Genomic DNA, 110,779 nt, shown 5'->3' with positions numbered 1-110,779 from the left:
GGTGGTCAGGTCGTCCCAGGCCGCGCCCGCCTCGGCGGGGCTGAACTCGCAGTGGTTGGCGGCGCGGACGGCCCGCTGGACCAGCAGCCGGCTCCGCCCGTGGTGGGCGACGTCCCGGGCGTACGCCTGCTCCATGGAGAAGGGCACGAACATGTCGCCCAGGTCGTGCAGGCTGAGCACCGGCGCGGTGGGCCGGCCGGCGATCCGGGGCACCTCGGTCAGGGTGGGCAGCACCCGCTGCCACACGTTCTCCGGCGCCACCCGCTGCACGGTCGCGTTGACGTTGACCGGGCTGTTCGGCGTGTACCAGGTGAGCAGGTTGGTGGCGAGCTGGCCGGGCCGCTGCGCGGGGGAGTCGCCGCCGTTGGTGGTGGCGATGCCGAAGAGGAAGTCCTTCCAGACGGTGAAGGCCGCCTCCGCGCCCGGCCGGTCACCGCCGGAACGGTTCACGGTGATCTCGCGCAGCTGCTTGCCGAGGGCGTTGGTGGTGTCCGGCCCGCCCGGCTTCAGCCCGGCCAGGCCCAACGCCACCTGGATCCGGGGCACCGCGTTGGTCAGGTAGTCCGGCGGCGTCGGGTACGCCCGGACCCCGGCCAGCGCCTGCGCCACCAGGTTGTAGTCCAGGAAGAAGTCGAACAGCTCCTGGTCGCCGAGCACTCCGCACATCGGCAGCGCCCCGTCGTAGTAGCCCGGGTACTGCTCCAACGAGCGGCCGATGATGTGGCCGCCCATCGACACCCCGGCCATCAGCACCCGCTTCGGTCGGGCCACCGTGTCGGTGAAGAGGTCGGCCAGCGCCCGGGTGGTCAGCACCCCCGAGCGGATGTCGTACCCGTTGCGGTCGTAGGACGAGGCCGCCCAGGCGTACCCCTGGGCCAGCATCCGCTGGCGCAGGCCGAACGCGGGCGTCTCGGGCGACAGCACCGGGGTCTGGCCGCGGTAGCCGTGCGCCCACATCACCAGCTCGCCGTTCCAGTTGGCCGGGGTCTCGATGATGTACGCCGCGTGCTCGTGCACCCCCTGCCGGACGGTGGTGGTGGCGCCGTCGATCTCCAGCGGCGCGAGCGGCGGGTTGCTGATCGTGTAGCCGGGCAGCGGCTGGCTGCCGTCGTCCTCGGGAACGGCGGCGGCCGCCGGGGCGGCGCCGGTCAGCCCCAACGCGAGGGTGAGGGCGGCGCCCGCGGCCAGCAGGCGGCGGGTGAGGCGGGTGGTGGACAGCATCGTTGCTCCCCCGGGGACGGTGCCGCCCGCCGGGGGCGGCCGGTGGGACGGGATGCCTACCGGTCGGTAGCGCACTGAAACTAGGCCGGGTCACCGATCCCTGTCAATCGTTGACTGACCGAACGGTCAGCCCGGGCGTCCACAGAGGTCCGACGGGCGTCCGTCCCGCGGGGGGCCTGCCGTTCGCCCCGACGGCCCGGTCCGGTTCACTGGTCGGATGGACGAGTCGATCTGGGCCACCGCCCGGGCCTCCCGCGCGTGGCTGGACGCCGCCAACGGCACCGACCGGGCGGAGCTGACCGCCCGCATCCTCAAGCTCAGCGAGGAGGCGGGGGAGGCCGCCGGGGCGTGGATCGGGGTGCTCGGGCAGAACCCCCGCAAGGGGGTGACGCACACCGCCCAGGACGTGGTCGGGGAGTTGGCCGACGTGGTCTTCACCGCCCTGGTGGCGATCGAGAGCCTGGGCTTCGACTCGCGGGAGGCCGTGGCGTCGTGCGCGGCCAAGATCCGGTCCCGGCTGCCGGACTGACCGCATCCGCCGGCCCGCGCCCAGCGGGCGGAGCGACGCCGGCTGATCCGATCGCAGCCTCGGCCCGTACTGATCCGTGGGGGACCGCGAGAGGGGATCGGCGATGGCGGCATCGGGGCGGCACGGTCATCATCGGCGGGCACCGGGAGCGCGACCGGGCGCCGACGGCACGACTGCCGAACCGGGCGGAGGTCGGCGCTGGTCCCCGACGGCGCTGGCGCTGACCGCCGCCGCGGTGGTGGTGGTCGTCCTCGGCGCGGCGGCGGTGGTCGCCACGCTCTCCCGACCGGACCGGCTCGGGGTGGTCTTCTCCGGCGGGGCCACACCGTCCACGGTCGTTCCGGCGGCCGGCGAACCCGGTGCGGCGGGTGGGGTTCAGGCCGCCGCCGCCCAGGCGCTGACCGCACCGTTGGCCGGCCGACGTGCGGCGACCTTCGCCCTCGACGACGGACTGACAAACCTCGCCCTGCGGGTGACCGACCTCGGCGACGACCTGTACCGCATCGGTGGGCCGGTCGACAGCGGGATCGGACCCCGCCCCGAGGTGCGCGGCGACCTGGTGCGGCTGCGGCTGGAGCCCACCGGCCGGCCCGGAGCCGGCGAGATCGAGGTGCTGCTCAACTCGCGGGTCACCTGGGGACTGCGGTTGGCCGGCGGCGTACGCGAGGAACTGCTCGACCTCAGCGCCGCCCGGGCGGTGTCCGGGATCGACATGGTCGGCGGCGCGGCCCGGATCGACCTGCGGCTGCCGCCGATCGCCGGGGCGCTGACCGTGCGGATGAGCGGCGGGGTCAACGGGTTCACCGTCCGGCTCGCCGACGCGGCCCCGCCGGTACGGATCCGGGTCGCCTCCGGCGCCGGCTCGGTGACGCTCCACGGGCAACGGCGCGAGGGGGTGGCGGCCGGCGACACGATCAGCTCACCCGGCTGGGACCGCAGCGTGGACCGGCTCTACCTCGACCTGGCGGCGGGTGCGAACACGGTGATCGTCGGCGCGGGCCCGGCGTAGAGTCGGGCCGGTGGAGCGTACCGAATCGTTGCCGGCACAGACCCGACCGCCCGGTGTGGCGGAGACCGACCCGGGCAGCGTGCTGCTGCCCGGTCACGACGTGCCGCTCGGCCGCTACACGACGGTGCGCCGGCTGCTGCCGCAGCGGCAGCGGCGGATGGTCGGCGCCTGGTGCTTCGTCGACCACTTCGGCCCGGACGACGTCGCGCAGCGGCCCGGCATGGAGGTCCCGCCGCACCCGCACACCGGCCTGCAGACGGTGACCTGGCTGCTGGACGGGGAGATCCTGCACCGCGACAGCCTGGGCAACGTGCAACCGATCCGGCCCGGCCAGCTCAACGTGATGACCTCGGGACACGGCATCGCCCACTCCGAGCGTTCGCCGCAGGTCCACCCGCCGCTGATGCACGGCGCGCAGCTCTGGGTGGCGCTGCCCGACCCGGCCCGCTCCGGCCCGGCGGACTTCGCCCACCACGCCGACCTGCCCCGCTTCCGCGACGGGGACCTGGACGTCACGCTCCTCGTCGGCGAGCTGGCCGGCGAACGGTCCCCGGCGAAGGTCCACACCCCACTGCTCGGCGCGCAGCTCGAGCTGCGCGGCGCCGCCCCGGCCACCGTGCCGCTGCGCCGCGACTTCGAGTACGCCCTGGTGGCCCTCTCCGGCGCGGCCGAGGTGGACGGGGTGCCGCTCGCCCCCGGCGCCCTGCTCTACCTGGGTGCCGGACGGAAGTCGGTGGCCATGCGGGCGACCCCGGAGTGTCGGCTGCTGCTGCTCGGCGGGACGCCCTTCGAGGAGCCGCTGGTGATGTGGTGGAACTTCGTCGGCCGCTCCCACGAGGAGGTGGCCGCCGCCCGGGAGGAGTGGGCCGCCGGCAGCGCCCGGTTCGGGGTGGTGGCCGACGATCCGGCGCCGCCGCTGCCCGCGCCGCCGCTGCCCACCACCCGCCTCAAGGCCCGCGACCGGCGGGGCGGCCTGCACGGCTGACACCGTCAGGAGTGCCGGCCACCGGTTCGGGTAGTCGCCGGCATGCCGACCAGCGCCAGCTCCACCATCGAGGACAAGAAGCGCCTGGTCCGCCGGCTGGCCGGCGGCGGGCGCGGATTCGCCGAGGAGTGCGGGTTCCGGGTCACCAACAACCCGTCGAGCCTGTTCCAACTGCTCTGCCTGTCGGTGCTGCTCGCCCGGCGCGGCGACCACCGCCGGGCCGTGGAGGCCGCCGCCGCGCTGCGCGACGCCGGCTGGGACAGCGCGGCCCGGCTGGCCCGCTCGTTGCGGGCCGACCGGGTACGCGTGCTGCGCGAGCACGGCCAGCGCGGCGACGTGGACGCGCTCGCCGACCGGTTGGGTGACCTGGCCCGGACGGTCGTCGACCGGTACCGCGGTGACCTGCGCCGGTTGCGGGCCGTCGCCCACCACGACCCGGCCGCCGAGCGGCGCCTGCTCACCGAGCTGCCCGCGGTGGACGCCGAGGTGGTGGACCTGTTCCTGCGGGAGGCGCAGGCGTTGTGGCGGGAGGTCGCCCCGGTGGCCGACCGGCACGCCCTGGCCGCGGCCCGCCGGTTGGGGCTGGGCCGCTCCGCCGACGACCTGGCCGGGCTCGCCGGCAGTGGGGAGTCGGAGCGGCTGGCCTGGCTGGTCGGCGCGCTCGCCCGGGTCGACCTGGAGAAGCGGTACGCCGAACTGAACGCCTGATCGGTGCGGAACCGGCCCGGCCCCGGGTGGTGGGCCCGGCCACACATTCGCCGAACTCCCCCGAACGGGTGACCCCCACGTCGTATGCTGGTACCGGCAGTGATGCCCGCCCGGTTCGGGCGAATTCCGCCGTACGAGCGATCGCGACCCGGTTCGGGCGTGAACCGCCGACACGGCAGGTCCTGTGGGGCGCCCCGGTCGCGGTTCGTGACCCGGGGCGCCCGCGGTTCTTGCTCCCCCTCGCCTCACGCGGCCAGGCCGGCCAGCAGGTTCACCGTCGCCGCGATGATGACCGCCCCGAACAGGTACGACACCACCGACTGCCGCAGCACCGTCCGGCGGATCTCCGGACTGGAGACGTCGGTGTCGGAGACCTGGAACGTCGCACCCACCGTGAACGCCAGGTACGCGAAGTCGGCGTAGCAGGGCCGGCCCTCCTGGTGGAAGTCCACACCCCCGTCGACGCCGCTGTAGTAGAGCCGCGCGTACCGGGTGGCGAAGACGGTGTGCACCACGAACCAGGAGAGGAAGACGCTGACCACGCCGAGCCCGCCGTAGGCGTCCCGGGTCAACCGGGCGGGCGCGGCGTGCGCCGCGGTCAGCACCACGGCCACCGCCACCAGGCTGGCCAGGCACGCCGCCAGCAGCAGGGCGTCCCGGGCGGCCCGGTTCGGGTCCTCCCGCATCGCCAGCCGCTCGGTGCCGGCCGCGTCCAACGGCCACAGCCGCCGCCAGGCGAGACCAAGCCAGGTCAGCGCGGCGGCGTCCCAGCCGACCAGCGGACTCAACGCCGCCGAGACCAGCACCGCGAACGCCACCCCGCAGAGCACGCCCACCAACCCCATCAGCGCCAACTGCACCGCGGACGGGGTGTGCCCGTCGACGTCGACGAGCCGCCTCACCGCCGGGTCACCGGCGTGGGTGTCCCGGACACCGGAGGCGGGGTCAGATGCCGCGCAGGTGCTGCGAGACGCGCTGGTGGCGCTTGTCCCGCGCCTGTTCGGCCCGCTGCGCGGCACCCACCTCCGGGGCGGCCTCGATCTTCGCCGACCGGGCCACCTCGGTGCCGTTGGCGTAGTCGACCGGCGGCAGGGCCCGCAACGCCCGCAGCACCTCCGGCGGGGCGCCCTCCCGTTCGGCCTCGCGTACGACGTCGTCCTTCTCGGCCGGGTAGTCCAGGCTCGACAGGTACTGCAGGACGTCGGAGTAAGTCGCCATCAGTCGGGCTCCTCGGCACCTCGTTCGGGTCACGACCGGGCGCGGTTACCCGTCCGCGGCCCGCTCACGCACCGATCGGGGCGGAAATCGGTCGGGCCGGTCGCTCGTTTCCGCTCGCCGTCGGCGGGTACCCCGCGCCGGCCCGGCGGCCGGCCCGTCCGGGGGAGGGGAGTGCACCGATGAACTACGACACGTTCGTCGACCAGGTCGCGCAGCGCACCGGCCTCGACCCGGACCGCGCGGTCCAGCTGATCCATGCGACGCTGCGCACCCTGGCGGAACGGCTGACCGGCGGCGAGGTGCTCGACCTCGCCGCGCAACTGCCCGACCCGCTGCGGCTGGCGCTGCGGACCGGCCCGGACGACGAGGCGGCCGAGCGTTTCGACGCCCGGGAGTTCGGGGCCAGGGTCGGTGAGCGGGCCGACGCAGACGAGGCCACCGCCCGGGCCGCCGCCCGCGCGGTCCTCACCACCCTGCGCGAGGCGGTGACCGGCGACGAGTTCGACGACGTGGTGACCCAACTGCCCCGGGACTACCGCGACCTGGTGGAACCCGCCATGTCCCCCGGCGTCGGACTGCGCCGCGCCTGACCGGTCGCCGGCGACCCGCGCCGGGCGTCAGCCGATCGCGCCGGCCGCCCGCAGCTCCGCGATCCGGGCGGCGTCGAACCCGGCCTCGGCGAGCACCTCGTCGGTGTGCTGCCCGGGATGCGGCGGCGGGCGGCGCAACGCGGTCGGCGTGCCGGAGAACCGGGGCGCGGGGGCCGGCTGCGCGACCCCGGCATGGGTCACGAAGGTCCGCCGGGCCGCCAGGTGCGGATGCGCCGGCGCCTCCGCCCAGTCCAGCACCGGGGCGACGCAGGCGTCGGAGGCCGCCAGCAGCTCCGACCACTCGTCCCGGGTCCGGGTCCGGAACAACCGGGCCCACGACTCGCGCAGCGCGGGCCAGTTCCCCGGATCGGTGCGGTCCGGCGCCTCGTCGCCGTCGAGCGGGAACCCGGTGAGCCGGACCAGCTCGTCGTAGAAGCGCGGCTCCAGCGCGCCCACCGCGAGGTGCCGCCCGTCGGCGCACTCGTACGTGTCGTAGAACGGCGCGCCGCCGTCGAGCAGGTTGACCCCGCGGTCGTCACGCCACATGCCGAGCCGGCGCAGCGCGTGGATCTGGGTGCTCAGCACCGACACGCCGTCCACGATGGCCGCGTCGACCACCTGGCCGGGTGCTCCGGCGCGGACCGCGTACAGGGCGGCCACCACGCCGAGGGCCAGCATCATCCCGCCGCCGCCGAAGTCGCCGAGCAGGTTCAGCGGCGGCACCGGCCGCTCACCGGCCCGCCCGATCCCGTGCAACGCGCCGGTCAGCGCCAAATAGTCGATGTCGTGGCCGGCGTACGGGGCGTTCGGGCCGTCCTGCCCCCAGCCGGTCATCCGGCCGTACACCAGCCGCGGGTTGGCCGCCAGGCACTGCGCCGGGCCGAGGCCGAGTCGCTCGGTCACCCCGGGCCGGAAGCCCTCCAGCAGCACGTCGGCCCCGGCCACCAGGGCGAGCACCGCCGCCCGTCCGTCGGGGGACTTCAGGTCCACCGCCACCGACCGGCGGCCCCGGTTGAGCAGGTCGGGATGGGGGCCCTCGGCGGTCGGGTCGGCGTCGGCGACCCGGTCCACCCGGATCACCTCGGCGCCCAGGTCGGCGAGCATCATCGCGGCGAACGGGCCCGGTCCGATGCCGGCCAGCTCGACCACCCGGATCCCGGCCAGCGGGCCGGTCGGCGCGACGGAGTCGGTCGGCGCGGTGTTGGTCGGTGCGGCGGCGTCGGTCACCGGCCCACGATAGGCGGAACGGGTTTGTCGCGACAGGGCCCGGGAACGCCCCCGCGCCGACGGGTGAGCGGAGGGGTGGCATGGCCGAGGAGCGGATCCGGGTGGCCATGCTGCACGACCCGGACGCGGACGGGCTGGGCGACTACCTCACCCACCTGGTGCGGGCGCTGGACGAGGCGGGCGTACGGGTCGAGTCGGTGCCGGTCGGCCCGGCCGGCGGGCTCTCCGCCGGCTCCCGGGCCGCCCGCGAGGTACGCCGGCTCCACCCGGACCTGGTCCACGTGCAGCTCCCGTCGACGGCGTACCGGCTGCCCGGGCTGCTTCCCGGCCTGCTGCCCCGGGCCACCCCGCTGGTCACCACGCTGCACGCCGACGGCGACCACGACGGGCACCGGCCGGGGCGTCTCGCGACGGCGCTGCGCCACCTCACCGACCGGCTCACCCCGGGCAGCGCCGCGGTGGTGGTCACCGACCCGCGGATCGACGTGCCGGGTGCGGCGCCGGTGCACATCCCGGTCGCGCCGCCGGTCGCCGACCAGCCGGGCGCGGCCACCCGGGGGCAGCGGATGCGGGCCCGGCTCGGCCTGCCCGAGGGTGCTCCGCTGCTGGCCTTCCTCGGGCCGGCCGGGCCGGAGGGCGGCCTGGGTCACCTGGTCCGGGCGCTGCCCGAGCTGCGCCGCGCCCACCCTGACCTGCGGCTGCTGGTGATCGGTGGCGGGACGGCCGGGGACCCGGCGGACGAGCCGGCCGCGCTGGCCCGCCGGTACGCCGTCGCGGACGCGGTCACCGTGACCGGTCCGGTGGACCCCGACCGGCTCTCCGCCGCACTGCACGCCGCCGACGTGGTGGTGCTGCCGGCCGTCGCCGGGGTGGGCGCGACCAGCGGCGAGCTGCTCACCGCGCTGGCGCACGGCGTCCCGACGGCGGTCACCGTGCCCGACGGTGGGGACGGGGAGCCACACCGGGCCGGGGCGGTGGCGGTGATCAGGCAGCGGGCGGAGAGCGCGGCGATCGTCGCGGCGGTCGGCCGGTTGCTGGCCGACCCGGTGCTGCGCCGCCGGCTCGCCGAGCGGGGGCGGGCGTTCGTCGCCGCGTACACCTGGCCCAGGGTGGCCGCGGCGCACCTGGAGCTGTACCGGCGGACCCTGGGCCGCGACGAGGGCTGACGTTGCGTCGTTTCTTGGCGATCCGGCAAGGTTGCCCTAACCTGGTCGCACGAGGGGAGTACTTCCCACGAACCATGCCGGTCAGTACGGCGCGCCCCGGGCGTGCCTCGGGTGGTTGCCCACGTTCCGTGGGTGAAGGAGACCTCGAACATGTCACGGTGTTCGAGGAGGCCCCATGACCGAATTGTCGTACCTGTCCGCCGGTGAGCTGTCGTCCGTCGGCACGCCCACCCTGTGGGCGGTGACCATCGCGGGCGTGCTCGCCCTGCTGGTGCTGGACTTCCTGGTCACCCGCAAGCCGCACGAGGTGTCGATCCGCGAGGCGCTGGGCTGGTCCGCCTTCTACATCGCGCTGCCGCTGGCCTTCGGCGCCTGGATCTGGTCCCGGTTCGGCTCCCAGCAGGGTGTGGAGTACCTGACCGGTTACCTGGTCGAGAAGTCGCTCTCGGTCGACAACCTCTTCGTGTTCATGCTGCTGCTGGCGGCCTTCGCGGTGCCGGCCGTCCTGGCCCAGCGGGTGCTGCTCTACGGCATCGCCGGCGCGCTGGTGCTGCGCGCGATCTTCATCGCCCTCGGCGCCGCCGCCCTCCAGACCCTCGACTTCGCCTTCCTGCTGTTCGGCCTGATCCTGGTCGCCACCGCGGTCAAGCTGCTGCGCGACGCCCTCTCCGGGCACGAGCAGGAGGTCGACATCAACAAGATGCGGTCGGTGCGGCTGCTGCGCAAGTTCATGCCGGTGGTGGAGGAGTACCACGGCACGAGGATGACCATCCGCCAGCAGGGCCGCCGGGCGCTGACCCCGTTCGCCCTGGTCGTGTTCGCGGTGCTGGCCACCGACATCGTCTTCGCCGTCGACTCGGTGCCGGCCGTCTACGGCATCACCGAGGACCCGTACCTGGTCTTCGCCACCAACGCCTTCGCCCTGCTCGGCCTGCGCGCGCTCTACTTCGTGCTGCACGCCGCGCTGAGCCGGCTGGTGCACCTCAGCTACGGCCTGGCCATCATCCTGGCCTTCATCGGCGTCAAGCTCGGCCTGCACTGGGCGCACGGCATCTGGTCCGGCGTCCCGGAGATCCCGACCCTGGCCTCGCTCGGCGTGATCATCGGCGTTCTGGTGGTGGTCACCCTGACCAGCCTGCGGGCCACCCGCGACCGGGAGCCGGGCGACCGCGAGGTGGTCGCCGACCGGCAGCACTGACCGCGGCGCGTCGCGGCCCGCCGACCCCGGCGGGCCGCGACGCCTCCGGCGGGTTCCGGCGTACGGGAAAGCTCCCGGCCCGCCGCTCGCAGGTGGTACGAACTACGGGTGGGAATCGTGTCTCCGGGATTCCAGGGGCGGCCCCGTTCGGCCGAACCGGCGCTGCCACCCGGGCAGTACCTGACCGAGGACTTCCCGGTGCTCTCCGCCGGCCCGACACCGAAGGTGCCGCTGGAGACCTGGGAGTTCGTCATCACCACCGAGAACGGCGACGAGCGTCGATGGTCCTGGGCGGAGCTGATGGCCCTGCCCCAGGAGACGGCCGAGGTCGACCTGCACTGCGTCACCCGGTGGTCCAAGCTGCACACCAGCTGGCAGGGCATCTCCCTGGACACGCTGCTCGACGGCCTCGACACCGACGCCCACTTCGCGCTGGCCCACTCCTACGGCGGGTACACCACCAACCTGCCGCTGGACGACCTACGCGGCGGGCGGGCCTGGGTGGCGCACACCTACGACGGCGCCCCGCTGCACCCCGAGCACGGCGGCCCGGCCCGGCTGCTGGTGCCGCACCTGTACCTCTGGAAGTCCGCCAAGTGGGTCCGCGGCATCAAGCTGAGGACCATGGACCAGCCCGGCTTCTGGGAGACCGCCGGCTACCACGACTACGGCGACCCCTGGCGCGAGCAGCGCTACCAGGGTGACTGAGGTGACCGGGACGGCATCCGGTGCCCGGGTCGCCGCCCCGCTGACCTGGCGGGTGGGCCGCCTCGTCGAGCGGCGGGTGGAGACGGCGACGGCGCAGACCCTGGTGCTGGAGGTGCCCGGCTGGCCCGGCCACCTGCCCGGGCAGCACGTCGACGTGCGGCTCACCGCCCCCGACGGCTACCAGGCCGCGCGGTCGTACTCGCTGGCCGGACCGGCCGAGGGGGAGCGGATCGCGTTGACCGTGCAGAAGGTGCCCGACGGGGAGGTGTCGCCGTACCTCACCGACGTCTGGGCCACCGGCGACCCGGTGGAGGTACGCGGCCCGGTGGGCGGCTGGTTCGTCTGGCGGCCCGAGGAGAAGGCGCCGGTGCTGCTGGTGGCCGGTGGCTCCGGCATCGTGCCGCTGATGGCCATGCTGCGGGCCCGCCGCGCGGCCGGCAACCGGGCGGCGTTCCGGCTGGTCTACTCGGTCCGCACCCCCGACGACGTGATCTACGCCGAGGAGCTGCGCCGCCGGGCCCGCGACGACCACGGCCTGGACGTCGCGTACGTCTGGACCCGGGCCGCGCCGGAGGGCTGGCGGGGTGAGCCGCACCGGATCGGGCTGGCCGACCTGAACACCCACGGCTGGCCGCCCGACCTGGAGCCGCTCTGCTACGTCTGCGGGCCGACCGGTTTCGTGGAGACGGCGGCGGACCTGCTGGTCGGGCTGGGTCACCAGTCCCGGCGGATCCGCACCGAACGGTTCGGCCCCACCGGGTGAACGGCGAGGAGACGCTGATGACCGACATGTCGTACCTGGACGGCAACATGCTCGACGGGCCGCTGCGGGAACTCTTCGCGGTGGACCTGAGCAGCGCCACCGGGCGCTGCGAGTCCTGCGGGATGGTCGGCCCGATGGCCGGGCTGCACGTCTTCTCGCACGCTCCCGGCCTGGTCGGACGCTGCCCGAACTGCACCGAGGTGATGCTGCGACTGGTCCGCTCGCCCGACCGGGCCTGGCTGGACCTGCGCGGCGCCACCTTCCTGCAGGTGCCGATGCCACTGGACCAGCCGCACCCCCGCCCGCTCTAGGCCGACGGTAAATCCCTCGCCCGGCGCGGGGCGAGGCCCGTCCTCGGCGTGGTGGTCCGTCTGGCTCGGCGACCTTCTCGTCGACGGTGTCAGGATCGTGGTCGGTTTCGGCGGCTACCGACTTGAGAGCGTGGACGACTCACCGGACGTGGTCTCTGCGGCCGGGACACGATAGTGATGGCGGACGGCCGGCTGAACACCGTGACCGGTTGGTGGGTGAGTCGTCTGTGCTCTCAGGTCTGTAGGGGCACGGAGGTTGGTGGTCGGGGCCGTTCGTGGTTGACCGGTGTCGCCCTGAACGCGGTGGATTCTGGCCGGTTCGGGCCGTCTGGGGGTTGGTTCCCTCCAGGATCTGCACCGGGTCCCGTCATGGATGCCGGCCGGTGGGTGGGCTGGGGTGATTGTCCGAATCCTGCGCGTGGCCGGTGGCATCACGGCGGTGGAATGGCGGCCGGGCCGAGGTCGTTACACCCTCTGGACGACCGCAGCAGCACCCCCGGCTGCCAGCGCCGATGCCGTGACGGATCGGGCGGGGCCCCGGAATGATCCCGGGTCCGAGGTCGTTACACATGGTCCGCCGCCACGACGAGCCCTACGGGTTCGGGTGGCTGGCAGGAACCGGTGTGTGGGTCGCGATGAGCCCTCAGGGTCCGCGACCGCCCCCCAAAGACTTTCCCCCGGATCTTCTCGAGCGCCTGACGGTGCTTGCGCGTCGCCTGATCCCCCTCGGGTGCCGCGCCAACCCCCGAATGGAGCTTTCCCATGAACTCGATGCTGACCAAGAGTGTGCTGGGTATTGCTGGTCTTGCTTTCACCGGTGGTGTGTTCGCCGGTCCGGTTGCCGCTCACGCTGCTGAGCCGGTGCACGCCTCCCCGGTCGCGGTGGCGGTGCAGGCCGACAAGCCGGGCGTGGACGCGAAGGCGCTGATCCCGCACGGTGTGCAGGGCGCCCAGTCGCGCATTGACCTGAACGACGAGCAGACCGCCAACGTCAAGGCGATCATCGCCGCCACGAAGAAGGCCGGTCTCCCGGAGCGGGCCGCGGTGATCTCGATCGCGACGAGCCTGCAGGAGTCGAAGCTGGAGAACCTGGGTCACCTGGGCGACAAGAATGACCATGACTCGCTGGGTCTGTTCCAGCAGCGCCCGTCCAGTGGTTGGGGTTCGCCGGAGCAGATCACCGACCCGGCCTACTCGACGACCGCGTTCCTGAAGGGTCTGAAGCAGGTCGACGGGTGGCAGGACATGCCGCTGACCGATGCCGCGCAGACGGTGCAGGTGTCGGCCTACCCGGACGCGTACGCGCAGTGGGAGCAGCAGGCCGCCGACCTGGTCGCCCAGCACTGGAACAACTGACACCACCACATGAACGAACGCTGGCCGGCACCCCGCACGGGGTGCCGGCCAGCGGCATGTCCGGGTCCGGTCACCCGTCCACGGAAGCGGTCAGCTCCCGCCGGTGGGGCGGGTCGGCGCCGGCCCGTCCACAGGTGATCGCCGCGACCCGGGTGGCTCGGTCCAGCACCGCGCCGAGCCCGGCAGCGTCGAGTGAACCCACCGCCGACGGCGTCGCGGCCCCCGCCTCCACCAGCGCGTCGAGCAGCCCGGCGGTGAACGCGTCGCCGGCCCCGACGGTGTCCACCACGGTCACCCGGCGGGCCGGGTGGTGCAGGTCGGTCCCGTCGGCGGTGACCGCGTACGAGCCGGCGGCGCCGCGGGTCACCACCACCAGGCGTACCCCGGCCTCGAGTAGCCGCGCGGCGGCCTGCTCCACGGAGGCGCCGGGGAGCAGCCAGGCCAGGTCCTCGTCGCTGGCCTTGACCAGGTGCGCGTGCCGGGCCAGGGCGAGCAGCCGGGCCCGGGCGGCGTCCGGGTCGTCGAGCACCGCCGGGCGGACGTTCGGGTCGATGCTGATCAGCACCCGCCCGGCCGCGTGCTCCCGGGCCAGCAGGTCGGCCACGACGTCCGCCCCGGGTGGCAGCAGCACGGCGAGGGAACCGGTGTGCAGTACCGCCGTGCCGGGTGGCAGCCCGGGCAGTTCCTCCGGGGTCCAGTGCCAGTCGGCGGTCCCGGTCAGATAGAAGTCGTACTCCGCCGCGCCGGTGGGGTTGAGGGAGACCACGGCCAGGGTGGCCGGTCGATCGTCGGCGACCGCGTGCGTCAGGTCTACCCCGTTGGTGTCGGCGTGCGCCCGCAGCCGGCGGCCGAACGCCGTCCGGGAGAACCGGGCCAGCATGGCCGTGGGCCGGCCGAGCCGGGCCAGCCCGACCGCCACGTTGAGCGGACTGCCGCCCGGGTGGGCGGCGAGCAGGTCACCGCCGCCGGCCGGGGCGAGGTCCACCACGGCTTCGCCGAGCACGGTCAGCACGGCTCAGGCCCCCGCCGGGACCGCGTCGGCCGGCGTACCCGTGGGGGGCGCGCCGTCGGCGGTGGCCGTGGTGTCGTCGGCCTGGGTCAGCGCGCCGGCCCGGGACGGGTCGGGGGCGACGTCGCGTCGGCCGTGCACCGAGTACGGGGTGCCCGGCTCGGCGTCGCCGAGCAGCACTGTGCCGTCGGCGGTGACGCGTACCGGGATCGGGTCGCTCAGCTCGCCGACGAACCGGCCCTGCTCGTCGTGGTTGAGGAAGGCCAGCAGCTGCCACTCGCCGGCGGCGTCGCGGACCAGCCGTCCGCTGTAGAGGCTGTCGTCGGTGAGCCGCTCTGCCCGGGTGACGTCGAAGGGGCCGAGCAGCGAGTCGCCGGGGACCGCCCAGACCCCGCAGGCGCGGGCGTCGCGGCAGCGCTCGGCGAGCTGGTCGTGCAGGCAGGAGAAGATCAGGATCGGTCGGCCGTCGACGATCTCCACCTGGGGCACCTCGAGGTGGCCGAAGCCGCTGCCCGGCGCGGTCACCGGCGGTTGCGCCTCCCAGTGCACCAGGTCGTGCGAGCGGGCGTGGGCGATGACCCCGCGGTCGTCGACCGGTCCCTCGTTGGCGCGGGCGGTGATCAGCATGTGCCAGCCGTCGCCGTCCGGGTCCGGGAACACCCACGGGTCGCGCCACGCCTCGTCCTGCCAGGTGGAGTCGCCGAAGCGCTCGTACCAGCGGCCGGCGGCGGTGAGCACCGGCGAGGTCGGGTGCCGCTCCCAGGTGACCAGGTCCGCGGAGGTGGCCAGTCCGATCCGCTGCACCAAGGCCCGCTCGGTGCTGCCGGCGCCGGTGTAGAACATGTACCAACGGCCGTCCGGGCCGGGCAGCACCGAGCCGGTCCAGGTGGCCACGTCGTCGAAGGCCGGCCGGTCGGCGGGGACCAGGGCGTCGGCGAGCTGCGTCCAGGTGCGCAGGTCGGTGGAGACGGCGTGCCCGACGCTGGCCCGGAAGTGCCGGCGGTCCGGGTCGCCGAGCGCCCGCGAGGCGCGCAGGAAGAACAGGTGGTGGGTGTCGCCCTCGCGGGCGAACCAGAAGTCCCAGATCCAGGCGTCGGGGAGTCGCAGCACGGTGGGTCCTTTACCTTCGGCGCCGCGCGGGGCGGCGGGTGCGTCGACGCCGCGGCTGCGGCGGGGTACGTCGGTACGGCCGGACCGGTGAGGGCCGGTCGGCGGGTGGGGTGGTGGGTGGCGGGGTACGGACCGTCAGCCGGGCGGGGCGGCGACCGACGCGCGCGCGACCAGCGGGCACGGCATGACGACCTGCCGCGCGGCGCGCCGTCGCGCTCCCTTGGGCTGGTTGAGCAGCTCGACCATGGTCTCCACGGCCCAGGCGCCCATCTCGTAGTGCGGCAGGGCCACCGTGGTCAGGCCGGGGTGCAGCCCGTCCGCGATGAGTTCCTGGTTGTCGAAGCCGATCACCGACAGGTCGTCGGGGATCCGCAGGCCCAGCTCCGCCGCCGCCCGGTAGGCGCCCATCGCCATCCGGTCGTTGAAGCAGAACAGGGCGGTCGGTCGCTGCGGGCGGGTGAGCAGCTCCCGGGCCGCCCGGTAGCCGCCGAGGGTGTCGGAGACCTCGTCGAGCACCAGGTCGGGTCGGTAGGGCACCGCCGCCTCCCGCAGCGCCTCCTGGTAACCCAGCAGGCGGCCGCGGGTGGCGGGGATGTCGTCGACGTTGGTCACGAAGCCGATCCGCCGGTGCCCCCGGTTGAGCAGTTCCCGGACGGCGACCCGGCCGCCGCCGGTCTCGTCCGGCACCACCGACGGCAGGCTCGGGTCGGTGCTGGCGGCGTCGAGCAGCACCACCGGCATCGGCCGCAGCTCGTCGGGGACCTCGACGACCCGGTGGTACATGGTCGCGTAGAGCACCCCGTCGACCCGGTGCTGCGCCAGCGCCTGGATCTCCCGCCGTTCGACCTGCGGGTCGCCGCCGGTGGTGAGGAGCATGAGCACCCAGCCGCGGGCCGAGGCGGTCTCCTGCGCGCCGAGGATGATCCGGCCGGCGTGCGGGGTGGTGGCGATGACGTCGCTGAGCAGGCCCAGGGTGTGCGAGCGTTGCAGCCGCAGTCCCCGGGCCAGCCCGTTGGCCGCGTAGCCGAGCTGGCGGGCCGCCGACTCGACGCGTTCGCGGGTCTCCGGGCTGACCCGGGTGCCGGACTTGTTGTTGAGCACGTGGGACACGGTGGTCACCGAGACGCCCGCGGCCGCGGCCACATCCCGGATGCTCACCTTGGTTCCCATCAGCTCATCACCGCATCACTCAGCTGGGGTCGGTCGTCCGGAGTGGACGGCAGACCAACGGTATCGGACCGGTCACTCGTCCCACAGGCCGTGCTCGGGCCAGCGGCGCGGCAGGCGCTCGGCCACCGGCGGCAGCTCCGGCAGCGGCTTGTGCGGGTGGTGCTGGTACCAGTACGCCACCGAGGAGAAGTCGTTGCCCTGGTCGTTGGCGTGGCCGTGCTCGATCGTCACCTTGATCGACTTGGAGAAGCGCACCGGGTCCTCGATGTGGAACCGGTACATGCTCCAGAGTCCGAAGTGCTCCTGCGGGCTGCTGGCCAGGCTGATGCCGTGGTAGGGCCCGGCGTACGCGCCGCTGGGAAAGCCCCACGCGGCGTTGAAGTAGTCCTCCGTGCCGGTGCCGTGCAGCGACGGCGGCCACTGCTCGCCGTCGATGAAGATCATGTCGTCGCCCTCGCCCGGCCAGGTGTACGGCTGGTTGGACGCGTTGTGGTTGTCGATGCTCAGCACGCAGCCGACGTAGTGCCCGGCCCCGCCGTCGGTGTCGAGGATGACGTAGTTGTCCTCGCCGGTGAGGTTGACCCCCGGCAGGTCCCACGGGTTCGGCACCTCACCGGGGGCGAGCCCGTTCGGCACCGGGGTGCACGGCTTCTCCTGCCGGTAGTACGCGTGGAAGTACGCCACGTCGTCCGGCTTCGCCTCGTCGGTCAGGTCGTAGTCGACGTAGTAGAAGAGGTTCTCGATCGGCATGTCCGACTCGTTGCGGATGACGATCTTCGCGCTCTTGCCGAACGGCATCGGGAAGTAGGAGTTCATCGCGGCGGCGAACGGGCCCTTCGGGCCGCGGCGCGGGCCGAACACCATGCTCAGCGGCAGCGACACGTAGTGCGTGCAGGTGGCGTGCCCGACGCCGAAGAAGTCGCCCAGCGGGCTGCGGACGCTCGGGTTCTCCTCGCCGTCCCAGTACATCTCGATGACCAGCTTGCGCAGGTACTTCTCCGAGTAGCAGCGGGTGGTCAGCCAGATGTGCTCGATCACGCCGGTGCCGGTGATGTCGGCCAGCACGTGCGTCTCGCCGGGCGGCACCACGGCGAAGTCGCGGTTGCCGCCGGTGCGGTCCCAGCTCGACTCGCGCCTGGAGCGGCCGGCCTTGACCCGGGTGAGGCCCGCCAGCGGGCTGGTGGGTCGCCAGAACGACATGGTGTTTCCTTTCAGGGGTTGTGCGGGGTGGAGAGGGTCAGCCCTTGACCGCGCCGAGGCTGAGCCCGGCGACGATGCGGCGCTGCAGCAGCAGCGTCAGCACCACCGCGGGTACGGAGTAGAGCGTCGCCAGGGCCGTCATCGGGCCCCAGTCCAGGCCGAACTGGCTCTGGAAATTGGCGATGGCGATCGGAGTGGTCTGCGCCCGTACCGAGGTGAGCAGCAGGGCGAAGAGGAACTCGTTCCAGGAGGCGAGGAAGGCGAAGATGGCGGTGACCGCCAGTCCGCCGGAGACCACCGGCAGGATCACCCGCAGCAGCGCGGTGAACCGGCCGCAGCCGTCGACCAGGGCGGCCTCCTCGATCTCCCGCGGCATCCCCTCGAAGAAGCTGGCCAGCAGCCAGATCGACAGCGGCAGCGCCACCGTGGTCTGGGCCAGCGCCAGCCCGGTCGGGGTGTCGGTGAGCCCGGCCGCGCCGAGGATGGTGACCAGCGGGATGCCGATCGCCACGGCCGGGGCCATCCGGACCAGCAGCGAGCCGGCCATCAGCAGCTGCCCGGCGCGGGTCCGGTAGCGGGTGATCCCCCAGGCGGCCGGGATCGCCAGCGCCATCGACAGCAGCGTGGCGACCACCGCCGTGCTGACGCTGTTGATGAACGAGGCGGTGACCCCGGGCCGGTTGAGCGCGGTGAGGTAGTTGTCCAGGGTGAACCGCTGCGGCAGCACGGTCGGCGGCACCGCGATGGCGTCGACGGCCGGCTTGAACGAGGTGAGCACCAGGTAGACGAAGGGGAAGCCGTAGACCACCACGACGGCGACGGCGGCGGCCCAGAGCAGCCCGGTCCTGACCCGCGCGGCGAGCAGGTGCGACATCAGGACTCCTTGCCCGGGCGCCAGATGGTCAGCACCGCGACCATCGCGACCACCATCATCACGATCATGAACAGGGTGCTGGTGGCGGCGGCCGTGCCGGGGTCGTTGTAGCTGACCATCGTCTTGTAGATGGTCAGGCTCAACGTCTCCGACGCCGACTGCGGTCCGCCGTCGGTCTGGATGAGGATCACGTCGAAGGCCCGGGCGGCGTCCACGCCCCGGATGATCAGCGCCACCGCGATCACCGGCCGCAGCAGCGGCAGGGTCACGCTGACCAGCAGCCGCAGCCCCCGGGCGCCGTCGAGGCGGGCGGCCTCGTACAGGTCCGGCGGGATGGCCTGGAGGCCGGCGTAGAGCACCAGGGTCATGAACGAGGTGGTGAGCCAGATGTCCGGCAGGGCGACCGAGAAGAGCACCAGGTCCGGGTCGCTGAGCCAGGAGACGTCGCCCGGGTTGTCCAGGATGCCGACCCGGGTGAGCAGCTCGTTGACGATGCCGACGCTGTCGATCATCAGGAACCGCCAGAGCAGGCCGGCGACCACCGGCGCGATCATCAGCGGATAGAGGAACAGCGTCTGCAGGATCCGGGCCCTGGGCCCGAGCCGGTGGAACAGCAGCGCCACCGCCAGGCCGAGCACCAGCTCGGCGCTGACCACGATCAGGGTGTACGCCAGCGTCCGCCCGGCCGCCGCCCGGATGCCCGGGTCGGTCAGCGCGGTGACGTAGTTGGCCAGCCCGGCGAAGCGTCGCCCGTCGCCGAGCCCGGAGCCGCTGTGCAGGCTGTCCACCACCAGCTTCACCAGCGGCCAGCCGACCAGCGCCAGCAGCACCACCGCGGCCGGCGCGGCGAGCAGGGTCGCGTACCCGGCGTCCGACAGCCCCCGGCGGGCCCGTCGCCCGCCGGTCGGGGCCGGGGTACGCGGGGCGCTCCGCGGTGGTGCCGCCTGCGCTGTGGGGCTCACTTGACGATGCCCTCGATCTGGGTCCGGGCGGCCTTGAGCAGGGCGGCGTAGTCGGCGCCCGGGGTGAGCGCCTTCTGGATCGTGGGCACCAGCACGCTGTCGACGATCCGCTGCCAGTGCGGGCTGGCCGGGCGCGGCCTGGTGGCGCCGGCGTTGAGGGTGGCCAGCAGCGGGCCGAAGGACTCGAAGCCGGGCTTCTCCGCGTACGACTGGTAGGCGGACTTGCGGGCGGCCAGGCCGAGGCTGGTGTCGATGCTCAGCGCGTTGTTGTCGTAGGCGGCCTTGATGAACTGCTTGGCCAGGTCGGCCTTGGCGCCGCCCTGCGGGGCGGAGAGGTACCACGGGCCGGGGATGCCGGCGACCCCGGCGGTGCCGCCGATCATCGGCGCGGCGCCGACCTTGCCGGCCACCTTCGCGTCGGCCGGGATCTGCCGGTACGCGTGCGCCCAGAACCGGGTCATCGCGGTCTGGCCCTGGTTGAACAGGTTCTGCGCGGCGCTCCAGTCGGTCTGCGCGGCGCCGGCCGGGGCGACCTTGTGCTTGTTGTTGAGGTCGGCGTAGAAGGTCAGCGCGGCCAGGTGCTGGGCGTTGTCGACGATGACGTTGCCGCTGTCGTCGAGGACGACGCCGGGGGAGCCGGCCTGGAGCACGTGGGCCAGCCACTCGGTCTCCACCGCGCCCTTGACGTCGGTGCCGTACAGCTTCTGACCGGGCCGGGTGAAGAAGGTGGCGATGTCGGTGAACTGCTGCCAGGTGGTGGGCGGTGCGAGCGGGTAGCCGTACTTCTTCTCGAAGGCGGCCTTCTCCTTCGGGTCCTCGAAGAGGTCCTTGCGATAGAAGAGGATCTCGCTGTTGGTCCAGACCGGCATGCCGATGAACTTCCCGCCGGACTGCGCCTCCTGGACCAGCGCCGGGAACAGGTCGTTCCTGACCTCGGCGGTGAACAGGTCGTCGAGCGGGGCGAGCTTGCCGGCCAGCAGCGGGATCCAGACGGCGTCCACCGCGCAGACGTCGAACGACGCGCGGTTGCCGGACAGTTCGCTGGTCAGTCGGTTGAACAGCCCGTCGTAGGGAAGCTCGACCAGGGTGACAGTGGTGCCGGTGTCCTGCTTGAACTTGTCGGCCACCGGCTGGAGCTCGATCTTGCCGCCGCCCTCGCAGGCGACGGTGAGGCTCTTGTCGTCGCCGGAGCCGCCGGCGGCGGTGCCGCTGCCACCGGCGCCGCAGCCGGCCGCGCCGAGCAGCGCCGCCGCGCCGGCGCCGGCGCCCAGCCCGAGGAAGCCACGGCGGGGCCAGCCGCCGGTTGTCGCGCGAGATGCCATGGTTCTGCTCCGTTTCGAGGGGTGGTCCGGGCGCGTGGGGGCGCACGCCGGAGCGTGTGGTGGAGGTCGGTGAGGCGGTTGCCAAAACCTTTTGGCAAAAGCTTTTGGCAGAGCGTAAGAGCGCTTCGTGTGACGGTCAAGTGTCGGCTCCGTAAATCCGTCGGCCGTGCCTGCGGTGGGCGGCCGGTCAGCCGCGTGTTGTCGGCGAGGCGGTGCCAGGCCAGCGCGGGGGCTCACCTCCGGGGGCGCTATATGCCCTTGTTGTTACGTACCCGACCAGTTACATTCGAGCCATCATGGATGCGGTATTGCAGGCGCTGGCGGATCCGAGCCGGCGCACGGTGCTTGACATCCTCCGCAGGCACCCGGCGACGGCCGGTGAGCTCGCGGAGGCGCTCCCGATCGCCCGCCCGGGGGTTTCCCGGCACCTGCGCGTGCTGCGGGAGGTGGGACTGGTCGATGTCCGCCAGGACGCGCAGCGGCGGATCTACAGCCTCCGGCCGGAGGCACTCGCCGAGGTGGACGCCTGGTTGGAGCCGTACCGCGCGCTCTGGCGCAACCGACTCGACGCCCTGCACACGGAGATCGCCCGAGGAAAGAAGGCACGAGAGTGAAAATCATCGGCACTGTACGGTCGCTGGACAGCACCCGCGGCGCGGTGCGCGTCGAGGACGTCTACGACACCCACATCGACGACCTGTGGGAGGCGTGCACGAATCCGGAACGGCTCGCCCGCTGGATCGCCAAGGTCTCTGGCGACCTGCGGGTCGGTGGCTCGATCCATGCCGTGTTCACCAGCACCTGGACCGGCCCCGCGCGCATCGACGCCTGCGAGAAGCCCCACCATCTGCTGCTCACCACAGAACCAGACACCGAAGACGAGGCCCAGATCGAGGCATGGCTGACCGAGGAGGGCCACCGCACGCGCCTGGTCGTCGAGGAGCGCGGCCTACCGCGGGAACGCCTCTACTTCTATGGCGCCGGATGGCAGGCCCACCTCGAGGATCTCGCACGGTCACTGCGGGGCGAGACCGCGGCCGGCCCCGACTCGTGGACCGAACAGTCGCCGGAGCCGACCTGGCGTGCCCGGTGGACAGAGCTCACTCCGGCCTACGAGAAGATGGTGACCGCCTGATGACCGACACGATCCGGCTCAGCGGTGTCACGCTCAACGCGCCCGATGCCCTCGCCTTGGCCAGGTTCTACGCCCTGATCACCGGCGGCGTGGCGAAGGGCGACTCCCACTGGGCGACCGTCACCGGGCCACACGCGGTCATCGGCTTCCAGCAGGTCGACCAGTTCCGCGCACCCGAGTGGCCGCAAGGCGGCGTACCAATGCAGATGCACCTCGACTTCTTCGTCGACGACCTCGCGGCCACCGGCGCGCGGGTCCTCGCCGCCGGTGCCAGCCGATTCGACTTCCAACCGAACTCCGACCACTGCTTCGTGTACTCCGATCCGGCGGGCCACCCGTTCTGCCTGTCCACCTGGGACTTGACACAGATCGACGGCGAACCGGACGGCGCCTGAAGCATGCTGCACGAGCGCTGAAGCTGGCTGAGGAAGACCCACTCGTCGAGGGTCCTGCCGGACAGTCCTCAGTGAACCCTCAAGTTGGTTGAGGCTTCTGCGGCCGCTGATGGCCCAGCTGGTCGAATCCCGCCAGTGGTTGACGGGCGTCTGAGCGAGGTGACCGAGAACTGCGACACGGCGCTGGTCGAGCGGGTGCTGGAACCGCTGGCGCGCTGACGTACGCGGCGTGCCGAGTCGCCGACCACGCTCCGGATCACCGCCGGGCAGTTCGGGGTGAACGTCTTCGACGGGGTGGGGGAGGCCCGGGACGTGACGCTGAGCTGACGTGCCTGCGGTGGGCGGCCGACCGGCCGCCCACCGCAGGGTGGCCGGTCAGCCCCGGGTGTCAGCGAGGCGGCGCCAGGCCAGCGCGGTGAGCGCCGCCAGCGCGCCGGCCGCCAGCCAGAACGGCGTCAGGAGGCTGCCGGTCGCCTGGGCGACCACTCCACCGAGGGTGGTGCCGATGGCCGCGCCGCCCAGGTCGGCCAGCGCGTAGACGCTGTTCACCCGGCCGCGCAGCCGGTCCGGCACGAGCCGTTGCCGCAGCGACACCACCAACACGCCCCAGACCATCGTGTGCACGCCCCAGATCGCCAGCGCCACGCCGGCCACCCAGGGCTGCCGGGTGGTGGCCAGCACGACCTGGAGTCCGACTTCGATCAGCAGGCCGGCACGCAGCAAGTTCGGCGTGCCGAACCGGGACCGCAGCCGGGTGGCCAGCGCGCTGCCGGCCAGCCCGCCCAGCGCCGACGCGGTGAGCAGCACCCCGTACCCGACGTCCCCGAGGCCCAGCCGCTGCCCGGCGTACAGCACGAATGCCGCGAACGCCGCGCAGAACGCGACGTTCATCACCGCGATGCTGACCGCCAGGGTGCGCAGCACCGGGACAGCCCACAGGGCGCGTACCCCGTCGGCGATGTCGGCCCGCAGCGAGCGCCGCCGGTCGGTGGCCCCGGATGCGGTCGTCGCGGCCGGAACCGGCCGCCAGCGCAGCAGGGCCAGCAGCAGCGCGGCCAGCCCGAAGGAGGCCGCGTCGACACTGAACGGCAGCGCCGCCGCCAGGACGAAGAGGTACGCCCCGAGCGGCTTCGCCGCGAACTGGTTGCCGATCACGAAGGTGGCGAAGAGCCGGCTGTTGGCCTGTTCCAGCCGCTCCGGCGGCACCACCGACGGCAGTAGCGCCCCGGACGCGGTGTCGGCCAGGGTCTCCCCGACGCCGGTCAGGAAGAACGCCAGGCAGATCAGCGGCACGGTGGCCACGCCGAGGAGCACGGCCGCGGCGAGCGCGGCCAGCACGAGCCCTCGGCCGAGGTTGACCGCGACGATCAGGCGACGCCTGTCGAAGCGGTCCACGAGGGCCCCGCTGACCAGCGCGAAGAGCAGCCAGGGCAGCTGCGGGGCGAGCGCCGCGGCGGCCACCGCGACGGGATCGTCGCTGATCGAGGCGACCAGCAGCGGGCCGGCGACCATGGTGACGCCGTCGCCGAGGTTCGACACGGCGCTGGCGGTCCAGAGCCAGGTGAAGTCGGGGCCCAGCGGAGCCCGGTCGGTGGTGGCGGTCATCGGGACCACCGGCAGATGCAACGGCATGCGGGCGCGACGAGACGCCCGCACGGCAGGTGCGGAAACACGAGGACTCCCTCGGAAGCGATGTGGTGGCGTGGTCACGCCATGACGGAGGACCCGCGCCTGAGGCGGGTCACTTCATCGCTTCGCGACGGGTGAGCGGGGGTTTGTCGACCCCGGAGGGTCAGCGGACCGGCGTCGCCCGCGACGAAGCGGAGGCCAGCATCGTGCCGAGAGCGCCCATACCCATGATCAGCCTCCGAACGTCGGTGGAGTGCCGACCCTACGGGCCGATCGTCGCGCCCGCGACCCCGTCCGCCGGTCGTCGCGCCCGGGGGTCGGTTGGACAGCCGCGCCGGCCAGGGGCGAGAGTGATCGGTCGTGAGATACCTGCGTACCGCGGGGAGGGTGGGCATCCGCCGGCCCCGCCCCACCGACGAGGCCGAGTTCACCGCCGCCGCCCGGCGCAGCCGCGAGCTGCACCACCCCTGGGTGGCGCCCCCGGACACCCCGGCGGCGTTCGCGGCGTACCTGGCCAAGGCCCGTCGGCGCGACACGCAGAGCTTCCTGTTCTGCGACCTCGACAGCGGCGCGATCGCCGGTTACGCCAACATCGGCGGGATCATCATGGGTCCGCTGCGGGGCGGGTTCCTCGGCTACGCCGCCCTCCTCCCGTACGCCGGCACCGGCCACGCCTCGACCGGGATCGGCCTGGTCGTGGCGCACGCCCTCGACACGCTGGGCCTGCACCGGTTGGAGGCGAACATCCAGCCCGGCAACGAGCCGTCGAAGCGGGTGGCCCGCAAGCTCGGCTTCCGGCTGGAGGGCTTCTCGCCCGACTACCTGTTCGTCGACGGCGCCTGGCGCGACCACGAACGCTGGGCGATCACCGCCCCGACCGGTTAACAGGGGCCCCCTGCCATACCGGAGGCGTTAACAAGGGGCCCCTCCTTGCATGCTCAGCTGCCGGGGCGGGGGAAGGCGACCGGGCTGCGGTGCCCGGCGCCGTCCACCGCGCGTACGCCGAAGAAGACGTTGTCCTTGGACAGGTCGACGGTGACCTCGGTGACGTCGCCGACCGGGATCACCTTCTGCCACTCGGCCGCCGTGGTCTCCCGCCACACCACCTCGTAGCCGGCCAGGTCCGGCTCGTCGCCGCGCTGCCAGCGCAGGGTGGTGTCGTTTGTCAGGTTGGTGGTGACGACGATCGCCCCCTTCGGGGTGCCCGGCGCCTGGGCCAGCGACCACAGCGCCGCGCCGTTCACCCGCGCCACCCGGGTGATGTAGTCGAAGTCGCAGAACTCCGGCAGGTCGCCGTACTGGACGCCGTCGACCACCCGGACGTCCTGGTGCTGGTGGGCGAAGTCCTCGTTCGGCTCGGTGAACCGCCCGGCCGGCCAGCCCTCGCGCAGGAACGGGATGTGGTCGCTGCCGCGCAGGTAGCGGTCCCGCCGGTAGATCACCCGCACGCGCATGCCGGTGGCGCCGTTGTCGGCCACGTCGGCGACGAACCGGGCCAGCTGCCGGGACGGGGAGTCGTTCTCGCCGCCGACCGACTGCCGCACGCTCGCCTCGGCGGGGGTCTCGGCGGTCGGCACGCCCTCGGCGAAGAGTCGGACCGTCCGCGGGTCGCGGGTGCCGTCGTCGGCGGTGCTGGAACCGACGATGTCGTCGCTGAACATGCCCTGCACGTCCACGCCGGCCGCCTTGAGCTGCCCGGCCAGGTAGGTCGAGCCGTACAGGCCCTGCTCCTCGCCGGCCACGGCGGCGAAGACGACGGTCGCCTCGCTGCGCCGGGTGGCCATCACCCGGGCCAGCTCCATCACCACCGCCACGCCGGAGGCGTCGTCGTCGGCGCCCGGCGCGTCGCTGACCGCGTCCAGCACGTCGGTGGCCCGCGAGTCGTAGTGCCCGGTCACCACGTACACCCGGTCGGGGGCGGTCTCGCCGCGCAGGGTGGCGACCACGTTGGTGATCCGGGTGGCCACCGGGATCCGGGACGCCGGCTGCTGGACGTACGACTGGAGCTGCACGGTCATCCGGCCGCCGGAGGCGGCGGCGTACCCGGAGAGCTGCGCGAAGATCCAGTCCCGGGCGGCGCCGATGCCCCGCTCGGGGTTGTCCTGGTCGGAGAGGGTGTGCCGGGTGCCGAAGGCGGCCAGCCGGCGCACGGTGGCCTCGATCCGGTCCCGGTCGACCTCGCGCAGCAGCGCGCGCAGCTCACGGTCCGGCTGCTGCGGGTGGGCGGGCCGGCCGGGGCCGGGCGGATTGTGGGTCTGCGAGTCGGCCGCCGCCGGGCCGGCGGCCAGCGGGGCGGCGACGGCGGCGGTGGCCGCGGCGGAAGCGGTCAGGAACGTGCGACGGGTCGGCCGGGTGGGTCGCCCTTGTCCGGTGTGCTCGCTCATGACCGCATCCTCCCTCCGGGATGGAGGTGTGTCTATCTCTGCCGCGTTCCGAGGATCATCCGGTCCGGGTGAGGTCGGCCTCGCCCTCCCCGGCCTAGCCTCGATGTCATGGCCAGACTCCGACCGACGCCGGTGGACCCGATGCCGTACGCGCCGAAGGACGCCGGACGGCAGGGCGAGGCCAGGGCGATGCCGCCGGAGCTCGGCCCGGACGCCATCGCGGTGGTCCGCGGCTCGACGTTCATGTACTCGAGCCCCACCGGGGACGTGCCGGCGGGCACCATCGGCGGACTCGTACACCAGGACACCCGGCTGATCAGCCGCTGGGAACTGCGGCTCGACGGCGCGCCGCTGCTCGCCCTGCGGTCGGCGCCCATGGAGCCCAACCTGGCGCAGTTCGTGCTGGCCAACCCCGCGCTGCCCGGCGGGCTGCCGGCCGACGCCGTCACCACCCGGCGGATGCGCCTCATCGGGGACTCCCTGCACGAACGGGTCGAGCTCCAGTCGAACCAGCCGGGCCAGGTCCGACTTGAGCTGCGGCTGGCCGTGGAGAGCGACTTCGCCGACCTGTTCGAAGTCAAGTCGGAGGTACGGGACCGCTGCCCGTGGATCGGCCGGTACGCCGCACCCGACGGTTCCGAGCTGCGGTTCGCCTACGAGCACGAGGGCTTCGCCGCCGAGACCCGGGTGACCGCGGACCCGCCGGCCGACCGGATCGAGGGCACTGAGCTGGTCTGGGAGATCGAGCTGTCCCCGCTGGAGGAGTGGCACGTGGACCTGCGGGTGCCGCTGCCGCCGGGTGAGGGCACGATGAACCCGGTGCGGGCCGACATCGCCGACGTGTTCCACGGTCGCGCCGCCGACCCCGCCCAGCAGTGGCTGGCCGAGGGCGTCCGGCTGCACAGCGACGAGCCGACCCTGGAGCGGGTCGCCGAGCGGTCGTTGCACGATCTGGTCGCGCTGCGGTTGGAGATCGAGGTGTGCGGGGAACAGGTGATCCTGCCCGCCGCCGGCGCGCCGTGGTTCCTCACGGTCTTCGGCCGGGACACCCTGATCGCCGCGTACCAGGCGCTCGCCGGGGGCTCCCACCTGGCCAAGGGCGCCCTGCTCGCGCTGGCCGGGGCGCAGGGCAAGCGCTGCGACGACTTCACCGACGAGGAACCCGGCAAGATCCTGCACGAGGTACGCCGTGGCGAGCTGACCCGCCAGGGCGACAAGCCGTACCGCCCCTACTACGGCACGGCCGACGCCACCCAGCTCTGGCTCATCGTGCTCTCCGAGTACTGGCGGTGGAGCGGCGACGACGAGTTCGTCCGGTCGTTGCGGCCGCAGGCCCTCGCCGCGCTGGACTGGATCGACCGGTACGGCGACCGGGACGGCGACGGCTACGTCGAGTACGCCACCCGTTCCCCGCAGGGCCTGGGCAACCAGTGCTGGCGGGACTCCCCGGACGGGGTGCGCTTCGCCGACGGGCGGATCCCGGTGCTGCCGCTGGCCACCAGCGACGTCCAGGGCTACACCTACGACGCGAAGGTGCGGCTCGCCGAGCTGGCCGCCGGCCCGCTGGCCGACCCGGCGTTGGCCGGCCGGCTGCGGGCCGAGGCCGACGACCTGTACCGGCGGTTCAACCGCGACTTTTGGATCGAGGAGCGGGGCGGCTACTACGCGGTGGCCCTCGACGGCGACAAGCAGCGGGTCGACTCGATGACCTCCAACCTGGGCCACCTGTTGTGGAGCGGCATCGTGCCGCCGGACCGGGCGCCACGGGTGGTCCGGCAGCTCTTCACGCCGGCCATGTTCTCCGGCTGGGGGATCCGCACCATGTCCCGCGAGGATGCCACCTACAACCCGCTCGGCTACCACCAGGGCACCGTCTGGCCGCACGACAACGCCATCGCCGTGCTGGGCCTGACCCGGTACGGCTACCGTTCCGAGGCCAACCGGTTGTCGCTGGCCCTGCTGGACGCCGCCGCCGAGTTCGACCACCGGCTGCCGGAGGCGCTCAGCGGCCTGTTCCGCGACCGCACCCGGTTCGCCGTGCCCTACCCGACGGCGTGCAGCCCGCAGGCGTGGGCGGCCACCGCGCCGGCCAGCCTGGTCCGGTCGATGCTCGGACTGGACCCGGTCGACGGCCGATTGGTCGTCAAACCGGACATCCCGCCCGAGATCGGCGGCATCACGGTACGCCGCCTGCTGGCCTTCGGCCGGCGCTGGGACATCGAGGCCCGCGGCCGGGTTGGCCGCGTCCGTCCCGCGGCCGACTGAGTTCGCGGCGGCGCCCGCGGCCACGTTTGGCCGCGCCCTCGACGGGAACCGCAGCGGGCATGACGAAACCTCGTGTGGTGATCGTGGGGGCCGGATTCGCCGGTTACCACGCGGCGAAGACGTTGCACCGGCTGGCCGGCGACCGGGCCGAGATCGTCCTGCTGAACTCGACCGACTACTTCCTCTACCTGCCGCTGCTGCCCGAGGTGGCGGCCGGGGTGGTCGAGCCGACCCGGATCTCGGTGCCGCTGTCGGGCACCCTCGACGGGGTCCGGGTGGTGATCGGCGAGGCGGACCGGGTCGACCTGCAGAACCGCTGGGTCGGCTTCACCCAGCCGGAGGGGGACCGCAACCAGCTCGCCTACGACCGGCTGGTGCTCGCCGTCGGCAGCGTCAACAAGCTGCTGCCCATTCCCGGCGTCACCGAGTACGCGCACGGCTTCCGGGGCCTGCCCGAGGCGCTCTACCTGCACGACCACGTGGTCCGGCAGATCGAGCTGGCGGAGCAGGCCGAGGATCCGGCCGAGCAGCAGGCCCGGGCCACCTTCGTGGTGGTCGGCGCCGGCTACACCGGCACCGAGGTGGCCGCGCACGGCCAGCTCTTCACCGACGCGCTGGCCGCCCAGCGGCCCCGGCTGACCATCCGTCCGCGCTGGATGCTGCTGGACGTGGCGCCCCGGGTGCTGCCCGAGCTGGACCAGCGGATGTCGCGCACCGCCGACCGGGTGCTGCGCCGGCGCGGGGTGGACGTGCGGATGGGCACCTCGGTCGCCGAGGCCACCGCCGACGGGGTCAAGCTCACCGACGGCGACTACGTGCCGACCTGCACCCTGGTCTGGTGCGTCGGGGTACGCCCCGACCCGTTCGTCGCCCAGCTCGGGCTGCGCACCGAGAAGGGCCGCCTGGTCACCGACGAGTACCTCAACGTGCCCGGCTATCCCGAGGTGTACGCCTGTGGCGACGCTGCCGCCGTGCCGGACCTGACCCGCCCCGGCGAGATCTGCACGATGACCGCCCAGCACGCCCAGCGGCAGGGCAAGCTCGTCGCGCACAACATCGCCGCGTCGTACGGCCAGGGCCGGCGCAAGCCGTACAAGCACCACGACCTGGGCTGGGTGGTCGACCTGGGTGGCAAGGACGCCGCGGCGAACCCGCTGAAGGTGTCCCTGTCCGGGCTGCCGGCGAAGGCGGTGACCCGGGGCTACCACCTGATGGCCATGCCGGGCAACCGGGCCCGGGTGGGCGCGGACTGGATCCTGGACGCCACCCTCTCCCGGCCGGCGGTGCAGCTGGGCCTGGTCCCGGCGAACGCGGTGCCCCTGGAGAGCGAGTCGCCGGAGATGATCCGCCGGCACTGACGGGGGCTGGTCCGCACCGACGCCCCGGGGCTCGGCCCCGGGGCGTCACCGTGTCCCGCCGGCCGGATGGTCGCCGCCGGGCGGCTCGGCGTCGTCCGGACCGGCCCCCACCGCGGGGATCGGGACGTGCCAGCGTCCGGCCGGGGCGAACTCGCGCAGCAGGATCTGCGCCACGCCCGCCGCCGGGATGGCCAGCAGCGCCCCGAGCAGGCCGGCGAGCTCCGCCGCGAGCAGCACGCTCACCAGCACGGTCAGCGGGTTGAGCCGGACCGCGCGAGCCATGATGACCGGTTGCAGCAGGTGGTTCTCCACCTGCTGGTACACCACGAAGAAGACCAGCACCACGATGCCGGCGGTGGGGGAGTGCAGGAACCCGGCGCCGGCCGCGATGATCGCACCGAGGGTCGCCCCGACCAGCGGAATCAGGTCGGCCACGGCGACCAGCAGCGCGATCACCCCGGCGAACGGGACGCCGGTGAGGGCCAGCACCACGAAGGTCAGGCCGCCGCAGATCACGCTGATCAGCAGGTTGCCGGTGAGATAGCCGGTCACCGTACGCGAGCACTCCCGGCCGATCCGCCGCAGCCGGTCCGCCGCGCCGTCCCCGACCAGGCCGAGCGCGCTGCGGATGATCTTCGGGGCCTCCAGCACCATCAGGTACGCCAGCACGATCACGGTGAGCAGCCCGGCCAGCGTGGTCAGCACCCCCCGGACCACCCCGACCGCCGGTTGACGCAGCTGGGAACCGTACCGCTGGACCTGGTCCGGGTGGGCCACCAGGTACGACCGCAACCGCAGCCGCTCCAGCACCTCCCCGAACGGCCCCCGCCCCGCGCGGGTCTCCCGGTACACCTCCGGCGCCCGGTCGACGAACCGGCCCACCTCGTCGAACAGCGGCACCACGATCAGCGCGCCGAGCGCCGCGAGCAGGCCGAACACGGCCAGGAAGACCAGCAGCGTGGCCAGCGCCCGGCGCCGCACCCACCGCCGTTCCAACCGGTCGACCAGGGGTTTCAGCGCCACCGCGAAGAACGCCGCCACCACCAGCCAGACCAGCACCCGCCGGGTCATCCAGATCAGCGCGAGACCGGCGACGGTGGCCAGCACCAGACCGATCACGATCAGCGCCCGGCGGGCGGTGCCGCGGTCGTCGGCGTCGCTCATCCGCCGCGCCTACCCCCGCCCGGGCCGGGAAAACCAGCCGGCCGCGGCGGGCCGGGTCAGGGGGCCAGGGTGGCGTCGGTGGCGGGGCGGGCCCCGGCGACGAACGCGTCCAGCGTCTCCGCGTGCAGCACCACGCCGGGCAGCGGGTCCCGGGCGACCCGCGCCGCGAGCCGGGTCACCGGCAGCCGGCCGGGCCGGACCGCGGCGGCCAGCACCAGGTTGCCGTACCGGCGGCCGCGCACCATCCGCCGGTCGGCGACCAGGCAGACGTCGGCGAAGACCGCCCGCAGGGTCGCCACCTGGGTACGACAGAAGACCAGCGGCGGCAGGTCGGTCACGTTGAGCAGGTACGTCCCGTCCGGGCGGAGCACCCGGGCCACCTCGGTGACGAACTCCACGCCGGCCACATGACCGGGCATCCGGGCGGCCCGGTAGACGTCGCCGAGGACCACGTCGTACCGGCCGGCCGGGGCGCCGGTGACCGCGGCGCGGGCGTCGGCCACGTCGACGCGTACCTCGGCGGGCAGCGGGGGCAGCTCCCGGGCGACCAGCTCCACCACCCGGGCATCCCGCTCGACGACGGTCTGCGCCGAGCCGGGGCGGGTGGCGGCCAGGTAGCGGGGCAGGGTCAGCGCCCCGCCGCCCAGGTGCAGCGCGGTCAGCGGCACCCCGGGCGGTGCGGCCAGGTCGAGCAGGGCCGCCATCCGTCGGACGTACTCGAAGTGCAGGTGGCGGGGATCGGCGACGTCGACGTACGACTGGGCGACCCCGCCGGCGAGCAGCGTGCGGCCGGTCCGCCGGGCCGGGTCGGCGACCAGCTCCGGGGCGTCGGAGGGCATGGCCGCACGCTAGCGCAGCGGGCGCCGGGCCCGGTCGCGGGTCTGTCGGCGACCGGGCCCGGCGGCGGGTCAGCCGGCGTTCATGCCGGCGCCCGCCTCCTCGATGGCGTCGTCGACCCGCCGGGCCAGGTCCACGTCCAGCGCGGTCACCGCGTCGGCCTGCCGGGTGCGCACGGTGAGCACCGCCGTCTCGGCGGTCGGCCGGCCGATCTGCGGTGACCGGCCGGTCTCGTCCCGGAGCCGGTCGATGCGGTCCAGCACCCGGTCGAGGTTGTCGGCGGGCAGCTCCAGGGTGCGCACCAGCGACCGCCGGTCACTGGACCAGTAGGTCAGCCGGGCGAGCGCGTCGCGCAGCTCCGGCTCGGTCAGCGGCGCGGTCGAGGTCCGCGCACCGACCAGGCCGCCACCGACCGGTGGCGGCTCGACCAGGTCCTGCAACCCGTCGGGTACGTCCAGCGACGCGACCAGCTCCGCGTCCCGATCGGCCAGCGCGGCCAGCGTCGCCTGCGCCTGGTAGCGCGCCTCCTCCGGGGTACGGCCGCTGATCCGGCCCACCTCGGCCAGGAAGCCGGGCAGCTCCCGGTGCGACTCGACGCCGTCCACCGGCACCACGTCGTGCAGCTTCACCGGGACCGCCTCGAGCAGCCGTTCCCGTTCGGCCTCGCCCAACGCCCAGGCCAGCGCCAGCACGGTCGCCTCGGCGCCCACCTTGGCGGTGCGGAAGTCGACCCCGGCCCGCCGGCCGACGTCGTCGACCAGGTCGCGGTAGCCCATGGTGGTGACGCCCGGGGCGGCCGGGCCCGGCAGGGGCCGCTCGGTCGGGGCGGCCGCGGCGGGCGGCGGCGCGGGGCCGCCGCGGGTGCTGTCCGGCTTGTGCCGGCCGGCCGGCGGCGGTCCGGCCCGCTTGCCCCGGTCGAGGTGGGTCAGCTGTTTGGTGGCGCTCAGGCTGGCACCGGTCTCGCTGGCCTGCCGGCCGTGCTCGCGGGCCTCCCGCGCCAGGGCCCGGCGGCGCTGGTTGTCGCCCTCCATCTGCTTGCGCATGGTCACACCTCGTTCCTCGAGTGGGCTGGCGTGCTCCGACGGCTCTCGCGTTCCCGGGCGGGCGGGGAAGGTAACGGGGCTCGTGGTTCATCCGCCCCGGGTGAGGGCCGCTCACCCGTACCGGCGGCACGATCCAGATGGACCGGAATTTCTTCCGAGTTTGCGGAAGGGAAGGTCGTCATGAAGAGGATCGTCGAGATCGTTCCCGCCCGACCCGGCTGGTACGCGCGCTGGCAGCTCTCGCCGGAGACCACCCGCTGCTATCCGGTGAGCCTCTGGGCGCTGCTGGAGGAGGCCGACGGAGCCGGCCGCGAGGTCGTCGGCGTCGACTGTGTCGGCCAGTGGCCGGGCGCGGACGACAACGAGGCGGGTGGGGAGTTCGTCCGTTACCTGTTCCAGACGCCGGATTCCGGAGCGCCCGAGGACGTGGAGCCGCCCGATCCGGGCGAACTGCGCGAGAGTGGACCGCGGCTGCAACCGGTCACCGCGGCGTAGGCATTGCTCCGGCCCCCGGCCCCTGGTCCCAGGGTCGGGGGCCGCCCCACGCCCCGGGCCTCAGCCGACGTCGCGCGCGCCGCCCCGCAGCGCCGACGGCGGAGCCGCCGCGAGCAGTTCACCCAGACCGGTGCGGTCCAGCAGCCCCTGGACCTGGGTGTTGGCCCCGGTCAGCCGGATCGGGCCGGTCCCGGCGCGGTGGACCACGACCAGCGCGCTCAGCCCGGACGAGTCGCACAGCCCGACGTCGGACAGGTCGATCTCCAGCTCGTGGTGGCCGTCGCGGCGGGTGTCCGCGGCCGCGGCGACCAGGTCCGGCGCGGTGTCGAAGTCCAGTTCGCCGATCAGCCGGAGGCGGGCGCGACCCGCGTCGAGCGGGCTCACCTCGATGATCAACGGCTGGGGTGGCATGCGTCCATGTTCCCAGCCGGCCGGCGGCCGGAAACGTCCGGGGCGGGCCGGGCGTGGAGGATGGCGCGAAAGCTGCGCCGGTCGCCGTCGGGGCGGCGGTGGGCTCAGGCCGAGGCGGCGGGCGCGGCGGTCGGGCCGGTCAGCTCCGTCCGGGCGGCGGGCAGCGGCCGGTCCAGCAGACCCCTGACGCCGGTCATGTCCAGGATGGTGGTGAGGAACCTGGGGGTCGAGCGCAGCCGCACCACCGTGCCGCTCTGCTGCCCCTCCCGCCACGCGTGCACGATCACCGACAGGCCGGTGCTGTCGATGAAGAGCAGCTCACCGAAGTCGAACACGATCTGCGCCGGGCGACCGGCGAGCAGCCGGTCGACCGTGGCCCGCAGCGGTGCGGCCGTGGTGAAGGCCAGGTCACCGGCGACCCGCAGCACCGGCGCATCGGGGTCGGCGTCGTCGACGCCGACGGTCAGCGGGTTGTTCTCGGCTTTCCGCCCAGGGGATGCCACTCTCACGCCTTTCCGCAGGCTGCCGGTCGGGCCGGGTCGCTCGGGATCGTAACAACGCCCGCGGTGCGCCGCCCGGCACGCGGGAACCCGCCCTGGTCCGGCCGTGGGGTGGCGGTACCGGCGCACCGGCGTAGGGTGGGGCGGAGAGATTGGAACACATGCACCGTTTCGGACCGACCGCGGGTTTCGACGAGGAGTGGGGCTTCAGCTGGTGACTGCCGCCGACGTCAGGGACTGGGACCCGGGCGACGGACCGATCTCCACGCCGAGTGCCTTACGGGCCCCGGCCCGGTCCGCCGGTGACCCGGCCCGTCCCGCCCAGGCGCTGCCGCCGCTGGCCCCCGACCGAGGCCACTGCGCACCCGACTGGTCCGAGGTCGTCGAGCACTTCCGCGAGGGCCTCATCGTCTGTGACGCCGACCAGGTCGTGAGCCACCTCAGCCCGGTCGCCGAGCGGCTGCTGCCGGAGGTCGCGCCCGGCGTCACGCTGGCCGTCGCGGGGATCCGCGAGCTGTTCGGCGGGGACAACCCGGCCGAGTTCACCCACCGGTCCCGCCGGCTGCGGGTCCGCCGGGTCCCGCTCTCCGCCGGGCGCTCCTGCTGGTACGTCGAGGACGTCACCGAGAGCGTCACCCGGGCGGACGCGCTGCTGGCCGAACGCGCCCGCTCCGCCTTCCTGGCCGTGGTCGGGGAGAAGCTCGGCAACCCGCTGCACCCGGACCGGGCCGCCGCGGCGGTGGTCCGGCTGGCCGTACCGACCCTGGCCGAGGTGGCCGTGCTGGTGCTCGCCCCCCGCTCCGGGCGGGCCCGCTGGTGGCGGGCGTCCCGCTCGGAGGACGAGGCGCCGACCGTGGACTCCGGCGTGCTGACCTCCGCGCAGCTGCCGACGGCCATCGAGGAGGGGCTGGCGGGCACCGAGCCGCACGCGGTGGGCTGGCTGGTGGAGCAGGCCGTCGACGCCGGCTGGCTGCCCGGCCTGGGCACCCACGAGACGTCCGCGCGGGTGGTGCCGCTGCCCGGCCACGACGCGCCGGCCGGTGTGCTGCTGGTGGCCCGGCGGGCGGTGCGCTACTACGACGAGGCCGACGTCGACCTGGTGCGGGCGTTCGCGGCCCGGGCCGGGGCGGCGCTGACCACCGCGGTGCTCTACCGCGACCAGGCCGAGGTCGCCGACACCCTCCAGGCCAGCCTGTTGCCGGTCGAGCCCGCTCCGGCCAGCGGGGTGCAGTGGGGCACCGCGTACCGCCCGGCGCAGGCGGGGCTGCGCATCGGCGGAGACTTCTACGGCTCGCACCGGCTCACCGACGGCGGTTCGGTCTTCTTCCTCGGTGACGTCTCCGGCAAGGGTGTGGAGGCCGCCGTCTTCACCGGCCAGCTGCGGCAGTGCCTCCAGGCGCTGCACCGGGTCGAGTCCCGGCCGGTCAGGCTGCTGCGGCTGCTCAACGACGCGCTGTTGGAGACCACCCAGGCGCACGGCCAGGGCCGCTTCGCGACCATGGTGCTGGGCACGGTGCGTGCGCACCGCGACGGCGGCCTGACCCTCACCATGTCCGGTGGAGGTCACCTGCCGCCGCTGGTGCTGCGGTCCTCCGGCGAGGTGGAGCAGGTCGGCCTCACCGGGATGCTGGTCGGCGTGGTGCCCGACCCGCGGATCGGCGAGGTGACCGTCCGGCTTGAGCCGGGGGAGACCTGCCTGCTCTACAGCGACGGGGTGACCGAGGCCCGGGGCGGGCGGCGCGGTGACGAGCTGTTCGGGACCGAACGCCTCATCGGCGCCCTCGCCGGCTGCCAGCGGATGCCGGCGCCCGCTCTCGCCGAGCGGGTCGAGCAGGTGACCTGCGACTGGCTCGGCCGGGGCGACCACGACGACATCGCCGTCCTGGCGCTGCGGGCCACCGGGCCGGGCGCCCGGACGTCCCGGCACCTGCACTCGGTGCCCCGCCCGCCCGACCAGAGAGAGAGCGACGAATGACCGCCCCGACCGCCGAGGCCAGCCCGGACGCCGCGTTCCCCGGCTATCTCGACTGCCTCGCCGAGGCCGACGAGTACGCCGCGATCGACGTCGCGCTCGGGCTGGTCGACGCCGGCGTGCCGGCCGAACGGGTCCTGCTGGACCTGGTCGCCCCGGCGCAGGCCGAGGTGGGTGAGCGGTGGGCGCGCAACGAGTGGAGCGTGGCCCAGGAGCACGCGGCCACCCACATCAGCGAGCGGGTGGTGGCGGCGATCGCCGCCCGGGCCAACCCGCGCCCCACCCGGGGGCGGATCGTGGTGGCCTGCATGGACGGTGAGTGGCACGCCCTGCCGCCCCGGCTGGTGGCCGAGGTGCTGCGGCTGCGCGGCTGGCAGGTGACCTTCCTCGGCGCGAGCGTGCCGGTCGCGCACCTCGTGTCGTACCTGCACCGGTACGACGCGGAAGCGGTGGCGCTGGCCTGCGCGCTGCCGATGCGGCTGCCGCACGCGCACCGCATGATCGAGGCGTGCCGGCGGTCGGACGTACCGGTGATGGTCGGCGGCCGGGGTTTCGGCGTCGACGGCCGGTGGGCGCGCCGGCTCGGGGTGGCCTGGGCGCCGGACGCGCCGACCGCGGCCGAACTCGTGGCCGACGAGCGGGCCCTGCGCCGGGTGCCGCCGGCGCAGCTGTCCCATCTCGCCGACGACGAGTACGCCGGACTGACCAAGCGGCGCGGCGAGTTGATCGACTCGGCGCTGGCCGACCTGCGGGACCGGGTTCCGGGGATGCGCGACTACACCGGCGCCCAGATGGACTCCACGGTCAGCGATCTGGGCTACATCGTGGACTTCCTGGCCGCGGCGCTCTACGTGGACGACGAGTCGCTTTTCACCGAGTTCGTGCAGTGGCTGGTGGACATCCTGACCAGCCGGGGCGTGCCGGGTGCGGCGGTCGGTGCGACGCTTCACCACTACGGCGCGGTGCTGCACGACTTTCCCCGGGCCGGGCGGTTCCTGGCCGCCGGCGCGGCCCTGATCCCGGTGCCGAGCGGCGCCGGCCGACGGTGATCGCCGGGGTGCCGGCCCGCGTCCGCCCCGTGCGTATACTTGCTCCACTGCAAGCGTCCGCCTGCGGTGGGAGCGAGAGGGAACACGGTGACGTTCAGCGTCACGTACGCCCCGCGCGACGGGGGTACGGCGTGCCTGCGCCTGGCGGGCGAGCTCGACATGAGCACGGCTCCCGAGCTCAACGCGGCGATCGACCGGCTCGCCGCCGACGGGCACCGTCACCTGTTGGTGGACCTCTCCGAGCTGACCTTCTGCGACTCCACCGGCATCGCCGCGTTCGTCCGCGGTGACAACCGGGCCGCGGCCGAGGGTGGCTGGTTGCGCGTCACCGGAGCCAGTGGCCGGGTGCAACGGGTGCTCCAGGTGACCGGGCTGTCGGACGTCCTGCGGTACGACCCGGACACGCCCGACCCAACCTCGCGCACCGTGCCGTGATCGGCTAGATTTCCCCGGCCAGCAGGGGACCGAGAGGTCCGTTCCGTCACCAGAGACAAGCAGGTATCTCCCATGGGTCCAGGCACCCCGAGCCCCGTTCGCATCCTGGTGGTGGACGACGATCCCGGTGACGTGCTGATGATCGAGGAGGCCCTGGAGGACTCCGACGTCGACAAGGTCATCGATGTGGTCAACGACGGTCAGGAGGCGATGGAGTTCCTGCGCCGCACCGGCCGGCACACCGAGGCGCGTCGCCCGGACGTGATCCTGCTGGACCTGAACATGCCGCGGATGGACGGCCGCCAGGTGCTCAGTGAGGTCAAGCAGGACGAGGACCTGCGGACCATCCCGATCGTGGTGCTGACCACCTCCAACGCGGACACCGACATCGTCGGCAGCTACACCCTCCAGGCCAACGCGTATGTGACCAAGCCGATTGACCTGGACGACTTCAACGACGTGGTGCGCCGCATCGACGAGTTCTTCGGCCGGGTGGTCGTGCTCCCCAAGCGGGTCTGAGCCCTCCGGTCGGCCCGCGCGTCGCGCGGATGCTGAACATTTTTCGCAGAACGTCCCCGGTCCACGGCGGCGCCGCCGAGGATCGGCAGGTGGGGAAGGAACCAGCTGCCTGGGGGGCGACACCATGAGGTTCTCCGTCGTTGAGACCGGTTACGACCAGCGGCAGGTCGACTCCTGCCTCGACCAGCTGGACCTGCGGCTGACCCGGCTCGCGGCCCGGGCCGAGCGGGCCGCCCTGGCCGGCCGGGAGTGGGACCAGGTCCGGCAGGAGGCGCTCGCGTTGCGTCGCCTGGTCGGCCGTCCCACCGATCCGGCCGACGTCGACCGGGCCGCGGTGCGTCGGGGCGTTCCGGCGGTGCAGCGGGAGGCGGCCCAGCTGCTCGATGCCGCGCGCCGGGAGTTCGGCGCCGCCCGCGAGGAGGCCCGCCAGCTCCGCGAGCGGGTGTACGCCGAGGCGGTACAGGCCCGTCGGGACCTCGAACTGGTCCTGGCCGAGCGCCGGCGCCGGGCGGAGCTGGTCGACCGGTTGCTCGACGGGGCGACGGTGCCGGTCGACGCGCCGACGGCCGCGGCGGGGGTGCCGGTGTCCCGGGCCGTCGGTGCCGGGGCCGAGGAGCCCGCTGGGGGCACCAGGGCGGCCTGACCCGGGGCGGAGCAGGGGCGGGCCGCAGGACCGGCTCCACGACGAGATGGCGCCGGCTCAGGCCAGCAGCGCGTCCACCACGTCGCCGGCCCGCTCCTCGTGCTTGGCGTACGCGTCGGGGAACGCGGAGATCTGCACGGCCTGGGCGGCGTCGGTGACGCTGAGCTCGGTCCAGTCCGGGATCTCGGCCAACGCCAGGTAGAACGCCCGGGCCGCGTACGCCGGGTCCATCAGCTGGGCGACCGTGCCCCAGCCGCTGCTCGGCCGCTGCTGGAACAGGCCGACCGAGTCGTGGTCGGCGCCGGAGCCCTGGTGCGGGTACTCGGTGGACTCCGGGACGACCTCGCTGGCGAGGTTGTGCAGGTCGCTCTCCTGCATGGCGGTGGAGAGCGCCACCACCAGGCCGCGCCGGGGCATCTTGAGCGCCACGCCCACGTCGACGATCACCTTGGCGTTGTCCATCTGGGCCTGGTCGAGCCCGGCGACCGGTCGTGGTCGGCGCGGCGGGGCCGGGACCTTGCGCAGCGCCGGCCTGCGCAGCGCGGGCGCCTTCGGGGCGACCGGGCGAGGGCCGGCGGTCGGGCCGGCCGGCGGGGCCGGGGCGGGGCTGCGGTCCAGGGACCGGGAGGCCCGCTGCTGGGCCTCGTCGGCGATCGCCGCCCGGTCCGCCAGCGCCTCGTGCACCGGCCGCGTGGGCTCGGCGGCCTCACCCCGGGAGACGCCGGCGAACGCGGCCGCGCCCAGGCAGCAGGTCACCCCGGTGGCCAGCGCCACCCGCAGCGGGGTGGCACCCAGCAGCGGCCGGCGGGGCGGCTCCGGGGCCCGGTGGCGGCCCACCCCCCGAAGGGTTGAGGGGGCATCGGTCGAACGGCTTTCCGGTCGCGTGGCGGTGGGCTTCTGCTCAGCGGAGTCGTCGGGATGCACCCGCCGAACCTAGAGAGCTTCGTGGGCCTTGCCATCGGGGTGGTTGGTGGCATGCGCCACAATTTGCCAGATTCCCCTCCGACATATCACTCAGGAGGCAACGGATCGTGCGTACCAAAGAAATAAGGTATTCCTCTAATGTCCCTTATGCCGGTACGTAAGCCGCGCGATCTCGGATCGAATGTCGCCGTTGTCCGACTCGTACGTTCGGGGGAGGGGGCGGCGCCGACCCGGGGAGGTGGCATCGGGCCCCGGTGCCGGCTCAACCGCCCCCACGCCCCGCCCCGCTGGGTACGATGCGGACGGTGATCGGCAGCGTGATGGAGGAGCCCACCGCGGGCGGTGGGAGCCGGGCCCGGCACCCCCGGGGTCGGGTGGTCGTGGTCCTCGCCGTGCTGCTCGCCGCCGTGCTCCTCGGCCACCGCCTGGTCCCCAACGTGCACGGCTTCGGAAGCCTGCTGGACAGCGTCACGCCGCTGCTCGGCCTCGGCGTGCCGCCGCTGGCCCTGGCCGCCCTGCTGCGCCGGTCCCGACCGGCCCTGCTCGCCGTGCTGCTCCCGGCGGTGGTCTGGTCGGCGCAGAACGGCGGCGCCTGGCTGCCGTCGCGGGCCGACGCGGGGCCGACCGGGCTGCGGGTGGCCAGCCAGAACCTCCGGGTCGACAATCCGGATCCGGCGGCCACGGTGGCCGCGCTGGCCGGCGTCCAGCCGGACCTGATCGCGTTGCAGGAGGTCGCCGACGAGGAGCGGATCGCGCCGGCGCTGAGCCGCCTTTACCCGCACCGGGCCGCGGTCTCCACCGTGGCGCTCTACAGCCGCTACCCGATCCGGGCCGAGGCCGGGGTGGACACCGGGCTGGGCTGGACCCGGGCCCTGCGGGCCGTGGTCGCCGCGCCGGGCGGCGACGTCGCGGTGTACGTCGTACACCTCGGGTCGGCCCGGGCCGGCCACACCGCCACCCGGGACGGCACCGTCGCGGCCCTGGCCGGGGCGGTACGCGCGGACCCGGCACGCCGGCTGGTGGTGCTCGGGGACCTGAACACCGCGACCACCGACCGGTCCTTCGGGCCGCTGAGCCACCTGCTGCACGACGCGCAGGCCGACGCCGGCCAGGGGTTCGGCTTCACCTGGCCCGCCCAGCTGCCACTCACCCGCCCCGACCACGTGCTCTACCGGGGGCTCACGCCCACCACGGCCGGGGTGCTGCACACCCCGGACAGCGACCACCGGGCGGTCACCGCGGGTTTCCGCTGAACCACGCACCCGCCGCGCGACCGGTCAGTGCCGGCCGTTCTCCGCCGACGTCACCGTCAGCCGGTGCCGGGTACTGTCTCCGCTGGAGAAGGGCCAGAGCCGGTCCGCGTGCTCGACCAGCGTGGCCAACTGCTCCCGGCTCAACCCCGCCGACGAGATCGAGGCGTGCACGTCGGCACGGTAGCGGCCGTCGTCGTCGCGCCCCAGCTTCGCCTCGGCGGTCACCTGGACCGTGTGCGCCTCGTCGGTGATCTCGCCGGCCGCCTCCACCGCGGCATGGTGCAGACAGGAGGCGAACGCGGCGGCGAGCAGCTGTTCGGGTGTCAGCCCGGTGCAGTGCGGCGCCAGGGGTGACGCCAGCGCCGAGGAGAGCCCACCGTCGTCGGTGCGTACGTGCCCACCCGCCGCGGTGGCCGTTGCCTCGTGCAGCCAGGAACTGGGATCCGGCATGGCGTTCCTCCCGTCGTCCACGCACCGGCTACCCGGCCCGGCGGCGGTGAAACGGGCAGGTCACCGCTCGGCGACGGTGTCCCACTCCAGCGCCGCCGCCTGGGTCGCCTCGGCCGCGGCCTGTTCGGTCCACGGCGACACCACCGGCTGGCGGGGGCGGGGGACGGCATTCGCCATCGGCACGTACACCCGGGCGTCCACCACCTCGGCCAGCAGCAGCGCCGCGACCAGGCTGCTCGGCCGCTTCTCCGGGTCGTCGTCCAGGCAGCGCCAGCACAGCTCGGCCACCTCGGCGGGCAGCCCCGGCACCTCCGGCAGTGGCTCGGGCGCCTGCCGCCGGCGCATCCCCAGCAGCTGCGTGGTGGAGCCGGCCGGATACGGCAGCCGACCGGTCAGGCAGTAGTAGAGCAACACCCCGAGGGCGTACATGTCAGCGGCCGGGGTGGCCGGCCTGCGGTCGAGCTGCTCCGGCGCGAGGTACGCCGGGGTGCCCACCACCATCCCGTCGGGCGTCCGGTCGGGGGCGCCGGCGGGAGTGGCGATGCCGAAGTCGAGGACCTTCACCCCGGCCGGGGTGAGTACCACGTTGGCCGGCTTGACGTCGCGGTGCACGATGCCGTGCGCGTGCGCGGCGGCCAGCGCCGCGCTGATCTCGGCGCACACCCGCACGGCGATGCGCCAGTCCAGCGGGCCGTCGCGCAGGTGGCTGGCGAGGGTCTCGCCCTCCGCCAGCTCCATCACGATGTACGCCGACCGGCGGCCCGGCAGCGTCGCCGCCGTGCCGAAGTCGTGCACGCTGGCCACGTTCGGGTGCACCAGCCGGGCCGCCGAACGGGCCTCGGCGCGGATCCGCTCCACCGAGGTCTCCGTCCCGAGGTCCTCGGGCGACATCACCTTCACCGCCACCGGCCGGTCCAGCACCACGTCGTGCGCCCGCCACACCTCCGACATGCCGCCGATGCCGATGCGCTGTTCGAGCTCGTACCGCCCGTCCAACGTCCGCATCGGGTGCTCCTCGGTCTCGTCCGCCGAGCTGGTCCCCGGCGCTGGAGCCTCCGGTACCCGGCCCCCCAGCAGGGCAAACCGGTGGGGGTGTCGGAGCGGCGGGGGCGCCGGCCCCGGCTGCGGTAGCGTGCCGGAAGGAGCCGGTCACGCAGCGTACCGGTCGGTGTGGAGGCGGTGGCGGATGGGCGAGGTGCGGGTGCGGTTCGTCGGCGGGCCGGCCGACGACCTGGTCCGGGCGCTGCCCGCCCAGCCGGACGGTGGGCCGCCCGCGCACTGGGTGCTGCGCCACCCGGACGGCGCGACCGTGCCGGGGGAGCCCGGGGCGGACCATCTCTACGAACGGGACCGTCCCGGCCTCGGTGCGGAGTGGACGATGCGTTTCGTGCACAGCTATCCGATGGGCGCCGGCGAGTAGCGGGCTCAGCCCGCCGGGTCCGGGCGGTCGCGGCCTGCCGGTACGGCAGGATCCGGTCCCGGGTGCCGCACGCGATGGTGACCGGCACCGCCGGCACGCCGGCTTCCGACCCCTTCTCCGGCCCGCCGGGCGGCACAGCTGGTACACAGGAGGCGCCGAGGTGCGGCACAGGGACGGCGCCCACGATGGGGGACATGGTCATGGAGGGGCAGGCCGCGCAGGGCCGCATCGAACTGCGCCGACCCGACGGCGAACCGGTCCGGGTGCTGGTGGTCGACGACGAGCCGACCCTGACCGACCTGCTGTCGATGGCGCTGCGCTACGAGGGCTGGCAGGTCCGCAGCGCCGGCAGCGGGATGACCGCGCTCAGCGCCGCCCGGCAGTTCCAGCCGGACGCCGTGGTCCTCGACGTGATGCTGCCCGACCTGGACGGCTTCCAGGTGCTGCGCCGGCTGCGCGAGCAGACCCCGACCGTGCCGGTGCTCTTCCTGACCGCCCGCGACGCCGTGGAGGAACGCATCGCCGGGCTCACCGTCGGCGGCGACGACTACGTGACCAAGCCGTTCAGCCTGGAGGAGGTGATCGCCCGGCTCCGCGCGCTGCTGCGCCGCTCCGGCTTCGCCGTCGCAGCCCGGGAGGACGCCGTGCTCACCGTCGGCGACCTCAGCCTCGACGAGGACAGCCACGAGGTACGCCGGGACGGCACCATGATCACGCTGACCGCCACCGAGTTCGAGCTGCTGCGCTACCTGATGCGCAACCCCCGCCGGGTGCTGAGCAAGGCGCAGATCCTCGACCGGGTCTGGAACTACGACTTCGGCGGCCAGGCCAACGTGGTGGAGCTCTACATCTCGTACCTGCGTAAGAAGATCGACGCGGGCCGGGCGCCGATGATCCACACGTTGCGGGGCGCCGGGTATGTCCTCAAACCGGCGGAGTGACCTCGCCGGCCGGCTGCGCCGGTGGCTGGCCGGCTGGTCCCTGCGCCGGCGCCTGGTCCTCTCCGTGGTGGCGCTGCTCGCCCTGGTCAGCGTCGGCATCGGCGGGCTCACCACGGTGGCCCTGCGGCACTTCCTGATCGCCCAGGTGGACCGCCAGCTCACCATGGACAACGCCGGCGGCCGGCAGGACGGGCCGCCCGCCTGGTACCGCCAGTTCGTCGAGCGGCAGATGCGTCAGGAGGGGCGCGCGCTCGAGCCTCCTCCCGGCTTCCCGCCGGACTCGCTCGCCGTCAAGCTGACCGGTGGCGTGGTCACCTCCGTCCGGGTACGCACCGCCTCCGGGCCGGCCGAGGAGCTGCCCGCCGGTGACGTCGCCGCGCTGGCCCGGGTCGCCCCCGACGGTGAGCCGCGCACGGTCGAGGTGGGCGACCGGGGGGACTACCGCGCGGTGGCGCGGAAGGTCGACGACGGCGACGTGCTGATCTTCGCGATCCCGCTGGCCCAGGCGCAGGAGACCGTCATGTGGATGGTCGTCGCCCAGGCCGGGGTGGTCACGGCCGGGCTGCTGATCGCCGGCAGCCTCGGCGCGCTGATCGTCCGGGCCACGCTGCGCCCGCTCAACCGGGTCGCCGGCACCGCCGTGCGGGTCACCGAGCTGCCCCTGGACCGGGGCGAGGTGGCGCTGTCGGTGCGGGTGCCCGACGCCGACACCGACCCGCGTACCGAGGTGGGGCGGGTGGGGGCGTCGCTGAACCGGCTGCTCGGGCACGTCGCCGCCGCGCTCGCCGCCCGGCAGGCCAGCGAGACCCGGGTACGCCAGTTCGTCGCCGACGCCAGCCACGAGCTGCGTACGCCGCTGGCCGCCATCCGCGGCTACGCCGAGGTGGCCCGGCGCGGCCGGGACCGGGTCCCACCGGACGTGGCGCTGGCGCTGAGCCGGGTCGAGTCGGCCAGCACCCGGATGACCAGCCTCGTCGACGACCTGCTGCTGCTCGCCCGGTTGGACGCCGGCCGGCCGCTGGCCACCGGACCGGTCGACCTCACCGCGCTGGTCGTCGAGGCGGTCGCCGACGCGCACGTCGCCGGCCCCGAGCACCGCTGGCAGCTCGACCTGCCCGACGAGGCGCTCGACGTCCCGGGCGACGCCGTACGCCTGCACCAGGTGGTGGCGAACCTGCTGGCCAACGCCCGGGTGCACACCCCGCCCGGCACCACGGTGACCACCCGGCTGGCCCGGGCGGACGGCGCGGTGGAGGTCGGCGTGGCCGACGACGGCCCCGGTGTGCCCCCGGAGCTGCGAGGGGAGGTCTTCGAGCGGTTCGCCCGCGGCGACAGCTCCCGGTCCCGGGAACACGGCAGCACCGGCCTCGGCCTGGCCATCGTGGCGGCCGTCGTGGAGGCCCACCACGGCATCGTCACGCTGGACAGCGAACCCGGGCGGACCGTCTTCACGGTCCGGCTGCCGGCAGGCCACAGCTGACCCACAGCCCGATCATGGGGCGGGGACAAGAACCTCGCCGAGGCTTCCCGGCATGGACAGAACCGAGAGCCTGCTGACCGCGCCGGACGGCCCGGCGGCGCAGACCCCGCCGACGCCCGTACCCGTCGAACCCGCCCCACCCCGCCGCGATCCGGCCTGGGTCCGGCCGGCGCTGGCGGCCCTGCTGCTCGGCACCGGGCTGCTCTACCTGTGGGGACTGGGCGGGTCGGGCTGGGCCAACTCGTTCTACTCGGCGGCCGTGCAGGCCGGGTCGCAGAGCTGGAAGGCGTTCTTCTACGGCTCGTCCGACGCGGCGAACTCGATCACGGTGGACAAGACCCCCGCCTCGCTGTGGCTGATGGCCCTGTCGGTACGCGTCTTCGGGCTGAGCACCTGGTCGATCCTGGTGCCGCAGGCGCTGCTCGGGGTGGCCACGGTCGGGGCCCTGTTCGCCGCCGTCCGCCGCTGGTACGGGCCGGTCGCCGGGCTGGTCGCCGGCGCGGTCCTCGCGCTCACCCCGGTCGCCACGCTGATGTTCCGGTTCAACAACCCCGACGCCCTGCTGGTGCTGCTGCTGGTGCTCGCCGCGTACGCCACGGTGCGGGCGGTGGAGAGGGCCGGCACCCGGTGGATCGTGCTGGCCGGCGCGCTGGTCGGCCTCGGCTTCCTCACCAAGATGCTCCAGGCTTTCCTGGTGGTCCCCGTCCTCGCCGGGGTCTATCTGCTGGCCGCGCCGACCGGGTTGTGGCGGCGGATCCGCCAGCTGCTGCTGGCCGGGCTGGCCCTGCTGGTGGCCGGCGGTTGGTGGGTGGCGATCGTCGAGCTGGTCCCGGCGAGCGCCCGGCCGTACGTGGGCGGATCGCAGCACGACAGCGTCCTGGAGCTGACCCTCGGCTACAACGGGTTGGGCCGGATCACCGGCGACGAGGAGGGCAGCGTCGGCGGCGGACCGATGGGCGGAGGTGGCAGCCCGTTCTCCGGGCAGGCCGGCTGGCTGCGGATGTTCGACACCGAGGTCGGCGGGCAGATCTCCTGGCTGCTGCCGGCCGCGCTGATCCTGCTGGTCGCCGGGCTGCTGCTCGCCGGGCGGGCGGCCCGCACCGACCGCACCCGGGCCGGGCTGCTGCTCTGGGGCGGTTGGCTGCTGGGGACCGGGCTGGTGTTCAGCTTCATGTCCGGGATCTTCCACGCGTACTACACGGTGGCGCTCGCCCCGGCCGTCGGCGCGTTGGTCGGCATCGGGGTGGTCCTGCTCTGGCGCGAGCGCGAGCGACCGGCGGGCCGTACGGTCCCGGCCGGCGGCACCGGCCCGGTGGACGGCGTCCCGCCGACGGATCCCGATCCCCGGCGGGGGAGCGGCCGTGCCGCTGCCGCCACGGCGGTGCTGGCGCTCACCCTCGCGGTCACCGCATGGTGGTCCTGGCGGCTGCTCGGTCGCAGCCCCGACTGGTACCCCTGGCTGCGCACCGTCGTGCTGGTCGCAGGTCTGGTCGCGGCGGCGCTGCTGCTGCTCACCGTCCGGCTGGCCCGGCGGGTGGTCCCGCTGGCCCTGGTGCTGGGCGCGGCGGCGGCGCTGGCCGGCCCGGCGGCGTACGCGGCGCAGACGGCAGCCACCCCGCACACCGGCGCCATCCCGACCGCTGGCCCCTTCGTCGAGGGCGCCTTCGGCCCGGGCCGGGGCGGCTTCCCCGGCGGTGGCCTCCCCGGCCGGGACGGCCGAGGGCAGGCGGGGGAGTTCCCGGAATTCCCCGGCGGCGGTCGGTTCCCCGGTGGTCCGGGCAGTGGCCAGTTCCCCGGTTTCCCGGGTGGTGGCCAGTTCCCCGGCTTCCCGGGCGGACCGAACGGCGGCGGGCAGAACGGCAGCGGACCGAATGGAAGCGGGCAGAACGGCGGCGGGCAGCTTCCCGGCCTGCCGGGCGGGATGCCCGGTGGGGGCCGGCGGGGCGGCATGGGTGGGCTGCTCGACGCCCGTGAGCCCAGCGCCGAGCTGCGGGCGCTGCTCACCGCCGACGCCGACGCGTACACCTGGGTGGCGGCGACCGTCGGCTCGAACAACGCCTCCGGCTACCAGTTGGCCACCGGCGAGCCGGTGATGGCGATCGGCGGCTTCAACGGCAGCGACCCGTCCCCGACCCTGGCCGGGTTCCAGGCGTACGTCGCCGACGGGCGGATCCACTGGTTCGTCGGCGGCGGCGGATTCCGGGCCAACGGCGGCAGCTCCACGTCGCAGGAGATCGCCACCTGGGTGGCGGAGAACTTCGAGTCCACCACAGTGGACGGTGTCACCGTCTACGACCTGAGCAGCGGAAAGCAGGGCTGAGCCATGATCCGTTCCCCGCAGGGACGCCCGGCGGTCGACGTCGCGGCGCAGGCCCCCACCGTGGTGCTCGACGTGGTGGTCCCCGTCCACAACGAGGAGTCCGACCTCGGGCCCTGCGTACGCCGGCTGCACGCGCACCTGAGTGAGCACTTCCCGTACCCGTTCCGGATCACCGTGGCGGACAACGCCAGCGTCGACGCGACCCTGGCCGTCGCCGATTCGCTCGCCGCCGAGCTGCCGCACGTGCGGGTGCGGCACCTGGCCGAGAAGGGTCGGGGCCGCGCTCTGCGGGCGGTCTGGGGCGCCTCGGACGCGCCGGTGCTGGCGTACCTGGACGTGGACCTCTCCACCGACCTGGCCGCGCTACTGCCGCTGGTCGCGCCGCTGATCTCCGGGCACTCCGACCTGGCCATCGGCACCCGGCTGGCGCGTACCTCCCGGGTGGTGCGCGGCGCGAAGCGGGAAGTGCTCTCCCGGGGCTACAACCTGCTGCTGCGCGGCGCGCTGGCGGCCCGCTTCTCCGACGCGCAGTGCGGCTTCAAGGCGATCCGGGGCGACGTGGCGGCGCAGCTGCTGCCGCTGGTGGAGGACACCGGCTGGTTCTTCGACACCGAGCTGCTGGTGCTGGCGCAGCGGACCGGGCTGCGCATCCACGAGGTGCCGGTGGACTGGGTGGACGACCCGGACAGCCGGGTGGAGATCGTTCCCACCGTCCTGGCCGACCTGCGCGGCATCGGCCGGCTCGGCCGGGCCCTGCTCACCGGGGCGCTGCCACTGCGGCGGCTGCGCGAGCAGCTCGGCCGGGCGCCGCTTGCCGCCCCGCCGGCGCAGGTGCCGGTCGGGCTGCCCCGACAGCTGGCCCGGTTCGCCGCGATCGGGGTGGCCAGCACGCTGGCGTACCTCGCGCTGTTCGTGGCGGCCCGGGGCGCGCTCGGGGCGCAACCGGCGAACCTGCTGGCGCTGCTGCTCACCGCCGTGGCGAACACGGCGGCGAACCGGCGGCTGACCTTCGGCATCAGCGGGCGCCGCGACGCCGGCCGCCACCACCTGCAGGGTCTGCTCGCCTTCGGGCTGGGCCTGGCGCTGACCAGCGGGTCGCTGGCCGGGCTGCACCTGGTGGTGGCGAGCCCACCGCGCCCGGTGGAGCTGCTGGTCCTGGTGGTGGCGAACCTGGCCGCTACGGCGCTGCGCTTCGCCCTGCTCCGCCTCGCCATGCACCACCGCCGCTGACCGGTCCCGTGCCGGCCGTGGTTGGGTCGGGGGACCGGTGCGGCAGCCGGCCAAGGCGTTACCCGCGGTCTGCTCTCGACCTGATGGCGTAGCCGACTCAGCCGCGCCTCCGAGGGGATGAGTCGTTCGTGCCATCAGGTCGAAAGGGCCGTTCCGGATGAAGAAAACCCGTGAAGCCGCCGAGCGTCACGCCCCTGGCGCCTCCGCCGTGCGCCAGTGGTGGCGTGGCAGGCTGGGAGGGGTGTATCGGGAACGGCCGGCCGGGATCGTCGGCGCGGTGCTCTGGACCAGTTGCGGTGCGGGCGCGCCGACGCGGGTGCTGCCCGACGGCTGCCTGGACCTGCTCTGGTCCAGCCGTCGCGGGCTGCTGGTGGCCGGCCCGGACCGCAGGGCACACCTGAGCTCGTCCGCGCCGGGGGAGCGCTGGACCGGACTCCGGCTGCCGCCGGGCGTCGGGCCCGCCGTGTTCGGCGTTCCCGCCGACGAGCTGCGGGACCGCCGGGTGCCGTTGGAGGCGCTCTGGGGCCGGGCGGCCGGTGAGGTCGCCGAGCGGTTGGGCGACCGGCCGACCGGCGCCGCGCTGACCGCGGTGGCCGCCGGCCGGCTCACCGCCGCCGGTGGTCCGGACCCGCTCGGCCCGCGGGTGGCCGCCCGCACCGGTTACGCCGACCAGGCGCACCTCACCCGGGACGTCTGTGACCTGGCGGGGGTGCCGCCGCGGGCGTTGCTCGGCGGCTGATCCGCGGCCCGTCGCCCGCGGGACACCGCGCCGCTCAGTCGCCGCCCAGCGGCGAACAGGTCGACGCCGTTGCCGTCGGGGTCGTGCAGCACCGCGTACCGCTGGCCCCAGAAGGCGTCCCACGGCGGCAGTTCGCCGTGGTGGCCGGCCTCGGTCAACTCCGCCCAGTACCGGTCCACCTCCGCCGGGTCGGCGCACCGGAAGGCCAGGGCGGCCCGGGGGCTGCCGGTCGGCGCCGTCCAGTTCGGGTGGAAGCCGCGGACCATCTCCGCCGTGTCCCAGGCCAGCCGGAGCCCGTTCGGCAGAGTGATCTCCACGTGCGCCTCGGACTCCGCACCGGGCGGTACGGGCAGGCCGAGTCGGCGGTAGAAGTCCAGCGTACGGGCCATGTCGGTGACCACGCTGCCGAGCAGGTCGAGGTGAGGTGCCATGGGTCGGGACGCTACCCGCGGCACGGCGGTGCGGTCTTGAACGAATCGGACGGGTGGTGTGCCGGGTGCGACCTTCACGGCGCAGTGCGGACGGCTACGGTGACAAGTAGACAATCCCGGCTTAACGGTCATCAACGCCTCGCGGCGTGGTCCGTTCCCGCCGGGCTTCCACGACGGCGAGGGAGAGGAGCGGTCGGTGATGCACCTGGCCTACCTGGACGCGGGGTCCGGCAGCCTGATCGTGCAGGCGGTGGTCGGCGGAGTTGCCGGTGCGGCGGTCGCCGCCAAGCTCTACTGGCGCCGGCTGGTCGCCCGGTTCCGTCGGCAGCCCACCGACCACGGCTGAGCCGGGCCGATGGGGATCCCCGAGAGCGTACGGGTCGAACCCGGCTCGTTCCGTGACCCGGCGAACCGGGTCTTCCACGCCGGCGCCGAGGTGCTGCGGGCGCTGGACGAGACGGCCGCCGCCGACTGGCGGGCGCTGGCCGGCACGGAGTTCTTCCCGGCGCTGATGGCGGCCGGCCGGATCTGCCGCACCGAACAGGTCGAGCCGGGCGGCCCGCTGCCGGAGAGCGGGCGGCCCTGGGCCGCGGTGCTGCGCCACGAGCGGATCCCGTTCGTGGCGCACCCGTACGAGTGGTCCTTCTCGATGCTGCGCGACGCCGCGCTGCTGCATCTGGAGATCCTGCGCGCCGCGCTGCCGGCCGGCTTCACCACCAAGGACGGTTCGGCGTACAACCTCCAGTGGCGCGGCGCCGACCCGGTCTTCATCGACGTCGGCTCGTTCACCCCGGTCCGCGACGGCGAACCCTGGGCCGGCTACCGGCAGTTCTGCCAGACCCTGCTCTATCCGCTGCTCCTCCAGGCCCACCTGGGGCTGGACTTCCAGCCGCTGCTGCGGGCCCGGGTCGACGGCATCGAACCCGAGCAAATGCGGCGGATCTTCGGCGGCACCCGGCGGCTGCTGCCCGGCGTACCGACCCACGTGCACCTGCACGGCGCCATGCAACGCCGCAACTCCGGCGCCACCACCGCCGACGTGCGCTCCCAGCTGCGCGCCGCCGGCTACTCCCGGGAACTGGCGCTGGCCACCGTACGCGGGCTGGAGAAGCTGGTCCGCCGGCTGGACCACCGGCCCGGCGCCAGCCACTGGGCCGACTACCAGCGCACCTGCGGCTACACCGGGCAGGACCGGGCGGCCAAGGAGCAGTTCGTGGCCACCGCGGTCACCGGCGAACCGGAGCTGGTGCTCGACCTGGGCGCCAACGACGGCCGGTACGCCCGCCTCGCCGCCCGGCACGCCCGCTACGTGGTCGCGGTCGAGCAGGACCCGGCGGTGGTCGACGAGCTCTACCGGGCGCTGCGCGCCGAGCGGGAACAGCGGATCCTGCCGCTGGTGATGGACCTCGCCGACCCGTCGCCCGGCGGTGGCTGGCGGGGCGTGGAGCGGGCCGGTTTCACCCCGCGCGCCGCGCGGGCCGACGTGACGCTCGCCCTGGCGCTGGTGCACCACCTCGCCATCGGCCGCAACGTGCCGTTGCCCGAGGTGGTGGACTGCCTGGCCGGTTGGTGCGCGCCGGGTGGGCGGCTGGTCGTCGAGTTCGTCGACCCGGCCGACCCGATGGCGGCCCGGCTGCTGGCCAACAAGCCCGACGGGCTCTTCCCCGACTACCACCGGGAGCGGTTCGAGCGGCTGCTCGCCGAGCGGGGCCGGGTCGAACGCCGCCTGGAGCTGCCCTCGGGCACCCGCACGCTCTACCAGGTGGTGGTGGGTGGCTGACCGGACCCTGGCGCCCCCGGCGCCGGCCCCCACCCCGGCGCCGGCTGCGGCACGGGCCACCGCCGGCTGGCGGGCCGAGCTGCGCCGCCTGCTCGAAGTGGTGGCGCTGGTCGGGCTGGTGGTCACCCAGCCGGTGCTGGACGTGCTCGGGCACAGCCCCGACTTCTTCCTCTTCCACCGCGCCCGACCCGCGGACGTGCTGCTGCTGGTGGGGCTGATCGCGGTGGCGCCCACCGTGCCGCTGGCGCTGCTCGGGGCGGCCAGCCGGCTGGCCGGCCGGGCGGTCCGCGCGGCGGTGCACACCGGGCTGGTCGGGCTGCTGCTCGCCGCGCTCGCCGTGCAGGTGGGGCGGCACGTCACGCCTCTGCGGGGCGTACCGCTGCTGCTGGTGGCGGCGCTGGCCGGCGCCGCCGGGGCGGCCGCGCACCGGCGGTGGCGGGCGCCCGGCCGGGTGCTGCGGGTGGCCGCGGTCGGCCCACCGGTCTTTGTGCTGCTGTTCCTGTTCGCCTCGCCCGCCTCGGCGGTGGTGCTGCCGCGCGGGCAGGGCGGGGCCGCCGGTCAGGCCGCGGCCGGCGCCCACCCGCCGATCGTCATGATCGTCCTGGACGAGTTCCCGCTGGTGTCGTTGCTCGGCCCGGACGGCCGGATCGACGCCGCGAAGTATCCGCACTTCGCCGAGCTGGCCGCCGGGTCGACCTGGTACCGCGACGCCACCGGGGTCAGCGGCTGGACCCCGTACGCGCTGCCGGCCATGCTCACCGGCCGCTATCCGGCGAAGTCCGTCGCCCCGCACTACTCGCAGTACCCGGACAACCTCTTCACCGCCCTCGGCGGCCTCTACGACGTCCGCGCCGAGGAGAGCATCACCCGGCTCTGCCCACCCAGCCGCTGCGAGCAGCCCAGCACCCCCGAGCAGGGCCTCGGCGTGCTGGTCCGGCAGAGCGGCAGGCTGCTGCGCCAGGTCGCCGCGCCGGTGGAGAGCCGGATCGACCCGGAGGAGTCGTACCGGGAGCGGACCGCGGCCGAGGCCGGGCTGGACGCGGCCGAGCCCATCCCGGCCGACCCGAAGTTCCGCTTCGACAGCCTGGACGACAACCAGCCGGCCCGGTTCACCAGCTTCCTGGCCGGGCTGCGCCCCAGCTCCCGGCCGACGCTGCACTTCCTGCACCTGCTGATGCCGCACGCCCCGTGGGTGTTCCTGCCCTCGGGCGCCCGCTACCCCGCCCCGGAGGACCTGCCCAACGACGGGGCCGGCTGGGTGGACCTGGCCCGGGCCCGGCACCTGGCCCAGCTCGGCTACACCGACCGGCTGATCGGCGAGACGTTGCGGACCCTGCGCGCCACCGGCCTGTACGACAAGGCGCTGGTGCTGGTCACCGCCGACCACGGGGTCAGCTTCCAGCGGGACTGGCAGGGGCGGGGGCTGGACGCGATCAACCACGCCGCCGGCCAGGTGGCGTGGGTGCCGATGTTCGTCAAGGAGCCGGGCCAGCACGCCGGCCGGGTGGACGACCGCAACTGGGAGCACGTCGACCTGCTGCCGACGATCGCCGACTACGCGCACGTACGCCTGCCGTGGCGGGTCGACGGGCGGTCCGCGCGGCAGGCCCCCCGGGCGGGCGCGGAGAAGCGCTTCTACGACCGGCCCGGGCAGCCGCTGACGATCACCGGCGGGGTGCCCGCCCCGCCGCCGTCGCCGGCCGTCCACCCGCTGGTCGGCACGACGGTCGGTGACCGGCCGGCCGGGGGCGGCGCCACCGTGGCGAACCTGGCCGCGTTCCGCGTCGTCCGCCCGCAGGACGGGGAGCTTCCCGCGCTGGTCTGGGGCACGGTGCCGGACCAGGTGCCGGACGGCACGCTGCTGGCGGTGGCGGTCAACGGCCGGGTGGGGGCGGTGGTGCCGGTGGTGCCTCGGGACGCCGGCGGGCGGCGCTTCGCCGCCCTGCTCGCCGACGACCGGCTGTTCAGATCCGGCGCCAACCAGCTCGCCGTCTACCGGGTGGGGCCGGGGGACGCGCTGCGTCGGCTGCGGCTGTCCTGAGATAGCCTTCCGCCTTCGCGGACGAGCGGGTTTCCGATCGGCCCGGTCGGGAATCGGGTGACGCATACCTCACCCCCGAACCACGGTGGGCGGTATCGGCCGGACCGCGATTACGGTAAAAGCGAAGGCAATTCAACGAGGATTTCGCCGGCGAAGCGAGGAACCACATGACGGAAGTCAAGCTCGATCACCCGGGTGGCCAGCTCTCGATGCCGGTGCACGACGCGGTCGAGGGCCCCGCGGGCATCGGGGTGAGCAAGCTGCTGAAGGAAACCGGGATGACCACGTACGACCCCGGTTTCGTCAACACCGCCTCCTGTTCGTCCGCGATCACCTACATCGATGGTGACGCGGGCATCCTGCGCTACCGGGGCTACCCGATCGAGCAGCTGGCGGAGAAGTCCTCCTTCCTGGAGGTCTCCTACCTGCTGATCTACGGTGAGCTGCCGTCCCAGCAGCAGCTGACCGAGTTCACCGAGTGGATCCGGCGGCACTCGCTGCTGCACGAGGAGATGCGCCGGTTCTTCGACGGCTTCCCGCGCGACGCGCACCCGATGGCGGTGCTGTCGTCGGCGGTCAGCGCCATCTCGACCTTCTACCAGGACAGCCTGGACCCGTTCGACTCCGAGCACGTGGAGATCTCCACGGTCCGGCTGATGGCGAAGGTCCCGACCATCGCCTCGTACGCGTACAAGAAGGCGATCGGCCAGCCGCTGCTGTACCCGGACAACTCGCTGGGCTACGTGGAGAACTTCCTGCGGATGACCTTCGGTGTGCCGGCCGAGCAGTACGAGGTCGACCCGGTGATGGCCCGCGTGCTGGACATGCTCTTCGTGCTGCACGCCGACCACGAGCAGAACTGCTCGACCTCCACGGTCCGCCTGGTCGGCTCCAGCAACGCCAACCTGTTCGCCTCGGTGTCGGCCGGCGTCAACGCCCTGTTCGGCCCGCTGCACGGTGGCGCGAACCAGGCCGTGCTGGAGATGCTCCAGAAGATCCAGGAAGACGGTGGCGACGTCCGCTCCTTCGTCCGCAAGGTCAAGGACAAGCAGGACGGCGTCAAGCTGATGGGCTTCGGCCACCGGGTCTACAAGAACTACGACCCGCGGGCCGCGATCGTCAAGAAGGCCGCCCAGGACGTGCTCGGCCGGATGGCCAAGCCGGACCCGCTGCTGGACCTGGCGATGCAGCTGGAGGAGATCGCGCTCGCCGACGACTTCTTCGTCTCCCGCAAGCTCTACCCGAACGTGGACTTCTACACCGGCCTGATCTACAAGGCCATGGGCTTCCCGACCCGGATGTTCACGGTGCTCTTCGCGCTGGGCCGGCTCCCTGGCTGGATCGCCCAGTGGCGCGAGATGATCAACGACCCGGACACCAAGATCGGCCGCCCGCGGCAGATCTACAGCGGCGCCGCCGCGCGGGACTACACCGACCTCAGCGCTCGCTGAGTCCGGTCAGGCACGACGAAGGCCGCCGGCCCCGCGCGGGGTCGGCGGCCTTCCGCGTACGCGATCACGGCCGGCCGCCGGAGCGGGCGCGACCGTGGCGCGGTTGTTAACAGGGGTCCCCTGCTATACCGCAGGCGTTAACAAGGGGCCCCTCCTTTCAGCGCAGGCCGGCGGCGGCGAGCAGGTTGCCGGCGACGGTGGGGGCGGTGGCCCGGCCCAGCGTCATCCGCAGCTCGGCGCGCTCGGTGGCGAACGCCGGCGCCCTGGTGATCGCGGCGGTGTAGGTGGCGGCGGTCCGGTGGGCGATGGCCGCCCAGCCGTACTGCTCGTGCACCATGGTGCGGGCCCGGCGGGCGATGTCCCGGGCGCGCTCGCGGTCGGAGAGCAGGGTGTGCACGGCCTCGCTGAGCCCGTCCGGGTCCTGCGGCGCGAAGGTCATCCCGGTCACGCCCGGCTCGACGATCTCCGCGAGCCCGCCGGTGGCCGCGACGGCCAGCGGCGCGCCGGCGGCGGCGCCCTCCAGGGCGACCATGCCGAACGGCTCGTAGATGCTCGGCACCGCGAAGCAGTCCGAGGCGGCCATCACGGCCGGCAGGTCGGTGCCGCCGAGGAAGCCGGGCATGCTGACCGTGTCGCCCAGCCCGTGCCGGTGCACCTCGGCCTCCAGCTCGGCCTTGTACGGGCCGTCGCCGACGATCACGGCGCGCAGGCCGGGGTGCCGCTCGCGCAGCCGGGGCAGCCCGGCGATCAGGTGCTGGACGCCCTTCTCGTAGACCAGCCGGCCGGCGAAGGTGACCAGCGGGCCGTCCGCGGCGAACCGGGCCCGGGCGGAGGCGACCGCGGCGACCGGAACCCGCCAGCGGTGCGGCTCGACCCCGTTGGGCACCACGTCGACCCGGGCCGAATCCACCCCGAACAGCGCGCCCACCTCGTCGCGCATGTAGCCGGAGCAGACGATCACCCGACCCGAGGAGTTGCTCAGCCAGTGCTCCACGCCGTGGATGGTGCGGTTCATCTCCTCGGGCAGCCAGCCCTGGTGCCGGCCGGCCTCGGTGGCGTGGATGGTGCTGACCAGCGGCACGTCCAGGTGGTCGCGCAGGGTCATCGCGGTGTGGGCGACGAGCCAGTCGTGGGCGTGGATGACGTCGTAGGTGCCGGTTTCGGTGGCGCGCAGGGCGGCGCGGGTGAGGGTGTGGTTGAAGGCCATGGTCCAGGCCAGGAGGGAGTCGGTGGCGAGGGGGAAGCGGACGGGGTCTTCGGCGGCGCGCAGGATGCGGACGCCGTCGGCGTACTCCTCCAGGGGTGCGCCGTCGGTGTGGCGGGTGACCACGGTGACGTCGTGCCCGGCGGTGGCGAGGGCGACCGACAGGGCGTGGACGTGCCGGCCGAGGCCGCCGACGAGCACCGGCGGATATTCCCAGGACAGCATCAGGATCTTGAGTGGACGGCCGGGGCCGCCCGTGCCGACCGGCGTGGAGTGCCGGGGCAGGGTGGTGACGGTGGGCCGGCGGGTCCGGTCCGGGGCGGTGGCGGGCTGGTCGCCGAACCGCAGGGTTGTCACATTGATCTCCGTCCATGCACGCGGGGGTACGACGCCGGCATCGGTGGCGGCGGAGGAACAGGCTGAGGATTGGCCGAGGGCCGAGGCGGGCACGCGCCCGCGCGCCCGCCCCTAGCAAAGGCCATCACGCGCCGTGGCGCATCTCGAAAAGGGCCATCGTGACGGATGACACCTGAACGTCCAGCGGGCACCAGGACGGTGGATATCGGTTACGGTCCGAACGGGTGGATTGCCGGCTCGGGTGGCGGGGCATTAGCGGCGTGCGCATCGGCGGTCCGCCCGACCGGGCGCTCATGATCATGGTTGAAGGAGCGAGATGCAGGTCTGGCCGGGCGAGCGCTATCCCCTCGGTGCCACCTACGACGGGATGGGCACCAACTTCGCGATCTTCTCGGAGGTGGCGGAGAAGATCGAACTCTGCCTCTTCGACGAGTGGGACACCGGCGCCGAGCGCCGGGTGGAGCTGCGCGAGGTCGACGCGTACGTCTGGCACGCCTACCTGCCGGGGATCGAGCCCGGCCAGCGCTACGGCTACCGGGTGCACGGGCCGTGGGACCCGGCCAACGGGGTGCGCTGCAACCCGCACAAGCTGCTGCTCGACCCGTACGCCAAGGCGGTCGACGGGGAGATCTCCTGGGATCCGGCGGTCTACGACTACGAGGTGGGCGGCGACCCGGACCGGATGAACGAGGCCGACTCGGCGCCGTTCATGCCCAAGTCGGTGGTGGTGAACCCGTACTTCGACTGGGGCAACGACCGGCCGCCGCGCACGCCCTACCACCACTCGGTGATCTACGAGACGCACGTGCGCGGGCTGACCATGCGCCACCCCGGCATCCCCGAGGAGCTGCGCGGCACGTACGCGGCCATCGCCTCCCCGGTGATGATCGACTACTTCAAGCAGCTCGGGGTGACCGCGGTCGAGCTGATGCCGGTGCACGAGTTCGTGCACGACCACCGCCTGGCCGACCTGGGCCTGCGCAACTACTGGGGCTACAACACCATCGGCTTCTTCGCCCCGCACCACGGCTACTCGGCGCTGGGCCGCCTCGGCCAGCAGGTGCAGGAGTTCCGCGGCATGGTCCGCGCCCTGCACGCCGCCGGCATCGAGGTCATCCTCGACGTGGTCTACAACCACACCGCCGAGGGCAACCACCTCGGCCCGTCGCTGAGCTTCAAGGGCATCGACACCCCCAGCTACTACCGGCTCTCCGAGTCCGACCGCCGCTACTTCGTCGACTACACCGGCACCGGCAACAGCCTCAACGTGCGCAACCCGCACTCACTCCAGCTGATCATGGATTCGCTGCGCTACTGGGTGACCGAGATGCACGTCGACGGCTTCCGCTTCGACCTGGCGGCCACCCTGGCCCGGGAGTTCTACGAGGTGGACCGCCTCTCCACCTTCTTCGAGGTGGTCCAGCAGGACCCGGTGGTCAGCCGGGTCAAGCTGATCGCCGAGCCGTGGGACGTCGGCCCCGGCGGCTACCAGGTGGGCAACTTCCCGCCGCAGTGGACCGAGTGGAACGGCAAGTACCGGGACACCGTCCGGGACTTCTGGCGCGGTGAGCCCGCCACCCTGGCCGAGTTCGCCTCCCGGATCACCGGCTCCGCCGACCTCTACCAGGACGACGGCCGCCGCCCGTTCCACAGCATCAACTTCGTCACCTGCCACGACGGGTTCACCCTCAACGACCTGGTGTCGTACAACGACAAGCACAACGAGGCCAACGGCGAGGAGAACCGGGACGGCGAGGGCCACAACCGGTCCTGGAACTGCGGCGTCGAGGGGGAGACCGACGACGCCGGCGTGCTGGCCCTGCGGCAGCGGCAGCGGCGCAACTTCCTGGCCACCCTGGTGCTCTCCCAGGGCGTGCCGATGATCGGTCACGGCGACGAGCTGGGCCGCACCCAGCGCGGCAACAACAACGCCTACTGTCAGGACAGCGAGCTGGCCTGGATCGACTGGGAGCACGTCGACGCAGACCTGCTCGCCTTCGTCCGCCGGCTGACCGAGTTCCGCGCCCGCCACCAGGCGTTCCGCCGTCGCCGCTTCTTCACCGGCCTGCCGGTCGGCGGACGTGCCGCCGAGTCGCCCCTGCCCGACCTGGCCTGGTACACCCCCGACGGCCGGGAGATGAGCCACGAGGACTGGGGCAACGACTTCGGCCGCTCGGTGGCCCTGTTCGTCAACGGCGACGGCATCCCGGAACGCGGCCAGTACGGCCAGCGGCACCGGGACGACTCGTTCCTGCTGCTGTTCAACGCCCACGACGCGCCCCTGGACTTCACCCTGCCCGGGGAGGAGTTCGGGCCGCGCTGGGAGCTGGTGATCAGCACCGCGGAACCGGATCCGGAGAAGACCACGACGGTCGAGGCGGGCGGCACCATCTGCGTGCCGGACCGCTCGCTGCTGGTCCTGGAGAGGACGGTCTGACCTCATGCCCGACACCCCCCGACCCCCGACGGCACCGACGACGCGGGTGGGGTCGACCTACCGCGTCCAGATCCGCCCCGGCTTCGACCTGGACGCCACGGCCGGCGTCACCGACTACCTGGCCGCGCTGGGCGTCAGCCACCTCTACAGCGCCCCGCTGCTCACCGCCACCCCCGGCTCCCAGCACGGCTACGACGTGGTCGACCACCGCGCGGTCAACCCGGAACTCGGCGGCGAGGGCGGCCGGCAGCGGCTGGCCCGGGCGCTGCGCGACGCCGGGCTGGGCCTGGTCGTCGACATCGTGCCCAACCACGCGGGGGTGGCCCAGCCCGCCGCGAACCCGGCCTGGTGGGACGTGCTGCGCCGGGGTCGGGCCTCGGCGTACGCGGACTGGTTCGACATCGACTGGGAGCGGGGCCGGCTGCTGCTGCCGGTGCTCGCCGACACCCCCGACGCGCTGGACGACCTCAAGGTGGTCGACGGCGAGCTGCGCTACCACGAGCACCGCTTCCCGATCGCCGACGGCACCGGCGAGGGCGCCGCCCGGCAGGTCCACGACCGGCAGCACTACGAGCTGGTCTCCTGGCGGCGCGGCGACGCCGAGCTGACGTACCGTCGCTTCTTCGCCGTCTCCGACCTGGCCGGGCTGCGGGTGGAGGACCCGGCCGTCTTCGACGCCACCCACGCCGAGATCCTGCGCTGGGTGGCCGCCGGCGACGTCGACGGCATCCGGGTCGACCACCCGGACGGGCTGCGCGACCCGGCCGGTTACCTGGCCCGGCTGCGCGCCGCCGCGCCGGACGCGTGGCTGGTGGTGGAGAAGATCCTCGAGTACGGCGAGGAGCTGCCGGACTGGCCGGTCGACGGCACCACCGGCTACGACGCGCTCGCCGCCGTCAGCGGGCTCTTCGTCGACGGCGCCGCCGAGGGTGACTTCACCGCCCTGGACGCCCGGCTCACCGGCCGGCACACCTCCTGGCAGGACCTCACCCACGACACGAAGCTGGCCGCCGCCACCCGGCTGCTCGCCGCCGAGCTGAGCCGGCTGGCCGCGCTCGCCCCCGAGCTGGACCGGCACGACACCCGGGCCGCCCTCGCCGAGCTGGCCGCCTGCTTCCCCGTCTACCGGGGCTACCCGCCCGAGGGGGCCCGGCACCTGGCCGCCGCCCGCGCCGAGGCCGGCCGACGGCGGCCGGACCTGACCCGGACCCTGGACGCGGTCACCGCGCTGCTGCGCGACCCCGACCACGAGCTGGCCGCCCGGTTCCCGCAGCTCACCGGCGCGGTGATGGCCAAGGGGGTGGAGGACACCGCCTACTACCGGTGGAGCCGGTTCGTCGCCCTCAACGAGGTCGGTGGCAGCCCGGCGCACTTCGGCGTGCCGCCGGCGGAGTTCCACCGCTTCGCCACCGCCCGCCAGGTCCGCTGGCCGGCCGGGATGACCGCCCTGTCGACCCATGACACCAAGCGCGGCGAGGACGTCCGGGCCCGGCTCGCCGTCCTGTCCGAGCTGCCCGGCCGCTGGGCCGAGCAGGTGGCCCGCTGGACGGCGAAGGCGCCGCTTGCCGATCCGGACTTCGCCCACCTGCTCTGGCAGACCGCCATCGGCGCCTGGCCGATCGAGCGGGAACGGCTGCACGCGTACGTGGAGAAGGCGTCCCGGGAGGCGTCGGTCTCGACCAGCTGGGCCGACCCCGACCTGGCCTTCGAGCGGGAGCTGCACGCCCTGGTCGACCGGATGTACGACGACCGGGAGCTGCACGCCGAGATCACCGCGTTCGCCGCCGAGCTCACCCCGGCCGGCTGGTCCAACTCGCTCGGGCAGAAGCTGGTGCAGCTGGCCATGCCCGGCGTGCCCGACGTCTACCAGGGCACCGAGCTGTGGGAGAACTCCCTGGTCGACCCGGACAACCGCCGCCCGGTCGACTTCGCCGTACGCCGGGAGCTGCTGGACCGGCTCGATGCCGGCGACCGGCCCGAGGTGGCCGCGGACGGCGCGGCCAAGCTGCTGGTGGTGTCGCGGACCCTGCGGCTGCGGCGGGAGCACCCGGAGCTGTTCACCACCTACCGCCCGGTGCCGGCGCGGGGGCCGGCCGGGGCGCACGCGGTGGCCTTCGACCGGGGTGGGGCGATCGCGGTGGCCACCCGGCTGCCGCTGGGACTGGCCCGCTCCGGCGGCTGGCGCGACACCACCCTGTCACTTTCCGTTAATCGGGTGACTGACATGTTCACCGGGCGGGTCTACAGTGGCTCTGAGCTGCCCGTGCATGATCTGTTGAGCACGTACCCCGTCGCCCTCCTCGCTCCCACCGATTCCGTGGAGGCTGCCGCATGACCGAGTTCACCGTGTGGGCGCCCGACGCCGCCCGGGTGCGGCTGCGCCTGCCCGGCGCTCCCGACCGGGAGATGGCCGCCGACCGGGACGGCTGGTGGCGGGCCGAGTCGCCCGACGCCGGCCCCGGCACCGACTACGCCTTCGTCCTCGACGACGACGAGCGGGCCCTGCCCGACCCGCGGTCGGCGTGGCAGCCGCACGGGGTGCACGGCCCCAGCCGGGTCTACGACCACGCCGCCTTCGACTGGACCGACCAGGGCTGGACCGGCCGGCAACTGCCCGGCAGCATCCTCTACGAGCTGCACATCGGCACGTTCACCCCGGAGGGCACCTTCGACGCGGCGATCGACCGCCTCGACCACCTGGTGGAGCTCGGCGTCGACCTGATCGAGCTGCTGCCGGTCAACGCCTTCAACGGCGAGCACAACTGGGGTTACGACGGCGTCTGCTGGTACGCCCCGCACCAGCCGTACGGCGGCCCGGACGGCCTGAAACGCCTCGTCGACGCCGCCCACGCCAAGGGGCTGGGGGTGATCCTCGACGTCGTCTACAACCATTTCGGGCCCTCCGGGGCCTACGCGCCGATGTTCGCCCCCTACCTCAACGAGCAGTCCAACACCTGGGGGCGCACGGTCAACCTGGACGGCCCGCACTCCGACGAGGTACGCCGCTACATCATCGACAGCGTGCTGATGTGGCTGCGCGACTACCACGTCGACGGGCTGCGGCTGGACGCCGTGCACGCCATGCCCGACTCGCGCGCCACCCACTTCCTGGAGCAGGTCGCCGTCGAGGTGGAGTCGCTCAGCACCCACCTGGGCCGGCCGCTGTCGCTGATCGCCGAGTCCGACCTGAACGACCCGACGCTGATCACCGGACGCGAGGCGGGCGGCTACGGCCTGCACGCCCAGTGGAACGACGACGCCCACCACGCCCTGCACACCCTGCTCACCGGGGAACGGCAGGGCTACTACGGCGACTTCGGCTCGCTGGAGTGCCTGAGCGACGTGCTGACCGGGGCGTTCTTCCACGCCGGCACCTGGTCCAGCTTCCGCAACCGCAGCCACGGCCGGCCGGTGGACCGGCAGCGCACCCCGGGGCACCGCTTCGTGGCGTACCTGCAGAACCACGACCAGATCGGCAACCGGGCCACCGGCGACCGGATCTCCGCGACGCTGTCGCCGGCGATGCTGCGGGTCGGCGCGGTGCTGCTGCTGACCGCGCCGTTCACCCCGATGCTGTTCATGGGGGAGGAGTGGGCGGCCAGCACGCCGTGGCAGTTCTTCACCAGTCATCCGGAGCCGGAGCTGGCGGTCGCGGTGGCCACCGGCCGCAAGCGCGAGTTCGCCGCGCACGGCTGGCCCCCGGGCGACGTGCCCGACCCGCAGGACCCGCAGACGTTCGTCCGTTCCCGGCTGGACTGGGCCGAGCTGGACAAGGCCGAGCACCGGGAGATGTACGACTTCCACCGGCGGTTGATCGCCCTGCGCAAGTCGCGTCCCGAGCTGTCCGACCCTCGGTTGGGCGCGGTGGAGGTGCGCCACGGCGACCAGTTCCTGGTGATGCGGCGCGGCGAGTGCCTGGTGGTGGCGAACCTCGCGGACCGGTCGCAGCGGGTCAACCTGCCCGGGGTGGTGCGGCGAGTGCTGCTGGCCACCTCCGAGGGGGTCACGGTGATGCGGGACGGCATCCAACTGCCGGCGGAGAGCGCGGCGATCGTCTCGCTCTGACCTCGGTTCGCCGCGGCACGGCCGGACGGCCGCGCCCCTCACGCCACGATGGTGTCGCGGCGGGCCAGGACCGCCCGCACGATCTCCCGAGGCGCGGTGGCCGGATCGCCGGCCTGGTAGGGCGGTCGGGGCTGGTACTCGTGGGCCAGTTGGGTGGCCTGGGCGGTGACGTCCCCGCCGATGCGTAGCCACCGTTGGACCGGCCCGTCGAGCAGGTGCGCGTTCTGTCCCGGCCCGCCGGGCACGACGATCACGTCCGGGCTGGGCGCGTCAGCGAGCGCCGCGTCGGCGTACAGGCGCAGGCTGCCGACCGCGTTGACGACCGGGCCGGGTCGTTCGGCGACGAAGGTGACGTGCGCGCCGGGCAGCCGGCTCAGCACGTCATCAGAGGCGGCGATCGGCGAAACATCGGGACCCGGGCGGGCCCCCTGACTCACGCGCGGGCGTACCGCGGCACGTACTCCTGGGCGGTCAGCGACTGGATGGTCGCCATCACGGTGTCGGTGAGCGTGCGGATGTCGGCGGGCCGGCGGATGTGCACGGGAATGGCCGGCCCGAAGGTGATGCTCACGGGATGGCGGCGGGGCAGTCGGGATCCGGGCGGGCGGAGCAGGTCCGTGCCCCGGATGCCGACCGGGACGATGGGCACGCCGGCCTGGTGGGCGAGGCGGACCGTGCCGGTGCGACCGCGGTAGAGGCGGCCGTCCGGTGAGCGGGTGCCCTCGGGGAAGACGGCCACCAGCCCGCCGGAGCGCAGGACCGGAACGGCGGCGTCGAACGCCGCGAGGGCGGCCCGTCCGCCGCCCCGCTCGACCGGGATGGCGCCCATCGCGGTGACGACGCCGCGGGTGAGGCGTCCGCGCGCGCCGGCGGAGCGGAAGTATTCGGCCTTGGCCCAGAAGGCGACGTGTCGGGGCGTCAGGATGCCGAGGAACAGTTGGTCGGCGACCGACAGGTGGTTGGCGGCGAGGATCGCGCCGCCGGTGTGGGGGAGGTGTTCGAGGCCGGCCACGGTGGGCCGCCAGGAATGGCGCAGATAACGGCCGACGGTGTGCTGGGCCAGCGCGTACAGGGCCGGGGTGTCGGTCATGCGGCGGGTCCGAGGTGCGCGGTGAGGGTCGCCTCGATCAGCGCGGCGGGGTCGGCGGCGCCGGTCGCGAGGGTGAGGCTGCCCCAGTTCCACAACTCGGCGAGGCCGTGCAGGTTGGCCCAAAGCGCTCCCGCGACCACCGGGGCCGGCGGTTGCGGAGCCGGCCGGGCCTGCGCGACCAGGTCGGTGAGGAGGCGGAACAGCGGCAGGCTGGTGTGGCGCAGGCCCAGATGGCCGCTCTCCAGCAGGTCGTGGCGGAACATCAACGCGTACCGGCCGCGACGGGTGGCGGCGAAGTCGAGGTAGACCCGGGCGAGTACGGCCACCCGGGTGCGCGCGTCGGGGGGCGCCGTCGCCAGGGCGGCGTCCGCCCGGCCGGCGAGGTCGACGAACCCGTCGCGGGCGATGGCCGACAGCAGTTCGAGATGGGTCGGGAAGTAGCGGCGCGGCGCGCCGTGGGAGACGCCGGCCCGTCGGGCGGTCTCCCGCAGTGACACGGCAGACGGACCTTTCTCGTCGAGCAGTTCGCCGCCTACCCGGATCAGCCGTGCGGGTAAGCCCTCATCAGCGTGCATAGACAGTGTCTACCATTGGCCGTAGACGATGTCTATGCGCACCGATGCCGGGATGGCGCGTCGGCCCGAGCTCAGCGGGTGCGGGGGACGAGCCGCACGGCGGCCGCGACCGCGCCGATCACCAGCAGGCCCCCAGAAGTTGCAGGCCCGGCGAGTCGTCTGCCGCCCCGAAGACGAGGCCGGCCACGCCGAGCGCCCCGGCGAGCAGGGCCGCCGCCGCGAGCAGCCACCTCATCGTTCCTCGCCCTCGTCGTCGACGTACTCGAGCAGGTCGCCGGGCTGGCAGTCGAGCACCCGGCACATCGCCTCCAGGGTGCTGAACCGGACCGCCTTGGCCCGGCCGTTCTTCAGCACGGCCACGTTCGCCGGGGTCAGCCCGACCCGTTCGGCGAACTCGCCAACGCTCATCTTGCGTCTGGCCAGCTCGACGTCGATGCGCACGACGATCGGCATCAGATCACCGCTTCCATGTCGGTGCGCAGCGTGGTGGCCTGCCGCAGCAGGGCGCGCATGACCACCATGAGCAGCCCGGCCACCGTGACCCCGGCGGTCATCAGGAAGAACGCCACGATCGGTGCCGGGTCGTCGGCGTTCAGACCGACGTAGAGGAGCACGGCGACCAGCGTCAGCCACACGGCGGCGATCGCCCACACGATCACGTCCGATCATCCCGAGGTGGTGGCGTTTCATCGGCTGGTGTTCAGCACCCCGAGCCTGGCGGGACGGCTCCTGCGGTACATGCTCGACGACGAGGAGGCGCTGGCCGACGTCCTCGATCCGGGTGTCCGGGGCCGACTGCAGGCCGCCCAGGTGATCGCGGTTCAGCGCGTACTGGCCCGGACCAACTGGCAGAAGATCGCCGACGGGCGGAGCGCGCACGATGTACGACCCGAGGCCGTCGCCGACGCGGACCAGGCCTTCGCCCAACTGCGCCAGGTGGCGACCAACCCCTAGTCCGCCGCGCCCACCGTCAAGGGATCGGCCACTCGTGGACCGGCCGGTTGCCGTGCATCAGGTCGACGTAGTGCCGGACCACCTCGCGCAGCGCCGCCGGCCGGTCCAGGTGGTCGGCCTGCTCGAACCGGTGCAGCGCCTCCACCTGCCAGCTGGCGCCGTTGCGCCCGGTCAGGCAGCGCTGCTCGATGATGCCGAGCAGCCGGTCCCGCTCGGCCGGGTCGACACCCCACCGGTCCAGCCCGTGGTACGCCAGCGGCAGCAGCCGGCGCAGCACCAGCTCGGTGGCGGGCAGGTAGCCCAGCGCCGGCCAGAAGACCTGGGCGTCGATGCCGTGCCGGGCGCAGCTGGTGAAGTTCTCCTCGGCGGCGCTGAACGACATCTGCGACCACAGTGGCCGGTCGGACTCCGCCAGGGCCCGGACCAGCCCGAAGTAGAACGCCCCGTTGGCGATGGTGTCCACCACGGTCGGCCCGGCCGGCAGCACGCGGTTCTCCACCCGCAGGTGCGGGCGGCCCTTCAGCACGTCGTACACCGGCCGGTTCCAGCGGTAGATGGTGCCGTTGTGCAGGCGCAGCTCGGCCAGCTTCGGCACCTCGCCGGCCGCGAGGGTCTTGGCCGGGTCCTCCGGGTCGCAGACGGGCAGCAGCGCCGGGAAGTAGCGGACGTTCTCCTCGAACAGGTCGAAGACGCTGGTGATCCAGCGTTCCCCGAACCACACCCGGGGACGTACCCCCTGGGCCTTGATCTCCTCGGACCGGGTGTCGGTGGCCTGCTGGAACAGCGGCACCCGGGTCTCCCGCCACAGTTCCCGGCCGAAGAACAGCGGCGAGTTCGCCCCCAGGGCGACCTGGATGCCGGCGACGGCCTGGGCGGCGTTCCAGTAGTCGGCGAACTGGGCCGGGCTGACCTGGAGATGGAACTGGGTGCTCGTGCAGGCCGCCTCCGGGGTGATGGTGTCGGCGGTGGCGCGCAGCCGCTCCACCCCGCTGATCGAGATCGGCAGGTCCTCGCCGCGGGCGGCGAAGATCTGCTCGTTGAGCAACGCGTAGCGCGGGTTCGCCGAGAGCGTCTCGGCGGTCAGGTGCTCCGGCCGCAGGGTGGGCAGGATGCCGATCATCACCATGTGCGCGCCGACCGTGCGGGCCTTCGACTCGGCCTCGTTCAGGCTGGCCCGGACGTGCTCCTCGAACTCCGCGGTGCCGGCGCCGGCCAGCCGGCGCGGGGCGACGTTGATCTCCACGTTGAACTGGCCCAGCTCGGTCTGGAAGTCCGGGTCGGCGACCGCCGCCAGCACGTCGGCGTTGCGCATCGTCGGCATCGAGTCGTTGTCGACCAGGTTCAGCTCGATCTCCAGGCCGGTCATCGGCCGCTGCACGTCGAACCGCGACTCGCGCAGCATCTCGGCGAAGACGTCCAGACAGCGCCGGACCTTCTCCCGGTACCGGGCCCGGTCCTCCCGACTGAAGGTACGCGCGCCGACGTCCTCGCCCATGGTCACCACCCTGTCACCGTTGGTCTCCCCAACCTCGCACGGGTCGGCGGGGCGAGGAAAGACCCGAAGGACTCTTTACCTACCCAGTCGTGGCCCGGGTGATCCCCGTCGCGTGCGGGCGCGCGCACCGAGGGTGGCGGCCGTGCGGTGGCTAGCATGGCCGGCGGAAGAGGGAGGACCATGCGCGAGAAGACCACCCGGCTGTTCGTGGCGGCCGCCATCGCCGAGGCGTGCTCCTGGCTCGCCCTGCTCGTCGGCATGGCCGTGAAGTACGGCCCGCCGGACAACGAGATCGGCGTCAAGATCTTCGGCCCGATCCACGGGGCGCTCTTCGTCGCGTACGGCCTGCTGGTGCTCGCGGTGGCCCGGCTGCACCGGTGGAGCCTGCCGGTGACCGCGCTGGCCCTGGCCTGCGCGGTGCCGCCGTTCGCCACCGTCGCCTTCGAGCGCTGGGCCCGGCGCCGCGGGATGCTGCGGGTCACCGCGACGCCCCGCCCCGACCTCACCAGGGTCGGCTGAGCCGGTCGTCGCCGAGGAAGTCGGCCAGCACGGCCGCCAGCTCACCGGGGGCCTCCTCGGCCATGTGGTGGCCGGAGTCGATCGAGGCGGTCCGCAGGTCCGGCGCCCAGCGCCGCCAGATGGCGGCCGGATCGCCGTACAGCTCCACCATGTCGTCCCGCTCCGACCAGCAGAACAGCGTCGGGCACCCGATCCGCCGCCCGGCCGCCAGGTCCGCGTCGTCGGCCGCCCGGTCCGGGTGGTCCAGGGCCGCGCGCATCGCCACGTACCCGCCCCGGTCGTGTCCCACCACCGCGGCGCGCCGGTGGCCCAGCGCGGCGAGCAACGCCACCACGTCGGCGGCCATCGCCCGCTTGGCGTAGCCGGCGTGGTCCGGGCCGCCCGGCGGCTTGCCGGAGCCGCCGTAGCCCCGCAGGTCCGGGCAGATGACCGTGTACGCCGCGGCGCGACCCGGTGCCAGGTGGCGTGGGTATGCGGATGACCGTGCAGCAGGACGACGGCCGGTCCGGAGCCGCCGTGGCGGACCCGCAGCCGCACCGGGCCGACGTCGATCTCGTCGAGGGTGAAGTCGGCGAACATGGCCGCTGCGTGCCCGACCGGCCGGCCGCCGACACGCTCCCGGATCGCGGCGACCCGGTGGCCCCGGCTCAGCCGGTGAGCACCGACCAGGTGACCAGCGCCGCCACCAGCAGCGCGCCGAGGATCGCCTGGAGCAGCAGCGGCGGCCCCAGGTGCGACCAGAGGGTCGGGACGCGCGGGGTGAGCAGCTGCCCGGTGGTGAGGTTGACGATCCGCTCGATCCGCGGCGGCAGGTCGGCGTCGCGCTGCGGCCGCAGGGTGATCTGCACGTGGTCGGCCGGGTGCAGGGCGCTCTGCGGCAGGTGCCCGTGCAGCTCCACCTCGCAGAGCCGGCCGGCGCCGTCGCGCAACCGGACCGGGGTGACCAGGAACTCCGGTCCCTGCTTCAGCTCCTTCCAGCTGCGGCGGGCCCCACCGCCGCCGCTGGAGAGCAACGCCCGGGCCAGCCGCAGCAGCAGCCCCACCAGCCCGGCGGCGGTCAGCACCGCCACCAGCACCGGCTGCCCCACGCGTACCTCGCGTGGGTAGCCGTCGAGCAGGCGGACCACCCGGGCCGTGATGATCCGTTCCGTCGGCCGCACGATGCGTGGATAGTGCAGGTCTGTGTCCATCGATCACCACCGAGAGTCCTGTTCCGTTCACTGATGGTATCGGCCCTTGAGGTTGAACGACGTGAATGAATCCTGGTCACGGGCGGTGTGGACGCCAGGTGACAAGCGGATCGGCGCGGGTATGCGGGGGGCCGAGCCGGAAAGGGGTCGAGCATGCAGCTGTCCTTCCTGCGTCCGCTCTACGACCGTCCCGGGCCGTGGTGCTCGGTCTATCTGGACGCCTCCCGGGACACCCACGATGCGCATCCCCAGGTCGACCTGCGGTGGCGAGCCCTCAAGGGCAACCTGCTGGAGCAGGGCGCCGACCCGGCGACCATCGACGCGGTCGAACGGGTGGTGCGCGGCCACGATCCGATGGCGGGGGACTACGGCCTGGCCGTGTTCGCCACCGGCGGCCGGGTGGTGCTCACCGAGTACCTCTCCGCGCCGCCGCTGCGCGACCTCGCCACCTGGTCCGTCCTGCCGCACACCATGCCCTTGGTCGCCCAGCGCGGCGAACAGGTCGCCTGGGTGCGGGTGCTCGCCGACCGCACCGGCGCCGACGCCGTCGCGGTCAGCGCCGGCGGGGTGCCCCGCCGGGCCAGCGTCCGGGGCCGGGAGAGCTACCAGCTGCGCCGGGTGCAGCCCGGCGGCTGGTCCCAGTCCCGCTACCAGCGGGCCGCCATGGAGGCCTGGCACCACAACGCCGGTGACGCCGCTGCGGCCACCGTGGAGCTGGCCGAGAAGGTCGGCGCCGACGTGGTCGTGGTCGCCGGTGACATCCGGGCCACCGGCATGATCGCCGCCCAGCTGCCCGAACGCTGGCAGGACGTGCTGGTCCGCACCGACGCCGGCAAGCGCGCCGGCGGCGCCGACCCGGGCCGGATGGACGACCTGACCGTGCAGACCATCGCCGAGGTGGCCGACCAGCGGATCACCGCGGCGCTGGACCGCTTCGGCATGCAGGAGGACGTCGGCGCCGGCCTGGACGCCGTGGTCTCCGCACTGCAACGCAACCAGGTCGACACCATGCTCATCGTCGACGACGCCTCCGCCGACGGCGAACTCTGGATCGGTCCCGACCCGACCGAGATCGCCACCGACCCGGCCCAGCTGGCCGCCATGTCGGTCCGCGACCCGCAGCGGGTCCGCGCCGACGCCGCGTTGCTGCGGGCGGTGGCCGGCACCGACGCCGAACTCACCGTCCTCGCACCCGAGGAGGCGCCGGAGCTCACCGACGGCGTGGGCGCGGTCCTGCGCTTCGTGGACGCCAGCACCCCGGGCCGGGGCAATGGCTGAGCGGACCGCGGCCGACCTGGTGGTCGAGCGGCTGCGCGCCTGGCAGGTGCCGCGGGCGTTCGGCTACCCCGGGTGGGCGATCGCCCCGCTGGTCGAGGCGCTGGACCACTCCGGCGGTGATCCGGAGTTCGTGCCGGCCCGGCACGAGGAGACAGCGTCCTTCATGGCCACCGGGCACGCCAAGTTCACCGGCGGCATCGGCGTCTGCCTGGCCACTCAGGGGCCCAGCGCGGTGCACCTGCTCAACGGCCTCTACGACGCCAAGCTCGACAGCAAGCCGGTGGTGGCGATCATCGGCGAGGACGTCAGCGGGCCGCTGGGCGCCGCGCACCAGGAGATCGGCCTGAGCCGGCTCTTCGGGGACGTGTGCAACCAGTTCGTCCGGTACGCGCGCAGCCCGGAGCAGGTTCCCGCGGTGCTCGACCAGGCGTTCCGTACCGCGGCGGCGACCCGCAGCCCGGCCTGCGTGGTGCTGCCCCGGTCGGTGCAGGTCGCGCCGGTGTCCGACCGCTACCCGCAGGACGGCCGGATCGTCTCGGCCACCCCTGGTGAGCCGCTGGCCCGGGTCCTGCCGCACGACGGTGACCTGGACGCCGCCGCGTCGCTGCTGCTCACCGCCCACCGGGTGGCGATCCTGGTCGGCCAGGGCGCCCGGGACGCCGGCCCGGAGATCGTCGCGCTGGCCGACCGGCTGGGCGCGGGCGTGGCCACCTCGCTGCTCGGCAAGCCGGTGCTCGACGAGCGGCTGCCCTTCCACACCGGGGTGCTCGGCGAGGTCGGCACTCCGGCCAGCGCGCAGCTGATGGGGGGCTGCGACACCCTGCTGATGGTGGGCACCACCGAGCCCTGGACGGACTACCTGCCGATGCCGGGATCGACCCGCACGGTGCAGATCGACATCGACGGCCGCCGGATCGGCAACCACTACCCGGTCGAGGTGGCGCTGGTCGGTGACGCCGCCGAGACGCTGCGGGCGCTGCTCGACCGGGTGCCGCACCTGCGCAACCACGACTGGCGGGGGGTCGTCGAGTCGACCGTGGAGGGCTGGCGGGAGCAGGCCGCCGAGCGGGCCAACGAACCCGCCGATCCGGTGAACCCGCAGCTGGTCCTGCACGAGCTGTCGTCCCGGCTGCCACCGGCCGGAGCGGTCGCCGTGGACGTCGGCTCGGTGCTCTACTGGTACGCCCGGCACCTGGAACTGCCCCCGGGGGTCAACGCGCAGCTCTGCGGCACGCTCGGCTCGATGGGCTGCGCCCTGCCGTACGCGGTCGCGGCCAAGCTCGCCCGGCCGGACCAGCCGGTGGTCGCGCTGCTCGGCGACGGGGCTATGCAGCTCAACGGGCTCGCGGAGCTGATCACCGTGGCCCACCACTGGCCGGAGTGGGCCGACCCGCGGCTGGTGGTGCTGGTGCTCAACAACCGCGACCAGTCCGGGATGGGTGGCGGCCGGCAGGTGCCCGCCCCGACGGCCGATCGCCGGCCGGACGTCCCGTACGCCGGCTGGGCCCGCCTGCTCGGGCTGCACGGCGTCCGGGTGGACCGGCCGGAGCTGGTCGGCCCGGCGTGGGACGAGGTCCTCGCCGCGGACCGGCCCGCCGTCCTGGAGGTCGTCGTCGACGCCCGGGTCCCGCTGGCCCCGCCGGAGCCGGCCTTCGCGGACCTGCGGGGTGTCTTCGCCGCCGGCGACGCCGCGCGGCGGGTCCGCGACCGGATGCTGGAGACCTCAGTGACGGTGGAGGCCGAGGACATGGGGTAGGCGTACCCGAAGGGGCCAGCCCGTTCCCCGCGCGGTACGGCGGGGCCGGTGTCGCCGATGGCCGTCGCTCGCCCGCATCCGCCACCCGCCGAGGTATTGGTCCCGCCGGGTGGCGGATGCCCGTTTAGACCCGATCGGGACGGGAAGCCGGGCCGCGTGGTGAGCAGCGAGCGAGGCAGGGTCGAACCGGCGCCGGAGGCGCACCGGGAACTCACGGCGGCCGGCGCCGGTCTGGCCGGCGACCGGGTCGTCGCCGTGGGCAGCACCGCCCGGGTGCTGGTGGCGGCGGCGTCCCGGGCCCTGCGCGGCGCCGACTGCGCCGACCTGGGCGGGCCGCGGCCGATGTCCCGCTTCCCCGGCACTCCGGACCCGGTACGCCGCGCGGCCGCCGCCCGGGCCGCCGCCCGGGTCGCCCTGACCGCCGCCCAGACGGCGGAGGTCGACGCCGCACGGGTGGCGGAGTGGCTGGCCGGGCAGTACCCGCGTCGCCGCTACCCGGGAGTGCTGCTGGGCTCGGCGCACGGCGCCGCCGCGCACCTGGCGGCCGCCCTGGACATGCCCTGGCTGCCCGCCTCGTTCGACATCTCGGTGCACTGGAGCAGCGGGGCGGTGGACCGACCCCGGGCCGCCCTGGACCACGGCGCCGCGCTCACCGCCCGGCTGCTCGCCGGCAACCCCGACGTGCACGTACGCCAGGTGCACTGCCCGGCCAGCCGGGGTGCGCTGGCCGGTGTCACCGTCTCGCTGTCGGTGCGCTGGCGGACGCTGCCGGTGGCCTACCGGCGGTTCCTCGCCGACCGGCTGAGCCCCGGCGGCGCGGTGCTGCTGCTGCGCGACGCCCGGACCTGGCCCGTGCTCGACGAGGGGCTGGGGCACAGCTTCCAGGTCGGCTCGCCGGCCAGCGGGCTGGAGCCGGTCGACTTCCATCCCGACTCGCACGCCCTGCGCCAGGTGCTGCGTTCGGCCGGCGGTGACGGCGCCCGCTGGGAGCCGCCGGAGGTCACCGCTCCCCGGGAGTCCGCCGAGACCGGGGTGGACGCCGGCTTCGTCGACAGCGTGGGGGTCTGGTCCGGCCGGCACGGCCACCCGTTGCACCGGGTGCTCTTCCCCCAGCCCGAGGCGCTCAGCGCCGCCACCGCCGACCTGTACCGCGGCTGGCTGCGGCGGGCCGGTAAGACGGGGGACCGGCTGGTGGTGGAGTGCGGGCGGCTGCTCGACCCGTGGCAGGTGGTCCGGGCCGGGCTGGTGCCGTACTGGTGCGAGAACGCGACCCGGCGGCGGGTGGAGGGGGTGGAGTGGTGGCTCGCCGGCAGCGAGCCGTTCAGCTCGGTCGACGTGCTCCCGGAACCGCCCGGAGTCCGCTCCCCGGCGCTGGCCGGCCTGCCGCAGTGGCTCGCGGTGGCCGCGTTCGGGCGCCGGCGCCGGGCCCTGGACCGCGGCTCCGCCCGCGGGTACCCGGTCTCCTCGGTGCCCACCTCGCGGGCCACCGAGGTGCTGCGCAACCAGCCGTACGACCTGCCCACGCCGCCGCCGTTGCCGGTTACCGACGCGTTGGGGGCGTTGCGGGACGGCGGCGCAGCGCAGGGCCTCGTGCTGCGCTGACCGGCGGAAATCGCCCGCCGTCACCCGTCGCGGCGGGCCCTGCGGACCAGCCTGCCGAAACATCCTCGCGAACCCGGGGTCGCGTGATTGAGTACCTACGGAGCGGGAAGACCGCTCGCTGCGACGGTCCGATCATGCCGCGCGGCGTTCGGTAGCTGCCCGCTGGCATCCCAAGTCACGTAACCCAACTTCCGGCCCGGTGCGTGGTCCGACCACGCGCACGACCGGTCCCATCCGGGCGGGGGACCTTCCTGAGGGAGGCGCGGATGTTCGGACAGACGACCACGACCACACCGCCGGCCACCGAGCGGGGCCTTGAGGACCTCGACGCCGCGGCACTGGCGTACGCGGCCCGGATCGAGGGCCTGCCACCGGAGCGGCGGCAGGAGGCGCGCGACGACCTCGTCCGGTTCGCCCTGCCCTTCGCCGGCCGGCTGGCCCGCCGGTACCGGGGACGCGGCGAACCGCTGGAGGACCTGGAGCAGGTGGCGCGGCTCGGCCTGGTCAACGCCGTCGACCGGTACGATCCGGAACGGGGCTCGTTCACCGCGTACGCGGCGATCACCATCGTCGGTGAGATCAAACGGCACTTCCGGGACCGCACCTGGGGCGTGCACGTGCCGCGCCGGCTGCGCGACCTGATCCTGGAGGTCGGCCAGGCCACCGCGGCGCTGACCAGCGAGCTGTCCCGGGCACCGTCGGTGGCCGAGCTGTCGGCCCGGCTGGAGACGCCGCAGGAGGAGATCCTCGCGGCGCTGGAGTCGGCGGCCGGCTACAGCCCCGCGTCGCTCAACGCGCCGGTCGGCGGCGAGAGCTCCGCGGAGTTCGGCGACCTGGTCGGCGAGTCGGACAACGCGCTGGAGTCGGTGGACGACCGGGTGACGGTCAGCGGTCTGCTGCACCGGTTGCCCTGGCGGGAGCGGCGGATCCTCGCGATGCGCTTCTACGGCAACCAGACCCAGGCGGAGATCGCCGCGCGGTTCGGCATCTCGCAGATGCACGTGTCCCGGCTGTTGTCCCGGGCGTTGACCTGGCTGCGCCAGGCGATGCTCGCCGACGCCCCGCCGCCCTGGCAGACCGGCGCTGCGGAGTCCGGCGCCGCGAAGTCCGGCGCCGCGAAGTCGAAGATCTCGGTGAAGCAGAACGGCGACCGGGTGGTCGTCGAGGTCGGCGGCGAGATCGACCGCGACGGCGCCGACCAGCTGCGCCGGGCGATGCTGGAGGCGGTCACCGGCCAGCCCAGCGAGGTGGTGGTCGACCTGGTGGGCGCCGGTGGCTTCGACGCCGGTGGGATCGCCGCCCTGATGGCCGGCCGGGACGCCGCCGCCCGTACGGGTGTGCCGCTGCGGCTGACCCGGGTGCAGCCGGCGGTCCGCCGGTCCCTGACCGCCGCCGGCCTGGCCGCCACCGCCGACGCCTGACCCCAGGCCCACCGGAGCCCCGGCCGCCACGGCGCGCCGGGGCTCCACTCTGCCCATCCACCCGGACCGCCGCCCACGGCCCGTTGATCATGAAGTTGACGGCGGTGTGGATCTCCTTCAGTGCCGCAAACCTCATGATCAACGGCCGGGGAGGGGCGGGAGGAGGGGTCAGTGCTCCTCGGTGTCGCCCTTGCTGTGGGGGTGGCGCCAGCGCTCGTTTGGCTGGGGGGCGCGTTCGGCGCCGAGGGCGCCGGTCTCCGGCTCGTCGGTCTGCTCGAAGCTGGGCCGGCGGATCTCCTCCGGCTCGGGCACGTCGACCGGCCGGGCGCCGGACTGCGGCGCCGGGTGGTACGCGACCGCCTCCCGGGCGCCGTGCGCGCCCTCGGCCGCCGGGGATTCCGGGACGTGCCGCTCGTGGTGCAGCTCCTCGCCGAACCCCTGCGGCGGCTTGGTGGTGCGCTGGGGCAGGTCCCGGCCCAGGTCGGCGACGAGCGAACCGTACTTGGCGTCGAAGGCCGGGCGCTCGGAGCGGATCCGGGGCATCCGGTCGAAGTTGCGCAGCGGCGGGGGACAGGTGGTCGCCCACTCCAGCGAGTTGCCGAAGCCCCAGGGGTCGTCCACGGTGACCATCGCGCCGTACCGCCAGGTCTTCCAGACGTTGTAGATGAAGAACAACGTGGACGCGCCGAGGATGAAGGACCCGATGCTGGAGATCGTGTTCAACCCGGTGAACCCGTCGCTGGGCAGGTAGTCGGCGTACCGCCGGGGCATGCCCTCGGCGCCCAGCCAGTGCTGCACCAGGAACGTCATGTGGAAGCCGACGAACATCGTCCAGAAGTGCAGCTTGCCCAGGCGCTCGTCGAGCAGCCGGCCGGTCATCTTCGGGAACCAGAAGTAGACGCCGCCGAACGCGGCGAAGACGATGGTGCCGAAGAGCACGTAGTGGAAGTGCGCCACCACGAAGTAGGTGTCGGTGACGTGGAAGTCCACCGGCGGGCTGGCCAGTAGCACCCCGGTCAGGCCGCCGAGCAGGAAGGTGACCAGGAAGCCGACGGCGAAGAGCATCGGCGTCTCGAAGGTGATCTGGCCCTTCCACATGGTGCCGATCCAGTTGAAGAACTTCACCCCGGTCGGTATGGCGATCAGGTAGCTCAGGATGCTGAAGAACGGCAGCAGCACCTGTCCGGTACCGAACATGTGGTGTGCCCAGACGCTCATCGACAGGATGGTGATGGCGATGGTGGCGAGCACCAGACCGGTGTAGCCGAAGATCGGCTTGCGGGAGAAGACGGGGATGATCTCGGTGATGATGCCGAAGAACGGGAGCGCGACGATGTAGACCTCGGGGTGGCCGAAGAACCAGAACAGGTGCTGCCAGAGCATCGGCCCACCGGTGGTCGGATCGAAGACGTGCGAGTGCAGGATCCGGTCGGAGCCCAGAGCCATGAGCGCCGCCGCCAGCAGGGGGAAGACCATGATCACCAGGACGCTGGTGAGCAGCAGGTTCCAGGTGAAGATCGGCATCCGGAACATGGTCATGCCCGGGGCGCGCAGGGTCAGGATCGTGGTGATCATGTTGACGGCGCCGAGAATGGTGCCCAGGCCGGAGACCACCAGGCCGATCACCCACATGTTCCCGCCCACCCCCGGGCTGTGCTGGGACAGGCTCAACGGCGTGTACGCGAACCAACCGAAGTCGGCGGCACCGCCGGGGACGATGAACCCGCCGAGCACTATCGAGCCGCCGAACAGGTAGAGCCAGTACGCGAACGCGTTCAGCCGCGGGAACGACACGTCCGGCGCACCGATCTGGAGCGGGACGATGTAGTTGCCGAAGGCGAACACCAGCGGCGTCGCGAAGAGCAGCAGCATGATCGTGCCATGCATGGTGAACGCCTGGTTGTACTGCTCGGGAGAGAGGAACTGCAGCCCGGGACGGGCCAGTTCGGCCCGGAGCAGCAGTGCCAGCACGCCGCCGATCACGAAGAACACGAAGGACGTGATCAGGTACAGCAGGCCGATCTGCTTGGCGTCGGTCGTGCCGAGGAGCTTGAGCAGTTTGTTGCCCGGTAGTGCTGGACGCACCGGTCCGGGATAGCCGCCGAACCGGGCCGGCGCCAGGATGGCGGGTCCCCGGTCGTGTGCCGGCTCCGTGACTACCCGTTTGGGCATATTGCTCTCACCCCGTCGTGACGGCGGAAAGGACGGGCGTGGCTACCCGACCCACCACCTATAAAACCAGGCGAGAGCGGAAAATTCGGTCAGTTTGCCGGTAGCATCGCCCAGACGACCTTGCCGTTGGCGGCGGGTGAGCTGCCCCAGCGCTGGGTCAACTCCCGGACCAGCATGAGTCCACGGCCACCCTCGGCGCGCAGGTCCATCCTCCGGGAGCGGACCGACTCCTGGCTCTCGTCGAAGACGGCGAGGTGCAGGTACGGCCGGCGCAGGGTGACGGTGACCCGCATCGGGGTGCCGGCGTGCCGGACCACGTTGCCGACCAGTTCGCTGAGCACGAGCGAGGCCGGCCCGACCGCCTCGGGCAGGTTCCACCGCCCGCACGCGTCGGTCACCAGCTCCCGGGCCCGCCGGCAGGCGCCCGCCACCGGCTCGAGCCGGGCGCGTAGCCGGGGGGTCGCCGCCGCCCCGACCGTCCGGGTGGCCTCCGCGCAGTCCGGGCTGACCGGCACCACCCGGCAGACGGTGGACTCGGCCAGCCAGGCGGCGGCGTCGGCGGGCGGGGAGCAGAGCACCATCGGCACCGCCGGCCAGCTCGCGGCCTGTCGGGCGGCCGCCGCGAAGACCGACAGCGCCAGCCGGTCCTTGACCTGCACGTCGGTCAGGTCCACCACGAGCGCGTCGGGCTGCTCGGACAGGCAGCGGTCCAGCACGCCGTGCACCGGGCGCATGGTGCCGGTGTCCAGGCCACCGGCGAGCCGGACGACCGTGACCGGGGTTCGGTCGTCGACCTGGCACGTGATCCGGCTCGGCATGGGGCCCTCGTTTCGGTCTCGTCGCTGGCCTGCGAACTACCCGGGCCGTAGCCGGGTCAAACCGGACGGTGCGCCGCGTCGCCCCGGCTCAGCGGTGACGACGACCACGGGTGGTGAGCACCCCGAGGGCGATCATGCCGAGGCCGAGCAGCAGGTGCAGCCAGTTGTCGGCGTTGTTCACCGGGATGAAGTTCGCGCCGCTGGAGTGGTCGACCACCAGGCCGTAGAGCCAGAGCACGAGATAGATCGCCCCGCCGCCGAGCAGGAAGGTCCGCGCGCCGGAGATGGTCCGGGACAGCGCCAGGCCGGCGACGCCGAACGCCAGGTGGACGAGGTTGTGCAGCACCGAGACCTGGAACAGCCCCAGCAGCTTCGCCCCCGAGCCGTGACCGGCGAAGGACAGGTCACCGTAGTGGGTGGTGATTCCCGGCACGAAGCCCAGCACGCCCACGATCAGGAAGACCACGCCGACCGTGGCGGCGGCCCGGCGTACCGGGGAGTGCCCGTCGGCCGGTCCTCGACGTCCCCGGCTGTGCGCCATCGCGTTGGCCATCGCGCGCTCCCTCCGTGCCACGGGTGTTTGCGGTGGCGCGGGATTCCCGCGCAGTGCCCGGACAAACGCGGGCCCGGTCCACGCCGAGGCGGCGGACCGGGCCCGTCGAGGCGGGGAGGGGGTCAGACCGGCTGGAGCCGCCCGGCCCCGGCGAGCGTACGGACCCGCTCGTAGAGCCCGACGTACTTCTCGGCCATCACCGCGGGGGTGAACCGGGTGGCCGCCTCCCGCCGGCACTCGTCCGGGTCCAGCAGGCCGGCCGCGATCACCAGGTCACCCAGCTCCTCCTCATCGGTGGTGAGCAGCCCGGTGCGGCCGTGCTCGATCAGCTCCGGCAGGCAGCCCCGCGCGGTGGAGACCACCGGCGTACCCAGGGCCAGGGACTCGACCACGGCGGTGCCGCCGGGCTCCTCCCAGCGCAGCGGGAACAGCGACGCGCGGGCCCCGGCCAGCAGGTCGTCGCGCTCCTGGCCGGCGACCGTGCCGACCCAGCGGACCAGGTCGCCGTCGACGTGCGGGGCCACGTGGTCGTAGAAGAACCGCACATCCGGGTTCTGCCGGGCCTCGTCGCCCGCCGCGGCCAGGTCCTCCGGCCGGTGGTACGGCCCGACCGGGCCGGCCAGCACCAGCGGGAAGCCGGCCTGCTGCGCCAGCCGCGCGCCGACGTCCTGCCCCTTGCCCGGGTTGATCCGGCCCAGGATGATCATGTAGTCGCCCTTGTCCACCCGGGGTCGGCGGTCGGCGTCGACCGCGAGCGGGGTGGACAGGTGCACGTGCCCGACCGAGTGGTCGCGCAGCGCCTGCGGCGCCCGGGCCAGCTGCGAGGCCGACACGCCGTTGACCCGCACCCGGTCGCCGCCGTCGAGGTTGCCGTACAGCTCCGGGTGCTTGGCCAGGTCCCAGTGCAGGGTGTGCAGCACCGGCGGCCCGGCCGGGCCCATCGCGGCCATCGTCGCCAGCCCGACCGCCTCGACGTGGTCGTGCACCAGGTCGATGTCGTCGCGGGAGTGCAGCGCCCGCACCACCCCGCCCAGGTGCGCCTGGGAGACCCCGCAGACCTGGTTGTACGGCCGCTGGAGGGCGTGGAACTGGCCGTCGGGGAAGACCGAGATCTTCTCGTCCACCGGCAGGGTGCTGCTCTCCACCGAGGCGAGGACGACGCGCACCCCGAGTCGCCGCAGTTCCGGCACCAGGGTGGCGATCACGTTCTCGATACCGCCGTAGCCGGGTGGTGGCACGGAGAGCCAGGGGCCGGCGTTCATCAGGACCGTGAGACTCATCGTGCGGGATTCCTTCCGTCGGCGCGGTCGCCCGGGGGCGTCCGCTGCGCGCCAGCGACCGGCCACCACGGCCGGGCGTCTCGTCGTGCTCCGGGCCGGTGCGGCCGTGCCCTCATGCGGCCGCCACCCGGCGGCGCGGTACCCGGTGCCGCAGCTGCGCCAGCGGCGGCCGCTCCTCCACCGAGACGTCGCTGACCACGATCTCCCGCTCCAGGTTGGGCAGCGCCTCGGAGCCACCCCGCCGGAACTGGGTCAGCAGCGGCGCCGGCACGCTGCCCGGGCTGGCCCAGCCCCGGCGCTGCAACCGCGACCAGGCGGTGTGCATGATCTGCGCCGACATCCGGCCCAGCGCCGCGGTGTCCTGATGGCGGTGCTTGCGCTCGCCGAGGTCGACCTGGGCCAGCGCGTCCAGCCCGACCAGCTCCAGCAGGTCGATCAGCATGGCCGTCTCCACGCCGTAGCCGGAGACGAACGGCACCTGGGCCAGGACGTCACGACGGCCGGCGTACTCGCCGGCCAGCGGTTGCACGAATCCGGCCAGCTCCGGCCAGAACAGGTTGAGCAACGGTCGGGCCATCAACTCGGTCACCCGGCCGCCACCGTCCTGCTCCACGGTGGACGCACCGACCAGGGGCCGGTGGTAGAAGCCCTTGACGAAGTCGACGGACGGGTCGGTCAGCAGCGGGCCGATCAGCCCGGTGACGAAGTGCGGTCGGAACTCGCGTAGGTCAGCGTCGACGAAGGCGACCACGTCGCCCTCGGCGGCGGCCAGCCCGGCCCAGAGCGCGTCGCCCTTGCCGGTCAGCCGGGGCAGGCCGCGGGTCATCGCGTCCTGGCTGACCACCTCGGCGCCGGCGGCGCGGGCCACCTGCGCGGTGCGGTCGGTGGACCGGGAGTCGACGACGATGAGCTCGTCGACCAGCGGGAGGCGGTCGACCAGGTGCTCCCGGATCGTCGACACGATGGCGCCGACCGTGGCTTCCTCGTTGCGGGCGGGGAGCACCACACTGACCCTGGTGTCGCCCTTGGCCCGCATCAGCCGTTGCGGCGTCCACTCCGACGCCGTGGTGGTCCGGTACGTCGCCCAGGCCTCCACCACCGGAGAGACGGTCGATTCAGTATCCCGCACGGGCACACCCCCAGATCGTGGCGGAAACGCAGACCTTGTTTTCCCAGCGGCGGCCCCGCGCTAACCGGTTTCGTCGCTTACATCTTGATCACGAAGATCACACCAGGCGGTTCCGGACAGGTGAACGGCTGATTGCGCCGCCGGACGGGTTTGGCGCGGAGCCCCGCCGGGGAGAGCTTCGGACGAAACGTGAAACTGTGGCGAGAGGGTTCGTTTGATGCGCACGTGCCGGGTGGGACTGGTAGGGGCCGGCGGGGTGGCGCAACGCCACGCCCGGGTGTTGGGCGGATTCGAGGACGTCGAGATCCTGGGCGTGACCGACGTGTCGCGGGAGGCCGCCGAGGCGCTGGCCGGCGCGCACGGGGCACGTACCTTCGCCGACGTCGAGGAGCTGCTCGCCGCCGGGCCGGACGCGGTCTACGTCTGCGTGCCGCCGTTCGCGCACGGACCGGTGGAGGAGGCGGTGATCGCCGCCGGGGTGCCGATGTTCGTGGAGAAGCCGGTCGCCGTCGACCTGGAGACCGCCGAGCGGATCGCCGCCCTGGTCGAGGAGAAGGGCCTGCTCACCGCCGTCGGCCACCACTGGCGCTACCTGCACGTGGTGGAGCAGGCCCGCGAGCTGCTGGCCGGCCGTGCGGTGCGGATGGTCAACGGCGCCTGGCTGGACAAGGTGCCGCCGGTGGCCTGGTGGGCGGTGCGGGACCGCTCCGGCGGCCCGGTCGTCGAGCAGGCCGCGCACGTGCTGGACCTGGTCCGCGCGCTGGTCGGGGAGGCGGTGGAGGTCACCGCGTACGGCGACGGCACCCCGCCGCCGGTGGACGGGGCCGACATCGACTCGGTCACCGCGGCCACCCTGCGCTTCGCCGGGGGCGCCGTCGGCACCCTGGCTGCCGCCTGCGTGTTGATCTGGAAGCACCGGGCCGGGCTGGAGATCCTCGCCGACGGGCTGGCCCTGTCGCTGGCCGAGGACGGCCTGACCGTCCGGGACGCCGACGGCGAGCGTCGCGTCGAGTCCGACCCGGACGCCGCCCGGGTGGCCGTCGACCGCGCCTTCGTCGACGCCGTACGCGGGGTCGGCGACGACGTGCGGGTCCCGTACGCCGAGGCGCTGCGTACCCAGCGACTGGCCCTGGCCGTCTCGGAGAGCGCCCGAACCGGTCGCCCGGTCGCGCTGCCCACCGACCCGGCCGCCGCGCCGCTGGCCACCGCGGGGGTGAGCGTCGATGCGTGACCGGGTGGTCGCCGTCACCGGCCCCGGCCGGGTGGAACTGGTCGAGCAGGACGCCACCGAGCTGCCCGAGGGCAGCTTCCGGGTGGAGACGCTGTTCAGCGGGGTCTCCGCCGGCACCGAGCTGAGCTTCGTCAAGGGCACCAACCCCTACCTCAACGTGACCTGGAACCCGGGTCTCGGGCTGTTCCAGCCCGGCGAGGCGAGCACCCCGTACCCGGTCACCCGGCTGGGCTACATGCAGGTGGGACGGGTGGTGGAGAGCCGTACCCCGGCCATCGCCGTGGGCACCGTCGGCGCGATGACCTACGGCCACCGCAGCGGGTACGTCGCCGACCCGCTCGCCGAACGCTTCGTCCCGCTCCCCGACGACCTGGACCCGATGCTCGGCGTCTACGTCGCCCACATGGGGCCGATCTGCGCCAACGGCGTGCTGCACGCCGCGGCCGACCTGTGCGGCACCGACGTCCGCTCGCTCGGCGACGGGGTCCGCGGCCGCCGGGTCGCGGTGGTCGGCAGCGGCGTCGTGGCCCTGCTCACCGCGCTGCTCGCCAAGCGGCACGGCGCCGCCTCGGTGGTGGTGCTGGACCCGACGCCGCAGCGCCGGGCGGTCGCCGAGGCGCTCGGCCTGGAGACCCTCGACCCGGAGGCCGACGACCCGGCCGTGGTGCTCAAGACCCGCTGGAACCACGCGGCCGGCGACCGGGGCGCCGACGTCGTGTTCCAGTGCCGCGGGCAGGCGTGGGCGATGCAGCTCGCGCTGCGCCTGCTGCGCCCCCAGGGCACCGTCATCGACCTGGCCTTCTATCAGGGCGGCGCGGACGAGGTCCGGTTCGGCGAGGAGTTCCACCACAACGGGCTGTCGCTGCGCTGCGCCCAGATCGGCCGGGTGCCGCGCGGGCTGGCCCCGACCTGGGACCGGGAGCGGCTCTCCGCGGAGACCATCGAGCTGCTGCGCCAGTACGGCGACCTGATCCGCAAGCACCTGGTCACCGCGGTGGAGCCGCTCGCCGACGCGCCCACGGTGCTGACCGACCTGGCCGAGCGCCGCCGTTCGGAGCTCCAGGTGGTGTTCACCGGCTGACGGCGGCGGCCCGCCCGCGGGCTACCGTCTTCGGCATGACCGTCGACGACCGCCGGGTCGGCCTCGCCGCCCTGCTGCCGTACCTGCGCGCCCACCGCGGCACCCTCGCCGTGGTGGGCGCGTTGTCGCTGGCCGGCGCCGCCGCCTCGCTGGGCCAGCCGCTGCTCACCCGCGAGGCGTTGGACCGGGTGGGCGCGCACCGGCCGGCGGCCGGCCTGATCGGTGTCCTGATCACCCTGGTGGTGCTCGGCGCCGCGCTCGGCGGGCTCCGGGACTACCTGCTGCAACGCACCGCCGAGGGGCTGGTGCTCGGCACCCGGCGCCGGCTCGCCGGGCACCTGCTGCGGCTGCCGATCGCCGAGTACGACCGGCGGCGCACCGGCGACCTGCTCTCCCGGGTCGGGGCGGACACCACGCTGCTGCGCGCGGTGGTCACCTCCGGACTGTTCGAGACCGTCACCGGCGCGATCATGGTGGCCGCCGCGGCGACGGCGATGCTGCTGCTCGACCCGGTGCTGTTCGGGGTGACCCTGGCCGGGGTGGCGGTGGGGGTCGGCTTCGCCCTCACCGTCGCCCGCCGGGTCCGCGGCATGGCCCGCCGGGCCCAGGAGCGGATCGGCGAGATGACCTCCGCCGTCGAGCGGGCCCTCTCGGCCGCCCGGACCATCCGGGCCGCCCGGGCCGAGGACCGGGAGACGGCGGCCGTCGGGGCCAGCGCCGAGGCGGCGTACGCGGCCGGGCTGCGGGTCGCCCGGGTGCAGGCCTGGGTGGGGCCGGTCAGCACGATCAGCATCCAGGGCGCGTTCCTGCTGGTGCTCGCCGTCGGCGGGGCCCGGGTGGCCGGCGGGGCGATCAGCGTCGGCGACCTGGTGGCCTTCGTGATGTACCTCTTCTTCCTGGTGCTGCCGCTCGGCCAGGCGGTGCACGCGTACACCCAGTTGCAGACCGGGCTGGGCGCCCTGCAACGGATCGAGGAGATGCTGGCCGTGCCGCTGGAGGGCGCCGCCGACCGGCCGGCCGGCGACGGCCCGGTCCCGGCCGGCCCGGCGGCGCTCGAGTTCGACCGGGTGAGCTTCGGCTACCCGGGCGGCACGCCGGTGCTGCACGAGGTCAGCTTCACCGTGCCCGCCGGCAGCCGGACCGCCCTGGTCGGCCCCTCCGGCGCCGGCAAGTCGACCCTGCTGGCCCTGGTGGAACGCTTCTACGAGGTGAGCGCCGGGTCGCTGCGGCTGGACGGCGTGGACGTGCGCGAGCTGCCCCGCGACGCGCTGCGCGCCCGGCTCGGCTACGTCGAGCAGGAGGCGCCGGTGCTCGCCGGCACGCTGCGGGCCAACCTGCTGATCACCGCCCCGACGGCCACCGAGGCGCAGCTGCTGGCCGCCCTCGACGAGGTCAACCTCGGGCACCTGGCCACCCGCTCGGAGCAGGGGCTGGACGTGCAGGTGGGGGAGGGCGGGGTGCTGCTCTCCGGCGGCGAGCGGCAGCGGCTGGCCATCGCCCGGGCGCTGCTGGCCGGGCCGCCGGTGCTGCTGCTCGACGAGCCGACCAGCAACCTGGACGCCCGCAACGAGGCGGCGCTGCGCCGGGCCATCGACGCGGTGGCCCAGCGCCGGACCCTGTTGATCGTGGCGCACCGGCTGGCCACGGTGGTCGACGCCGACCAGATCGTGGTCCTCGACTCGGGCCGGGTGGTGGCCGTCGGCACGCACGACGAGCTGACCGCCGGCAACGACCTCTACCGGGAGCTGGCCGCCCACCAGCTGCTCGTCGGCTGACCCGGCTGACCAGGGCGGACGTGCCCGCCGTGGGACATCCTGACCGACCCGGGACGGGCGGACCACGAAACCCGCCCCGGTTCGCGTACCGTTGCCGCTCATGGGTGTGTCGCAACGGTTGAAGACCAGGTTCCGGCGGTTCCTCCAGCGCCCGGGGACGACGGTCGACCTGGCTCCGCTGGAGAAGCTGCTGCCGGCCGTGGAGGCCCGCGAGGACGAGTTGACGGCGCTCGACGACGCCGAGCTGACCGAGGCCGCCGGCGCCGCCGAGGGCTACACCGAGATCTGCGCGATCGGCCGGGAGGCCGCCCGCCGCGGCCTCGACCAGCGCCCGTACGACGTGCAGCTGCTCGGCGCGATGGCGCTGCTCTCCGGCAAGGTCGCCGAGATGGCCACCGGTGAGGGCAAGACGCTCACCGCCACCATCGCCGCGTACGGCCACGTCCGGATGGGCAACGGCCCGGTGCACGTGCTCACCGTCAACGACTACCTGGCCCGCCGGGACGCCCAGTGGATGGAGCCGGTCTACACCCTGCTCGGGCTGAGCGTCGGCTGGGTCAACGAGGCGTCCACCCCCGACGAGCGGCGCGCGGCGTACGCCTGCGACGTCACCTACGTCTCGGTCAGCGAGGCGGGCTTCGACTACCTGCGCGACCAGCTGGTCACCGACCTCGACGACCGGGTCCAGCCGCCGCTGTCCACCGCGATCGTCGACGAGGCCGACTCGATCCTGATCGACGAGGCCCGGGTGCCGATGGTCCTGGCCGGGGCGGTCGCCGGCGAGCAGGACCCGGTGCACGCCGCCGCCGGCCTGGTCCGCGGCCTGCGCAAGGGCAGGCACTACACCATCCCCGAGGACGGCCGCAGCGTGGCGTTCACCGCCGAGGGGCTGGCCGCGGTGGAGGCGAAGCTCGGCGGGATCGACCTGTACGACACCGAGCACGTCGCGCAGCTCTCCGCGGTCAACGTGGCGCTGCACGCGCACGCCCTGCTGCACCGGGACGTGGACTACATCGTCCGGGACGGCTCGGTGGAGCTGATCGACGAGATGCGCGGCCGGGTTGCGCAGCGCCGCCGCTGGCCGGACGGCCTCCAGGCGGCGGTCGAGGCCAAGGAGGGGCTGGACGCCACGGCCGAGGGCGAGGTGCTGGGCACCATCGCCGTGCAGGCGTTCGTCGGCCTCTATCCGAGGGTCTGCGGGATGACCGCGACCGCGGTGCTGGTCGGCGACCAGCTGCGCGAGTTCTTCGGCCTGGAGGTGGCGGTGATCCCGCCGAACACCCCCTGCGTCCGGGAGGACGAGCCGGACCGGATCTACGCCACCCGGGCCGAGAAGGAGGAGGCGCTGGTCGACGAGATCAAGCGCAACCACGAGCGCGGCCGGCCGGTGCTGGTCGGCACCCTGGACGTGAAGGAGTCCGAGGGGCTGGCCGCGGCGCTGCACGCCGCCGGGGTGCCCTGCGCGGTGCTCAACGCCAAGAACGACGACGAGGAGGCGGCGATCATCGCCGAGGCCGGCGCGTACGGCGCGGTGACCGTCTCCACCCAGATGGCCGGCCGGGGCGTGGACATCCGCCTGGGCGGCAGCGACCAGGCCGACCGGGACCGGGTGGCCGACCTCGGCGGCCTGTACGTCATCGGCAGCGGCCGGCACGACAGCCGGCGGGTCGACGACCAGCTGCGCGGCCGGGCCGGCCGGCAGGGCGACCCGGGTGGGTCGGCCTTCTTCGTCAGCCTGGAGGACGAGCTGGTCGTGCGGCACGCCGCCGACGCGGTGCCGGCGTCGCCCCGGATGAACGCCGACGGCCTGGTCACCGACGACCAGGTCGACTACGCGGTGGAGCACGCCCAGCGGGTCGCCGAGGGCGTCAACCACGAGATCCACCGCAACACGTGGCGGTACAGCGTGGTGATCGAGCAGCAGCGCAAGGCGCTGGCCGAGCGCCGGGAGCGGCTGCTGACCAGCGACGTGGCCGCGCTGATGCTGCTGGAGCGGGAGCCGGAGAAGGCCGGCGAGATGGACGAGGACCTGCTCGCCCGGGCCGCCCGGTCGATCGCGCTCTACCACACCGACCGGCTCTGGGCCGAGCACCTGGCCGAGCTGTCGGAGGTCCGCGAGGGCGTGCACCTGCGCGCGCTGGGCCGGCTCGACCCGCTGGACGAGTTCCACCGGGCGGCGGTGCCCGCGTTCACCAACCTGATCCCGGAGATCGAGCGGCGGACCATCGCCACCTTCGAGGAGACCGAGTTCGCCGAGGACTGGGAGCCGGACGCCTCGAAGCTGGTCCGGCCGACGGCCACCTGGACCTACCTCGTGCACGACAACCCGTTCGGCTCGGAGCTGGACCGGCTGATCGCCGCGGTGGGCCGCCGGCTCAGCGCCGGCTCGCGCTGACGTACCAGGGGTCCCCTCCGGCACCGGAGGGGACCCCATTTACGCGGTTTCGATCCTGGTTTGCGAGGGTAGTAGCGCGGGGCTCAAGAGTCGGCAGAAAGATCGGGACGATGACACAGGCAACGGGGCCGGTGGCAGGCAGCAGGTGCACGGGGATCGCGGACCGGTGAACCTGGACACGCGGGAGCCCACGATCGACACCATCGGTGTACTCGAGACGGCCGCGCTGCTGCGCGAGCTGACCGCCGGCCTGATCGCCGTCGACGACTTCGACCGGGCGCTGGCCGAGCTGGTCCGCATCGCCCGGGACGCCGTGCCGGGCGTGACCTGGTGCGGTTTCACCGCGCTGCGGGCCGGGGAGCCGGCCGGGGTGGCCGCCTCCGACGAGCGGCTGGCCGAGCTGGACGACCTGCGGCACGGGCCGGACTCGCCGGCGATGAGCGCGATCCTCCGCCGGGAGATGACCAGCTCCGAGGAGCTCGACGGCGAGCAGCGCTGGCCGTCCTGGACGGCCCGGGCCCGCCGCCTCGGCGTGCGGGGGGTGATCTCCGCGCCGGTCGACGTGGACGAGCAGGTGATCGGCGCGATCAACCTGTACGCCGACGCCCCCGGGGCGCTGACCACCCGGCACCAGCTCACCGCGATGCTCCTCGCCGAGCACGCCGGCCTGCTGCTGGCCTCCGTACGCGACCGGGCGCGGCGCACCGCCGAGGCCGGGGAGCGGGACTCGGCGCTGCTCGGCGACGGCGTGGTCGGGCAGGCGATCGGGGTGATCATGACCCAGCGTGGTTGCCCGGCGCCGGAGGCGCTGGACGTGCTGCGCAGCGCCGCCTCGTCGCTGGACATCCCGCTGCGCGAGGTGGCCGAGCGGCTGGTGGTGACGGTCTCCCGACCCCGGGAGGGCTGACCCGAGATCGTTTCGCCCCGGTTGCGCACGGGTAGCACCCTGGACTGGTGCACCGTGCCGACCTGGGAGGAACCGATGGAGAGCCGACTGCGGGTGCAGGGCCACCCCATCCAACCGATGCTGGTGACGTTCCCGTTCGGGCTCTTCGTCAGCGCCACCATCTTCGACCTGGCGGACCTGGCCGGTGGGCCGTCCTTCCTCGGTGAGGTGGGCTACTGGACGGCGGTGGCCGCCCTGGCCGCCGCCGCGCTGACCGCGGTCGCCGGGATGGTCGACCTGTGGGACGTCCGCGCCGACCAGACCCGCCGCACCGCGGTCACCTTCAACGTGGTGAACGTGCTGATGGCCGGCCTGTTCCTGGTCTCCTGCCTGGTCCGCGCGCAGTCGCCGCAGCGTGGCGCCTCGGGCGTGCTGATCGGGGTCGAACTGCTCGCCCTGCTGGCCGGCGCGATCGGGGTGGCGGCGGGCGCCCGGCTGATGCGCCAGTTCGACCGCCGGCGCCGGGCCGAGTCCAGCGGGCTGGACGCCCTGCGCGGTGTCGCCGGCTCCACGGTCGAGATCGTCCGCCCGCGCGCCTGACGACCTGGGCTCATCCTGCCGGGTCGGCCGCCCGGTGGGCGGTGGCATGGTGGGCGGCCAGCACGTCGGCGCCGAAGTCACTGGCCGGGCGGCGCAGCACGGTGTGCGCGTGATTGCCGTCGTCGGTGGTGTTGTCGTACTCGATCAGCAGGTCGTCGCCCTGCACCCGGTAGTAGTGCCGCTGCCCCGGTCGGGTCGGACCGGCCCAGGCGAAGTGCAGCTCGCCCCCGTCGAGCCGGTCGGCCTCCCGGGCGGCCAGCTCCGGTGGCAGCCGGTTCAGATAGAGCGCGACGAGCTGGTCGAGCAGCGCCCGGCCGCCGGGCCCGAGCCGGCCGCGCGGCATCCCCAGCGGCTCCAGCCGGCCGGGCGCCGACGGCCGGGTGGCGCTGATGATGTCCCCCGGCGCCTCGTCGGCCACGATCGCCGCCGCCCGGCCGGCCGGTCCCATCGCCTCCAGCAGCTCGCGGGCGAGATCCTCCTCCACCCCGAGCGGGCGGGAGACCGGGCGCCCGGCGTGCCGCACGGTGGCCGGGTTGGCGCCCAGGAAGATCGGGGCGGGGGAGACCTGGTCGTCGACCACCGTCATGGTGATCGACAGGTGGTGCCCCTCGATCCGCCAGGACCACCGGTCGTCGCGGGCCGGGTCGCCGAAGACGGCCACCCAGTAGTCGCCGCTGTGCCGGCCGCGGCGCCATCCCTCCGCCCGGTCCAGCACCTCCTCCAGCGCGACGACCGCCATCGCCTGGGCGTACGCGCCGGGGCTCAGCGCGGTGGCGAGCAACCGGTGGGCGGCCTTGCGGCCGGCGACGTCCAGGTCGGCGAGGCACGTGCCCGGCCGTGGTCGGGGTCGGTACTCCAGCCAGCGCCGCGCGCCGTCGTCGTCGAACGGGTACGTCGCACGCCGGCGGGCCGGTTCGTCGAGCGCCGTCAGCAGCGCCACCGCGGCGGCGCGCATCTGCTCGGGTACGGGATCCTCCACCGCCCCTGTATACCGTCCACCGCGCCCGTTCGCCCGCAGCCCGGCTCAGTCCCGGCCGAGGGCGGTGAGCATCTGCGGCAGGCCGAAGAAGCGGGCGGTCTCGGCCGCCGAGGGGTCGCCGTGGTCCGGGTCGGCCCCGGCGTCGAGCAACGCCCGGACCGCCTCGGCGTTCTGCCGGAACACCGCCGCGGCGAGCGCGGTCTGTCCCCGGTCGTTGGCCCGGGTGTGGTCGGCGCCGCGGGCGAGCAGCGCGGCCACCGTCTCCGGGTGGGCGTGGTAGGCGGCCAGGATCAGCAGCGTGTCGCCCTTGGCGTTGGTGAGGTTGACCGGCAGGCCGGCGTCGACGTTGGCGGCGAGTTCGTCCTCCGCCCCGGACCGGGCGAGGTCGAACATCCGGTGGGCGAACTCGATCGTCTCGGCGTCCAGGTCGTCGGTCATCGCCCCAGGTTAGTGGCGACCGGCCGGGCGGGCGGAAGCCGGCCGGGTACCGGTGCGCGGCGAGTCCGGTGTCTTCACATCCACGTGGCCACGCCTCCATCGCTACTCTCTGCTCATGGACCATATGCGGGCGGCCGATCGTGACCGTGAGGCGGTCGTGGTTCGGCTCGGTGCCGCCGCCGGTGAGGGGCGCCTCAGCCTGGCGGAGTTCGAGGCGCGGTCGGGGCAGGCATACGTGGCCAGGACCTATGGTGAACTGGAGACCCGAACGAGCACCTCCGCTACCGGGCGCTGGCGCTGCTCGGACTCCTCGGCGGCTCGGTGGGTGTTGTGCTGCAAGTCGTCTGGCTCATCTTTCACCTAATAGAGGGCTGACCTCGCCGCGAACCGCGGCGGGCAGAATGCGATCGGCGTCCCAGCATCCGGTATTACCTACTAACCCTATAGGTTTTACCTTCTAAGCTGGTGGTCGAACCCGCTGCCCACCCGCGAGGACGCCGCCATGACCAGCCCCGCCTCCACCGACCCGCTCGCCGTCGCCGGCCGGTACGCCGACCCCGCCGACTGGCCCGTCCCGCTGGGCTTCGACCCCGCGCAGCGCTGGTACGCCCGGCTGGCCGGCGGCCCGGACCACGAGGTGTGGGCGCTGAGCTGGCTGCCCGGCCAGGGCACCGACCTGCACGACCATGGCGGATCGGCCGGGGGCTTCCTGGTGGTCGCCGGTGAACTCACCGAGGAGACGGTCAGCGGCGGCCGGCTGCGCCCGCACCGCCTCGCCACCGGCACCGGTCGCCGGTTCGGCGCCCGGCACGTGCACCGGGTGACCAACCACGGCGACCAGCCCGCCGTCAGCGTGCACGTCTACACCCCGGCACTGCGCCGAATGACCCGCTACCGGCTCGACGGGGGCCGGCTGCTGGCCGCCGACGTGGCGGAGGCTGGCGTCGCCTGGTGATCCCGCCCGCCCGCGCCACCCGCCCAACCCCGGCCACTCCAGGAAGGACACCGCCATGACCCCGAGCCCGCTGCTCGCCGACAGCTGTCCCGTGCCCCCACCCGGGTCGCGGGGGATCGACGAGATCCTCGCCGACGCCCGGTCCCGGCTGCGCCGGCTCGACCCCGAGACGGCCCACCTGGCGTACCGGTCCGGCGCGCTGCTGGTGGACATCCGCCCGGCCGGCCAACGTGCCGCGCACGGCACCGTCCCCGGCGCGCTGGCGATCGAACGCAACGTGCTGGAGTGGCGGCTCGACCCCCGCTGCCCGGCCCGGCTGCCCGTCGCCGTCGGCTACGACCTGCCGGTGGTCGTGCTCTGCCAGGAGGGCTACACCTCCTCGCTGGCCGCCGCCGCCCTGCAGGAGATCGGGCTGCGCCACGCCACCGACGTGGTCGGTGGCTTCGCCGCCTGGCGCATCGCCGGCCTGCCCGCGCTCGGGCCCACCTCGCCGTACCGCCCCTCGTCCGTCGCGCCGCCGGTGACCGCCGGCCGGGCGCCGCACTGACCGCCACCGTCACGAACCGGTGGCGGCGCCACCGCCCAGGAGGCCCGCATGTCCGTCGTCGCCCTCTCGCCCCGACCGCACCCCGCCGCCCGCCCCGCCGCGCCCCGGCCGCGTACCGCCCCGACCCTGACCATCACCGTCGACCTCTCCGGCGCCGCCCTCACGCCCGGGCTGTCCCGCCTGCTCGACCTGATCGGCGAGCTCGCCGCCACCGGCGAGGGCGTGCTGCGGCACGAGGTGACGCCGCCGCGGGCCGGCGGTTGGCGACGCCCCGCCGACGGTCGCCCGCCCCTGGCCGCAGCGGTCCCCGGGCCACCCGCCGACCCTCGGCCGGAGTCGCCGGGCGGACCGGTGCACATCCTGGCCGGCACCCGGGTGGTCCGTCAGGGCGGGCGGGTGATCCCGCTGACCCGGATGGAGTTCGACCTGCTGCGCTTCCTCGCCGAGCATCCGCACCGGGTCTTCACCCGGCTGCAACTGCTGACCGCCGTCTGGGGGCACGCGCACGGGGTGGCCCGCACCGTGGACGTCCACGTGCGCCGGCTGCGGGCCAAGCTCGGGCCGACGAACCCGCTCGTCACCACCGTGTACGGGGTCGGCTACCGGCTCACCGACCCGACCCGGGTGGTGATCGAGCGCGACCGCTGACCGGCCCGACCGGAACCGCTCGGGTACCCCCGTAACGGGGCATCCGGGCGGTTCTGCTGTAATCATCAGGCTCGTACGCAGAGCGAGCGGACGGCTCCGATGTGTTCGTCAATTGTCACATTCATGCAACGCAGCCGCCCCTTGACCCTCGTCGAGGCGCCGGGAAGCATCGATGCAGCGGCGTCCCGGGCCGTGGGGAGACACCCGGACCCAGCCAAGGAGGACCATGTCGGTCAGCCCCGCCTCGTCGCGCGCCGGATGGCATACGTCCCAACCCGCTGTGCCCGGTCGTCCGCCCGGCGGTCAGCGACGTCCCACCAGCACCCCGGCACCGGTGCTCACCGTGACCCTGTCCATCCCGCTGGCCGGGGAGGAGTCCCTCACCCCGCCGGCCCGCCGGCTGCTGGAGGCCGCCCGCGAGCTGCTGGAGCGCGGCGAGGGCACGGTCTCCGCCAACGCCGTGCCGGCCGAACGCCGCCCCGAGACGCTGCCCGCCGGGCGTACGCCGGGCCGTCCGCTCGCCGCCACCATCCCCACCCTGCACATCCTCGCCTCCTCCCGCTCGGTGCTGCGCGACGACGAACCGCTGCCGCTGACCCGGCTCGAGTTCGACCTGCTGCTGCACCTGGTCGCCCACCCCCGCCGGGTCTTCACCCGGCTCCAGCTGCTCACCGCGGTCTGGGGCTACGAGCACGCCGGGGTGCGTACCGTCGACGTGCACGTCCGCCGGCTGCGCGGCAAGGTCGGCGTCGACGTCCCGCTGGTCACCACCGTCTACGGCGTCGGCTACCGGCTCGCCGACGACGCCCGGGTCACCATCGACCGCACCGGCTGAGAGCGGCGGGGCACCATGGTCGGATGCGCATCCGTCCCATCTCGCCGGACCTGCTCGTCGCCGAGCTGACCGACCGGCTCGCCGCGGCCACCCCACCCGGCCGGCTGCGGGTTGCCGTCGACGGCCCCCCGGCGGCCGGACCGGACCGGCTGGCCGCCGCCCTGGTCGACCCGCTGCGCGCCCAGGGCCGCCCAGCGCTGCACGTCCGCACCGACGACTTCCTACGCCCCGCCTCCGTCCGGCTGGAGCACGGCCGCACCAACCCGGACGCCTACTACGAAGGCTGGTACGACGAGGCCGGGCTGCGCCGCGAGGTGCTCGACCCGGCCGGCCCGGACGGCGCCGGCCGGCTGCTCCCGTCGCTCTGGGACGCCACCAGCGACCGGGCCAGCCGGGCCGGCTACGTGGAGCTGCCGGTCGGGGGAGTGGTGCTGGTCAGCGGGGCGTTCCTGCTCGGCGGCGGCCTGCCCTTCGACGTCACCGTGCACCTGGAGCTCTCCCCGGCCGCGCTGGCCCGACGTACCGAAGAGGGCCTGCGGTGGACGCTGCCGGCGTTCGCCCGGTACGCCGACGAGGTGGCCCCCGCCTCCTTCGCCGACGTGGTGGTCCGCGCCGACGACCCCCGGCGTCCGGCCCTGGTCGAGCCCTGAGCCGACGCACCGGACCGACGGTCGCGGACCGGGCGGAAAATTCGCGGTTTGATCCTCGCCGGCCATGGGTATCCGCACGGCTCACAGAGCGCGGGTGATCACTGGCACCGCGCCCCAGAGACGGACCGGACCCCCGGCGCGAGCCGCGGGGTCGACCAGGCTCAGAAAGGCAGGCAGCGATGCTCGTCCACGACACGGTGGCCACCGGCCGCTCCCAGGCGGAGACCGACCAGATCCGGCTCTCGCTGCGGTCGCGCTACGACGAGCTGTCCGCCGAGTACGAGCAGGCGGTCCTGCAGAGCCAGGTCCTGCGGCTGGTCGAGGTCGGCGACACCGCCGGCGACGACCAGGCCGACAGCGGCACCAAGACGGCCGAGCGGGACACCGCGCAGTCCCTGCTGCGCACCATCCTCGACCGGCGGGCCCAGTTCGAGCACGCCCTGACCCGCCTCGACGAGGGCACCTACGGCTTCTGCGAGGGCTGCTCGGCGCCGATCCCGGTCGAGCGGCTGGAGATCTTCCCGTCGGCGACCGCCTGCGTCACCTGCAAGCAGAACCGGGAACGCCGGGCCGCCTGAGCCGGACCGGTTGCCGGTCGGGCCGCAACGCGGTGGACTCCACCCATGGGTGAGATGAAGGTGGGCACCGCCTCGTGGACCGACCGGACGCTGCTGGACTCCGGTTGGTACCCGCAGACGGCGGACACCCCGGAGAAGCGCCTGGCGTACTACGCCCGGCAGTTCCCGCTGGTCGAGGTGGACGCCACCTACTACTCGCCGCCCGCCGAGCGGACGGCGCGGCTGTGGGTGGACCGCACCCCGCCCGGGTTCACCTTCAACGTCAAGGCGTTCAGCCTGCTGACCGGTCACCCGACCCGGGTCTCGGCGCTCTACAAGGACCTCCGGCCGGAGACCGACAAGCGCAACGTCTACCCCGACGACCTCCCCGCGCAGGCGTACGAGGAGGTGTGGACGCGCTTCCTGTCCGCGCTGGACCCGCTGGTCGAGGCGGGGAAGCTGGGGGCGCTGCTGTTCCAGTTCCCACCCTGGTGGGGGATCCGCCGCGACCACAAGGACTACCTGGTCGAGGTGGCGAAGCGGTGCGCCCCACTGCGCCCGGTCTTCGAGTTCCGGCACGCGTCCTGGTTCGACGGGGCCAACCAGGACGAGACGCTGGCCTTCCTGCGCCGGCACGAGCTGCCGTTCGTCTGTGTGGACATGCCGCAGGGGCACCGGTCGTCGGTGCCGCCGGTGCTGGCCGCCACCGCGGACCTGGCGGTGGTCCGCTTCCACGGGCACAGCGACAAGTGGACCAGCAAGGACATCCACGAGAAGTTCGGTTACCGCTACTCCGACCGGGAGCTGCGGGACTGGGCGCCGAAGCTGCGCGAGTTGGCCGACACCGCCGAGCGGACCCACGTGCTGATGAACAATTGTTACCGGGACTACGCCCAGACCAACGCCACCACCCTGGCCGGGCTGCTCGACGCCGGGTGACCGTCGGAGTTCACCCCCACCGGGTGAGGCCGGCTCACCCCATCGCCGCGCAGCATGGACGGCGTGTGCGGTCGGGTCGTCGGACCCGGCCGGAGAGGGTACGGAGGTGGCAGGAGATGGCGGTTCGAGTGGTTGCGGACCCGCGACGGGGAGCCGTTCTGCACGTCGTCGGCTCCGGTGGCGACCCCCGGCGGCCGGCGCGACCCAACCGGGTGCACCCGACCCGGATGTGGCGGGGCCCGTCGGGTCCGCCGCGGCGCACCGACGACCGACGCTGGGAAACCGACGCACGGGGGTGGGCAGATGGCTGAGCAGTTGCATTCCGCGTTCGAGTCCTCGCTGGACAAGACAAACCTGATCCTCAAGGACATCGAACAGGCCTACGGCTGGCCCAAGGCGCAGCGCAACCAGTCCTACGCGGCCCTGCGTACCGTGCTGCACCTGCTGCGCGACCGGATGCCGGTGCAGGAGAGCGCGGAGTTCGCCGCGCAGTTGCCGGTGCTGGTCCGCGGCATCTACTTCGACGGCTGGCAGCCGGAGAACGTGCCGATCAAGCTCAACCGCGACGACTTCCTGTACGAGGTCCGCCAGGGCTTCCCGTACGACGTGCAGGGCGGTCCGCAGCGGGTGGTGCAGGTGGTGCTGGACACCCTGCGCCGGCACGTGACCCAGGGCGAGTGGGACGACGTGCTGGCGACCATGCCCGCCGACGTGGCCCGGATGACGGCCTGACGCCGTCCGGCGGATCGGCCCGCTCCCGCGACGGGGGCGGGCCCCCGCGTGTCAGACGCCCGGAGTGCGGGTGACCCGGTGCCCGGCGCGGCGGGCCAGGCCGGCGAAGGCCACCGCGTCCACGATCGCCGCCCCGCCCGGGTCGTTGTTGAAGTAGACGTACGCCGGCCGCGCGTCGTCGAACGTCTCGCCGAGGCGGCGGACCCAGCTGGCCAGCGCGGTGCGGCCGTAGCGCGGCCAGGGCCGGGCCCGCCCCTCGTGCAGCCGCAGGTAGCCGAAGTCGGTGGTCCGCCACAGCGGCGCCACCGGCCGGCCGAGCCGGTCCGCCCAGACCAGGGCGGCACGGCGACGCTCCAGGACGCGGCGCAGGTCGTCGGTCCACCAGGACGGGTGCCTCGGCTCCACGGCGACCCGCACGTCGGCGGGGAAGAGCCGCAGGGTGGCGTCCAGGGCGTCCGGGTCGGCGCGCAGGTTCGGCGGCAGCTGCACCAGCACCGGACCGAGGCGGTCGCCGAGGGCGGTGGCCCGGCCGAGGAAGCGAGCCACCGGCTCCTGCGGGTCGCGCAGCCGCTTGATGTGGGTCAGGTAGCGGCTCATCTTCACCGCGACGCAGAAGTCGTCCGGGGTGCGGGCCCGCCAGGCGGCGAAGGTGTCCCGCTCGGGCAGGCGGTAGAACGCGTTGTTCACCTCCACCGTGGCGAACTGGCCCGCGAAGTGCTCCAGCCAGAGCCGCTGCGGCAGCTTCGCCGGATAGAACCGGTCCCGCCAGTCCCGGTACTGCCAGCCCGAGGTGCCCACCACCAGCGCCATCGCGTACGCCTCAGGACAGGTCGAGGTGGAACACCTCGGCCAGCCCGCTCAGGTACGCCCCGTGCCCGCGCAGCGCGGCCAGCCCCCGGTCGAAGGTGGCGGTGACGTGCACCCCGTGCCGAGACTTCGGGGAGGCGGCCGCCCATACCTGGCGTACCCCGTTCCACGGTTGCCCGCCATCGGTGAGCTGCTCGGGGGGGACCCACCGGTTGCCGGCGTCGCGGACCGCGTCCAGGGTTGCCCGTCCGGCCGCCGCCACGCCGAACTCCAGGTCGTCGGGGTGGGCCACCACGGCCAGCCCTCGGGTCCAGTCCTCCGGCAGCGCCTCCAGCGGCTCGCCCTGCGGTCCCGTCATCGCCGACCTCCCTGCCGTCGCGGGTCGCCGTCCATCCTGTCACCGCCCCCGGCCGGCCGCCGGGCCGTAGGCCGGCGGTCCCGACATCGGGGCCGGTGGGCGGGCCCGGCGAACCGGGCTCGCGGCCCGGCCGGGGCCTCTACCGTGTGGTTAGAGAAGATCGCGCGTGGGGTACCACCCGCTGCACCACCGAACCCCGGCACATGGCGGGGCGGCACACCTGAGGGAGCACCCATGGCACTGAACGACGACGACATCCAGACCAGCACCGGCGCCGGCCTCGAGGGCCCGGCCGACGGTGGCGCGAGCGCGGGTCACCAGGACGGTGGCGCCGACGGTGGTGCCGAGGGCCCGGCCGACGGTGGCGCGACCCCGGGTCACCAGGACGGTGGCGCCGACGGTGGTGCCGAGGGCCCGGCCGACGGCGGGGCGACCCCGGGTCACCAGGACGGTGGCGCCGACGGTGGTGCCGAGGGCCCGGCTGACGGCGGGGCGACCCCGGGTCACCAGGACGGTGGCGCCGACGGCAGCGCTGCCTGAGCCGTGACGCACCTCGACCCGCCGGGCGGCCACGACCGCCCGGCGGTCCCGTCTTCGGCCGCCCGGGCGCTGGCCCGCTGCATCGCCGTCGAGCCGGCCAAGTTCGCCGCCGCCCACTGGGGGCGGGCGCCGCTGCTGTCCCGCGCCGCCGAGCTGGCCAACCCGGCGGGCTTCACCGACCTGCTCAGCCCCGCCGACGCCGACGAGCTGCTCAGCCGCCGTGGCCTGCGTACCCCCTTCCTGCGGGTCGCCAGGGACGGCCAGCTGGTGCCGGCGGCGCGCTGGACCGGCGGCGGTGGGGCCGGCGCCGAGATCGGCGACCAGGTCCTCGACGAGAAGATCCTCGCCCAGTACGCCGACGGCGCGACCCTGGTGTTGCAGGGCCTGCACCGGATCTGGCCGGCGCTGGTCGACTTCACGCGCGACCTGGGCACCGCGCTGGCCCAGCCGTTGCAGGTCAACGCCTACCTCACCCCGGCCGGCAGCCAGGGCTTCGCCACCCACTACGACACCCACGACGTCTTCGTGCTCCAGGTCGACGGCCGCAAGCACTGGCGGATCCACCCGCCGGTGCTCATCGACCCGCTGGAGAAGCAGCCCTGGGGCGGACGGGCCGACGAGGTCTCCGCCACTGCCTCCGGACCGGCGGCCCTGGACGTGGTCCTGGAACCGGGCGACGCCCTCTACCTGCCCCGGGGCTGGCTGCACAGCGCCCAGGCGCAGGAGTCCAGCTCGCTGCACCTGACCGTGGGCATCCGGGCGCTGACCCGCTACGCCCTGGTCGAGGAGCTGCTCGCCCTCGCCGCCGAGGATCCGCGGCTGCGCGCCGGGCTGCCGTTCGGCACCGACGTGGCCGACCCCGACGCCGTCGAGCCCGAGCTGACCGAGACGGTCGAGGCGCTGCGCGACTGGCTGCTGCGGGCCGACCCGGCGGTGCTGGCCGCCCGGCTGCGCGGGCGGGCCTGGCCGGCGGCCCGGCCGGCGCCGATCCGGCCACTCGCCCAGGCCGCCGCGCTGGCCGCCCTGGACGCCGACACCGAGATCGCGCCGCGCGCCGGCCTGCGCTGGCAGCTCACCGGCACCGGCGACGGCAAGGTCACCCTGCGCCTGTTCGACCGCGTCCTGACGCTGCCCGGGCAGTGCGAGCGGGCCCTGCGGGCGGTGCTCACCGCCGACCGGATCCGGGTGGGCGACCTGCCCGGGCTCGACGACGACGCCGACCGGTGCACCCTGGCCCGCCGGCTGCTCAAGGAGGCCGTCGTCACCCCTGCCTCGTCCTCCTCGGCCGGGTAGCGGCCCGGCAGTCTCGCGGGCACCACCTCGCCCCGGCGGTCGTTCCGCGCCGCCGGGGGTTCACCCGGCCCGGCGGACGGTCGCTGCCGGGCCCACCCGGCCCCCGCGGACCGTCAGCGTCGTCGCCGGGCTGTCCTTCAGCCCACCTGCCCGCCCTCGGACCGCCTTGCCGTTCCTCGTTGCGGGGATCTGAGTAGGTGACTTTCGGTCACCTTCGCGCTCGCCTCACGCGCTGTGAGGGACGTGGTGCCGCGGTGATGGTCCCCGCGCCCCTTTGCTCTGCTGCCACGGACGCTACACGTCCTTTGAGCTGGGATTCGGTTCGTCCGTTGAGCGCAACGCTAGGCGACCGCGAGCACTCTCCGTGAGCGGTGCGTGGGTGGCAGCAGAGCAAAGCGGCGGAGCGCGAGCCAGGCGGTTCCTGTCGACATCACCCAAGGTGACGACCGGCGGGCTTCGCGCGCATCGCATCGCTCTGGGCCCCGGCGGCACGCCGTCCCGCGATCGACGTGGACGGCTCAGCGTGGCAGGAGGGTCAGCAGCAGGATCGTGGTCACCAGGCCGGCGACCAGGACCACGAAGATCGGCCGGGGCCCGAGGACGGCGTGCCGGCGGTCGGCCACCAGCTTCGCCGGGGCAAGCCCCAGCAGCGGCCCGAGCAGGGTGACCACCAGGGCCAGCACCGGCAGGCCGACGGCCAGGTCACCGCCGCCCGCCACCCCCAGCGCCCGGGCCGCCGCACCCAGGGCGTACGCCACTGCGGCGCCGGCCACCCCGCAGAGCGCCAGCACCGGATTCACCGAAGCCGGCAGCTCACCCGGCTGGCCGGCCCGGTCCAGCAGCTCCCGGACGCCGCGCAGCAGCGGCACCGGATCGCCCGACGCCTCCCGGGTCGGGGCGGGCGGGTCGCCCAGGCGACGGGCGCCCACCCCGAGCCGCCCGCGCAGCTGCTGCCACAGGTGGGCCGCCTCGGCGTCCACCCGTTCCTGCAACTCACGGGCCTGCGCGAGCTCCGCCTCGGCGTGGCGCACCTGCTCCTGGGCGTCGATCACCGCACGCTGCGCGGCGGCGCACTGCTGGTCGTACCAGGCGTGCGCCTCGTCGCGCTGCCGCGCCACCCGGGCGGTCAGGTCGGCGAGCCGGCGCACCTGCGCCGCGTACGTCTCACTGGTCACCGGTTCGTTCATCGGGTGGGACCATAAGGGATGATCACCTGTCCGGTGCGGTGCACCGCCCGGTCGAAGAAGAGCCCCCGCCACGGCCGGGGATACCAGTCCGGCCCGCCGGTGCCCGGATAGAGCGACGACCCGAGCTCGGCGCCCTGCACGTCCAGCGCCACCCAGGCGCCGATCTGGTCGGTGCGGGCGCCCGCCCCGCCGAGGTCCACCCGCATCCGCGCCACACCCCGCCACCAGCCCAGCACGTGGGTACGCCGTTCCGGCCCGTCGTGCAGGATCCGGCGCAGCTGCTCCAGGCCGGTACGCCGGCCGGCCCGAGCGGCGAGCTGCCCGGCCGCCGCGTCGACCGCGTACAGCAGCAGGTAGTGCGGCACGCTCGGCACGCCCGGGGAGCCGAGCGAGTCGCCGACCTCGGCCATCAGCTCGGGCAGCGTCTCCTCGTCGTACCACGAGGCGTCGTCGGCGAGGTCGGCGTAGAGCTCCCGGGCGGCCGGGTCGGCGTCCGGGTCCAGGCAGGCGATGGAGAACCTGGCCTCACCCGGGCGGTGCTGGCGGGCCAGCGAGCGGGCGGCCGCGTCGAGCACCGCGCACGCCTCGTCGACCCGGGTGCCGATCACCGCCAGGTTCCGTCCCGGGGCCCGGGGCAGGCGCAGCACCGCCGAGCGGGCCTGCACGTCGATGATCTCGCCGAGCAGCGCGACGGGGCTGCGCGGCACCCCCTCCTCGGGCGGGTTCAACCCCCGGAAGTCCGGCGCGTCGGCCAGGCGGGGGACGGCGTCACCGTCGAAGAGCCGGGCCGGCGCGGCGTCCTGCGGGCGCATCCGCCACAGCCGGTGTTGCAGGTCGCTCCAGCTCTCCCAGTCGCTGGCCGACGGGATCCGGGCCACCTGGTTCCCCTCGACCAGACCGGACTCCGCGTTGATCACCGCGTGGTGCCGGGGCAGCGACTGGGCGGCGTCGTTGCGCTCGGCCAGGATGCGCAGCGCCTTGGGCAGGGCGATCCGCAGGGTGAACTGGGCGACCAGCGCCGGCCGCCCCCACAGCGCCTCGATGCCCCGCACGTCCTGCGAGGCGAGGACCAGGTGGATGCCCTGGGAACGGCCCCGCCGGGCCAGGTCCTCCAGCAGGTCGGCGGCCTCCCGGGCGACCACGTCCCGGCCGGCGAGCAGCGCCTGGAACTCGTCGACCACCGCGACGATCCGCGGCCAGTGCCCGGTGGGGTCCACCGCGCGTAGCTCGGCCAGCTTGGTGACCTCGTGCTTCTTGGCCGCGTCGGCGCGGCGGCGTAGCTCCTCGGCGAGGAACCGCAGCAGGGCCAGCCCGAACTCGCGGTCGGTGTTGACGTTGATGCCCACCAGGCGCATGTGCGGCAGCCAGCTCGGATCCCGCCGGCCCTGCGCGAACCGGGCGAAGGACACCCCCTCCTTGAAGTCCAGCAGATAGAACTCCAGCTCGGCGGGGGAGTAGCGGGCGGCCAGCGCGCCGATCCAGGCGAAGATCAGGTTGGTCTTGCCGGTGCCGGAGGGGCCGCCGATCAGGGCGTGCGGCGGGTAGTCGCCCAGGGTGAGCAGGACCGGCCGGCCGTGCGGGCCCTCGCCGATCGGGGCGGTCAGCCCGCCGGCCGAGTCCTCCCGCCACATCCGGTCCGCCGGCGGCAACAGGTCGGCGAAGGGGGTCGGGGCCGGGCCGGCGTTGACCCGGGAGGCGATGCCCCGGCAGGTGTCGGTGACCAGGGCGGCGGGTGGCGCGTCGTCCAGGGTGACGGCGAGGTCGCCCACCCGGGCCTGACCGGGCCCCACCAGCACCCGGGTGACCGTCGGGTCGTCGGGCAGCTCGATGCCGCGGACCACCAGGTGCACCCCGCACGCCGCGCCGGTGCGTACCACCCGGTCCAGTTGGCCGCGTTCGTGCCGGGAGAGCTCGTCGCCGCCGAGCAGCACCGCCACCCGCCACGGCTCGGGCCGTCGCCCGGTGGCGGCGGCCAGCTCGCGCAGCGTCCGGTACTCGCCGGCCAGCACGGTCTCGTTGATCCGCCGGACCTGCTCCACCAGGTCGTCGAGGAGCCGGCCCAGGCCGCCCGGTCCGACGAAGGTGAGCAGGCCGGCGGTGCCCAGTGGCGCGAAGCCGGCCAGGCCACCGCCGAGGTGTTCCGGGTCGTACCCGAACAGCCGTACCGCGCCGGGGTCGGCCCGGCCGACGCTGCGTAGCAGCAGCGCGGGCACCACTGTGGCGTACCCCTGCGGGTCGCCGCCGGCCAGGTGGACGTGCCCGGCGTCGAGCAGCGGCACCAGCGCGGGCACCGGCTCGGCGCCGTCGATGTGGACGGTGCCGACCCGCACCGAACCGGGCGTCTCACCCCGGCCGGCGGGAGTGGGCGCCCAGCCGTCCCAGCCGGCCGAGGCCGCGCCCGGGGCCTCCCGCCGGGCGGCGTCGGCGGCCCGTCGGGCCAGGTCGGCGAGGCGGGCGGCGTGCCGGGTGTCGATCTCGGCGAGCCGCCGGTCGCGTTGCGCGCCGACCCGTTCCGGCACGGCGGCGGCCGCCCGGCGCACCCGGGCCAGCCGGTCGCGGGCGGCGGTCAGCTCCGCGCCGGCGGACGTCGAGCGGGTACGGGTGGCGCCGAGCGCGTCGGCGAGCATCCCCCGCACCCGGGTCACCAGTTGTGCGCGCCGGTCAGCCACGTCGCCCGCCGTTCGCCTCGCCACCCGGCCGGGCGGGCGTCCCACCCGGCGGCGCGCCCCGACCCGTGGCCGGGGCTCCCCGGCCGGCGGGCGCGTCCCGCCCGACGGTGGCGCCCCGGCCCGCCGTCGATCCGCCCCGGTCGCCCGCCGCGCCTTCGCGGGGCCGGGACGGCTCCTGGGCCGCGACGTCGCGACCCAGCCGCGCGGCGAGCACCCCGGTGGCCACCGCGGCGGTGACCGCCGAGTCGGCGGCGTGCGGCGGCTCGCCGGAGCGCGGCGGTGGGGGCATCCGACAGACCCGGGTCAGCAGCGTCTCCACCGCCGGCGGCGGGAGGCCGGGCAGCAGGTCCCGCACCCGCCCCGACAGCTCCCGTCGCAGCCGGTCCAGGTCGTCGGCCCGGGGCGGGTGGCCCAGCAGCTCGGTGGCGAGTTCCCGCAGCACCGGCGGGGAGACCGCGGCCAGCCCGAGCCCTACGTCGGCGTGCGCGCCGCGCAGCTCCCGGTGCAGCCGGCCCCGGTCACCGGAGCGGACCCCGGCGGCGACCCGGTGCAGCAGTTCCCGGGGGTCGTCGATCCCCGGGTCCAGGGCGTCCGGCGCGCCCTGCGACCCGCCGGTCAGCTCGGCGACCCGCGCCGCCCACCAGCGGCGTACGGTCGGGTCCTGGCCCTGCTCGGGGGCGGGCGCGGCGGCCGGCGGGGCCACCTCCCGGGGCTCGTCGTGCCGCTGCCGCGCCGACCCGTCCGGTCGCGGCGGCGGGGCTCCGTCGGGGGCGAGCCCGATCGCGGCGAGGTACGCCGACAGCTGCTCCTGGGCGACCCGCAGCGCGTACCCGGCCGTCTCGGCGTGCTCGGTGGCGGCGGAGAGCTCCGGCACCCCCATCGGGTTGGCGGACTCCTGGCGCACCCAGCGCAGCCGCTCGGTGGCCTGCCCGAACTTCTCCAGCGCCTGGGCCAGCTGCCCCAGCGGCAGCTCCTCGGCGGCGGCGCGCACCCGGGCGCCGACGTCCTCGATGATCGACACGTCCGCGCCTACAGGGTGGCGACGTACTGCTGCGCCTGCTCGACGGCGACCAGCGTCGCCGCGAGGCATTCCTCCAGCTCCTGGCCCGCCTGGGTCAGCGAGGACTGGGCGGCCTCGACCGTCTCGTGCCCGCTGCCCTCCAGCGCCCCGGCCAGGGTCTGCTGCGCCTCGGCCAGTTTCTCCCCGGCGGCCTGCACCGCGCTCTGGCCGTCACCGATCTGTTGGAGGGCGATGTCGATGGCTGCCTTCAACTCGGCGACGCTCGCCACGGGGGACCTCCTGGGGGCGGGGAGAGATCTCCATTACAACCCATCCGCCGGAGGGAGAGAACATCCGCCCTGCCCCTGTTCCTGCCCGGCTGTCCGGTTGCCGTCCTGACGTGCGCGAAGGCCCCTCACGTACCCGCCGCCGGTCCTGTCGCCGGTGCGGCCGGTCCCGTCCACGGGACTCGTCGTCAGGGGCGGACCCGCCGTGGCCCGTACACCTCGGCCCCGAGCGCCACCACCCGCTCCCGCAACCCCCGGTCGGCCGTCACCACCGCGCGGCGGCGGTTCCCGGCCCCGGCGACCAGCTCGACGATCGTGTCGTCGCCCGAGCCGGGGGCGGCGACCACCGTGACCTCCGGCGTCCCGGTGACCCCGCGCGCCGCTCCCTCCACCACCAGCACCACCTCGACCGGTCCGGGCAGCTCCGGTGACAGGCCCGTTCCGGCCAGCGCGGCCAGCCCGTCGCGCAGCCGCGCCGCGGCGCCGGCGCGGTCTCGCCACCAGCCGTCCGGGCGGGAGCCGACCACGTTGGCGGCGTCGACGATCAGCAGCGGTACCCGGTCCATCCCCACAGCCTGCCACCGCGTTTGTCGCCCGGGCCGCCGGGTAGCCACCGGCGACCGTGCCGCGCCCGCGGAGTCGCTCCCGGCGACCGTGCCGCGCCCGACAGCGGAGGACAGAGATGATGGGACCCGGCGACTTCGGCTCCGACCCGTGGGACGAGTTCCTGGCCCGGTACTTCGGCCGGGGAGAGGGTGGGCGCCGGCCGGCGCACCGGGTCGACATCACCCGGCTGATGACCGCCGACGCGCGGGAGATGCTGGCCGACGCGGCCCGCCGCGCCGCGCAGAAACACAGCAACGACCTGGACACCGACCACCTGCTCTGGGCGGCGCTGCAGCGCGAACCGCTGCGCGACCTGGTCCGGCGCGCCGGCGCGGACCCGGACGCCCTGGTCAACGCCCTCGGCGGGCGGGGAGAGGGCGCCCCGCGCGGCGAGGTGCCACCGAACCTGTCGCTGACCCCGGCGGCCAAGCGCGCCCTGCTCGACGCCCACCAGCTGTCCCGGGCGATGGGCGCGAACTACATCGGTCCCGAGCACATCCTGATGGCGCTGCCGCTCAACCCGGAGTCACCGGCCGGCCGGATGCTCGCCGCCGGGCGGATCCAGCCGGAGTCGTTGCAGGCCGCCGGCGCCGAGCGGGGCGCGATGCCCGGGCCGAAGCCCGACCGGGGCACGCCGACCCTCGACCAGTACGGCCAGGATCTCACCGAACTGGCCCGGATGGACCAGATCGACCCGGTGGTCGGCCGGGCCGACGAGATCGAGCAGGCCGTGGAGATCCTGTCCCGGCGCACCAAGAACAACCCGGTGCTGATCGGTGAGGCCGGTGTCGGCAAGACCGCCATCGTGGAGGGGCTGGCCGAGCGGATCTGCGACGGCGACGTGCCGCAGACCCTGATCGGCAAGCGGGTGGTCCAGCTGGACCTGGCCGGCCTGGTCGCCGGCACCCGCTACCGGGGTGACTTCGAGGAACGCCTGAAGAAGGTGATCGACGAGATCCGGGCGCACCGCGACGAGCTGATCGTCTTCCTCGACGAGATCCACACCCTGGTCGGCGCGGGCGGCGCCGGCAGCGAGGGCGGCATGGACGCCTCCAACATGCTCAAGCCCGCCCTGGCCCGCGGCGAGCTGCGGGTGATCGGCGCGACCACGCTGGACGAGTACCGCAAGAGCATCGAGAAGGACGCCGCGCTGGCCCGCCGCTTCCAGCCGGTCTTCGTGCCCGAGCCGAGCGTCGAGGACACCGTGGCCATCCTGCGCGGGCTGCGCGACCGCTACGAGGCGCACCACCAGGTCCGGTTCAGCGACGAGGCGCTGGTCGCCGCCGCCGAACTGTCCGACCGGTACGTCACCGACCGCTACCTGCCGGACAAGGCTATCGACCTGATCGACCAGGCCGGCGCCCGGATCCGGCTGCGCACCCGCACCCCGGCCTCGGACGTCCGCGAGCTGGAACAGCAGCTCGACGACGTCCGCCGGGACAAGGAGCAGGCCGTCGCCGACGAGCAGTACGAGAAGGCGTCCCAGCTGCGCGACCGGCTCGCCGAGCTGGAGGAGCAGATCCGCCGCGCCCGGGGCGACGGGGACACCAACCACGTGCCGTCGGTGGGCCCCCGCGAGATCGCCGAGGTGGTCTCCCGGTCGACCGGCATCCCGATCAACCAGCTCACCGAGGAGGAACGCGACCGGCTGCTGCGGCTGGAGGGTCACCTGCACGAGAAGGTGGTCGGCCAGGACGACGCGGTCACCGCCGTCGCCGAGGCGGTCCGCCGCTCGCGTACCGGCCTGGCCGACCCGGAGCGGCCGATGGGCAGCTTCCTCTTCCTCGGCCCGACCGGCGTCGGCAAGACCGAACTGGCCCGGGCGCTGGCCGAGGCGCTCTTCGGCGAGGCCGACCGGATGGTCCGGGTGGACATGAGCGAGTTCCAGGAGCGGCACACCGTCGCCCGGCTGATCGGGGCGCCCCCCGGCTACGTCGGGTACGAGGAGGCCGGCCAGCTCACCGAGGCGGTCCGCCGCCGCCCGTACGCGGTGGTGCTGCTCGACGAGATCGAGAAGGCGCACCCGGACGTCTTCAACATCCTGCTCCAGGTCCTCGACGACGGGCGCCTCACCGACAGCCAGGGCCGCACGGTGAACTTCAAGAACACCGTGCTGATCATGACGAGCAACCTGGGCTCCGAGCTGATCACCGGCACCCAGCGCGCGGTCGGCTTCGGCACCGGCGAGCCCGGCAGCAGCCAGGAGAGCGACGAGCTGCGCGAGCGGCTGATGCGCCGGCTCCAGGAGAACTTCCGCCCCGAGTTCCTCAACCGGATCGACGAGGTGATCATCTTCCGCCGGCTGGAGCAGCAGCAGCTGCGTCAGATCACCGAGCTGCTGCTGGAGGAGACCCGCCGCCGGCTGCACGCCCAGGACATCGAGGTCGACGTCACCACCGCCGGGGTCGACTGGCTGGCCGAGCACGGCTACCAGCCGGAGTTCGGCGCCCGCCCGCTGCGCCGCACCATCCAGCGGGAGGTGGACAACCGGCTGTCCCGGATGCTGCTGGAGAACGCGGTCAACTCCGGGCAGAAGGTCACCGTCGACGCCCGCGACGGGCAGCTCACCTTCGACGTGACCGCCGGCGAGCGCGGCTACTCGGCGGCCACCACGTCCCATCCGAGGTGAGGCGGAGGAGGCGGAACCGATGCGCGATCCCGAGGAGAGCGACGAACGGACCGAACCGATCGTGGCGCCGCCGACGGCGAACCCGGCCCGGGTGCGGGTGCCGCCGGAGGGCCTGAAGCAGCAACCCGATGACGGGGACCCGGCGCCGACCGGGCCGGCCGAAGAGGAGGCGTGATGGTACGCGAGACGCGGCTCGACCCCGAGGTCGAGGTCATCTGGGAGGACTTCCACGCCGAGGTCAACGTCGGATCCGAACAGCTACGGCAGTGGCTGCTCACCCGCGGCTCCGGCGAGGAGGCGTTCGGCCCGGACCCCACGATGGACCTGCCCGAGCCCGGCCGGCAGATCCTGCACGTGCTGACCAAGCGCAAGGTGGACCTCACCCCGGCCGACGTCGAGGTGATGCGGACGGCGATCGACCGGATCCGCGAGCTGACCGCGGAGAAACCCCGCCGGGGCAACGCCGACGACCAGTGGCGGCACGCCCTGCTCGACCTCGGTCACGACGTCCTCGTCGAACGCTGAGGCCGGACGGCCGACGGCCCCGCCCCGTCCCGGGGTGGGGCCGCCGGCGTCAACCGGTCACTCGGACTTCAGGCTGGGCAGTTGCAGGCCGGCGGTGTCCGCGGCGGCCTGCCGCTCGCCGCGGGCCCGCTCCTCCCGGCTGAGCAGGTTGGCGTACTCGGCGACGTCGGCCGGGTCGGGTACGTCCGGCAGGCGCCGCAGGAAGGCCTCGAGGTCACGGGCGGCGGCGGTGGCGGTGGCGGCCGCCTGACGCAGCAGCTCCCGCTCGTCGGCGGCCGGGTAGAGATCGGTCATGCTGCCCTGATACCCGTCATCGCCCGGTTCGCACCCCACCGCCCCCGGCCACCGGATCCGCCCCGGCCCGGCGTACCCCGAAGTCGGGGTTGCCCAGCAGCCAGGCCAGGTAGCCGGGGTGCGCGGCCAGCGAGTCGGTGTACGCGGCCACCGCCGCCTCCAGCACCGCGCCGGCGTGCCGGGCGGCCGGCGAGTCGGGGTGCCAGCCGAGCAGCAGCCGCCAGCGCAACGGCACCCCGGCCAGCCGGCGGGTCACCAGCTCCGCCGGGGGCCGGAAGGTGGCCTGGCACAACGCCACCGCCTCGCCCGCCTCCACCAGGTCGACGCAGCCGCGCACGTCGGTCTCGTACACCTTGCTCGGGGTGAAACCGGCGCGGGCGCAGGCGGCGGCGAAGCAGTCGCCGAAGCAGCCGTCGCCCGGCGCCGCCACCCACCGCTCGCGGCGCAGCTCCACCAGGGGCACCTCGGCGCGGCCGGCCAGCGGATGGGTCCGCGGCAACAGCACCAGCACCGGATCCACCGCCACCTCCCGCCAGCGCAGCCCGAACTCGGCCGACGGGGTGGTGTCCCCGCACGCGCCGACCAGCGCGAAGTCCAGCCGGCCGCCGGCGGCCAGCTGGGCCAGCTCGTCCACCGACCAGGAGGCGTACGTGCTGATCTGGGCCTGCGGCTGATCCGCGCCGAGCCGGTGCACCAGCCGGCCCAGGATCGGGCTGTTCACCCCGCCGAAGCGGTACCGGGTGGGGGTGACGCCCGCGCCGGCCAGCCGGGCCGCCTCGTCCTGGAGGCCCTTCATCGCCGGCAGCAGCACCCGCGCCCGGGCCAGCACCAGCTCACCCAGGGCGGTCGGCCGGGCGCCCCGGCGGTCCCGTTCGAAGAGCGCGCCACCCAGCGTCCGCTCGATCCGCTGGAGCTGGGCGGTCAGCGCGGGCTGCGCCAGGCCGAGCGTCGAGGCCGCCTTGGTCACGCTCCCCGTCTCGGCGATCGCGCAGACGACCCGCAGGTGTCGCAGCTCCAGATTCATACCGTGACGGTAGGACCACGCAGCGGCAGACGGAAGGGTACGGACCGGCGAACGGCGACGCCGTCCCGACCGGTCAGCCGCGCGGCCCCCGGTCCAGGTCCGCCAGGTACGTCCGGCGGCGGCTCACCGCGTCCCGGACCTTGTCCACCACCCCGACCGCCGGCTCGACGATCCGGTTCCACGGCGGGGTCGCCGGGGTGCCCGGGTGCGGCCGGGTCGGCGCCGCCTCCTCGGCGATCTGCCACCGGTTGCCCAACCGGATCAGCTCCGCGTCGGTGGCCACCTCCCGCAGCGGGGTGACCAGCGCGGTGACCCGGCCGACGTGCCGACGGACCCGGTCGACCACGTCGGCCAGCGCCTCGTCCTCGGGGCCGGCGAGCCCCTTGAGCGCGGTGAGCAGCGCGCCGTCCGCCTGGATCTCCCGGTCGACCAGCTCGGCGCTGGCCGGCACCGCGGCGCGGGCGGCGGGGAAGAGGTACTGCTCCTCGGCCGACAGGTGCCGGGACACCGCGGCGGTGAGCACCTCCAGCACCTCCCGGCGGCGCTGCGGCGTCGCGTCCGCCGCCGTCACCTCGTCGCAGAGCTCCAGCAGCTGCCGGTGCTCCCGGTCCACCAGGTCGGCCATGCTCCGGCCGCCGGGCCGGTAGGTGTCGTCCGCGGCCGGCGGCAGCGGCGGCAGGGGTACGGACATGGTGCCCTCCTCGACTGGCGACCGGCCGGGCGCTGGCCCGCTGAGACCGGTGCGGGGACGCCCAGCGCGGTACCCGGACGCCGCGCGCGCGAAACGCCACCCGGTTCGGCCCGCGCCGCCGCCGCGGCCGAGGCGGCGTGCCGGGCGGGGCGGCTGGTATGAAGAACGGATGACGAGCGACGCCGCCTCCGCCCGACCGGACCCCACCGACGAGGTCGTCGACCTCTGCCGCGACCTGCTGCGCATCGACACCACCAACACCGGCGACAACGCCACCAGCGCCGGGGAACGCCGGGCTGCCGAGTACGTCGCCGAGAAGCTCGCCGAGGTCGGCGTCGAGTCGCGGCTGGTCGAGTCCGCGCCCGGCCGGGCCAACCTGGTCGCCCGCATCCCCGG

111 protein-coding genes and 1 pseudogene (2 of these 112 only partly in view) are annotated in these 110,779 nt (G+C 74.2%); 64 read left to right on the top strand and 48 right to left on the bottom strand.

Annotated elements, in window-relative coordinates:
• A protein-coding gene (locus tag GA0070564_RS16455; protein WP_245670070.1) for an alpha/beta hydrolase family protein crosses the window boundary here: on the bottom strand, positions 1-1,221 show its 5' portion. Its footprint begins 141 nt before the window's first position; the window shows 1,221 of its 1,362 coding nt (coding positions 1-1,221); its start codon is at positions 1,219-1,221; its stop codon lies beyond the left edge, outside the window.
• A gap of 217 nt (positions 1,222-1,438) precedes the next feature.
• Here GA0070564_RS16455 and GA0070564_RS16450 point away from each other — a divergent pair, with 217 nt between their 5' ends.
• The 4 genes from GA0070564_RS16450 (at position 1,439) to GA0070564_RS16435 (ending at position 4,452) form a co-directional block, all read left to right on the top strand.
• Positions 1,439-1,750: a MazG-like family protein gene (locus GA0070564_RS16450; protein ID WP_091609506.1), complete on the top strand. Its 312-nt coding sequence runs from the start codon at positions 1,439-1,441 to the stop codon at positions 1,748-1,750.
• A gap of 103 nt (positions 1,751-1,853) precedes the next feature.
• Positions 1,854-2,759: a hypothetical protein gene (locus tag GA0070564_RS16445; protein WP_245670069.1), complete on the top strand. Its 906-nt coding sequence runs from the start codon at positions 1,854-1,856 to the stop codon at positions 2,757-2,759.
• A gap of 10 nt (positions 2,760-2,769) precedes the next feature.
• A complete protein-coding gene (locus GA0070564_RS16440; RefSeq protein WP_091609505.1) occupies positions 2,770-3,744 on the top strand; it encodes a pirin family protein in 975 nt (324 codons plus the stop codon).
• Between the two features lie 42 nt (positions 3,745-3,786).
• Positions 3,787-4,452 (top strand): hypothetical protein, encoded by a 666-nt coding sequence (locus GA0070564_RS16435; protein ID WP_091609504.1) that lies wholly within the window; start codon positions 3,787-3,789, stop codon positions 4,450-4,452.
• Positions 4,453-4,697: 245 nt separating this feature from the next.
• On the opposite strand, the gene GA0070564_RS16430 is transcribed toward GA0070564_RS16435, so the two are convergent.
• Both GA0070564_RS16430 and GA0070564_RS16425 read right to left on the bottom strand, forming a co-directional pair.
• Positions 4,698-5,354, bottom strand: a complete 657-nt coding sequence (locus GA0070564_RS16430) for a DUF1345 domain-containing protein (protein ID WP_218104935.1) — start codon at positions 5,352-5,354, stop codon at positions 4,698-4,700.
• Positions 5,355-5,397: 43 nt separating this feature from the next.
• Positions 5,398-5,670 (bottom strand): DUF2795 domain-containing protein, encoded by a 273-nt coding sequence (locus GA0070564_RS16425; protein WP_091609503.1) that lies wholly within the window; start codon positions 5,668-5,670, stop codon positions 5,398-5,400.
• A gap of 179 nt (positions 5,671-5,849) precedes the next feature.
• Here GA0070564_RS16425 and GA0070564_RS16420 point away from each other — a divergent pair, with 179 nt between their 5' ends.
• Positions 5,850-6,260, top strand: a complete 411-nt coding sequence (locus GA0070564_RS16420; protein WP_091609502.1) for a DUF2267 domain-containing protein — start codon at positions 5,850-5,852, stop codon at positions 6,258-6,260.
• Positions 6,261-6,287: 27 nt separating this feature from the next.
• Here GA0070564_RS16420 and GA0070564_RS16415 read toward each other — a convergent pair whose 3' ends face one another.
• On the bottom strand, positions 6,288-7,487 hold the full coding sequence (locus tag GA0070564_RS16415; RefSeq protein WP_091609501.1) for a CaiB/BaiF CoA transferase family protein: 1,200 nt from the start codon (positions 7,485-7,487) through the stop codon (positions 6,288-6,290).
• 80 nt (positions 7,488-7,567) lie between these two features.
• Between GA0070564_RS16415 and GA0070564_RS16410 the strand changes: the two genes are divergently transcribed.
• The 6 genes from GA0070564_RS16410 (at position 7,568) to GA0070564_RS16385 (ending at position 12,989) form a co-directional block, all read left to right on the top strand.
• Positions 7,568-8,653 carry a glycosyltransferase family 4 protein gene (locus tag GA0070564_RS16410; RefSeq protein WP_091609500.1) on the top strand — a complete coding sequence of 362 codons (1,086 nt, stop codon included), beginning with the start codon at positions 7,568-7,570 and terminating at the stop codon, positions 8,651-8,653.
• Between the two features lie 175 nt (positions 8,654-8,828).
• Positions 8,829-9,851 carry a TerC/Alx family metal homeostasis membrane protein gene (locus GA0070564_RS16405; protein WP_091609499.1) on the top strand — a complete coding sequence of 341 codons (1,023 nt, stop codon included), beginning with the start codon at positions 8,829-8,831 and terminating at the stop codon, positions 9,849-9,851.
• 117 nt (positions 9,852-9,968) lie between these two features.
• A complete protein-coding gene (locus tag GA0070564_RS16400; protein WP_218104934.1) occupies positions 9,969-10,559 on the top strand; it encodes a sulfite oxidase-like oxidoreductase in 591 nt (196 codons plus the stop codon).
• A gap of 1 nt (position 10,560) precedes the next feature.
• Positions 10,561-11,322, top strand: coding sequence for a ferredoxin reductase (locus GA0070564_RS16395; protein WP_091609497.1), 762 nt, complete (start codon positions 10,561-10,563; stop codon positions 11,320-11,322).
• Between the two features lie 17 nt (positions 11,323-11,339).
• Entirely contained in the window at positions 11,340-11,633 is a 294-nt protein-coding gene (locus GA0070564_RS16390; RefSeq protein ID WP_088973713.1) for a DUF6510 family protein, read from the top strand.
• 762 nt (positions 11,634-12,395) lie between these two features.
• Positions 12,396-12,989, top strand: a complete 594-nt coding sequence (locus GA0070564_RS16385; RefSeq protein WP_091609496.1) for a hypothetical protein — start codon at positions 12,396-12,398, stop codon at positions 12,987-12,989.
• A gap of 70 nt (positions 12,990-13,059) precedes the next feature.
• Here the strand turns inward: GA0070564_RS16385 and GA0070564_RS16380 are convergent, their stop codons facing one another.
• The 7 genes from GA0070564_RS16380 to GA0070564_RS16350 form a co-directional block, all read right to left on the bottom strand.
• Complete coding sequence (locus tag GA0070564_RS16380; RefSeq protein ID WP_425412481.1) at positions 13,060-13,992, bottom strand: carbohydrate kinase family protein; 933 nt, start codon at positions 13,990-13,992, stop codon at positions 13,060-13,062.
• A 12-nt stretch (positions 13,993-14,004) separates the two neighbouring features.
• Positions 14,005-15,108 (bottom strand): glycoside hydrolase family protein, encoded by a 1,104-nt coding sequence (locus GA0070564_RS16375; RefSeq protein WP_091609494.1) that lies wholly within the window; start codon positions 15,106-15,108, stop codon positions 14,005-14,007.
• A gap of 135 nt (positions 15,109-15,243) precedes the next feature.
• On the bottom strand, positions 15,244-16,278 hold the full coding sequence (locus tag GA0070564_RS16370; RefSeq protein WP_091609493.1) for a LacI family DNA-binding transcriptional regulator: 1,035 nt from the start codon (positions 16,276-16,278) through the stop codon (positions 15,244-15,246).
• Positions 16,279-16,350: 72 nt separating this feature from the next.
• Positions 16,351-17,478, bottom strand: a complete 1,128-nt coding sequence (locus GA0070564_RS16365) for a glycoside hydrolase family 172 protein (protein ID WP_091609492.1) — start codon at positions 17,476-17,478, stop codon at positions 16,351-16,353.
• Positions 17,479-17,515: 37 nt separating this feature from the next.
• Positions 17,516-18,352, bottom strand: coding sequence for a carbohydrate ABC transporter permease (locus GA0070564_RS16360; protein WP_091609491.1), 837 nt, complete (start codon positions 18,350-18,352; stop codon positions 17,516-17,518).
• Complete coding sequence (locus GA0070564_RS16355) at positions 18,352-19,314, bottom strand: carbohydrate ABC transporter permease (RefSeq protein WP_218104933.1); 963 nt, start codon at positions 19,312-19,314, stop codon at positions 18,352-18,354. Before GA0070564_RS16355 ends, GA0070564_RS16360 begins: the two co-directional genes overlap by 1 nt.
• Positions 19,311-20,636, bottom strand: a complete 1,326-nt coding sequence (locus tag GA0070564_RS16350; RefSeq protein WP_091609490.1) for an ABC transporter substrate-binding protein — start codon at positions 20,634-20,636, stop codon at positions 19,311-19,313. The genes GA0070564_RS16355 and GA0070564_RS16350 overlap by 4 nt, the downstream gene beginning before the upstream one ends.
• Before the next feature lie 296 nt (positions 20,637-20,932).
• Here GA0070564_RS16350 and GA0070564_RS16345 point away from each other — a divergent pair, with 296 nt between their 5' ends.
• From GA0070564_RS16345 to GA0070564_RS16335, 3 genes are read left to right on the top strand one after another with little or no spacing between them, the layout of a single operon-like run.
• Positions 20,933-21,250, top strand: a complete 318-nt coding sequence (locus GA0070564_RS16345) for an ArsR/SmtB family transcription factor (protein WP_091609489.1) — start codon at positions 20,933-20,935, stop codon at positions 21,248-21,250.
• Positions 21,247-21,771, top strand: coding sequence for an SRPBCC family protein (locus GA0070564_RS16340; protein WP_091609488.1), 525 nt, complete (start codon positions 21,247-21,249; stop codon positions 21,769-21,771). Before GA0070564_RS16345 ends, GA0070564_RS16340 begins: the two co-directional genes overlap by 4 nt.
• Positions 21,771-22,166, top strand: a complete 396-nt coding sequence (locus GA0070564_RS16335; RefSeq protein ID WP_091609487.1) for a VOC family protein — start codon at positions 21,771-21,773, stop codon at positions 22,164-22,166. The genes GA0070564_RS16340 and GA0070564_RS16335 overlap by 1 nt, the downstream gene beginning before the upstream one ends.
• Before the next feature lie 375 nt (positions 22,167-22,541).
• Here GA0070564_RS16335 and GA0070564_RS16330 read toward each other — a convergent pair whose 3' ends face one another.
• Positions 22,542-23,771, bottom strand: coding sequence for an MFS transporter (locus GA0070564_RS16330; protein WP_091609685.1), 1,230 nt, complete (start codon positions 23,769-23,771; stop codon positions 22,542-22,544).
• Positions 23,772-24,155: 384 nt separating this feature from the next.
• Here GA0070564_RS16330 and GA0070564_RS16325 point away from each other — a divergent pair, with 384 nt between their 5' ends.
• Positions 24,156-24,680, top strand: a complete 525-nt coding sequence (locus tag GA0070564_RS16325; protein ID WP_091609486.1) for a GNAT family N-acetyltransferase — start codon at positions 24,156-24,158, stop codon at positions 24,678-24,680.
• 53 nt (positions 24,681-24,733) lie between these two features.
• Here GA0070564_RS16325 and GA0070564_RS16320 read toward each other — a convergent pair whose 3' ends face one another.
• Positions 24,734-26,179, bottom strand: coding sequence for a M20/M25/M40 family metallo-hydrolase (locus GA0070564_RS16320; protein ID WP_091609485.1), 1,446 nt, complete (start codon positions 26,177-26,179; stop codon positions 24,734-24,736).
• Positions 26,180-26,287: 108 nt separating this feature from the next.
• On the opposite strand from GA0070564_RS16320, the gene GA0070564_RS16315 reads away from it, so the two are divergent.
• Both GA0070564_RS16315 and GA0070564_RS16310 read left to right on the top strand, forming a co-directional pair.
• Positions 26,288-28,444, top strand: a complete 2,157-nt coding sequence (locus GA0070564_RS16315; RefSeq protein WP_091609484.1) for an amylo-alpha-1,6-glucosidase — start codon at positions 26,288-26,290, stop codon at positions 28,442-28,444.
• Between the two features lie 59 nt (positions 28,445-28,503).
• The gene (locus tag GA0070564_RS16310; RefSeq protein ID WP_091609483.1) at positions 28,504-29,802 is read left to right on the top strand and encodes an NAD(P)/FAD-dependent oxidoreductase; all 1,299 of its coding nucleotides are present in this window, start codon (positions 28,504-28,506) and stop codon (positions 29,800-29,802) included.
• 45 nt (positions 29,803-29,847) lie between these two features.
• On the opposite strand, the gene GA0070564_RS16305 is transcribed toward GA0070564_RS16310, so the two are convergent.
• The 3 genes from GA0070564_RS16305 to GA0070564_RS16295 all read right to left on the bottom strand — a co-directional run bounded on the left by GA0070564_RS16305 (position 29,848) and on the right by GA0070564_RS16295 (position 32,846).
• Positions 29,848-30,966, bottom strand: a complete 1,119-nt coding sequence (locus GA0070564_RS16305) for an AI-2E family transporter (protein ID WP_091609482.1) — start codon at positions 30,964-30,966, stop codon at positions 29,848-29,850.
• 56 nt (positions 30,967-31,022) lie between these two features.
• A complete protein-coding gene (locus tag GA0070564_RS16300; protein ID WP_091609481.1) occupies positions 31,023-31,805 on the bottom strand; it encodes a spermidine synthase in 783 nt (260 codons plus the stop codon).
• Positions 31,806-31,874: 69 nt separating this feature from the next.
• A complete protein-coding gene (locus GA0070564_RS16295) occupies positions 31,875-32,846 on the bottom strand; it encodes a 4a-hydroxytetrahydrobiopterin dehydratase (protein ID WP_091609684.1) in 972 nt (323 codons plus the stop codon).
• Positions 32,847-33,026: 180 nt separating this feature from the next.
• Between GA0070564_RS16295 and GA0070564_RS16290 the strand changes: the two genes are divergently transcribed.
• Positions 33,027-33,341 (top strand): hypothetical protein, encoded by a 315-nt coding sequence (locus GA0070564_RS16290; protein ID WP_091609480.1) that lies wholly within the window; start codon positions 33,027-33,029, stop codon positions 33,339-33,341.
• Positions 33,342-33,401: 60 nt separating this feature from the next.
• Here GA0070564_RS16290 and GA0070564_RS16285 read toward each other — a convergent pair whose 3' ends face one another.
• A complete protein-coding gene (locus tag GA0070564_RS16285) occupies positions 33,402-33,752 on the bottom strand; it encodes an STAS domain-containing protein (protein WP_091609479.1) in 351 nt (116 codons plus the stop codon).
• Positions 33,753-33,856: 104 nt separating this feature from the next.
• Positions 33,857-34,255 carry an STAS domain-containing protein gene (locus GA0070564_RS16280; protein ID WP_245670067.1) on the bottom strand — a complete coding sequence of 133 codons (399 nt, stop codon included), beginning with the start codon at positions 34,253-34,255 and terminating at the stop codon, positions 33,857-33,859.
• A gap of 211 nt (positions 34,256-34,466) precedes the next feature.
• Between GA0070564_RS16280 and GA0070564_RS16275 the strand changes: the two genes are divergently transcribed.
• The 5 genes from GA0070564_RS16275 to GA0070564_RS16255 all read left to right on the top strand — a co-directional run bounded on the left by GA0070564_RS16275 (position 34,467) and on the right by GA0070564_RS16255 (position 38,870).
• Positions 34,467-36,227: a PP2C family protein-serine/threonine phosphatase gene (locus tag GA0070564_RS16275; protein WP_091609682.1), complete on the top strand. Its 1,761-nt coding sequence runs from the start codon at positions 34,467-34,469 to the stop codon at positions 36,225-36,227.
• Positions 36,224-37,273, top strand: a complete 1,050-nt coding sequence (locus GA0070564_RS16270; protein ID WP_091609478.1) for a cobalamin B12-binding domain-containing protein — start codon at positions 36,224-36,226, stop codon at positions 37,271-37,273. The genes GA0070564_RS16275 and GA0070564_RS16270 overlap by 4 nt, the downstream gene beginning before the upstream one ends.
• An 87-nt stretch (positions 37,274-37,360) precedes the next feature.
• The gene (locus tag GA0070564_RS16265; RefSeq protein WP_091609477.1) at positions 37,361-37,708 is read left to right on the top strand and encodes an STAS domain-containing protein; all 348 of its coding nucleotides are present in this window, start codon (positions 37,361-37,363) and stop codon (positions 37,706-37,708) included.
• Positions 37,709-37,780: 72 nt separating this feature from the next.
• Positions 37,781-38,227 carry a response regulator gene (locus GA0070564_RS16260; RefSeq protein ID WP_088971234.1) on the top strand — a complete coding sequence of 149 codons (447 nt, stop codon included), beginning with the start codon at positions 37,781-37,783 and terminating at the stop codon, positions 38,225-38,227.
• 124 nt (positions 38,228-38,351) lie between these two features.
• Positions 38,352-38,870: a hypothetical protein gene (locus GA0070564_RS16255; RefSeq protein ID WP_091609476.1), complete on the top strand. Its 519-nt coding sequence runs from the start codon at positions 38,352-38,354 to the stop codon at positions 38,868-38,870.
• 57 nt (positions 38,871-38,927) lie between these two features.
• Here GA0070564_RS16255 and GA0070564_RS16250 read toward each other — a convergent pair whose 3' ends face one another.
• A complete protein-coding gene (locus GA0070564_RS16250; protein ID WP_176730692.1) occupies positions 38,928-39,794 on the bottom strand; it encodes a hypothetical protein in 867 nt (288 codons plus the stop codon).
• A gap of 305 nt (positions 39,795-40,099) precedes the next feature.
• On the opposite strand from GA0070564_RS16250, the gene GA0070564_RS16245 reads away from it, so the two are divergent.
• Positions 40,100-41,047: an endonuclease/exonuclease/phosphatase family protein gene (locus tag GA0070564_RS16245; protein WP_245670056.1), complete on the top strand. Its 948-nt coding sequence runs from the start codon at positions 40,100-40,102 to the stop codon at positions 41,045-41,047.
• 24 nt (positions 41,048-41,071) lie between these two features.
• Here the strand turns inward: GA0070564_RS16245 and GA0070564_RS16240 are convergent, their stop codons facing one another.
• Positions 41,072-41,497: an OsmC family protein gene (locus GA0070564_RS16240; RefSeq protein ID WP_091609475.1), complete on the bottom strand. Its 426-nt coding sequence runs from the start codon at positions 41,495-41,497 to the stop codon at positions 41,072-41,074.
• A gap of 60 nt (positions 41,498-41,557) precedes the next feature.
• The gene (locus GA0070564_RS16235) at positions 41,558-42,502 is read right to left on the bottom strand and encodes a serine/threonine-protein kinase (protein ID WP_091609474.1); all 945 of its coding nucleotides are present in this window, start codon (positions 42,500-42,502) and stop codon (positions 41,558-41,560) included.
• A gap of 181 nt (positions 42,503-42,683) precedes the next feature.
• Here GA0070564_RS16235 and GA0070564_RS16230 point away from each other — a divergent pair, with 181 nt between their 5' ends.
• The 6 genes from GA0070564_RS16230 (at position 42,684) to GA0070564_RS16205 (ending at position 49,627) form a co-directional block, all read left to right on the top strand.
• Positions 42,684-42,917: a hypothetical protein gene (locus tag GA0070564_RS16230; RefSeq protein WP_091609473.1), complete on the top strand. Its 234-nt coding sequence runs from the start codon at positions 42,684-42,686 to the stop codon at positions 42,915-42,917.
• A gap of 200 nt (positions 42,918-43,117) precedes the next feature.
• Positions 43,118-43,858, top strand: coding sequence for a response regulator transcription factor (locus tag GA0070564_RS16225; protein WP_091609679.1), 741 nt, complete (start codon positions 43,118-43,120; stop codon positions 43,856-43,858).
• Positions 43,836-45,338 (top strand): sensor histidine kinase, encoded by a 1,503-nt coding sequence (locus GA0070564_RS16220; RefSeq protein ID WP_091609472.1) that lies wholly within the window; start codon positions 43,836-43,838, stop codon positions 45,336-45,338. Before GA0070564_RS16225 ends, GA0070564_RS16220 begins: the two co-directional genes overlap by 23 nt.
• A 52-nt stretch (positions 45,339-45,390) precedes the next feature.
• Positions 45,391-47,658 carry a glycosyltransferase family 39 protein gene (locus GA0070564_RS16215; protein ID WP_091609471.1) on the top strand — a complete coding sequence of 756 codons (2,268 nt, stop codon included), beginning with the start codon at positions 45,391-45,393 and terminating at the stop codon, positions 47,656-47,658.
• 3 nt (positions 47,659-47,661) lie between these two features.
• Entirely contained in the window at positions 47,662-48,888 is a 1,227-nt protein-coding gene (locus GA0070564_RS16210) for a glycosyltransferase (protein ID WP_091609470.1), read from the top strand.
• Positions 48,889-49,129: 241 nt separating this feature from the next.
• Complete coding sequence (locus GA0070564_RS16205) at positions 49,130-49,627, top strand: DUF6597 domain-containing transcriptional factor (protein WP_091609469.1); 498 nt, start codon at positions 49,130-49,132, stop codon at positions 49,625-49,627.
• Between the two features lie 50 nt (positions 49,628-49,677).
• On the opposite strand, the pseudogene GA0070564_RS16200 reads toward GA0070564_RS16205, so the two are convergent.
• Positions 49,678-50,058: pseudogene (locus tag GA0070564_RS16200) on the bottom strand (VOC family protein); the annotation flags it as partial.
• A gap of 196 nt (positions 50,059-50,254) precedes the next feature.
• Between GA0070564_RS16200 and GA0070564_RS29325 the strand changes: the two are divergent.
• From GA0070564_RS29325 to GA0070564_RS16185, 4 genes are all read left to right on the top strand, one after another.
• On the top strand, positions 50,255-50,404 hold the full coding sequence (locus GA0070564_RS29325; protein WP_172880583.1) for a hypothetical protein: 150 nt from the start codon (positions 50,255-50,257) through the stop codon (positions 50,402-50,404).
• A gap of 9 nt (positions 50,405-50,413) precedes the next feature.
• The gene (locus GA0070564_RS16195) at positions 50,414-51,838 is read left to right on the top strand and encodes a class I SAM-dependent methyltransferase (RefSeq protein ID WP_091609467.1); all 1,425 of its coding nucleotides are present in this window, start codon (positions 50,414-50,416) and stop codon (positions 51,836-51,838) included.
• Positions 51,831-53,879 (top strand): sulfatase-like hydrolase/transferase, encoded by a 2,049-nt coding sequence (locus GA0070564_RS16190; RefSeq protein WP_176730691.1) that lies wholly within the window; start codon positions 51,831-51,833, stop codon positions 53,877-53,879. The genes GA0070564_RS16195 and GA0070564_RS16190 overlap by 8 nt, the downstream gene beginning before the upstream one ends.
• A 167-nt stretch (positions 53,880-54,046) precedes the next feature.
• Positions 54,047-55,330, top strand: a complete 1,284-nt coding sequence (locus GA0070564_RS16185; RefSeq protein ID WP_091609466.1) for a citrate synthase — start codon at positions 54,047-54,049, stop codon at positions 55,328-55,330.
• Positions 55,331-55,487: 157 nt separating this feature from the next.
• Here GA0070564_RS16185 and GA0070564_RS16180 read toward each other — a convergent pair whose 3' ends face one another.
• Positions 55,488-56,891: a glycosyltransferase family 4 protein gene (locus GA0070564_RS16180; RefSeq protein ID WP_091609465.1), complete on the bottom strand. Its 1,404-nt coding sequence runs from the start codon at positions 56,889-56,891 to the stop codon at positions 55,488-55,490.
• Positions 56,892-57,207: 316 nt separating this feature from the next.
• Between GA0070564_RS16180 and glgX the strand changes: the two genes are divergently transcribed.
• From glgX to treZ, 3 genes are read left to right on the top strand one after another with little or no spacing between them, the layout of a single operon-like run.
• Positions 57,208-59,328, top strand: coding sequence for a glycogen debranching protein GlgX (gene glgX, locus GA0070564_RS16175; protein ID WP_091609464.1), 2,121 nt, complete (start codon positions 57,208-57,210; stop codon positions 59,326-59,328).
• A gap of 4 nt (positions 59,329-59,332) precedes the next feature.
• Complete coding sequence (treY, locus tag GA0070564_RS16170; protein ID WP_091609463.1) at positions 59,333-61,663, top strand: malto-oligosyltrehalose synthase; 2,331 nt, start codon at positions 59,333-59,335, stop codon at positions 61,661-61,663.
• Complete coding sequence (gene treZ, locus GA0070564_RS16165; protein WP_091609462.1) at positions 61,660-63,393, top strand: malto-oligosyltrehalose trehalohydrolase; 1,734 nt, start codon at positions 61,660-61,662, stop codon at positions 63,391-63,393. The genes treY and treZ overlap by 4 nt, the downstream gene beginning before the upstream one ends.
• Positions 63,394-63,431: 38 nt before the next feature.
• Here treZ and GA0070564_RS16160 read toward each other — a convergent pair whose 3' ends face one another.
• The 5 genes from GA0070564_RS16160 to GA0070564_RS16140 form a co-directional block, all read right to left on the bottom strand.
• On the bottom strand, positions 63,432-63,773 hold the full coding sequence (locus GA0070564_RS16160; RefSeq protein ID WP_245670044.1) for a type 1 glutamine amidotransferase family protein: 342 nt from the start codon (positions 63,771-63,773) through the stop codon (positions 63,432-63,434).
• Between the two features lie 53 nt (positions 63,774-63,826).
• A complete protein-coding gene (locus GA0070564_RS16155) occupies positions 63,827-64,483 on the bottom strand; it encodes a lysophospholipid acyltransferase family protein (RefSeq protein ID WP_091609460.1) in 657 nt (218 codons plus the stop codon).
• Positions 64,480-65,058, bottom strand: a complete 579-nt coding sequence (locus GA0070564_RS16150; RefSeq protein WP_091609459.1) for a TetR/AcrR family transcriptional regulator — start codon at positions 65,056-65,058, stop codon at positions 64,480-64,482. Before GA0070564_RS16150 ends, GA0070564_RS16155 begins: the two co-directional genes overlap by 4 nt.
• Before the next feature lie 231 nt (positions 65,059-65,289).
• Positions 65,290-65,511, bottom strand: a complete 222-nt coding sequence (locus GA0070564_RS16145) for a helix-turn-helix domain-containing protein (RefSeq protein ID WP_091609458.1) — start codon at positions 65,509-65,511, stop codon at positions 65,290-65,292.
• Complete coding sequence (locus GA0070564_RS16140) at positions 65,511-65,717, bottom strand: DUF2975 domain-containing protein (RefSeq protein WP_091609457.1); 207 nt, start codon at positions 65,715-65,717, stop codon at positions 65,511-65,513. The genes GA0070564_RS16145 and GA0070564_RS16140 overlap by 1 nt, the downstream gene beginning before the upstream one ends.
• 16 nt (positions 65,718-65,733) lie before the next feature.
• On the opposite strand from GA0070564_RS16140, the gene GA0070564_RS16135 reads away from it, so the two are divergent.
• Complete coding sequence (locus GA0070564_RS16135) at positions 65,734-66,012, top strand: hypothetical protein (RefSeq protein ID WP_218104932.1); 279 nt, start codon at positions 65,734-65,736, stop codon at positions 66,010-66,012.
• A gap of 16 nt (positions 66,013-66,028) precedes the next feature.
• On the opposite strand, the gene GA0070564_RS16130 is transcribed toward GA0070564_RS16135, so the two are convergent.
• The gene (locus tag GA0070564_RS16130; RefSeq protein WP_091609677.1) at positions 66,029-67,507 is read right to left on the bottom strand and encodes a glutamate-cysteine ligase family protein; all 1,479 of its coding nucleotides are present in this window, start codon (positions 67,505-67,507) and stop codon (positions 66,029-66,031) included.
• Positions 67,508-67,687: 180 nt separating this feature from the next.
• Here GA0070564_RS16130 and GA0070564_RS16125 point away from each other — a divergent pair, with 180 nt between their 5' ends.
• Positions 67,688-68,026: a DUF3817 domain-containing protein gene (locus tag GA0070564_RS16125; RefSeq protein WP_091609456.1), complete on the top strand. Its 339-nt coding sequence runs from the start codon at positions 67,688-67,690 to the stop codon at positions 68,024-68,026.
• Here GA0070564_RS16125 and GA0070564_RS16120 read toward each other — a convergent pair.
• Both GA0070564_RS16120 and GA0070564_RS16115 read right to left on the bottom strand, forming a co-directional pair.
• Positions 68,010-68,453: an alpha/beta fold hydrolase gene (locus tag GA0070564_RS16120; RefSeq protein WP_245670085.1), complete on the bottom strand. Its 444-nt coding sequence runs from the start codon at positions 68,451-68,453 to the stop codon at positions 68,010-68,012. The two genes, GA0070564_RS16125 and GA0070564_RS16120, sit on opposite strands and share 17 nt — an antisense overlap.
• 220 nt (positions 68,454-68,673) lie before the next feature.
• Positions 68,674-69,216, bottom strand: a complete 543-nt coding sequence (locus GA0070564_RS16115; protein ID WP_091609455.1) for a hypothetical protein — start codon at positions 69,214-69,216, stop codon at positions 68,674-68,676.
• A 153-nt stretch (positions 69,217-69,369) separates the two neighbouring features.
• Between GA0070564_RS16115 and GA0070564_RS16110 the strand changes: the two genes are divergently transcribed.
• From GA0070564_RS16110 to GA0070564_RS16095, 4 genes are all read left to right on the top strand, one after another.
• Positions 69,370-70,494, top strand: a complete 1,125-nt coding sequence (locus GA0070564_RS16110) for a baeRF2 domain-containing protein (RefSeq protein ID WP_091609454.1) — start codon at positions 69,370-69,372, stop codon at positions 70,492-70,494.
• Entirely contained in the window at positions 70,487-72,250 is a 1,764-nt protein-coding gene (locus tag GA0070564_RS16105) for a thiamine pyrophosphate-binding protein (protein ID WP_091609453.1), read from the top strand. The genes GA0070564_RS16110 and GA0070564_RS16105 overlap by 8 nt, the downstream gene beginning before the upstream one ends.
• A 231-nt stretch (positions 72,251-72,481) precedes the next feature.
• Positions 72,482-73,852 carry a hypothetical protein gene (locus tag GA0070564_RS16100; RefSeq protein ID WP_091609676.1) on the top strand — a complete coding sequence of 457 codons (1,371 nt, stop codon included), beginning with the start codon at positions 72,482-72,484 and terminating at the stop codon, positions 73,850-73,852.
• A 266-nt stretch (positions 73,853-74,118) separates the two neighbouring features.
• Positions 74,119-75,273, top strand: a complete 1,155-nt coding sequence (locus GA0070564_RS16095; RefSeq protein ID WP_091609452.1) for a SigB/SigF/SigG family RNA polymerase sigma factor — start codon at positions 74,119-74,121, stop codon at positions 75,271-75,273.
• A 168-nt stretch (positions 75,274-75,441) separates the two neighbouring features.
• Here GA0070564_RS16095 and ctaD read toward each other — a convergent pair whose 3' ends face one another.
• From ctaD to GA0070564_RS16070, 5 genes are all read right to left on the bottom strand, one after another.
• The gene (gene ctaD / locus GA0070564_RS16090; protein ID WP_091609451.1) at positions 75,442-77,445 is read right to left on the bottom strand and encodes an aa3-type cytochrome oxidase subunit I; all 2,004 of its coding nucleotides are present in this window, start codon (positions 77,443-77,445) and stop codon (positions 75,442-75,444) included.
• 89 nt (positions 77,446-77,534) lie between these two features.
• Positions 77,535-78,263, bottom strand: coding sequence for an ATP-binding protein (locus GA0070564_RS16085; RefSeq protein WP_091609450.1), 729 nt, complete (start codon positions 78,261-78,263; stop codon positions 77,535-77,537).
• A gap of 88 nt (positions 78,264-78,351) precedes the next feature.
• Positions 78,352-78,816, bottom strand: a complete 465-nt coding sequence (locus tag GA0070564_RS16080; RefSeq protein ID WP_091609449.1) for a DUF4383 domain-containing protein — start codon at positions 78,814-78,816, stop codon at positions 78,352-78,354.
• A 122-nt stretch (positions 78,817-78,938) separates the two neighbouring features.
• Entirely contained in the window at positions 78,939-80,096 is a 1,158-nt protein-coding gene (locus GA0070564_RS16075) for a glycosyltransferase (RefSeq protein WP_091609448.1), read from the bottom strand.
• A gap of 112 nt (positions 80,097-80,208) precedes the next feature.
• Positions 80,209-81,192 carry a glucosyl-3-phosphoglycerate synthase gene (locus tag GA0070564_RS16070; RefSeq protein WP_245670084.1) on the bottom strand — a complete coding sequence of 328 codons (984 nt, stop codon included), beginning with the start codon at positions 81,190-81,192 and terminating at the stop codon, positions 80,209-80,211.
• Positions 81,193-81,442: 250 nt separating this feature from the next.
• On the opposite strand from GA0070564_RS16070, the gene GA0070564_RS16065 reads away from it, so the two are divergent.
• The 6 genes from GA0070564_RS16065 (at position 81,443) to GA0070564_RS16040 (ending at position 89,193) form a co-directional block, all read left to right on the top strand.
• Positions 81,443-82,456 carry a Gfo/Idh/MocA family protein gene (locus GA0070564_RS16065; RefSeq protein WP_091609447.1) on the top strand — a complete coding sequence of 338 codons (1,014 nt, stop codon included), beginning with the start codon at positions 81,443-81,445 and terminating at the stop codon, positions 82,454-82,456.
• Positions 82,449-83,537, top strand: coding sequence for a zinc-binding dehydrogenase (locus GA0070564_RS16060; RefSeq protein WP_091609446.1), 1,089 nt, complete (start codon positions 82,449-82,451; stop codon positions 83,535-83,537). Before GA0070564_RS16065 ends, GA0070564_RS16060 begins: the two co-directional genes overlap by 8 nt.
• Positions 83,538-83,572: 35 nt before the next feature.
• Entirely contained in the window at positions 83,573-85,312 is a 1,740-nt protein-coding gene (locus GA0070564_RS16055) for an ABC transporter ATP-binding protein (protein WP_091609445.1), read from the top strand.
• Positions 85,313-85,412: 100 nt separating this feature from the next.
• Positions 85,413-87,707: an accessory Sec system translocase SecA2 gene (gene secA2, locus GA0070564_RS16050; protein ID WP_091609444.1), complete on the top strand. Its 2,295-nt coding sequence runs from the start codon at positions 85,413-85,415 to the stop codon at positions 87,705-87,707.
• 166 nt (positions 87,708-87,873) lie between these two features.
• Positions 87,874-88,614 carry a GAF and ANTAR domain-containing protein gene (locus GA0070564_RS16045; protein ID WP_091609674.1) on the top strand — a complete coding sequence of 247 codons (741 nt, stop codon included), beginning with the start codon at positions 87,874-87,876 and terminating at the stop codon, positions 88,612-88,614.
• 75 nt (positions 88,615-88,689) lie between these two features.
• Positions 88,690-89,193: a DUF2231 domain-containing protein gene (locus GA0070564_RS16040; protein ID WP_091609673.1), complete on the top strand. Its 504-nt coding sequence runs from the start codon at positions 88,690-88,692 to the stop codon at positions 89,191-89,193.
• 10 nt (positions 89,194-89,203) lie between these two features.
• On the opposite strand, the gene GA0070564_RS16035 is transcribed toward GA0070564_RS16040, so the two are convergent.
• Together GA0070564_RS16035 and GA0070564_RS16030 are read right to left on the bottom strand one after the other, a co-directional pair.
• Positions 89,204-90,148, bottom strand: a complete 945-nt coding sequence (locus GA0070564_RS16035; RefSeq protein WP_091609443.1) for a DUF3500 domain-containing protein — start codon at positions 90,146-90,148, stop codon at positions 89,204-89,206.
• A gap of 69 nt (positions 90,149-90,217) precedes the next feature.
• The gene (locus tag GA0070564_RS16030; protein WP_091609442.1) at positions 90,218-90,610 is read right to left on the bottom strand and encodes an ankyrin repeat domain-containing protein; all 393 of its coding nucleotides are present in this window, start codon (positions 90,608-90,610) and stop codon (positions 90,218-90,220) included.
• Between the two features lie 115 nt (positions 90,611-90,725).
• Between GA0070564_RS16030 and GA0070564_RS16025 the strand changes: the two genes are divergently transcribed.
• The 9 genes from GA0070564_RS16025 to GA0070564_RS15980 all read left to right on the top strand — a co-directional run bounded on the left by GA0070564_RS16025 (position 90,726) and on the right by GA0070564_RS15980 (position 96,473).
• Positions 90,726-90,974 carry a DUF1707 domain-containing protein gene (locus tag GA0070564_RS16025; protein ID WP_091609672.1) on the top strand — a complete coding sequence of 83 codons (249 nt, stop codon included), beginning with the start codon at positions 90,726-90,728 and terminating at the stop codon, positions 90,972-90,974.
• 138 nt (positions 90,975-91,112) lie between these two features.
• Entirely contained in the window at positions 91,113-91,565 is a 453-nt protein-coding gene (locus GA0070564_RS16020; RefSeq protein WP_091609441.1) for a cysteine dioxygenase, read from the top strand.
• Between the two features lie 55 nt (positions 91,566-91,620).
• Complete coding sequence (locus tag GA0070564_RS16015) at positions 91,621-92,112, top strand: rhodanese-like domain-containing protein (RefSeq protein ID WP_091609440.1); 492 nt, start codon at positions 91,621-91,623, stop codon at positions 92,110-92,112.
• Positions 92,113-92,160: 48 nt separating this feature from the next.
• Positions 92,161-92,760 carry a winged helix-turn-helix domain-containing protein gene (locus tag GA0070564_RS30225; protein WP_091609439.1) on the top strand — a complete coding sequence of 200 codons (600 nt, stop codon included), beginning with the start codon at positions 92,161-92,163 and terminating at the stop codon, positions 92,758-92,760.
• 226 nt (positions 92,761-92,986) lie between these two features.
• Positions 92,987-93,595 carry a winged helix-turn-helix domain-containing protein gene (locus tag GA0070564_RS16005; RefSeq protein WP_091609438.1) on the top strand — a complete coding sequence of 203 codons (609 nt, stop codon included), beginning with the start codon at positions 92,987-92,989 and terminating at the stop codon, positions 93,593-93,595.
• Between the two features lie 23 nt (positions 93,596-93,618).
• Complete coding sequence (locus GA0070564_RS16000) at positions 93,619-94,245, top strand: nucleoside/nucleotide kinase family protein (protein ID WP_091609437.1); 627 nt, start codon at positions 93,619-93,621, stop codon at positions 94,243-94,245.
• Positions 94,246-94,424: 179 nt separating this feature from the next.
• Positions 94,425-94,823, top strand: coding sequence for a TraR/DksA family transcriptional regulator (locus tag GA0070564_RS15995; RefSeq protein WP_091609436.1), 399 nt, complete (start codon positions 94,425-94,427; stop codon positions 94,821-94,823).
• 45 nt (positions 94,824-94,868) lie between these two features.
• On the top strand, positions 94,869-95,741 hold the full coding sequence (locus tag GA0070564_RS15990) for a DUF72 domain-containing protein (protein WP_091609435.1): 873 nt from the start codon (positions 94,869-94,871) through the stop codon (positions 95,739-95,741).
• Positions 95,742-96,044: 303 nt separating this feature from the next.
• Entirely contained in the window at positions 96,045-96,473 is a 429-nt protein-coding gene (locus GA0070564_RS15980; RefSeq protein ID WP_091609433.1) for a DUF2267 domain-containing protein, read from the top strand.
• A 51-nt stretch (positions 96,474-96,524) separates the two neighbouring features.
• On the opposite strand, the gene GA0070564_RS15975 is transcribed toward GA0070564_RS15980, so the two are convergent.
• Positions 96,525-97,283 (bottom strand): DUF72 domain-containing protein, encoded by a 759-nt coding sequence (locus GA0070564_RS15975; RefSeq protein WP_091609432.1) that lies wholly within the window; start codon positions 97,281-97,283, stop codon positions 96,525-96,527.
• A 10-nt stretch (positions 97,284-97,293) separates the two neighbouring features.
• Positions 97,294-97,638, bottom strand: coding sequence for a hypothetical protein (locus GA0070564_RS15970; protein WP_245670040.1), 345 nt, complete (start codon positions 97,636-97,638; stop codon positions 97,294-97,296).
• Positions 97,639-97,872: 234 nt separating this feature from the next.
• On the opposite strand from GA0070564_RS15970, the gene GA0070564_RS15965 reads away from it, so the two are divergent.
• Positions 97,873-98,178, top strand: coding sequence for a hypothetical protein (locus tag GA0070564_RS15965; protein WP_091609431.1), 306 nt, complete (start codon positions 97,873-97,875; stop codon positions 98,176-98,178).
• Positions 98,179-98,181: 3 nt separating this feature from the next.
• Complete coding sequence (locus GA0070564_RS15960) at positions 98,182-99,471, top strand: cupin domain-containing protein (protein ID WP_091609430.1); 1,290 nt, start codon at positions 98,182-98,184, stop codon at positions 99,469-99,471.
• 518 nt (positions 99,472-99,989) lie between these two features.
• Here GA0070564_RS15960 and GA0070564_RS15955 read toward each other — a convergent pair.
• The 5 genes from GA0070564_RS15955 to GA0070564_RS15935 form a co-directional block, all read right to left on the bottom strand.
• Positions 99,990-100,658, bottom strand: coding sequence for a hypothetical protein (locus tag GA0070564_RS15955; protein WP_091609429.1), 669 nt, complete (start codon positions 100,656-100,658; stop codon positions 99,990-99,992).
• Positions 100,655-103,327, bottom strand: coding sequence for an FtsK/SpoIIIE domain-containing protein (locus tag GA0070564_RS15950; RefSeq protein ID WP_091609671.1), 2,673 nt, complete (start codon positions 103,325-103,327; stop codon positions 100,655-100,657). Before GA0070564_RS15950 ends, GA0070564_RS15955 begins: the two co-directional genes overlap by 4 nt.
• Positions 103,320-104,348: a hypothetical protein gene (locus GA0070564_RS15945; RefSeq protein WP_245670038.1), complete on the bottom strand. Its 1,029-nt coding sequence runs from the start codon at positions 104,346-104,348 to the stop codon at positions 103,320-103,322. The genes GA0070564_RS15950 and GA0070564_RS15945 overlap by 8 nt, the downstream gene beginning before the upstream one ends.
• Before the next feature lie 8 nt (positions 104,349-104,356).
• Entirely contained in the window at positions 104,357-104,617 is a 261-nt protein-coding gene (locus GA0070564_RS15940) for a hypothetical protein (protein ID WP_091609428.1), read from the bottom strand.
• 185 nt (positions 104,618-104,802) lie between these two features.
• Entirely contained in the window at positions 104,803-105,180 is a 378-nt protein-coding gene (locus GA0070564_RS15935; protein WP_091609427.1) for a hypothetical protein, read from the bottom strand.
• Positions 105,181-105,296: 116 nt separating this feature from the next.
• Between GA0070564_RS15935 and GA0070564_RS15930 the strand changes: the two genes are divergently transcribed.
• From GA0070564_RS15930 to GA0070564_RS15925, 3 genes are read left to right on the top strand one after another with little or no spacing between them, the layout of a single operon-like run.
• Positions 105,297-107,849 (top strand): ATP-dependent Clp protease ATP-binding subunit, encoded by a 2,553-nt coding sequence (locus GA0070564_RS15930; protein WP_091609426.1) that lies wholly within the window; start codon positions 105,297-105,299, stop codon positions 107,847-107,849.
• Between the two features lie 19 nt (positions 107,850-107,868).
• Positions 107,869-108,024 (top strand): hypothetical protein, encoded by a 156-nt coding sequence (locus GA0070564_RS29320; RefSeq protein ID WP_176730689.1) that lies wholly within the window; start codon positions 107,869-107,871, stop codon positions 108,022-108,024.
• Positions 108,024-108,374 carry a DUF3140 domain-containing protein gene (locus tag GA0070564_RS15925; protein WP_091609425.1) on the top strand — a complete coding sequence of 117 codons (351 nt, stop codon included), beginning with the start codon at positions 108,024-108,026 and terminating at the stop codon, positions 108,372-108,374. The genes GA0070564_RS29320 and GA0070564_RS15925 overlap by 1 nt, the downstream gene beginning before the upstream one ends.
• A 57-nt stretch (positions 108,375-108,431) precedes the next feature.
• On the opposite strand, the gene GA0070564_RS15920 is transcribed toward GA0070564_RS15925, so the two are convergent.
• From GA0070564_RS15920 to GA0070564_RS15910, 3 genes are all read right to left on the bottom strand, one after another.
• A complete protein-coding gene (locus GA0070564_RS15920; protein ID WP_091609424.1) occupies positions 108,432-108,668 on the bottom strand; it encodes a hypothetical protein in 237 nt (78 codons plus the stop codon).
• 16 nt (positions 108,669-108,684) lie between these two features.
• Positions 108,685-109,692, bottom strand: coding sequence for a LysR family transcriptional regulator (locus tag GA0070564_RS15915; protein WP_091609423.1), 1,008 nt, complete (start codon positions 109,690-109,692; stop codon positions 108,685-108,687).
• A 73-nt stretch (positions 109,693-109,765) separates the two neighbouring features.
• The gene (locus GA0070564_RS15910; RefSeq protein ID WP_091609422.1) at positions 109,766-110,383 is read right to left on the bottom strand and encodes a hemerythrin domain-containing protein; all 618 of its coding nucleotides are present in this window, start codon (positions 110,381-110,383) and stop codon (positions 109,766-109,768) included.
• A gap of 169 nt (positions 110,384-110,552) precedes the next feature.
• Between GA0070564_RS15910 and GA0070564_RS15905 the strand changes: the two genes are divergently transcribed.
• A protein-coding gene (locus GA0070564_RS15905; RefSeq protein ID WP_091609421.1) for a M20/M25/M40 family metallo-hydrolase crosses the window boundary here: on the top strand, positions 110,553-110,779 show its beginning. The gene runs 1,102 nt beyond the window's last position; only the first 227 of its 1,329 coding nucleotides appear in the window; the start codon lies at positions 110,553-110,555; its stop codon lies beyond the right edge, outside the window.

It is taken from the genome of Micromonospora mirobrigensis, from assembly GCF_900091555.1.
GTDB classification, from domain to species: Bacteria; Actinomycetota; Actinomycetes; order Mycobacteriales; family Micromonosporaceae; genus Micromonospora; species Micromonospora mirobrigensis.
Note: the sequence above shows the minus strand (reverse complement) of the source record. Positions and strands in the feature narration are given on the sequence as shown.

Excerpts from the sequence above, each read along its gene's own strand:
- GA0070564_RS16450 (WP_091609506.1), top strand. The coding sequence starts at position 1,439 with ATGGACGAGTCGATCTGGGCCACCGCCCGGGCCTCCCGCGCGTGGCTG.
- GA0070564_RS16445 (WP_245670069.1), top strand. The coding sequence starts at position 1,854 with ATGGCGGCATCGGGGCGGCACGGTCATCATCGGCGGGCACCGGGAGCG.
- GA0070564_RS16435 (WP_091609504.1), top strand. The coding sequence starts at position 3,787 with ATGCCGACCAGCGCCAGCTCCACCATCGAGGACAAGAAGCGCCTGGTC.
- GA0070564_RS16425 (WP_091609503.1), bottom strand. The coding sequence starts at position 5,670 with ATGGCGACTTACTCCGACGTCCTGCAGTACCTGTCGAGCCTGGACTAC.
- GA0070564_RS16420 (WP_091609502.1), top strand. The coding sequence starts at position 5,850 with ATGAACTACGACACGTTCGTCGACCAGGTCGCGCAGCGCACCGGCCTC.
- GA0070564_RS16410 (WP_091609500.1), top strand. The coding sequence starts at position 7,568 with ATGGCCGAGGAGCGGATCCGGGTGGCCATGCTGCACGACCCGGACGCG.
- GA0070564_RS16405 (WP_091609499.1), top strand. The coding sequence starts at position 8,829 with ATGACCGAATTGTCGTACCTGTCCGCCGGTGAGCTGTCGTCCGTCGGC.
- GA0070564_RS16390 (WP_088973713.1), top strand. The coding sequence starts at position 11,340 with ATGACCGACATGTCGTACCTGGACGGCAACATGCTCGACGGGCCGCTG.
- GA0070564_RS16385 (WP_091609496.1), top strand. The coding sequence starts at position 12,396 with ATGAACTCGATGCTGACCAAGAGTGTGCTGGGTATTGCTGGTCTTGCT.
- GA0070564_RS16370 (WP_091609493.1), bottom strand. The coding sequence starts at position 16,278 with ATGGGAACCAAGGTGAGCATCCGGGATGTGGCCGCGGCCGCGGGCGTC.
- GA0070564_RS16365 (WP_091609492.1), bottom strand. The coding sequence starts at position 17,478 with ATGTCGTTCTGGCGACCCACCAGCCCGCTGGCGGGCCTCACCCGGGTC.
- GA0070564_RS16360 (WP_091609491.1), bottom strand. The coding sequence starts at position 18,352 with ATGTCGCACCTGCTCGCCGCGCGGGTCAGGACCGGGCTGCTCTGGGCC.
- GA0070564_RS16350 (WP_091609490.1), bottom strand. The coding sequence starts at position 20,636 with ATGGCATCTCGCGCGACAACCGGCGGCTGGCCCCGCCGTGGCTTCCTC.
- GA0070564_RS16345 (WP_091609489.1), top strand. The coding sequence starts at position 20,933 with ATGGATGCGGTATTGCAGGCGCTGGCGGATCCGAGCCGGCGCACGGTG.
- GA0070564_RS16335 (WP_091609487.1), top strand. The coding sequence starts at position 21,771 with ATGACCGACACGATCCGGCTCAGCGGTGTCACGCTCAACGCGCCCGAT.
- GA0070564_RS16330 (WP_091609685.1), bottom strand. The coding sequence starts at position 23,771 with ATGACCGCCACCACCGACCGGGCTCCGCTGGGCCCCGACTTCACCTGG.
- GA0070564_RS16320 (WP_091609485.1), bottom strand. The coding sequence starts at position 26,179 with ATGAGCGAGCACACCGGACAAGGGCGACCCACCCGGCCGACCCGTCGC.
- GA0070564_RS16315 (WP_091609484.1), top strand. The coding sequence starts at position 26,288 with ATGGCCAGACTCCGACCGACGCCGGTGGACCCGATGCCGTACGCGCCG.
- GA0070564_RS16310 (WP_091609483.1), top strand. The coding sequence starts at position 28,504 with ATGACGAAACCTCGTGTGGTGATCGTGGGGGCCGGATTCGCCGGTTAC.
- GA0070564_RS16305 (WP_091609482.1), bottom strand. The coding sequence starts at position 30,966 with ATGAGCGACGCCGACGACCGCGGCACCGCCCGCCGGGCGCTGATCGTG.
- GA0070564_RS16300 (WP_091609481.1), bottom strand. The coding sequence starts at position 31,805 with ATGCCCTCCGACGCCCCGGAGCTGGTCGCCGACCCGGCCCGGCGGACC.
- GA0070564_RS16295 (WP_091609684.1), bottom strand. The coding sequence starts at position 32,846 with ATGCGCAAGCAGATGGAGGGCGACAACCAGCGCCGCCGGGCCCTGGCG.
- GA0070564_RS16290 (WP_091609480.1), top strand. The coding sequence starts at position 33,027 with ATGAAGAGGATCGTCGAGATCGTTCCCGCCCGACCCGGCTGGTACGCG.
- GA0070564_RS16285 (WP_091609479.1), bottom strand. The coding sequence starts at position 33,752 with ATGCCACCCCAGCCGTTGATCATCGAGGTGAGCCCGCTCGACGCGGGT.
- GA0070564_RS16270 (WP_091609478.1), top strand. The coding sequence starts at position 36,224 with ATGACCGCCCCGACCGCCGAGGCCAGCCCGGACGCCGCGTTCCCCGGC.
- GA0070564_RS16260 (WP_088971234.1), top strand. The coding sequence starts at position 37,781 with ATGGGTCCAGGCACCCCGAGCCCCGTTCGCATCCTGGTGGTGGACGAC.
- GA0070564_RS16255 (WP_091609476.1), top strand. The coding sequence starts at position 38,352 with ATGAGGTTCTCCGTCGTTGAGACCGGTTACGACCAGCGGCAGGTCGAC.
- GA0070564_RS16240 (WP_091609475.1), bottom strand. The coding sequence starts at position 41,497 with ATGCCGGATCCCAGTTCCTGGCTGCACGAGGCAACGGCCACCGCGGCG.
- GA0070564_RS16235 (WP_091609474.1), bottom strand. The coding sequence starts at position 42,502 with ATGCGGACGTTGGACGGGCGGTACGAGCTCGAACAGCGCATCGGCATC.
- GA0070564_RS16230 (WP_091609473.1), top strand. The coding sequence starts at position 42,684 with ATGGGCGAGGTGCGGGTGCGGTTCGTCGGCGGGCCGGCCGACGACCTG.
- GA0070564_RS16225 (WP_091609679.1), top strand. The coding sequence starts at position 43,118 with ATGGAGGGGCAGGCCGCGCAGGGCCGCATCGAACTGCGCCGACCCGAC.
- GA0070564_RS16220 (WP_091609472.1), top strand. The coding sequence starts at position 43,836 with ATGTCCTCAAACCGGCGGAGTGACCTCGCCGGCCGGCTGCGCCGGTGG.
- GA0070564_RS16215 (WP_091609471.1), top strand. The coding sequence starts at position 45,391 with ATGGACAGAACCGAGAGCCTGCTGACCGCGCCGGACGGCCCGGCGGCG.
- GA0070564_RS16210 (WP_091609470.1), top strand. The coding sequence starts at position 47,662 with ATGATCCGTTCCCCGCAGGGACGCCCGGCGGTCGACGTCGCGGCGCAG.
- GA0070564_RS16195 (WP_091609467.1), top strand. The coding sequence starts at position 50,414 with ATGGGGATCCCCGAGAGCGTACGGGTCGAACCCGGCTCGTTCCGTGAC.
- GA0070564_RS16185 (WP_091609466.1), top strand. The coding sequence starts at position 54,047 with ATGACGGAAGTCAAGCTCGATCACCCGGGTGGCCAGCTCTCGATGCCG.
- glgX (WP_091609464.1), top strand. The coding sequence starts at position 57,208 with ATGCAGGTCTGGCCGGGCGAGCGCTATCCCCTCGGTGCCACCTACGAC.
- treY (WP_091609463.1), top strand. The coding sequence starts at position 59,333 with ATGCCCGACACCCCCCGACCCCCGACGGCACCGACGACGCGGGTGGGG.
- treZ (WP_091609462.1), top strand. The coding sequence starts at position 61,660 with ATGACCGAGTTCACCGTGTGGGCGCCCGACGCCGCCCGGGTGCGGCTG.
- GA0070564_RS16155 (WP_091609460.1), bottom strand. The coding sequence starts at position 64,483 with ATGACCGACACCCCGGCCCTGTACGCGCTGGCCCAGCACACCGTCGGC.
- GA0070564_RS16150 (WP_091609459.1), bottom strand. The coding sequence starts at position 65,058 with ATGCACGCTGATGAGGGCTTACCCGCACGGCTGATCCGGGTAGGCGGC.
- GA0070564_RS16145 (WP_091609458.1), bottom strand. The coding sequence starts at position 65,511 with ATGCCGATCGTCGTGCGCATCGACGTCGAGCTGGCCAGACGCAAGATG.
- GA0070564_RS16130 (WP_091609677.1), bottom strand. The coding sequence starts at position 67,507 with ATGGGCGAGGACGTCGGCGCGCGTACCTTCAGTCGGGAGGACCGGGCC.
- GA0070564_RS16125 (WP_091609456.1), top strand. The coding sequence starts at position 67,688 with ATGCGCGAGAAGACCACCCGGCTGTTCGTGGCGGCCGCCATCGCCGAG.
- GA0070564_RS16115 (WP_091609455.1), bottom strand. The coding sequence starts at position 69,216 with ATGGACACAGACCTGCACTATCCACGCATCGTGCGGCCGACGGAACGG.
- GA0070564_RS16110 (WP_091609454.1), top strand. The coding sequence starts at position 69,370 with ATGCAGCTGTCCTTCCTGCGTCCGCTCTACGACCGTCCCGGGCCGTGG.
- GA0070564_RS16105 (WP_091609453.1), top strand. The coding sequence starts at position 70,487 with ATGGCTGAGCGGACCGCGGCCGACCTGGTGGTCGAGCGGCTGCGCGCC.
- GA0070564_RS16095 (WP_091609452.1), top strand. The coding sequence starts at position 74,119 with ATGTTCGGACAGACGACCACGACCACACCGCCGGCCACCGAGCGGGGC.
- ctaD (WP_091609451.1), bottom strand. The coding sequence starts at position 77,445 with ATGCCCAAACGGGTAGTCACGGAGCCGGCACACGACCGGGGACCCGCC.
- GA0070564_RS16085 (WP_091609450.1), bottom strand. The coding sequence starts at position 78,263 with ATGCCGAGCCGGATCACGTGCCAGGTCGACGACCGAACCCCGGTCACG.
- GA0070564_RS16080 (WP_091609449.1), bottom strand. The coding sequence starts at position 78,816 with ATGGCCAACGCGATGGCGCACAGCCGGGGACGTCGAGGACCGGCCGAC.
- GA0070564_RS16075 (WP_091609448.1), bottom strand. The coding sequence starts at position 80,096 with ATGAGTCTCACGGTCCTGATGAACGCCGGCCCCTGGCTCTCCGTGCCA.
- GA0070564_RS16065 (WP_091609447.1), top strand. The coding sequence starts at position 81,443 with ATGCGCACGTGCCGGGTGGGACTGGTAGGGGCCGGCGGGGTGGCGCAA.
- GA0070564_RS16060 (WP_091609446.1), top strand. The coding sequence starts at position 82,449 with ATGCGTGACCGGGTGGTCGCCGTCACCGGCCCCGGCCGGGTGGAACTG.
- GA0070564_RS16055 (WP_091609445.1), top strand. The coding sequence starts at position 83,573 with ATGACCGTCGACGACCGCCGGGTCGGCCTCGCCGCCCTGCTGCCGTAC.
- secA2 (WP_091609444.1), top strand. The coding sequence starts at position 85,413 with ATGGGTGTGTCGCAACGGTTGAAGACCAGGTTCCGGCGGTTCCTCCAG.
- GA0070564_RS16040 (WP_091609673.1), top strand. The coding sequence starts at position 88,690 with ATGGAGAGCCGACTGCGGGTGCAGGGCCACCCCATCCAACCGATGCTG.
- GA0070564_RS16035 (WP_091609443.1), bottom strand. The coding sequence starts at position 90,148 with ATGCGCGCCGCCGCGGTGGCGCTGCTGACGGCGCTCGACGAACCGGCC.
- GA0070564_RS16030 (WP_091609442.1), bottom strand. The coding sequence starts at position 90,610 with ATGACCGACGACCTGGACGCCGAGACGATCGAGTTCGCCCACCGGATG.
- GA0070564_RS16025 (WP_091609672.1), top strand. The coding sequence starts at position 90,726 with ATGGACCATATGCGGGCGGCCGATCGTGACCGTGAGGCGGTCGTGGTT.
- GA0070564_RS16020 (WP_091609441.1), top strand. The coding sequence starts at position 91,113 with ATGACCAGCCCCGCCTCCACCGACCCGCTCGCCGTCGCCGGCCGGTAC.
- GA0070564_RS16015 (WP_091609440.1), top strand. The coding sequence starts at position 91,621 with ATGACCCCGAGCCCGCTGCTCGCCGACAGCTGTCCCGTGCCCCCACCC.
- GA0070564_RS30225 (WP_091609439.1), top strand. The coding sequence starts at position 92,161 with ATGTCCGTCGTCGCCCTCTCGCCCCGACCGCACCCCGCCGCCCGCCCC.
- GA0070564_RS16005 (WP_091609438.1), top strand. The coding sequence starts at position 92,987 with ATGTCGGTCAGCCCCGCCTCGTCGCGCGCCGGATGGCATACGTCCCAA.
- GA0070564_RS16000 (WP_091609437.1), top strand. The coding sequence starts at position 93,619 with ATGCGCATCCGTCCCATCTCGCCGGACCTGCTCGTCGCCGAGCTGACC.
- GA0070564_RS15995 (WP_091609436.1), top strand. The coding sequence starts at position 94,425 with ATGCTCGTCCACGACACGGTGGCCACCGGCCGCTCCCAGGCGGAGACC.
- GA0070564_RS15990 (WP_091609435.1), top strand. The coding sequence starts at position 94,869 with ATGGGTGAGATGAAGGTGGGCACCGCCTCGTGGACCGACCGGACGCTG.
- GA0070564_RS15980 (WP_091609433.1), top strand. The coding sequence starts at position 96,045 with ATGGCTGAGCAGTTGCATTCCGCGTTCGAGTCCTCGCTGGACAAGACA.
- GA0070564_RS15975 (WP_091609432.1), bottom strand. The coding sequence starts at position 97,283 with ATGGCGCTGGTGGTGGGCACCTCGGGCTGGCAGTACCGGGACTGGCGG.
- GA0070564_RS15970 (WP_245670040.1), bottom strand. The coding sequence starts at position 97,638 with ATGACGGGACCGCAGGGCGAGCCGCTGGAGGCGCTGCCGGAGGACTGG.
- GA0070564_RS15965 (WP_091609431.1), top strand. The coding sequence starts at position 97,873 with ATGGCACTGAACGACGACGACATCCAGACCAGCACCGGCGCCGGCCTC.
- GA0070564_RS15955 (WP_091609429.1), bottom strand. The coding sequence starts at position 100,658 with ATGAACGAACCGGTGACCAGTGAGACGTACGCGGCGCAGGTGCGCCGG.
- GA0070564_RS15935 (WP_091609427.1), bottom strand. The coding sequence starts at position 105,180 with ATGGACCGGGTACCGCTGCTGATCGTCGACGCCGCCAACGTGGTCGGC.
- GA0070564_RS15930 (WP_091609426.1), top strand. The coding sequence starts at position 105,297 with ATGATGGGACCCGGCGACTTCGGCTCCGACCCGTGGGACGAGTTCCTG.
- GA0070564_RS29320 (WP_176730689.1), top strand. The coding sequence starts at position 107,869 with ATGCGCGATCCCGAGGAGAGCGACGAACGGACCGAACCGATCGTGGCG.
- GA0070564_RS15925 (WP_091609425.1), top strand. The coding sequence starts at position 108,024 with ATGGTACGCGAGACGCGGCTCGACCCCGAGGTCGAGGTCATCTGGGAG.
- GA0070564_RS15920 (WP_091609424.1), bottom strand. The coding sequence starts at position 108,668 with ATGACCGATCTCTACCCGGCCGCCGACGAGCGGGAGCTGCTGCGTCAG.
- GA0070564_RS15915 (WP_091609423.1), bottom strand. The coding sequence starts at position 109,692 with ATGAATCTGGAGCTGCGACACCTGCGGGTCGTCTGCGCGATCGCCGAG.
- GA0070564_RS15910 (WP_091609422.1), bottom strand. The coding sequence starts at position 110,383 with ATGTCCGTACCCCTGCCGCCGCTGCCGCCGGCCGCGGACGACACCTAC.